This is a genomic window from Leeuwenhoekiella aequorea, from assembly GCF_004104375.1.
GTDB classification, from domain to species: Bacteria; Bacteroidota; Bacteroidia; order Flavobacteriales; family Flavobacteriaceae; genus Leeuwenhoekiella; species Leeuwenhoekiella aequorea.
Map to the genome: position 1 here is coordinate 461,372 of NZ_QOVM01000001.1, position 115,343 is coordinate 576,714.

Annotated in this window: 101 protein-coding genes and 2 tRNA genes (2 of these 103 running past the window's edge); 64 read left to right on the forward strand and 39 right to left on the reverse strand. The window is 35.5% G+C overall.

The window, feature by feature from the left end:
- The 7 genes from asnS to DSM00_RS02060 form a co-directional block, all read left to right on the forward strand.
- Positions 1 to 733, forward strand: partial view of an asparagine--tRNA ligase gene (gene asnS, locus DSM00_RS02030; RefSeq protein ID WP_128756352.1) — the 3' portion only. Its footprint begins 707 nt before the window's first position; the window shows 733 of its 1,440 coding nt (coding positions 708–1,440); its start codon lies off the left edge, out of view; the stop codon is at positions 731 to 733.
- Between the two features lie 163 nt (positions 734 to 896).
- The gene (locus tag DSM00_RS02035; protein WP_128756353.1) at positions 897 to 1,541 is read left to right on the forward strand and encodes a hypothetical protein; all 645 of its coding nucleotides are present in this window, start codon (positions 897 to 899) and stop codon (positions 1,539 to 1,541) included.
- Positions 1,542 to 1,553: 12 nt separating this feature from the next.
- On the forward strand, positions 1,554 to 2,285 hold the full coding sequence (locus DSM00_RS02040; protein ID WP_128756354.1) for a hypothetical protein: 732 nt from the start codon (positions 1,554 to 1,556) through the stop codon (positions 2,283 to 2,285).
- A gap of 324 nt (positions 2,286 to 2,609) precedes the next feature.
- Positions 2,610 to 3,368: a sensor histidine kinase gene (locus DSM00_RS02045; protein WP_128756355.1), complete on the forward strand. Its 759-nt coding sequence runs from the start codon at positions 2,610 to 2,612 to the stop codon at positions 3,366 to 3,368.
- 2 nt (positions 3,369 to 3,370) lie between these two features.
- Positions 3,371 to 4,006, forward strand: coding sequence for a response regulator transcription factor (locus DSM00_RS02050; RefSeq protein WP_128756356.1), 636 nt, complete (start codon positions 3,371 to 3,373; stop codon positions 4,004 to 4,006).
- A 107-nt stretch (positions 4,007 to 4,113) separates the two neighbouring features.
- Positions 4,114 to 5,568, forward strand: coding sequence for an RNA polymerase factor sigma-54 (gene rpoN / locus DSM00_RS02055; protein WP_128756357.1), 1,455 nt, complete (start codon positions 4,114 to 4,116; stop codon positions 5,566 to 5,568).
- Positions 5,569 to 6,177 carry a hypothetical protein gene (locus DSM00_RS02060; protein ID WP_128756358.1) on the forward strand — a complete coding sequence of 203 codons (609 nt, stop codon included), beginning with the start codon at positions 5,569 to 5,571 and terminating at the stop codon, positions 6,175 to 6,177.
- Here the strand turns inward: DSM00_RS02060 and DSM00_RS02065 are convergent.
- The 9 genes from DSM00_RS02065 to DSM00_RS02105 form a co-directional block, all read right to left on the reverse strand.
- Positions 6,165 to 6,893 carry a porin family protein gene (locus tag DSM00_RS02065; RefSeq protein WP_128756359.1) on the reverse strand — a complete coding sequence of 243 codons (729 nt, stop codon included), beginning with the start codon at positions 6,891 to 6,893 and terminating at the stop codon, positions 6,165 to 6,167. The genes DSM00_RS02060 and DSM00_RS02065 overlap by 13 nt on opposite strands.
- Positions 6,894 to 7,017: 124 nt before the next feature.
- Entirely contained in the window at positions 7,018 to 7,500 is a 483-nt protein-coding gene (locus tag DSM00_RS02070) for an ExbD/TolR family protein (protein WP_128756360.1), read from the reverse strand.
- Positions 7,501 to 7,527: 27 nt separating this feature from the next.
- Complete coding sequence (locus DSM00_RS02075) at positions 7,528 to 8,127, reverse strand: ExbD/TolR family protein (protein ID WP_128756361.1); 600 nt, start codon at positions 8,125 to 8,127, stop codon at positions 7,528 to 7,530.
- A gap of 8 nt (positions 8,128 to 8,135) precedes the next feature.
- Positions 8,136 to 8,576 carry a hypothetical protein gene (locus DSM00_RS02080; RefSeq protein ID WP_128756362.1) on the reverse strand — a complete coding sequence of 147 codons (441 nt, stop codon included), beginning with the start codon at positions 8,574 to 8,576 and terminating at the stop codon, positions 8,136 to 8,138.
- 26 nt (positions 8,577 to 8,602) lie between these two features.
- The gene (locus tag DSM00_RS02085) at positions 8,603 to 9,400 is read right to left on the reverse strand and encodes a MotA/TolQ/ExbB proton channel family protein (RefSeq protein WP_128756363.1); all 798 of its coding nucleotides are present in this window, start codon (positions 9,398 to 9,400) and stop codon (positions 8,603 to 8,605) included.
- A 73-nt stretch (positions 9,401 to 9,473) separates the two neighbouring features.
- A tRNA-Ser gene (locus tag DSM00_RS02090) sits at positions 9,474 to 9,561 on the reverse strand.
- Between the two features lie 96 nt (positions 9,562 to 9,657).
- The gene (locus DSM00_RS02095) at positions 9,658 to 10,683 is read right to left on the reverse strand and encodes an asparaginase (RefSeq protein WP_128756364.1); all 1,026 of its coding nucleotides are present in this window, start codon (positions 10,681 to 10,683) and stop codon (positions 9,658 to 9,660) included.
- On the reverse strand, positions 10,676 to 11,806 hold the full coding sequence (locus DSM00_RS02100) for a 1-acyl-sn-glycerol-3-phosphate acyltransferase (RefSeq protein WP_164916280.1): 1,131 nt from the start codon (positions 11,804 to 11,806) through the stop codon (positions 10,676 to 10,678). The genes DSM00_RS02095 and DSM00_RS02100 overlap by 8 nt, the downstream gene beginning before the upstream one ends.
- A gap of 46 nt (positions 11,807 to 11,852) precedes the next feature.
- Positions 11,853 to 12,623 (reverse strand): TatD family hydrolase, encoded by a 771-nt coding sequence (locus tag DSM00_RS02105; RefSeq protein WP_128756365.1) that lies wholly within the window; start codon positions 12,621 to 12,623, stop codon positions 11,853 to 11,855.
- A 103-nt stretch (positions 12,624 to 12,726) separates the two neighbouring features.
- Here DSM00_RS02105 and DSM00_RS02110 point away from each other — a divergent pair, with 103 nt between their 5' ends.
- Positions 12,727 to 13,164, forward strand: coding sequence for a retropepsin-like aspartic protease (locus DSM00_RS02110; protein ID WP_128756366.1), 438 nt, complete (start codon positions 12,727 to 12,729; stop codon positions 13,162 to 13,164).
- Between the two features lie 441 nt (positions 13,165 to 13,605).
- On the opposite strand, the gene DSM00_RS02115 is transcribed toward DSM00_RS02110, so the two are convergent.
- Entirely contained in the window at positions 13,606 to 14,604 is a 999-nt protein-coding gene (locus tag DSM00_RS02115) for an isoaspartyl peptidase/L-asparaginase family protein (protein ID WP_128756367.1), read from the reverse strand.
- 110 nt (positions 14,605 to 14,714) lie between these two features.
- On the opposite strand from DSM00_RS02115, the gene DSM00_RS02120 reads away from it, so the two are divergent.
- From DSM00_RS02120 to DSM00_RS02130, 3 genes are all read left to right on the forward strand, one after another.
- Positions 14,715 to 15,929 (forward strand): metallophosphoesterase, encoded by a 1,215-nt coding sequence (locus DSM00_RS02120; protein ID WP_128756368.1) that lies wholly within the window; start codon positions 14,715 to 14,717, stop codon positions 15,927 to 15,929.
- Positions 15,930 to 16,045: 116 nt separating this feature from the next.
- A complete protein-coding gene (locus tag DSM00_RS02125; protein ID WP_128756369.1) occupies positions 16,046 to 17,464 on the forward strand; it encodes a hypothetical protein in 1,419 nt (472 codons plus the stop codon).
- 88 nt (positions 17,465 to 17,552) lie between these two features.
- Entirely contained in the window at positions 17,553 to 17,849 is a 297-nt protein-coding gene (locus tag DSM00_RS02130) for a thioredoxin family protein (protein WP_128756370.1), read from the forward strand.
- On the opposite strand, the gene DSM00_RS02135 is transcribed toward DSM00_RS02130, so the two are convergent.
- Both DSM00_RS02135 and DSM00_RS02140 read right to left on the reverse strand, forming a co-directional pair.
- Positions 17,846 to 18,499: a polysaccharide deacetylase family protein gene (locus tag DSM00_RS02135; protein ID WP_128756371.1), complete on the reverse strand. Its 654-nt coding sequence runs from the start codon at positions 18,497 to 18,499 to the stop codon at positions 17,846 to 17,848. The two genes, DSM00_RS02130 and DSM00_RS02135, sit on opposite strands and share 4 nt — an antisense overlap.
- Positions 18,500 to 18,503: 4 nt before the next feature.
- Positions 18,504 to 21,785 (reverse strand): glycosyltransferase family 117 protein, encoded by a 3,282-nt coding sequence (locus DSM00_RS02140; RefSeq protein WP_128756372.1) that lies wholly within the window; start codon positions 21,783 to 21,785, stop codon positions 18,504 to 18,506.
- A 200-nt stretch (positions 21,786 to 21,985) separates the two neighbouring features.
- On the opposite strand from DSM00_RS02140, the gene DSM00_RS02145 reads away from it, so the two are divergent.
- A tRNA-Gln gene (locus tag DSM00_RS02145) sits at positions 21,986 to 22,058 on the forward strand.
- Between the two features lie 57 nt (positions 22,059 to 22,115).
- Here the strand turns inward: DSM00_RS02145 and DSM00_RS02150 are convergent.
- Positions 22,116 to 22,451, reverse strand: a complete 336-nt coding sequence (locus tag DSM00_RS02150) for a hypothetical protein (RefSeq protein ID WP_128756373.1) — start codon at positions 22,449 to 22,451, stop codon at positions 22,116 to 22,118.
- 284 nt (positions 22,452 to 22,735) lie between these two features.
- On the opposite strand from DSM00_RS02150, the gene rimP reads away from it, so the two are divergent.
- Genes rimP through infB form a run of 3 tightly spaced genes read left to right on the forward strand, consistent with a single transcriptional unit; the run spans position 22,736 to position 27,335 of the window.
- Entirely contained in the window at positions 22,736 to 23,200 is a 465-nt protein-coding gene (rimP, locus tag DSM00_RS02155) for a ribosome assembly cofactor RimP (protein WP_128756374.1), read from the forward strand.
- A 9-nt stretch (positions 23,201 to 23,209) separates the two neighbouring features.
- Positions 23,210 to 24,442 carry a transcription termination factor NusA gene (gene nusA, locus DSM00_RS02160; RefSeq protein ID WP_128756375.1) on the forward strand — a complete coding sequence of 411 codons (1,233 nt, stop codon included), beginning with the start codon at positions 23,210 to 23,212 and terminating at the stop codon, positions 24,440 to 24,442.
- A 52-nt stretch (positions 24,443 to 24,494) separates the two neighbouring features.
- Positions 24,495 to 27,335 carry a translation initiation factor IF-2 gene (gene infB, locus DSM00_RS02165; protein WP_128756376.1) on the forward strand — a complete coding sequence of 947 codons (2,841 nt, stop codon included), beginning with the start codon at positions 24,495 to 24,497 and terminating at the stop codon, positions 27,333 to 27,335.
- A 74-nt stretch (positions 27,336 to 27,409) separates the two neighbouring features.
- On the opposite strand, the gene DSM00_RS02170 is transcribed toward infB, so the two are convergent.
- Positions 27,410 to 27,796 (reverse strand): SPOR domain-containing protein, encoded by a 387-nt coding sequence (locus DSM00_RS02170; RefSeq protein WP_128756377.1) that lies wholly within the window; start codon positions 27,794 to 27,796, stop codon positions 27,410 to 27,412.
- A 220-nt stretch (positions 27,797 to 28,016) separates the two neighbouring features.
- On the opposite strand from DSM00_RS02170, the gene DSM00_RS02175 reads away from it, so the two are divergent.
- The 31 genes from DSM00_RS02175 to tsaB all read left to right on the forward strand — a co-directional run bounded on the left by DSM00_RS02175 (position 28,017) and on the right by tsaB (position 68,759).
- Positions 28,017 to 29,360 (forward strand): c-type cytochrome, encoded by a 1,344-nt coding sequence (locus tag DSM00_RS02175; protein ID WP_128756378.1) that lies wholly within the window; start codon positions 28,017 to 28,019, stop codon positions 29,358 to 29,360.
- A gap of 58 nt (positions 29,361 to 29,418) precedes the next feature.
- Entirely contained in the window at positions 29,419 to 32,511 is a 3,093-nt protein-coding gene (locus DSM00_RS02180) for a TAT-variant-translocated molybdopterin oxidoreductase (RefSeq protein ID WP_128756379.1), read from the forward strand.
- A 31-nt stretch (positions 32,512 to 32,542) separates the two neighbouring features.
- Complete coding sequence (nrfD, locus tag DSM00_RS02185; RefSeq protein WP_128756380.1) at positions 32,543 to 34,324, forward strand: NrfD/PsrC family molybdoenzyme membrane anchor subunit; 1,782 nt, start codon at positions 32,543 to 32,545, stop codon at positions 34,322 to 34,324.
- 3 nt (positions 34,325 to 34,327) lie between these two features.
- Complete coding sequence (locus DSM00_RS02190) at positions 34,328 to 34,867, forward strand: DUF3341 domain-containing protein (RefSeq protein ID WP_128756381.1); 540 nt, start codon at positions 34,328 to 34,330, stop codon at positions 34,865 to 34,867.
- 3 nt (positions 34,868 to 34,870) lie between these two features.
- A complete protein-coding gene (locus DSM00_RS02195) occupies positions 34,871 to 35,551 on the forward strand; it encodes a c-type cytochrome (protein ID WP_128756382.1) in 681 nt (226 codons plus the stop codon).
- Between the two features lie 24 nt (positions 35,552 to 35,575).
- Entirely contained in the window at positions 35,576 to 36,940 is a 1,365-nt protein-coding gene (locus DSM00_RS02200; RefSeq protein ID WP_164916281.1) for a quinol:cytochrome C oxidoreductase, read from the forward strand.
- A gap of 26 nt (positions 36,941 to 36,966) precedes the next feature.
- Entirely contained in the window at positions 36,967 to 38,040 is a 1,074-nt protein-coding gene (locus DSM00_RS02205) for a cytochrome c oxidase subunit II (RefSeq protein ID WP_128756383.1), read from the forward strand.
- Positions 38,041 to 38,065: 25 nt separating this feature from the next.
- Entirely contained in the window at positions 38,066 to 39,895 is a 1,830-nt protein-coding gene (locus DSM00_RS02210) for a cytochrome c oxidase subunit I (RefSeq protein ID WP_206633778.1), read from the forward strand.
- A 119-nt stretch (positions 39,896 to 40,014) separates the two neighbouring features.
- Positions 40,015 to 41,037, forward strand: coding sequence for a Holliday junction branch migration DNA helicase RuvB (ruvB, locus tag DSM00_RS02215; RefSeq protein ID WP_128756384.1), 1,023 nt, complete (start codon positions 40,015 to 40,017; stop codon positions 41,035 to 41,037).
- 12 nt (positions 41,038 to 41,049) lie between these two features.
- A complete protein-coding gene (locus DSM00_RS02220) occupies positions 41,050 to 42,375 on the forward strand; it encodes a cytochrome P450 (protein ID WP_128756385.1) in 1,326 nt (441 codons plus the stop codon).
- The gene (queG, locus tag DSM00_RS02225) at positions 42,372 to 43,304 is read left to right on the forward strand and encodes a tRNA epoxyqueuosine(34) reductase QueG (RefSeq protein ID WP_394365789.1); all 933 of its coding nucleotides are present in this window, start codon (positions 42,372 to 42,374) and stop codon (positions 43,302 to 43,304) included. Before DSM00_RS02220 ends, queG begins: the two co-directional genes overlap by 4 nt.
- A gap of 162 nt (positions 43,305 to 43,466) precedes the next feature.
- Positions 43,467 to 44,807, forward strand: a complete 1,341-nt coding sequence (locus tag DSM00_RS02230) for an MFS transporter (RefSeq protein WP_128756386.1) — start codon at positions 43,467 to 43,469, stop codon at positions 44,805 to 44,807.
- Between the two features lie 217 nt (positions 44,808 to 45,024).
- The gene (locus DSM00_RS02235; RefSeq protein ID WP_128756387.1) at positions 45,025 to 47,331 is read left to right on the forward strand and encodes an NADP-dependent malic enzyme; all 2,307 of its coding nucleotides are present in this window, start codon (positions 45,025 to 45,027) and stop codon (positions 47,329 to 47,331) included.
- A 72-nt stretch (positions 47,332 to 47,403) separates the two neighbouring features.
- On the forward strand, positions 47,404 to 47,985 hold the full coding sequence (gene ruvA / locus DSM00_RS02240; RefSeq protein ID WP_128756388.1) for a Holliday junction branch migration protein RuvA: 582 nt from the start codon (positions 47,404 to 47,406) through the stop codon (positions 47,983 to 47,985).
- Positions 47,986 to 48,024: 39 nt separating this feature from the next.
- Complete coding sequence (gene sov / locus DSM00_RS02245; RefSeq protein WP_128756389.1) at positions 48,025 to 55,311, forward strand: T9SS outer membrane translocon Sov/SprA; 7,287 nt, start codon at positions 48,025 to 48,027, stop codon at positions 55,309 to 55,311.
- A gap of 13 nt (positions 55,312 to 55,324) precedes the next feature.
- Positions 55,325 to 55,705, forward strand: a complete 381-nt coding sequence (gene gcvH / locus DSM00_RS02250; protein WP_128756390.1) for a glycine cleavage system protein GcvH — start codon at positions 55,325 to 55,327, stop codon at positions 55,703 to 55,705.
- Between the two features lie 55 nt (positions 55,706 to 55,760).
- Positions 55,761 to 56,081, forward strand: a complete 321-nt coding sequence (locus tag DSM00_RS15765; protein ID WP_164916282.1) for a VanZ family protein — start codon at positions 55,761 to 55,763, stop codon at positions 56,079 to 56,081.
- Positions 56,082 to 56,135: 54 nt separating this feature from the next.
- Positions 56,136 to 56,864, forward strand: a complete 729-nt coding sequence (locus tag DSM00_RS02260; RefSeq protein WP_128756392.1) for an energy transducer TonB — start codon at positions 56,136 to 56,138, stop codon at positions 56,862 to 56,864.
- 145 nt (positions 56,865 to 57,009) lie between these two features.
- Positions 57,010 to 59,121 carry a gliding motility protein RemB gene (locus DSM00_RS02265; RefSeq protein ID WP_128756393.1) on the forward strand — a complete coding sequence of 704 codons (2,112 nt, stop codon included), beginning with the start codon at positions 57,010 to 57,012 and terminating at the stop codon, positions 59,119 to 59,121.
- A gap of 3 nt (positions 59,122 to 59,124) precedes the next feature.
- Positions 59,125 to 59,523 carry a Dabb family protein gene (locus DSM00_RS02270; protein WP_128756394.1) on the forward strand — a complete coding sequence of 133 codons (399 nt, stop codon included), beginning with the start codon at positions 59,125 to 59,127 and terminating at the stop codon, positions 59,521 to 59,523.
- A 252-nt stretch (positions 59,524 to 59,775) separates the two neighbouring features.
- On the forward strand, positions 59,776 to 60,669 hold the full coding sequence (cyoE, locus tag DSM00_RS02275) for a heme o synthase (RefSeq protein ID WP_128756395.1): 894 nt from the start codon (positions 59,776 to 59,778) through the stop codon (positions 60,667 to 60,669).
- Positions 60,669 to 61,262, forward strand: a complete 594-nt coding sequence (locus DSM00_RS02280; RefSeq protein ID WP_128756396.1) for a cytochrome c oxidase subunit 3 — start codon at positions 60,669 to 60,671, stop codon at positions 61,260 to 61,262. The genes cyoE and DSM00_RS02280 overlap by 1 nt, the downstream gene beginning before the upstream one ends.
- A gap of 129 nt (positions 61,263 to 61,391) precedes the next feature.
- Positions 61,392 to 62,372 (forward strand): cytochrome c oxidase subunit 3, encoded by a 981-nt coding sequence (locus tag DSM00_RS02285; protein WP_128756397.1) that lies wholly within the window; start codon positions 61,392 to 61,394, stop codon positions 62,370 to 62,372.
- Between the two features lie 45 nt (positions 62,373 to 62,417).
- Positions 62,418 to 62,777, forward strand: a complete 360-nt coding sequence (locus tag DSM00_RS02290) for a cytochrome C oxidase subunit IV family protein (RefSeq protein ID WP_128756398.1) — start codon at positions 62,418 to 62,420, stop codon at positions 62,775 to 62,777.
- A gap of 124 nt (positions 62,778 to 62,901) precedes the next feature.
- Complete coding sequence (locus DSM00_RS02295) at positions 62,902 to 63,534, forward strand: hypothetical protein (RefSeq protein ID WP_128756399.1); 633 nt, start codon at positions 62,902 to 62,904, stop codon at positions 63,532 to 63,534.
- Between the two features lie 2 nt (positions 63,535 to 63,536).
- Complete coding sequence (locus DSM00_RS02300) at positions 63,537 to 64,289, forward strand: SCO family protein (RefSeq protein WP_128756400.1); 753 nt, start codon at positions 63,537 to 63,539, stop codon at positions 64,287 to 64,289.
- A complete protein-coding gene (locus DSM00_RS02305; protein ID WP_128756401.1) occupies positions 64,290 to 64,865 on the forward strand; it encodes a DUF420 domain-containing protein in 576 nt (191 codons plus the stop codon).
- Between the two features lie 10 nt (positions 64,866 to 64,875).
- Positions 64,876 to 65,091, forward strand: a complete 216-nt coding sequence (locus DSM00_RS02310) for a hypothetical protein (RefSeq protein ID WP_128756402.1) — start codon at positions 64,876 to 64,878, stop codon at positions 65,089 to 65,091.
- A gap of 236 nt (positions 65,092 to 65,327) precedes the next feature.
- On the forward strand, positions 65,328 to 66,773 hold the full coding sequence (locus DSM00_RS02315; protein WP_128756403.1) for a TolC family protein: 1,446 nt from the start codon (positions 65,328 to 65,330) through the stop codon (positions 66,771 to 66,773).
- 45 nt (positions 66,774 to 66,818) lie between these two features.
- Positions 66,819 to 68,078: an efflux RND transporter periplasmic adaptor subunit gene (locus tag DSM00_RS02320; RefSeq protein WP_128756404.1), complete on the forward strand. Its 1,260-nt coding sequence runs from the start codon at positions 66,819 to 66,821 to the stop codon at positions 68,076 to 68,078.
- A 3-nt stretch (positions 68,079 to 68,081) separates the two neighbouring features.
- The gene (gene tsaB, locus DSM00_RS02325; RefSeq protein ID WP_128756405.1) at positions 68,082 to 68,759 is read left to right on the forward strand and encodes a tRNA (adenosine(37)-N6)-threonylcarbamoyltransferase complex dimerization subunit type 1 TsaB; all 678 of its coding nucleotides are present in this window, start codon (positions 68,082 to 68,084) and stop codon (positions 68,757 to 68,759) included.
- Between the two features lie 2 nt (positions 68,760 to 68,761).
- Here the strand turns inward: tsaB and DSM00_RS02330 are convergent, their stop codons facing one another.
- The 3 genes from DSM00_RS02330 to DSM00_RS02340 form a co-directional block, all read right to left on the reverse strand.
- Complete coding sequence (locus DSM00_RS02330; RefSeq protein WP_128756406.1) at positions 68,762 to 69,622, reverse strand: mechanosensitive ion channel family protein; 861 nt, start codon at positions 69,620 to 69,622, stop codon at positions 68,762 to 68,764.
- A gap of 156 nt (positions 69,623 to 69,778) precedes the next feature.
- Positions 69,779 to 69,979 (reverse strand): dodecin family protein, encoded by a 201-nt coding sequence (locus DSM00_RS02335; protein WP_028377472.1) that lies wholly within the window; start codon positions 69,977 to 69,979, stop codon positions 69,779 to 69,781.
- An 83-nt stretch (positions 69,980 to 70,062) separates the two neighbouring features.
- Positions 70,063 to 70,968, reverse strand: coding sequence for a NifU family protein (locus tag DSM00_RS02340; RefSeq protein WP_128756407.1), 906 nt, complete (start codon positions 70,966 to 70,968; stop codon positions 70,063 to 70,065).
- A 141-nt stretch (positions 70,969 to 71,109) separates the two neighbouring features.
- Between DSM00_RS02340 and DSM00_RS02345 the strand changes: the two genes are divergently transcribed.
- On the forward strand, positions 71,110 to 72,102 hold the full coding sequence (locus tag DSM00_RS02345) for a PorP/SprF family type IX secretion system membrane protein (protein WP_449543900.1): 993 nt from the start codon (positions 71,110 to 71,112) through the stop codon (positions 72,100 to 72,102).
- On the opposite strand, the gene murI is transcribed toward DSM00_RS02345, so the two are convergent.
- From murI to DSM00_RS02385, 8 genes are all read right to left on the reverse strand, one after another.
- On the reverse strand, positions 72,099 to 72,893 hold the full coding sequence (murI, locus tag DSM00_RS02350; RefSeq protein WP_128756409.1) for a glutamate racemase: 795 nt from the start codon (positions 72,891 to 72,893) through the stop codon (positions 72,099 to 72,101). The genes DSM00_RS02345 and murI overlap by 4 nt on opposite strands.
- Positions 72,894 to 72,966: 73 nt before the next feature.
- Positions 72,967 to 73,479, reverse strand: a complete 513-nt coding sequence (locus tag DSM00_RS02355) for an OmpH family outer membrane protein (RefSeq protein WP_128756410.1) — start codon at positions 73,477 to 73,479, stop codon at positions 72,967 to 72,969.
- A 74-nt stretch (positions 73,480 to 73,553) separates the two neighbouring features.
- Positions 73,554 to 74,504 carry an OmpH family outer membrane protein gene (locus DSM00_RS02360; protein ID WP_128756411.1) on the reverse strand — a complete coding sequence of 317 codons (951 nt, stop codon included), beginning with the start codon at positions 74,502 to 74,504 and terminating at the stop codon, positions 73,554 to 73,556.
- Positions 74,505 to 74,537: 33 nt separating this feature from the next.
- Positions 74,538 to 77,123, reverse strand: a complete 2,586-nt coding sequence (locus DSM00_RS02365) for a BamA/OMP85 family outer membrane protein (protein WP_206633779.1) — start codon at positions 77,121 to 77,123, stop codon at positions 74,538 to 74,540.
- Positions 77,124 to 77,127: 4 nt separating this feature from the next.
- Positions 77,128 to 77,868: an isoprenyl transferase gene (locus DSM00_RS02370; protein WP_128756413.1), complete on the reverse strand. Its 741-nt coding sequence runs from the start codon at positions 77,866 to 77,868 to the stop codon at positions 77,128 to 77,130.
- Positions 77,869 to 77,877: 9 nt separating this feature from the next.
- On the reverse strand, positions 77,878 to 78,564 hold the full coding sequence (porG, locus tag DSM00_RS02375; RefSeq protein ID WP_128756414.1) for a type IX secretion system protein PorG: 687 nt from the start codon (positions 78,562 to 78,564) through the stop codon (positions 77,878 to 77,880).
- A 96-nt stretch (positions 78,565 to 78,660) separates the two neighbouring features.
- Complete coding sequence (locus tag DSM00_RS02380) at positions 78,661 to 79,545, reverse strand: NAD kinase (RefSeq protein WP_128756415.1); 885 nt, start codon at positions 79,543 to 79,545, stop codon at positions 78,661 to 78,663.
- A 7-nt stretch (positions 79,546 to 79,552) separates the two neighbouring features.
- Positions 79,553 to 80,215, reverse strand: coding sequence for a CBS domain-containing protein (locus tag DSM00_RS02385; protein WP_128756416.1), 663 nt, complete (start codon positions 80,213 to 80,215; stop codon positions 79,553 to 79,555).
- 90 nt (positions 80,216 to 80,305) lie between these two features.
- Here DSM00_RS02385 and DSM00_RS02390 point away from each other — a divergent pair, with 90 nt between their 5' ends.
- From DSM00_RS02390 to clpX, 8 genes are all read left to right on the forward strand, one after another.
- Positions 80,306 to 81,022 (forward strand): pyridoxine 5'-phosphate synthase, encoded by a 717-nt coding sequence (locus DSM00_RS02390; RefSeq protein WP_128756417.1) that lies wholly within the window; start codon positions 80,306 to 80,308, stop codon positions 81,020 to 81,022.
- The gene (locus DSM00_RS02395; RefSeq protein ID WP_128756418.1) at positions 81,019 to 81,789 is read left to right on the forward strand and encodes an alpha/beta fold hydrolase; all 771 of its coding nucleotides are present in this window, start codon (positions 81,019 to 81,021) and stop codon (positions 81,787 to 81,789) included. The genes DSM00_RS02390 and DSM00_RS02395 overlap by 4 nt, the downstream gene beginning before the upstream one ends.
- A gap of 273 nt (positions 81,790 to 82,062) precedes the next feature.
- Positions 82,063 to 83,298: an OmpP1/FadL family transporter gene (locus DSM00_RS02400; protein ID WP_128756419.1), complete on the forward strand. Its 1,236-nt coding sequence runs from the start codon at positions 82,063 to 82,065 to the stop codon at positions 83,296 to 83,298.
- 12 nt (positions 83,299 to 83,310) lie between these two features.
- Positions 83,311 to 84,813 carry an SGNH/GDSL hydrolase family protein gene (locus DSM00_RS02405; RefSeq protein ID WP_128756420.1) on the forward strand — a complete coding sequence of 501 codons (1,503 nt, stop codon included), beginning with the start codon at positions 83,311 to 83,313 and terminating at the stop codon, positions 84,811 to 84,813.
- An 80-nt stretch (positions 84,814 to 84,893) separates the two neighbouring features.
- A complete protein-coding gene (locus DSM00_RS02410) occupies positions 84,894 to 85,235 on the forward strand; it encodes a phage holin family protein (protein ID WP_128756421.1) in 342 nt (113 codons plus the stop codon).
- A 94-nt stretch (positions 85,236 to 85,329) separates the two neighbouring features.
- Complete coding sequence (gene tig / locus DSM00_RS02415; protein ID WP_128756422.1) at positions 85,330 to 86,652, forward strand: trigger factor; 1,323 nt, start codon at positions 85,330 to 85,332, stop codon at positions 86,650 to 86,652.
- 150 nt (positions 86,653 to 86,802) lie between these two features.
- Entirely contained in the window at positions 86,803 to 87,477 is a 675-nt protein-coding gene (gene clpP, locus DSM00_RS02420) for an ATP-dependent Clp endopeptidase proteolytic subunit ClpP (RefSeq protein WP_128756423.1), read from the forward strand.
- A 72-nt stretch (positions 87,478 to 87,549) separates the two neighbouring features.
- On the forward strand, positions 87,550 to 88,782 hold the full coding sequence (clpX, locus tag DSM00_RS02425; protein ID WP_128756424.1) for an ATP-dependent Clp protease ATP-binding subunit ClpX: 1,233 nt from the start codon (positions 87,550 to 87,552) through the stop codon (positions 88,780 to 88,782).
- A 64-nt stretch (positions 88,783 to 88,846) separates the two neighbouring features.
- On the opposite strand, the gene DSM00_RS02430 is transcribed toward clpX, so the two are convergent.
- Together DSM00_RS02430 and DSM00_RS02435 are read right to left on the reverse strand one after the other, a co-directional pair.
- Entirely contained in the window at positions 88,847 to 89,848 is a 1,002-nt protein-coding gene (locus DSM00_RS02430) for a TolB family protein (protein ID WP_128756425.1), read from the reverse strand.
- A gap of 88 nt (positions 89,849 to 89,936) precedes the next feature.
- Positions 89,937 to 91,457 carry a GH3 auxin-responsive promoter family protein gene (locus tag DSM00_RS02435; protein ID WP_128756426.1) on the reverse strand — a complete coding sequence of 507 codons (1,521 nt, stop codon included), beginning with the start codon at positions 91,455 to 91,457 and terminating at the stop codon, positions 89,937 to 89,939.
- 98 nt (positions 91,458 to 91,555) lie between these two features.
- Between DSM00_RS02435 and DSM00_RS02440 the strand changes: the two genes are divergently transcribed.
- The 6 genes from DSM00_RS02440 (at position 91,556) to era (ending at position 97,434) form a co-directional block, all read left to right on the forward strand.
- Entirely contained in the window at positions 91,556 to 92,353 is a 798-nt protein-coding gene (locus DSM00_RS02440; RefSeq protein ID WP_128756427.1) for a DUF2797 domain-containing protein, read from the forward strand.
- Between the two features lie 151 nt (positions 92,354 to 92,504).
- Entirely contained in the window at positions 92,505 to 92,864 is a 360-nt protein-coding gene (locus DSM00_RS02445; protein WP_128756726.1) for a BlaI/MecI/CopY family transcriptional regulator, read from the forward strand.
- 2 nt (positions 92,865 to 92,866) lie between these two features.
- The gene (locus tag DSM00_RS02450) at positions 92,867 to 94,321 is read left to right on the forward strand and encodes a M56 family metallopeptidase (RefSeq protein ID WP_128756428.1); all 1,455 of its coding nucleotides are present in this window, start codon (positions 92,867 to 92,869) and stop codon (positions 94,319 to 94,321) included.
- Between the two features lie 16 nt (positions 94,322 to 94,337).
- Positions 94,338 to 95,552, forward strand: a complete 1,215-nt coding sequence (locus tag DSM00_RS02455; RefSeq protein ID WP_128756429.1) for a tetratricopeptide repeat protein — start codon at positions 94,338 to 94,340, stop codon at positions 95,550 to 95,552.
- 103 nt (positions 95,553 to 95,655) lie between these two features.
- Positions 95,656 to 96,411: a head GIN domain-containing protein gene (locus DSM00_RS02460; protein WP_128756430.1), complete on the forward strand. Its 756-nt coding sequence runs from the start codon at positions 95,656 to 95,658 to the stop codon at positions 96,409 to 96,411.
- Between the two features lie 90 nt (positions 96,412 to 96,501).
- The gene (era, locus tag DSM00_RS02465) at positions 96,502 to 97,434 is read left to right on the forward strand and encodes a GTPase Era (RefSeq protein WP_128756431.1); all 933 of its coding nucleotides are present in this window, start codon (positions 96,502 to 96,504) and stop codon (positions 97,432 to 97,434) included.
- A 101-nt stretch (positions 97,435 to 97,535) separates the two neighbouring features.
- Here era and DSM00_RS02470 read toward each other — a convergent pair whose 3' ends face one another.
- From DSM00_RS02470 to DSM00_RS02525, 12 genes are all read right to left on the reverse strand, one after another.
- Positions 97,536 to 98,540 carry a phosphotransferase gene (locus DSM00_RS02470; RefSeq protein WP_128756432.1) on the reverse strand — a complete coding sequence of 335 codons (1,005 nt, stop codon included), beginning with the start codon at positions 98,538 to 98,540 and terminating at the stop codon, positions 97,536 to 97,538.
- An 18-nt stretch (positions 98,541 to 98,558) separates the two neighbouring features.
- Positions 98,559 to 99,485: a nucleoside hydrolase gene (locus DSM00_RS02475; RefSeq protein ID WP_128756433.1), complete on the reverse strand. Its 927-nt coding sequence runs from the start codon at positions 99,483 to 99,485 to the stop codon at positions 98,559 to 98,561.
- Positions 99,478 to 100,236 (reverse strand): ABC transporter ATP-binding protein, encoded by a 759-nt coding sequence (locus DSM00_RS02480; RefSeq protein ID WP_128756434.1) that lies wholly within the window; start codon positions 100,234 to 100,236, stop codon positions 99,478 to 99,480. Before DSM00_RS02480 ends, DSM00_RS02475 begins: the two co-directional genes overlap by 8 nt.
- Entirely contained in the window at positions 100,236 to 101,009 is a 774-nt protein-coding gene (locus DSM00_RS02485; protein ID WP_128756435.1) for an ABC transporter permease, read from the reverse strand. The genes DSM00_RS02480 and DSM00_RS02485 overlap by 1 nt, the downstream gene beginning before the upstream one ends.
- The gene (locus DSM00_RS02490) at positions 101,002 to 101,853 is read right to left on the reverse strand and encodes an ABC transporter permease subunit (RefSeq protein ID WP_128756727.1); all 852 of its coding nucleotides are present in this window, start codon (positions 101,851 to 101,853) and stop codon (positions 101,002 to 101,004) included. The genes DSM00_RS02485 and DSM00_RS02490 overlap by 8 nt, the downstream gene beginning before the upstream one ends.
- A complete protein-coding gene (locus DSM00_RS02495; protein WP_128756436.1) occupies positions 101,843 to 103,066 on the reverse strand; it encodes an ABC transporter substrate-binding protein in 1,224 nt (407 codons plus the stop codon). The genes DSM00_RS02490 and DSM00_RS02495 overlap by 11 nt, the downstream gene beginning before the upstream one ends.
- A gap of 16 nt (positions 103,067 to 103,082) precedes the next feature.
- On the reverse strand, positions 103,083 to 104,531 hold the full coding sequence (locus tag DSM00_RS02500; protein WP_128756437.1) for a SusD/RagB family nutrient-binding outer membrane lipoprotein: 1,449 nt from the start codon (positions 104,529 to 104,531) through the stop codon (positions 103,083 to 103,085).
- A 10-nt stretch (positions 104,532 to 104,541) separates the two neighbouring features.
- Positions 104,542 to 107,793, reverse strand: a complete 3,252-nt coding sequence (locus DSM00_RS02505; RefSeq protein ID WP_128756438.1) for a SusC/RagA family TonB-linked outer membrane protein — start codon at positions 107,791 to 107,793, stop codon at positions 104,542 to 104,544.
- Between the two features lie 133 nt (positions 107,794 to 107,926).
- The gene (locus tag DSM00_RS15770; RefSeq protein ID WP_128756728.1) at positions 107,927 to 108,613 is read right to left on the reverse strand and encodes a TIGR04282 family arsenosugar biosynthesis glycosyltransferase; all 687 of its coding nucleotides are present in this window, start codon (positions 108,611 to 108,613) and stop codon (positions 107,927 to 107,929) included.
- A gap of 138 nt (positions 108,614 to 108,751) precedes the next feature.
- Positions 108,752 to 109,564 (reverse strand): purine-nucleoside phosphorylase, encoded by an 813-nt coding sequence (locus tag DSM00_RS02515; protein ID WP_128756439.1) that lies wholly within the window; start codon positions 109,562 to 109,564, stop codon positions 108,752 to 108,754.
- 8 nt (positions 109,565 to 109,572) lie between these two features.
- Complete coding sequence (locus tag DSM00_RS02520) at positions 109,573 to 110,253, reverse strand: TIGR04282 family arsenosugar biosynthesis glycosyltransferase (RefSeq protein WP_128756440.1); 681 nt, start codon at positions 110,251 to 110,253, stop codon at positions 109,573 to 109,575.
- 30 nt (positions 110,254 to 110,283) lie between these two features.
- Positions 110,284 to 110,775 (reverse strand): rhodanese-like domain-containing protein, encoded by a 492-nt coding sequence (locus DSM00_RS02525; protein WP_128756441.1) that lies wholly within the window; start codon positions 110,773 to 110,775, stop codon positions 110,284 to 110,286.
- A 296-nt stretch (positions 110,776 to 111,071) separates the two neighbouring features.
- On the opposite strand from DSM00_RS02525, the gene DSM00_RS02530 reads away from it, so the two are divergent.
- The 3 genes in view from DSM00_RS02530 to DSM00_RS02540 are tightly spaced (at most 42 nt apart) and all read left to right on the forward strand, a layout consistent with a single transcriptional unit that may run on beyond the window.
- Positions 111,072 to 112,088 carry an aldose epimerase family protein gene (locus DSM00_RS02530; protein WP_164916283.1) on the forward strand — a complete coding sequence of 339 codons (1,017 nt, stop codon included), beginning with the start codon at positions 111,072 to 111,074 and terminating at the stop codon, positions 112,086 to 112,088.
- Positions 112,081 to 115,257 (forward strand): glycerol kinase GlpK, encoded by a 3,177-nt coding sequence (gene glpK, locus DSM00_RS02535; protein WP_128756443.1) that lies wholly within the window; start codon positions 112,081 to 112,083, stop codon positions 115,255 to 115,257. The genes DSM00_RS02530 and glpK overlap by 8 nt, the downstream gene beginning before the upstream one ends.
- Positions 115,258 to 115,299: 42 nt before the next feature.
- Positions 115,300 to 115,343, forward strand: the 5' portion of a protein-coding gene (locus tag DSM00_RS02540; RefSeq protein WP_128756444.1) for an HAD-IIA family hydrolase. It continues 763 nt past the right edge of the window; the window shows 44 of its 807 coding nt (coding positions 1–44); its start codon is at positions 115,300 to 115,302; its stop codon lies beyond the right edge, outside the window.

A 115,343-nucleotide genomic window follows, 5' to 3' on the forward strand; every position in this document is an offset into this window, starting at 1 on the left:
TAGACACCTTGCAGAATTCTGGATGATAGAACCGGAGGTAGCTTTTAATGATCTAGATATGAATATGGATCTGGCTGAAGATTTTATAAAGTATGTTGTTAAGTATGTTCTAGATAACTGTCAAGATGATCTTGAGTTTTTAGAAGGAAGACTTATACAAGAGGACAAAAGTAAACCTGAAGCTGATCGTGCACCTATGGCGTTAAGAGATAAGCTAAGATTTGTTGCAGATAACCATTTTAAAAGGGTAAGTTATACAGAAGCTATTGATATCTTAAAGAACTCTAAGCCGAATAAAAAGAAGCAATTTAAATATCCTATTGAAGAGTGGGGCGCAGATTTGCAAAGTGAACACGAGCGTTTTCTGGTAGAAAAGCATTTTAAATGTCCGGTGATTTTATTTGATTATCCTGCAAATATTAAAGCCTTTTATATGCGCTTAAATGAAGATGGGAAAACTGTACGCGCAATGGATATTTTATTCCCGGGTATTGGTGAAATAGTAGGAGGCTCACAACGAGAAGAACGTCTTGATGTGTTGCAAGAGAAAATGGCTGTATTAGATATTTCTGAAGAAGAGCTGTGGTGGTATTTAGATACACGTAGATTTGGTACTTGTATACATAGTGGATTTGGATTAGGTTTTGAACGTTTAGTTCTTTTCGCTACTGGTATGACAAACATTAGAGATGTAATACCTTACCCACGTTTTCCCCAAAATGCAGAATTTTAATTATAAAGAAAGTATTCTCCAAAAACCCGATTTAAAAATCGGGTTTTTTTATGCCGCTTGTTATTATTTATTGGTGGGGATAAACACCCTTTTTTTAAGGTTATTTTCCTTAAGAATCAAAAGATGTCTATTTTACAGCTATGTAATTAAAACCAACGACTCAATGAAAAAAAATACTTTACTAGCAATCGCATTTGTTGCTACTTTGTTAATTCATTCTTGTGAGAAAAAATCTTGCAACTGTGATGAGCAGGAAATCCCTATACAGGAGGCTCCAAATAATATTATACCAGTGGCAGCTGCAGACTCCTTATATAAAAATTATGGTAATAGCCGTGTAGCTTTAATAGAGCTTTCTGAAAATGTTACGGAAGATGGAGATACAATACCTAAAGATGATGCAAATTATAAACAAACAACTCGCTATGTAAGTTTTTCATTTAAAGAAATGAAAAAGTATATGGCATTTATTGAGCAACAGGCTGATTCTGCTAACATTGAAATATTACAATTACGTGTATATTTAGGTAAGTACGGTAAGAAAGTTAAAAATAAAGATAAATCTAATAGAGGTACGGTGTTTTTTAATCCTGCAGCTGAGTTTGTTACAGCAGATGGGACTAAAGACACAGTAAGTTTTGCCATAAAAAAAGATGCTAAAGGTAACTTTGAGGCAGTAACTGTAGGTTCTGTACTTAATGGATCAGCTTTAAACAACAAATCTGGAGGTGAAAATATACAATCACTTTCAGAAAATATAGGACACGAAGCGCCACCCCCACCTGTAGGAGGCGAAGATTTTCAATAAAATAAAATAATCTTGGATATTAACATCTCGTCTGAAAGGTTAGCCCATATTTTAAATAATCCTTCATTATTGACAATGGATTTTTTAGAGTTATTTTCATTTTTGATGGGCCTGATATATTGGAAAAAATTTTCTAAAACTCCGATAATTTGGTTTATACTATTTTTAGGTTACAACTTTATTAATGAAATGGTAAGTGCTTTTGTTTATGTCACAAAATTAGTGGATATGAACTTTGTGTTTTATAATATAAGATATTTCATATGCTTTACAGTTTATTACGGTTTGTATTATAAATTTTTAAAAAACACAACCTATAAAAGAGCAACAATACTATTAGGGGCAATTTGGGGTATAATTTATTTGTCATTTATTTTTAATAGTGATTTTCTTTCAGAAAAACCAATACTTGCCGCTGTTACTGGTGATTTTTTTTTAATTGTTATAATTCTATTTTATCTAGTTGAAACTATTAATAATACAGATCTAAGTAAAATTCAAGATTCAATTTTGATATTTATAAGTGTAGGACTCTTAGTGAGTAGTGTTATTCAGCTTCCAGTAGTTATTATGACTTATGTAGGTTGGGCAAAAATAACTGACGCTTCAAATAGTTTTAATACTTTTTTTAGTATTGTAAGAAACGCTAGTTTCTGGGCCTATTGTGTTATGTATGTCATTTTTGCATATGGATTTTATCGTGCTAAGAGGCCTCAATTTGTGAAAAATATAAAGCTGGGATAAGCATTTGAATTCATTCTTAGATTAAGTATTTAAAATTATAAATGTAGAAAATGTGCTATTTAATGAGTTGAAAGATTGACACTTTTATTAGGTGCTTTTTCAAATACACACTAGGATATGGTTTCAAAATCTGATTGAATTTTTTAGGGTTTGTATTTCTTTTTGCAATTTTTAAAGTATGTTTTTACCTTTTCTCAGAAAGACTAGTTTATATTTTATAGATGAAGTATAACAAAGTTTTTGTGTAGCATTAATAATGTCCCATTATCCTCAGCTTCGGTTTATATCGCCTTAAGGATACAAAATTTAATAATTTTAGAGATTATGGATCAATCGACTTTGCAACTAGTCATTCTTGTCGTTCTATTAGTTTTATTTTTGCTTGCCATAATTGTATTTGTTCTGTTTTCGGTGTTTATGAAACGAAAAAATAGTTTGCTTCGTGAGCAAATAGAAGCTGAAAAACGATTTGAAAAAGCTATTGCAGAAACTCAGATTGAAATTAGAGAAGAAACCCTACGCAACATTAGTTGGGAATTACACGATAATATAGGCCAGTTACTCACATTAGCTAAAATTAAAGCACAAAACATCGAAGGTGGGGAAGAAATGCTTGAAGTTGCAGAAACGATAGGAACAGGCTTAAATGAGCTTAGAGCCTTATCAAAATCTATTAATCCTGAAGCTATAAATGGGCAATCGCTGATAAAGTCTCTGGAGATGGAAGTTGCTCGATTCAACAGGCTTAAATTTTTATCTGCAGAGTATGAGTTATTGGGTGATCCTGTAGTTATTGATTCGCAGGCAGAAATAGTTTTATTTAGAATCGTACAGGAATTTATTACTAATACGATGAAGCATTCGAAGGCAGCCAACCTTAAACTTTCGGTACATTTTAAAGCTGATTCTTTAGAGATTATTGCTCACGATGACGGTGTAGGATTTGATTCTGAAAAAGTTGTTAAGAATGGAATAGGTCTTAGTAATATAGATAAAAGAGCAAATTTGATAAATGCGCACGTGAGAATAAACTCAATACCAGGAGCAGGCACGCAATTAAAATTAATATATCCATTAGATTAACTATGTATAAAGTAGCATTAGTAGACGATCACACATTACTGTCTGAAGCCATTGCAGGTTTAGTAAGACAATTTGAAAATTTTGAGGTTGTTAATATTTCAGTCAATGGTAAAGAATTAATAAATTATCTCAATTCAACTAATGCTCAAATTCCAGATATTGTTTTAATGGATGTTAAGATGCCTGTGATGGGCGGGGTAGAGACTACAAAATATTTAACAAAGCATCACCCAGATATTAAAGTCCTGGCACTTTCAATAGAAGAGGATGAACAAGTAGTTATGCAAATGATACGTTCTGGAGCTAAAGGTTATTTATTAAAAGATACTCGAAAAAGTATTTTAGAGCAGGCTTTAAATGAGGTTCTAACATTTGGTTTTTACTATACAAATACTGTTGAACGCCTTATCAAGAAATCTGAAACTACATTAGAAGAAGAAGTTGTTCTTAAGGATCGCGAGATTGAGTTCATTAAACATGCTTGTACAGAAATGACCTATAAAGAGATTGCTGGAAAAATGTTTTTAAGTCCTAAAACTATAGAAGGTTACAGAGAATCTGTCTTTCATAAGTTAGGTCTTAAAAATCGTACAGGTTTAGTAATTTACGCTATCAAAAATAATATTTTCACTCCCTAACATACACATTTATGATATAGATTTTTTAGTTAAATTCTTAACAAAACATTCTTACTTTTTACAAGGAGCAATTTTCTATTTTTGTAAGAACTGTTTCGACAATCTATATGCTTAAACAACAATTAAATTTTAAACTATCTCAAAAGCTTTCTCCACAGCAAATTCAGCTGATGAAGCTAATACAATTACCTACGCAGGCATTTGAGCAACGCGTAAAACAAGAGCTAGAAGAAAATCCTGCACTTGATAATGGTAAGGAGGAACCTAAAGATGAGTATGAGGAATTTGATAATAGTGGAGATGATGATTTTGAATCTGAAAAAATTGAGACTGAAATTAATGTAGATGATTACTTGTCTGACGACGAGGTTCCAAGTTATAGACTAAATACTAATAATTATAGTAGTGATGATGAAGATCGTCAGGTTCCTTATGCGTCTGGGACTTCTTTTACGCAACACTTGATGTCTCAACTGCATACTTATCGTCTGGATCAGGAGCAAATGGAGATTGCTGAATTCTTGATAGGTAGTATTGATGATAGTGGTTATTTAAGAAGAAATTTACTTGATATATTAGATGACTTAGCATTCACCCAAAATATTTATACAGACGAACAAACTCTTGAGAAGATTTTAAAAATTGTTCAAAATCTCGATCCATCAGGTGTTGGTGCGCGTAGTGTAGAAGAATGCTTATTAATTCAGTTAAAGCGAAAGGATGAAACCGAATCTGTCTCACTCGCAATATCGATATTAACAAATGCCTTTGATCACTTCAGCAAAAAACATTATCAGAAACTTTTGTCTAAATTTGATATTACCGAAGATCAGCTAAGAGCTGCAATTGATGAGATAGAACACTTGAATCCTAAACCCGGCGGATCCTATGCTGGGAATACTAAGGTTGTTGAGCACGTTATTCCAGATTTTGAAATACGTATACGTGATGGTCAACTTGAACTTACCTTAAATGGACGAAATGCGCCAGAGATGCATGTTTCTAGAGAGTATACAAATATGCTTAAGGGGTACAAGGATGCTTCTGAAAAGAGTAAATCTCAGAAAGATGCCGTGATGTTTATTAAGCAAAAACTAGATGCAGCTAAGTGGTTTATAGAAGCGATTAAACAACGGCAACAAACCTTGTTTGTAACTATGAGCGCTATTATGAACTATCAGGAAGAGTTTTTCTTGACAGGCGATGAGCGTAATTTGCGGCCAATGATCTTAAAAGATATTGCAGATGAAATAGGAATGGATGTTTCAACTGTGTCTCGGGTTGCAAATTCTAAATATGTTGATACTCCCTACGGAACAAAGTTGATTAAAGAATTCTTTAGTGAGAGTATGACAAATGATCAAGGTGAAGAGGTGTCAACACGGGAGATTAAAAAAATCCTTGAAATGACAATTCAAGATGAAGATAAACGTAAACCATTAACTGATGATAAGCTGGCAAAAATCTTGAAAGATAAAGGGTATCCTATCGCCAGACGTACAGTTGCGAAGTATAGAGAACAGTTAGATGTGCCGGTGGCACGTTTACGTAAGGAAATTTAAATGAAATTTATCCTACGTAGTTTTTCATATCTAATGCACCCTTTGTTTATGCCACTACTGGGTGTAATTATTTATTTTGCAATAACTCCTAAATTCATACCGAAGTCGTTTATGTATGCAAAAATATTTGCCATAAGTATTTTAACGCTTATTGTACCCATCCTTTTTTATTTCCTTCTTGAAAGTATTAATCTTGTATCCTCAAAAGAATTAAGTGATGTCAAGGAAAGAAGAATTCCATTGTTATGTCAAATAGGTATCACAATCATAATAGTAACCGTAATAATTAATGGTTATGAGTTTCCAGAACTCTACTTATTCTTTTTAGGAATTCTTATTGCATCAGGACTAGCATTAATTTTCAGCCTCTTTAAATACAAAGCCAGTTTACATATGGTGGGTGTGAGCGGAGTGCTTTCTTTTATTATAGCGCTGAGTATGGTTTATACTACAAATTATCTGGAGATTATTTCATTACTCATTATTGCTATTGGTTGTACGGCAGCATCACGGTTACAATTTAAAGCCCATAGTATGCATGAATTGATTGTTGGCATATTAGTAGGTGGGCTTCCGCAGTTGCTTGTATTTTATTTTTATAATATATAAAACATCAAACCGAGTTTAAAGCTATTAAGCTCTAGTGCCTCTCCATTAACTAGAGTACCATCCTTAAAAAATGGATTTAGGTTATAATAGAAGTGAAAATTAAATGTATCATATCCAAAGGTAAATGTTAGTCCTAGATGATATCTGTCAAACTCAGAAACATCGGTTTGCACGACTTGATTGCCTGTTTCTTCAAAATTAAATTTATAAGCATATACATAACCTAACTGTAATCCTGTGTAAACTCTCCAGAATTTATAGTTTGCTGCTGTAGAGGTACGCCAACGAAGCTGTATGGGCATTTCTACAAGATAAGTAGAAAGCCAATTCTTATCATAATCAACACTTGAGTCAATTATATCAAATATTGATTGATTCTGTGTGTCTTCACCTACAAATAAATTTTGATTATAAGTGTTCATAGAAAAGCCGGCACCAATGCCAAGTGCAATATTGCGTTGAGAATTGAGTGGCATATCCCTTATATAACCAAGGAGCAAACCACCACTAAAGCCATTTTGAGATAGGCTAGTTGGTTTATTGGTTAATAGATTAAATGTTACACCCAAATAAAATTGATCCTCTCTGTATTTTGTGTCAATTTTCAGGCTGTCGACCTCAACGGTTAGAGAATCCTGTGACTGACCAGTAAATATTGTCAAACAAGTAATAGCGATTAGTAGGATATTTCGTTTTGTGGTTTTGCTATAACTCATCTCAAGAAAATTAAATTATTAATCAGATATCAAATTTGATCTAATTATATTGATTATAATAAAAAAACGCCCTGAAAAATCAGGGCGTTTTTTTATTATAAAAGAAATGAAAATCTAATACATCTTATTGATTGCTTTTAACTGCGTCACCAGACTTAGTAACGTAATTAATTTTAAGTGCATTAGCAGTTCTAAGTTCTTGCTTTATATCTGAGATAAGGCCCATTTTACTTTCTCCATCAACTTTTAAAGCTGTAGTTAAGAAAGGTACAAGTTCTTCACGTTTACTAGCGCGTTCTTGATAAATGAAATCCTGAATATCTCCAACTTCAGCAAATTTATCATTTAATTGAATTTTAGCTGAGGTTCCGTAAGTTGCTTGATACCTATCAACAGGCTCTCCGGCAAAAATATACATTACAAGATCTTTCTTGTCAAGTTTTTCAATCTGATTAGCTGTAGGTAAATTGTTTTTTACCATTAATGTGTTTTCACGCATTACTGTAGCAACCATAAAGAAAAATAACAACATGAAAACTATATCTGGCAATGAAGCCGTAGAAATAGCGGGTAATTCACCTCCTTTTTTCTTATTAAACTTAGACATAGTAGTGTATTGTGTTAAATTTTATTCTTACTTAGGTTCTGCTTCAGAAAGCTTCTCTGGATATAATTCCTTAATTATCTCTAATTTAGGTTTAAGCTTGTCTTTTACAGCTTGAGTAGTACGAGCGTCATTAAAGCGATTTTCCATCGATATAAATGTTTCTCCGTATCTACTCATCGCCTCACGATCACGTAATTGATTATAAGCAGCAACAAGTTCATTTTGTACTGCAATATATCTCTTGTATGATGTTCCACGATTATTTACCAGCGAGATAATTGCTTTGGTGGGATTCGTTGAAGAATTTTCAGCTTTTGCACCTTGGCAGTAGCTACAATCTTCTGCACCGTTATCTAAAAATTCAACAGCTGCTGCTCTCAAATCTTTAAGATCCATCAATTCATCTTCTACAAGTAAATCATTATTACTATTTACAACAACAGTAAAAAGATTTCGCATTTTAATTACCGGCGGAGGAGGTTGGTTTTCATCAAGTTCCGGAGGTAATTTACGACTTATACCACTGTCTGTTTCAATTGTAGTTGTAACCAGAAAGAAAATAAGAAGTAAGAAGGCAATATCTGCCATCGAACCTGCATTTACTTCTGGAGCTGATCTCTTTGCCATAATTAAATTTATTTAGCTAATTTCTTAACACCTGAGAATACCATTGCTCCTACTGCAATTAATGCAAGTAAATAGAATGCATATATTCCAGTTTCTACCCATCTTGATGCAGATGCAGATAGTACTTCACCATCTCTCATAGGAGTTTCTTCTCCAGATGCAAGTAAAAATGATATTACAACCACAGCTAAGAATGCTCCAAGGCCTATTAAGGTTCCTTTTAGGGAAGATCCGCTAGTAAATAGATTTTTAATTACAAATACCAAGACAAACACTAATGCAATTGCAAATATTAAATAAGCAATATAAATAAAAGGAGTAACTAGGCTATCCTGTAAATCTGCTGAATCTAGAATTGCAGTGTCTCCTGCAAGAATGATTCTAACAAGCCATACAGCTCCTAAAATCGACAGGATTAGTGCAACAATTTTTAGAATTTTATGTAACATAATAAAGTTATGTATTTAAAGGATTATTACTTCTTGTAACGTACAAGCATATCAATCAATGTGATTGAAGCATCTTCCATATCATTTACAATGCTGTCAATTTTAGCAATGATATAGTTGTAAAAAATCTGAAGTATAATCGCTACAATAAGACCAAATACAGTTGTTAAAAGTGCTACTTTAATACCACCAGCAACAAGTGAAGGTTGCATATCTCCTGCAGCTTCAATTTTATCAAATGCTTGAATCATACCTATTACTGTACCCATGAAACCAAGCATCGGTGCTAGTGCGATAAATAAAGAAACCCAAGATACATTTTTCTCTAAAAGACCCATTTGAACACCACCATAAGCTACTACAGCTTTTTCAGCAGCATCAACGCCTTCGTCAACACGGTCTAAACCTTGATAGTAAATAGATGCAACTGGACCTCTTGTATTTCTACAAACGTCTTTAGCAGCTTCAATACCACCGCTGTTTAATGCATCTTCTACATCTTGAGCTAATTTTGCTGTATTTGTGCTTGCAAGGTTTAGGTAAATAATACGTTCAATTGCAATAGCCAGACCTAAAATAAGACATAAAAGTACAATCCCCATAAAGCCAGGACCACCTTCTATAAAACGTTTCTTTAATTCTTGAGTGAATGATAAAGACTCTTCATCAGTGTCTGCGGCTGCAGCTTCTGGAGCTTCATCTTGTACTGCTGCAGATAATACTGTTGCGTTAACAGACATTAAAGAGGCAGTATTTGCTTGAACTGTAAGATTGCCTAAAGCGATTACAGCTGTGATTACTAGAATAGAAAATACTCTTTTCATTGCTTTTGATCTTAAAAATTTAGTTAGTAAAGGATAAAGATATAAAATTAATTATTCAAATATTAAAAAATAGCAGAGAGGAAGGGATTCGAACCCTCGATACGCTTTTGGCGTATACACGCTTTCCAGGCGTGCGCCTTCGACCGCTCGGCCACCTCTCTTTAATTTGTCGCGCCGAACCAGTTTTGACAGGCTGCCAAATAACAAAAAATATGTCAAATCCCAAAAGGAAGAATCAAAATAATAATAATTTCTTATTAACTCATTTCTCCTCTTAGTGAAGTTTCAAATATAGTCTTAAAGACCTTTGGAGCCAAATTTTGACTATTGAGATACATCATTTTGGTTATGGCTGCTTCTATAGTAAGGTCTTTGCCAGAGATCACACCCAGCTCCTTCAGTTCTGTACTGGTCTCATAATTACCCATTTGAACACTTCCCCATTTGCATTGGGTAATGTTAACAAGAGGTATTCCCCGGTCAATAATTTTTTTCAATAAATCTATAAACCAAGCTTCTGTAGTGCCATTTCCAGCGCCAAAAGTCATTATAATTACTCCACTATACGTCAATTTTTCAAATGTGTCTGAGAGCAATGTTTTATTTATTCCCGGATATAAGTGAACAACCAAGATATCTGTAGTTAATTCTTTATGAATTTTTAACTTTTTGCGTGTATATGGAAGCAGTTTTTCATCTTCAATGGTAAGATGAACTCCAGAAGTTACGAGTGGAGAATAGTTAGGAGACTTAAAAGCTTCAAAATGTTCTGCACTAATTTTTGAGCTCCTGTTTCCTCTATAAAGTTTATATTCAAAATAAAGCCCCACTTCGGTGATATATGATCTTCCTCTTTTCTTAAGTGCTGCAATTTGTATCGCCGTGATTAAATTTTCTTTAGCATCAGTTCGTAAATCTCCTATAGGAAGTTGAGAGCCGGTGAGAATTACAGGTTTTGCTAAGTTTTCTAACATAAAACTTAATGCCGATGCTGTATAACTCATCGTATCACTCCCATGAAGAATTACAAAACCGTCTATTGCGCTATAATGATCTTCAATTATAGTACAAAGCTCAGACCAAAGTTGTGGATTCATATTTGAACTATCTATTGGCTTTTTAAAACTGATAGTTTCAATCTCACACTCTAAAAGGCGTAATTCTGGAATTTTATCAAGAAGATCATTAAAATCAAAAGATTTTAAAGCTCCAGTTTCAAAATCTTTGATCATCCCAATTGTTCCTCCGGTATATATTAGAAGAATTTTTGATGGTTTACTCAAGACTTTTAAGTTTATTTATTACTGGATTTGCATACATTAATAGAAAGCTTTCTTTTGCTATTTCGCTAGCCGCATCAACTCTGCGTTCTAATCTTCGTTCAAATGCTCTTTTGTCTTTTTCTGTATACGTATATGAATAGGTATCTGTCTCGTGATATAAATCGTATGCTATATAATTAGACGGCCATAATTTATAGATTCTGTAAATTTCCTTGTCTATGTACTTGGCAAGTTCCTGAAGCTTATCATTATCAGATAAATCTCTAGAATCAATTTCATCAAACACACTTCCATCTAATTTGCCGGTGGCAATATGAACTCTTTTCTTATAACCTAGTGCGCCTCTTAGTATACTATTAAAATCCTCATTGTTACTTTTGACATATACAATATCCTCGCTTTTAGCTATTAGTTCTGGTACTTTAAGAATATCTGTGGGGTCAAACTCATAAGATATTGCAACGGGTCTTATATTAAGGTCTTTGAGAAATGGAATTACGGCTTGATCTCCACGAGCCATTCCTATCATTTTTAAAACGCCTTGTTGTGTCTTATCACTACCATCTTTAGTTCTTCCTTCTCGTTGAGCCATCCATATCGATTGGTTATTTGTACCAAGTACATGCGCCACGTATTCTGAAAGATTTTTTGAACTTAACAACATTTCTCTAGGAGAAAGACTGCGCTGCACTAAGAAACTTCTATTAAGTCGCGCAAGAGCCATTAAAAATGGCTTTTGTACCAGATTATCACCGATCGCAGAAGCGGTCATCACCAAATCATTATCATAAAGTGCCACATTTATAAATGAGGTATCTAAAATTATATCCCGATGATTTGATAGATAAAAGTAGGATTGCTCTTTATTTAAATGTTCAAACCCTGAGGTAGAAAAACCATCCGTGCTTTTCTCCATAATTTTTTGAACAGACTTATATATGATTTTACTTTGAAAGTCATATATAGAGTGGCATTCGTTAATAATTTCTTTTATTTCCCGCAGTGACTTTTCAGGAAATGTAAATTGTAACAATGCCTGAAACATAGGGTGACGATAATGGGTCTGAAGTGCTTCGTGAACTTCAGAATCGTCATAAGGTCTTATGGAGTCAAATTTTGACACAAATTATTTTTTAGGTTGATCGTAAAAGAACAAAATATTTTATTGATCAGTCAAGCTTAAATATTTTTTTGGCATTATTTGTAGTAATTTCTCCTACTTCAGCAATTGAAATATTGTAAATTTTTGAAAGCTTATCTGCTACTTCAACCAGATAACTACTCTCGTTTCGCTTTCCACGATATGGAGTAGGAGCTAAGTAAGGAGCATCTGTTTCCAGTACAATATGCTTGACATCTATTTCATTTAAGAACGTATCTATTTTACCATTCTTAAATGTTACAACGCCTCCAATTCCGAGCATTAAGTTAAAATCTATCGCTCGCAGTGCATCCTCTTTAGTGCCGGTAAAGCAATGAAATACCCCTCTTAAACGATCATTTTTTTCCTTTTCAAGTACTTCAAATACTTCTTTAAAAGCATCTCTACAATGTATAACTATAGGTAAATCGTATTGCTTAGCCCATTGTATTTGTTGAGCAAAGGCCTCTTTTTGAATCTCTTTTGTTGATTTATCCCAATATAAGTCTACACCAATTTCACCTATAGCAATATGTTTTCTTAAAGCAAGTTCATTTTCTACGTGACTAAGTTCATCTGCTAGACTTTCTGGTTTGACATGGGTAGGATGTAAGCCCACCATTACATGCATAGATTCTGGATACCTTTCTTTTAAGTCCCACATTTTTGCAGTGTAGGTAGAATCAATTGCCGGAAGAACAAAATCTGTAATGTCCAGCTCCTGTGCTCTAGCAATCATTATATCGCGATCTTCATCAAAAGATTCGCTGTAAAGGTGGGTATGAGTGTCTATAAACATATGCGGTAAATTTAAAAATTAGCTGTTAGCAGACGTAAACTTTATTAAAAATTTAAAATTCAAGTGTTTTATTTACTCTAAGTTTGGCCACTTAGCATTTATTATGATTTCACTTTGGCAGTTTCTGAAAAAGAAAAAATATAAGAGAATTCCGCTTTCACCAGTAGGCACAGGACATCTCAAATTTGAAGCTACAATTAATGGAGTTTCTGGTGAATTTATATTAGATACCGGAGCTTCAAATACGTGCATAGGTTTTGAAGATCTCGAGCGTTTCAAATTATATGCAAAAGATAGTGAGGTCAAGGCTGCCGGAGCAGGTGCGATTGATATGCTTACACAAATTGCTCAAGATAATCTAATCGAAATAGGTCCTTGGAAAACAAAAAATATTTCAATTGTTTTATTTGATTTATCACACGTAAACCAAGCGCTCATTAATCATGATGCGAAGCCAGTAAGTGGAATTATTGGTGCTGATGTATTAAAATTAGGCAAGGCAATTATCGACTATCAGTATAATTGTATGTATCTGAAATAATTTTAGCCTTTCGAGGCTTTTAAGTAAGTCAATTTAAACACTTCGGTTACTAAAGTTTTAACTGCATCAAAATGTCGTGTAACCTCGCTCACGACCCCATTTTTCTTGGGAGATTTAAAGTTTTTCTCTTCCTAATTGTTATAAATAAAGAAAGCCAGAAAGGCTATTATAAAACGCTTCACTTCGGTTACTAAAGTTTTAACTGCATCAAGTTGTCATGTAACCTCGCTAACCACTCCTTTTTTCTTAAAGATTTGAAGTTTTCTATTACTAATTATTGGAAATAAAGAAAGCCAGCTCGAGAGCTGGCTTTCACCCCAAATCATAATTGATTATTACAAGTCAATTACAACAGTCTTAAATATTTTTTGCTTTAAAAGCTTGAAACAAAACTAAAGTATTTTTTTATTAATTAAAAACATTTAAATATTGCTCTTAATTTTAATTTCTTAGATAGCTATCAGTAGTGATAGCTTTATTTTCTTGACTTTTATATTGCATCATTTTAAATCCTGGGTGAATGCAATAACTTCCTGTATCTCCTTTTTTGTTGATTGCAATATAGGCAACCTGAAAATTTACATGATTGGGATTCTTAGATACTATTCTTCTTATTGCTTCTTCACAGGCTTCTTGCGGACTCATTCCGTTGCGCATAAGTTCGACAATTAAAAAGCTACCCACAGTTTTGATGACTTCTTCACCCATTCCGGTAGCAGCAGCACCTCCTATCTCATTGTCAATAAATAGACCGCTGCCTATAATAGGACTGTCTCCTACACGGCCTTTCATTTTATACGCAAGTCCAGAAGTAGTACACGCTCCAGAAATATTTCCTTTTTTGTCTAAGGCGAGCATTCCTATGGTATCGTGATTTTCAATATTAATCAGCGGTTTATAATCAGATGTTTTTAACCATTCTTGCCAAGCCTCTTCAGATTCTGGGGTTAACAATTTTTCAGCATTAAATCCATTTTTCAAGGCAAAGTCTTCAGCTCCTTTGCCTGTAAGAATTACATGGGGCGTTTTGTTCATTACCTCCCGAGCAAGAGCAGCAACATTGGTAATGTTTTCCACACACATCACCGCTCCACAGTTACCGGTGTGATCCATTACACACGCATCTAATGTTACATTCCCTTCTCGATCTGGGGAGCCTCCTTTACCTACAGTTGTATTTTTAATATTTTCCTCCTCCACAGCTACTCCTGCAATTACTGCATCTATTGCTTCATATCCTTTATCCAGAAGTTCGCCGGCCACGGCATTGGCTTTAGTAAATTCCCAGGTACAAATAGCAACTGCATGTTCTTTCATAGGTTTCTCAATAATCGTTTTTGAGTTTAATTTATAATCTTTTCCTCTGGCGATGCTTGTTAATCCCAAAGTAATGGCGATTGTATTTAGGCTGGTAGTGGCAATAAAGTTGCGACGCTTCATGAGTAATATCTATTATAAATAAAATAAACTGGTTTATTTTCTAAAAATAAGATTTCATTATAATAATTAGGAGATAGCTTTCATAATATTGCCGTCTTATTTTCAACAATATGCGCTGGTTAATATTTATTCTACTTTACATCTTAATCGATTTATATGCTTTTCAGGCCTTCAGAACTCTTTCCAAGAATTTCTGGCTAGCAGGTATTTACATTTTTATATCTATTGCAGTATTACTTGTATTTATTTATACGCTTTCTAATATGGATAGATCAACCGGTATAGCCACTCGTGAAATGTATATTATGGGTTGGTTTTTAGTTTTATTTGTTCCTAAGCTAATTCTCATAGTAGTTTTATTTGGAGAAGATATCGTTCGTTTTATACTAAGCATATTCAATTCGCTATTTGGTGAATCTACTACCTATGAAATGCCTTCCCGACGAAAATTTGTAAGTGCGATAGCGCTCGGAATTGCTGCAATACCTTTTGCTTCTTTAATTTATGGAATGTATAAAGGTAAATATAGATATAGAGTGCTTTCCTATACCTTAGAATTTGATGACCTGCCTGAAGCATTTGATGGTTATCAAATTACTCAAATAAGTGATATTCATAGTGGCAGTTTTGATGATGCGAGTAAAATTAAATATGGTATCGACTTAATTAATGAGCAAGAAAGTGATGTCATTCTTTTTACAGGAGATCTAGTAAACAATTTTGCAAGTGAGATGAAACCTTGGACAGGATTATTTTCATCACTGAAAGCTAAAGACGGAGTTTACTCTGTACTGGGTAATCATGATTATGGAGATTATGCAGACTGGAGTTCTCAAGCTGAAAAGTCCGCAAATTTAGAAAGTCTGAAAACCCTTGAAGCCGAAATGGGATGGCAATTATTATTGAATGAGCATAAATTTATAACACGAGGTGAACAAAAAATTGCTTTAGTAGGAGTTGAGAACTGGGGGACTGGTTTTAAGCAAGTGGGAGATATTGATAAGGCTTCTGCAGGATTGTCAAGCGATGATTTTAAGATTTTAATGAGTCACGATCCTTCTTATTGGGCAGAACGTCTTAAAAAAGATTCTAAAAACTACCAACTTACTTTAAGTGGTCATACTCACGGAATGCAATTTGGGATAGAAATTCCAGGATGGATTAGGTGGAGTCCCGTTCAATATCGATATGAAAATTGGGCCGGGATTTACAAAGAAGGTAACCGGGTGCTCAATGTGAATAGGGGATTTGGATATTTAGGCTATCCGGGAAGAGTTGGAATTTGGCCAGAGGTTACAGTTATTAAGCTTAAAAAGAATAAATAAACGTTATTAAATGAAAGGTTATTCTTACCTATTTTAATTAATTACATTAATAATTTCCTTTAAATAAATGTTTTAATCTATAAAATACATATCTTAATAGTATTAAATTTTGAGATATGTTTTATAGAATTTTAGCTTCCTTTATTTTTCTAATGGTAAATCCTGTGTGTTTCTCCCAAGTAGGCATAGGCACAACAAGTCCGGATGCATCGGCATTATTAGAACTAAAGTCTGAATCTCAAGGCTTGTTGACTCCTAGAATGACAACAGCCCAACGTAATGCAATAAGCAATCCTGCAAATGGTCTTGTTGTATATGACACCGATGAATCTGCGTTATATTATTTTAAATCTTCATCTTGGTCAGAACTTCAAACCCAGAAAAAACGTGATAATTATGTTTTAGTTAAAAGTCAATCAGATTTTCCAGCGGCTTCGGGAGGAGTAATTACTTTGGATGAAGATACTTTTTACGAAATTAATGGTGAGATTATATTAACAAATTCAATAAATCTTAATGGCGCATATTTATCGGGCTTAGATGCAGCAGAAGATATATTAAAATTTACCGGAGGGGTTGTCTTCAAGGGTGGATTTGGAGGGAGTATACGAAATGTTACTCTGAGCGGTTCAAAAGCTTTCGAAATTGCAGGTCCTGGTATTGCTTCCTCAGAGTCACTATTAATTCAAAATACCATTGTAAATGGGATGACTACCAGTGTGGGATCCATTTCTGGTCTGGGTCTTCTCTTTTCTAATATTGTTCAATTTGTAGGTAATACAAATGGAATAACCTATTCCAATATCGGGAACTTATTATTAAACAATCAAGCCTGGCTGAATTCGAACAGGGGTACTTACGAGAAATTAACTGGATCTTTTGGGCTTATTGAGAAGGTTAGTGGCTTTAGTACTGTTGCTGGTTCAGCAATTGCATTTGATGTGAGTTCTAACCCTATACTGCCGGCTACTGGTAGTGCTGTAATGTTAGGAACTGTTTTTTCAGGCAACTCCACTAATGCCTATATTCGGGGATATACCTCAGGGTCCTACATAGGATATAATTTCACAAATGACTGGACAGTAAATTGTCCTGGTATACCTGCAGAATCAGATAATGAAGCTACGGGTAATATATATTTTGATTCCGCGCCAGTTACTGTATTGGGATCAACCGCAATAAAGCTTCCTGTCACAACATTATCAACCCGACTTTTTAGAATGTCTAATGCGAGTGTTTCAAATAGATTGGTTTATCAAGGAAAAAAATCTCGGGCTATTAATATTTTTGGGGCTATATCATTCACTGCTATAGGGGGTATGCGAGTTACCTTTTCAATCCGAAAAAATGGCAATATCGTTTCGGGAACCGAAGTCATCTATGATATAATAAACACTAACGATAGGCAAGGATTGTCAATTATAGGAACTGTTGATGTAAATCCTAATGATTACATTGAAATTTATGTAGAAAGGAATACATCTTCTGGAACAAATCAATTTTTAGTTACGAGTTATAATCTTATAGGAAATTAATATATGACCATCTTTTTATAATATTTTCTTAAAATAGAGGCATTAAGTCATTTAACCTTATATTTATTCAACTAAAAGAGCATGAGGTATGTCAAAATTTGGAGCACTCATAGATTTACAAATTCCTGTTTTAATTGATTTCTATACAGAATGGAATGAACAATCCACTACTATGCACGCTATTCTACGTGACGTGGCTGCGGCATTAGGAGATAGAGTAAAAGTTGTGAAAATTGACGTTGATAAAAATCCTGAGTTAGCTGAAGCTCTTAGAATAAAGGGCTTGCCTACATTAGTGATTTATAAAAATGGAGAGATGAAGTGGAGGCAAAGCGGAGAGCTTGATGCCAATTCTTTAATTTCTATTGTTCAGAAATTTGTTTAAAGCCCTTTAAATATATATCCCTTTTTTGAAAAATGCTCTAGAACACGAGGCAGCGCATACTTCATATTATTTTCAGCTTTTAAGCTATCGTGAAAAACTATAATGCTGCCATCTTCAGCATAATTTAGTACATTATCTAAACATTTATTTTTATCTATAGCGCTGTCCCAGTCATAAGCAATAACGTCATACATTACGATTTGGTAATTTTTCTCAATCAATCTATTAGCCTGTCTTTTTTTAATTTTTCCGTAAGGAGGTCTAAAGAATAATGGATGCTGGCCAAGCTTTTGGGTTAGTATCTTTTCAGTCTTAGTAATATTTATTAGATAATCTTCATTATCCGTTTTCCACCCATTGAGATGGTTAAATGTATGATTGCCTATAGTGTGATTACTCTTAATAAGTAAATTGAATATATCTGGATGCTTTACAATGTTGTCTCCTATACAGAAAAAACTAGCTTGTGCATTAAAATTTTCCAAGGTTTTTAAAACCCACGGAGTGATTTGTGGAATAGGACCATCGTCAAAGGTTAGGTAAAGTGTCTTTTGCGAAGAGTTTTTAGTTTTCTTATCCCATATATACTTACTGTAAAGACGCTTAATTATCTTAGGCGTCTTTACCGGTAAGTTAAGTTTAATAGGCATTATCTTATCTAGTTGTATCTCTGGGAATAGCAATTGATGAGTCTCTTATCTGCTCAGTAGGCTGAGATGTTTCTGGAGCAGTCTCATTTTCTCCGTAAAACTGACTGAATTTACGCAAGTACGAATTAAATTCTTTAGCTTTTTCAGGTAAGATTTCTTGATCCTGATTACGAATTAATAAATCTACTAAGCTTCGATAGCGTTCAATATCTGTAATAATATCTTGCGCGTATTTATACTGTCTGTTGAGATCTACTGTACTCCAATAATTCAATTTCTCTTGATATTTCTTAGCAACCTCACCCCATAATTTGCGGGCTTTTGCTTGCTCTCCTACTTGATAATAACCACTTATATAGGGTTCAAGAAGTGTGTAGTATTCAAATGTATCAACTGGCATTTTCTCCATTGCAAGATCAAGTACGTCTTTAGCTTCACCAAATTGCTTTTCATTGATTAAGGTTTCAGTAAGACGTGCCAGATTGCCTCGGTACGTGATTCCATTACGACGTGTTTCAGTATCATGATAAACATCTGGATCTCCACTATTACCCCAATACCAGTTCATTGCGATATTGTAGAATTTTTCAGAATCAATACGTCCCATATCATAAGGAGATTGTGGGTCTATAGGTGTGCGAATAGGTACCAGTTTATAACATACACCGTCTAACTGAAGGTAATCTTTCATCCATAAATAGTCGTCATCTCCAAAGCTTCCGCCTGTAAAGTAAATAGGACGTTCCCAATTATTGTTTGCAATCACATCCAGCATAAGCAGTCGGTTTTTATAAAGAACATCTTCTTTAATATTGACTACTATACTAGGAACAATTAGATCTGAATCTTTTTGAGGCACAATCCCTTTGCTTAGAACTGTATTTTTATCTACAGGAATACGTATAAGTTTTGTAGGGTAGGTATGTACCATAGTACCACTTTGTAATTCTTCCATGGTTCTAATATCATCACTTGCAATCCAGTTCATCCAAGTTTTGATATCAAGTGTGTCATTAGGTTTTAGATCATTATACCAAATAGCATCTCTGTTGCCTGCGACATATTTATCGTGCGTAAGCTGAGAAGGGATAGGGTCACTTTCGTAAGCCTTACGCTTCATATCATCTATATACCATGATGTCTGGAAGAGACTGGTATTTACAATACGTACATCTCTACGGTAGCCTTCAATTTCTTGCGCGTACCACAATGCGAAAGTATCATTATCACCTATGGTAAATAGAATGGCATTTTCATCACAACTGTCTAAATACATTTTTGCCATTGCAAGTGCTGTTTTGCGATTAGATCTATCATGATCATCCCAATTCTGAGAAGCCAAAATTACAGGTGCAGCAAGAAGGCAGACTACAGTGATTGCAGGCAGTACAATTTTTGAAGATACTTTATCTTTTAGCATGTCATATAATGCATATACTCCAAAACCTATCCACATTGCAAAAACATAAAAAGAGCCCACAAGTGCGTAGTCTCGTTCTCGAGGTTCAAAAGCACGCTCGTTTAGATATATTTTAAGTGCAATACCGGTAAATAGAAAGAGGACAAGAAGTACCCAAAAACTTTTCTTGTCTTTGCTTGCTTGAAATACAAGTCCTAATAAACCGAGTATAAGTGGTAAGAAGAAATACATATTTCTTCCTTTGTTGTTGAGAACGTCGCTAGGCAAATTATCCTGAGGTCCTAATCTGGCTTCGTCTATAAAAGAAATTCCACTTAACCAGTTTCCATGGATATCGTCATAATTCCCTTGAATATCATCCTGGCGTCCTGTGAAATTCCACATAAAATAACGCCAATACATATAGCCAAATTGAAAATCAAATAGGTACGCTAAGTTATCTGAAAATGATGGAGGATCAACATCAATATATTGCCTAATACGCATTAAGAAAGACTGAAACCCTTCATTATCTATACGGCCTTGCGCGTAATCAGATTTAAATTTTGCAACTGCTTGCTGCAATTCTTGATTGTCTGCATATTCTGGCTTGACTTGAAATTGTAACGGACCGGTAAATTGCATATAATTTGCAATATGATCTGTACTCCACATACGAGGTAAGAAAACCTTATGCCGATCTTCAGAATTTTGTACAGCGTTTTCCCACTCGTTTATAATAATATATTTACCGCTCTTTTCATCCTTTTCATAATTAGGCTTGCCATCTATATATGGGTTTTGAGCATCAAGACCTCCATAAATTTCTGTAAACTGCGGCCCATAAAACAAATGTGTTTCTGGATACTGCTCACGGTTATAATAAGCTAATAACTCACGGGCATTATTAGGATTGTTTTCATTAATGGTGGTTCCTGCATTTGCGCGTATAGGAAGCATTAACCAACTAGAAAAACCAATAAAAATAAATAGAATTGAAAGGATTAAAGTATTGAGTTGGTAATAAGATTTTTTTCTAGTGAATTTCAGTAAGAAATAAAAGATACCTATAAATACTATACCGGCTATTATAGTTCCGCTATTAAATGGAAGTCCAAAGGAATTGACAAAGAATACTTCGGCGTAGCCAAAAAAGCTTAACGTATAAGGTAATAGGAATTTGAAAATAAACATCAATACAGCAACTACAATTACATTGGCTACAATAAAATTCTTGATCGTAATTGTTTTGTAATTTTTAAAGAAATATAGAAAGCCGATTGCAGGAATAGTTAATAGCGCCATAAAGTGAACACCAAAGGAAAGTCCTACTATAAAGCAAATAAGCATTAACCATCTATTGCCTCGAGGTTTAAACATATCGCGCTCCCATAAAAGAGCAACATAAAATAAGGCCGATAGCATAAACATAGCCATCGCATATACTTCTGCTTCTACTGCATTAAACCAAAAACTGTCTGTGAATGCAAAAGCAGTTGAACCTATAAAAGAAGCTGCTAAAACAGCAATTTGATCTGTACTCGATAAAACTTCTTTATTGCGTTTAAGCAACTTACGCAATAACAAAGAGATTGACCAGCACATAAATAGGATCGTGAATGCAGATGCTAAACACGACATAAAATTCACACATAAAGCAACGTAGGTTGCATCTGGAGCGAAAATTGAGAAAAATGCACCTAGCATTTGATACAATGGAGCTCCTGGCGGGTGGCCAATTTCTAACTTTGAGGAGGTAGAAATATATTCACCAGCATCCCAGAAACTGGCTGTAGGCTCTACAGTTAAACTGTAAGTGATTAATGCAATGGTAAATGCACACCAACCAACTATTTTATTATACTTCGGGAAATTGAAGTTTGTCATAAGGCAAATTTAGCAAGCAGCGAATTTAAGAATTAATACGGTAATGAATTCTGTTTTATATAAAACGACGTGCAGAAACAAAATATTTTTTCTTTTGAAATTTTTCTCAAAAAAAGATTTGCTGAACAAAAACTTTGTTTTAAATTTGCAGCCGCATTCGCAAGTCAGGTGAATGTTTTCTTGTAATAAGAAAAGGTCAATGGCCTATGGTGTAACTGGCAACACGTCTGGTTTTGGTCCAGAAGAGTCTAGGTTCGAGCCCTAGTAGGCCAACAAAAAAATCCGAATCATTTTGATTCGGATTTTTTTATTTAAATCATATAGATTGTCTTATGCTTGCTGATTTGCGGTTATGTAATAGAGCATGTTTGTGTAAAATGATATGCCTTTAGTGTCTTTGGCAATGCAATCGCACAAGAAAGATTTAAGTTGAGATGATTCTATTTCTATTATACTTTCAGAATTGGGAGATTCCGGAAAAATAGATTTTAAATGAATGCGCGTATTCGCTCCTCTATGTTCTAAAATAACTTCGGAAGCTTTAAAGAATTTTTTCAAGATTGCAATTTGAATACGTTCAGAATTTTTGGAGGTGTAATTTTCAGAGCAGTTTTGATCTATAATCTGAAACAGATTACCTAAGATATCTTGAGTAGAAGTTTTCATACCGATTATTTTAGAGTTTGATCTAATTTAATCTTGTTTCTAGTTCTTAACTTTTAATGAAATGTTATTTAGAAAAGAATTAACTAAAATTCTCTAGGTTAATTTTAAATATTAAGAGGGTTATTTGAGTAGCGGTAAGTCTGTCAAAATGTTTTTTAGCTTCCACGTTTAGAATAGGATAGCTTTGGGTTTTTTAAACTTCAAAATTATTACTATATTTGCAGCGTTAATTAAGAAAAAAATTAAACGAGGGGACATTTAAAGTCCCCTCTTTTTATAGGATCATGTTGAAGGAAAAAGTAAAAGCTCTTTTAGAAGAGGCGTTTGAGGAGTACAAGTCACTATTTTTAGTTGACCTCATATTTAAGGGAAATAACGAAATCACTGTTGTTATAGACGGTGACGAAGGTGTGACTGTACAAGATTGCATTAATGTAAGTCGTAAGGTGGAGCATAATCTAGACCGAGAAGAAGAAGATTTTTCTTTAGAGGTTATGTCATCTGGTGCTACAGAACCATTAATCAATAAAAGACAATACAAAAAGAATATAGGTAGAGATCTTGAAGTTAAGCTTCAAGATGGCTCTAAAGTAACAGGACTTCTTACTGAAGTAGATGATCAAGGTGTGACATTGTCTTGGAAAGAACGTGTTGCGAAAGAAGTAGGAAAGGGCAAGGTGACTGTAGATAAAGAAGAAGTGTTTTCTTTTGACAGCATAGAGCAAGCAAAAGTTAAGATAAAATTTTAAGTACATAGCATGGAAAATATTGCGTTAATCGAATCGTTTTCAGAGTTTAAAGATGATAAACTAATTGATAGAGTAATGCTTATGGCAATACTCGAAGAGGTTTTTAGAAGTACGTTGAAAAAGCGTTTTGGAAGTGATGATAATTTTGATATAATTATTAATCCTGATAAAGGGGATTTAGAGATTTGGCGTAATCGTGTTGTAGTAGCTGACGGTGAAGTAGAAGATGAGAATTCAGAAATTAGTTTAAGTGAAGCTCATAAAATTGAACCTGACTTTGAAGTAGGTGAAGATGTTTCTCAAGAAGTTAAATTAATTGATTTGGGACGTAGATCTATTTTAGCATTACGTCAGAATTTAATTAGTAAAATTCATGAGCACGATAATACTAATATATACAAGCAATTTAAAGATTTAGAAGGTGAGCTCTATAATGCAGAAGTGCATCATATAAGACATCGTGCTATTATATTATTAGATGATGAGGGTAATGAGATTATCATGCCTAAAGAGAAGCAAATTCCTTCGGATTTTTTCCGAAAAGGAGAAAGTGTAAGAGGTATAATCGAGAGCGTTGAGTTAAAGGGTAATAAGCCTTCAATTATTATGTCTCGTACCTCGCCGTTATTCTTAGAAAAGCTTTTTGAATCTGAAATTCCAGAGGTTTTTGATGGTTTAATTACTGTTAAGAAAGTAGTGAGAATACCAGGTGAGAAAGCTAAAGTTGCTGTAGATTCTTACGATGATCGTATTGATCCTGTAGGAGCTTGTGTGGGAATGAAAGGTTCTCGTATTCACGGTATAGTTCGTGAGTTAGGTAATGAGAATATAGATGTAATTAATTATACAGCAAACTTGCAGCTTTTTATAACGAGAGCTTTGAGTCCGGCTAAGATTACGTCGATTAAGATAAATGAAGAAAATAAAACTGCCGAAGTTATGCTTAAGCCTGAGGAGGTTTCAAAAGCAATAGGTAGAGGTGGTCATAATATACGTTTAGCAGGACAGCTAACCGGATATGAAATTGATGTGTACAGAGAAGGAGTGGAAGAGGATGTTGAGCTTTCTGAATTCTCTGATGAAGTTGAAGCTTGGGTAATAGCTGAGTTTTCAAAAATAGGTTTAGATACCGCAAAAAGTATTTTAGAACAAGACGTAGAAGATCTTGTACGCAGAACAGACCTTGAGGAAGAAACCGTATTAGATGTGATGCGTATTCTTCGTGAAGAGTTTGAACAATAACTAGGAGTGTACAGGTTTTTTAGGTTAATTTTATAGCGAATTATAGCATTTTATGGCAGAAGTAAGAAACATGAGGTTAAATAAGGTATTACGTGAACTTAATATTTCACTTGATCGTGCAGTAGATTTCCTAAAGGAAAAAGGTCACGAAATTGAAGCGCGTCCTACCACAAAAATCTCTGCCGAAATCTACGAGGTTCTCTCTGATCAATTTCAGACAGATGCCAATAAAAAAGTAGCGTCAAAAGAGGTAGCTCAAGAGAAGCAAAAAGAGAAGGAGGCGTTGCGTTTAGCTCGTGAAGAAGAAATCGAAGAAAAACGCCAGACTAGAGAAACTCAGTCTGAGGTAATACGTGCAAAATCTAGTCTTCAGGGGCCTAAGCAAGTAGGTAAAATCGATCTAGACAAGCCTAGTAAACCTAAAGAAAGTTCAGAGCCGGTTAAGGCTGAAGAGAAACCAGAGGCTCCTGTTGAGGAGGTTGCTGCTCCTAAAGCTGAAGCTGTTCCAGAAAAAGTGGTTGAGGAGGTTAAAGAAACACCAAAGGCTGTCGAAGAAACTCCTAAACCTAAAGTTGAGGAAGTTGCTAAAGAAGAGCCTAAGGTTGTTGAAGCTCCAAAAGCAGCACCTGTAGAGGTTAAAAAAGAGGAGCCTAAAAGGGAAGTTGTAAAACCTCAAGATCAAAAGGCTGAACCTAAAAAAGAAGAGCCTAAATTAGGTGATGACGTTTTAAAAACGGATTATAAGAAATTAGATGGCCCGAATTTCACAGGTCAAAAGATCGACTTATCTCAGTTTAAAAAACCTGAGAAAAAGAAAAAGCCGGTTGCTAATGATGATAAGAAGCGTAAGCGCAAGCGTATTAGTAAAGCGCCGGGAACTACTGGATCTAATCCATCTGGATCTAACGCTAATAACAATCGCGGTAAGAACACCAGAAATACCGGTGGTAATAGAAGAGGTTCAACTCCAGTAGTTAAAGAAGAGCCTACTGAAGAAGAAGTACAAAAACAAGTACGTGAGACCTTAGAAAAACTTCAAGGGAAATCAAGTAAAGGTAAGGGTGCAAAATACCGTCGTGATAAAAGAGATCAACATCGTCAGAAAAACGAGGATGAGCAAGCGCAGCAAGAAGCAGAAAACAAAGTTCTTAAAGTTACAGAATTTGTTACTGTAAGTGAAGTTGCAACAATGATGGATGTGCAGGTTACTAAAGTTATTTCTGCTTGTATGTCTTTAGGTATGATGGTGACAATGAATCAGCGTCTAGATGCTGAAACATTATCTATTGTAGCTGATGAATTTGGATATGAAGTTGACTTCGTTAATGCAGATATTAAAGAGTCTGTTGCTATTCAAGAAGATGCTGCAGAAGACCTAAAGCATAGAGCTCCTATTGTAACCGTAATGGGTCACGTTGACCACGGTAAAACTTCATTGTTGGATTATATTCGAGAAGAGAATGTTATTGCAGGTGAAAGTGGTGGTATTACGCAGCATATTGGTGCGTATGGTGTAACTCTTAAAGATGGTCAAAAGATTGCATTTTTAGATACACCGGGTCACGAAGCGTTTACAGCAATGCGTGCTCGTGGTGCTCAGGTTACAGATATTGCTATTATTGTTGTAGCGGCAGATGATGATGTAATGCCACAAACTAAAGAGGCGATTTCTCACGCTCAAGCAGCAGGTGTGCCTATCGTATTTGCGATAAACAAGATCGATAAACCTACATCTAATCCAGAGAAAATTAAAGAGCAATTGGCTCAAATGAATTTACTTGTTGAAGATTGGGGTGGTAAAATTCAATCTCACGACATATCTGCAAAAACAGGTGCTGGAGTTCCAGAACTTTTAGAAAAGGTTTTATTAGAGGCTGAAATTTTAGAGCTTAAAGCAAACCCAGATAAGAGAGCAAATGGTACTGTAGTAGAAGCATTCTTAGACAAAGGTAGAGGGTATGTTTCTACCATACTTGTAGAAGGTGGTACACTTAGAATTGGAGATTACGTTCTTGCTGGTACGAATAGTGGTAAGATAAAAGCCATGCAAGATGAGCGTGGTAAAGAAGTAAAAGAAGCAGGTCCATCTACGCCAGTATCAATATTAGGTCTTGATGGTGCGCCTCAGGCAGGTGATAAGTTTAATGTAATGGTTGATGAGCGTGAAGCTAAAGATATTGCTTCAAAACGTACTCAATTACAACGTGAACAATCTGTAAGAACTCAGAAGCATATAACGCTTGATGAGATCGGAAGACGTATTGCTTTAGGTGACTTTAAAGAATTGAATATAATACTCAAAGGGGATGTTGATGGTTCTGTAGAAGCATTAACAGATAGTTTCCTTAAGTTATCTACAGATGAGATTGTAGTAAACATTATACATAAGGGTGTTGGTGCAATTACAGAAAGTGATGTGTTGTTAGCATCAGCGTCAGATGCCATTATTATAGGATTTAACGTGAGGCCAGCTGGTAATGCGCGTCAAGTTGCTGATAAGGAAGAAATCGATATCCGTACTTATTCGATAATCTACGATGCGATCAACGATCTTAAAGATGCAATGGAAGGTATGTTGTCTCCGGTTATGAAGGAGGAAATTACTGGTAATGCTGAAATTAGAGAGACATTCAAGATTTCTAAGATAGGTACAATTGCAGGTTGTATGGTAACGTCAGGTAAAATATTCCGAAATAATGGAGTGCGTCTTATTCGTGATGGTGTGGTTGTTTACACAGGGGAATTAGCTTCTCTTAAACGCTTTAAGGATGATGTGCGCGAAGTTGCCAAGGGATATGATTGTGGTATGCAAATCAAGAACTACAATGATATACGTGAGGGCGATATAGTTGAATCTTATCACCAGGTAGCTGTCAAGAAAAAGCTTAAATAATATAAGCTTATATAAAATAATAAACCCCCTGAAGATTCTTCAGGGGGTTTATTATTTATGGATCTTTTTGATTTTTATCGTTCGGGCTTCATGACAAACGCATTCGGAAATAATTTTTGAATTTGAATTAACGCACGATCTGCTTCTAGTCTGCTTCTAAAATTTCCTACCCAGACTTTATAATTTGGGCTTTCGTATACTATCTTGGGATTCCACTCGGTAAAACGAGATCTGTATTTACTATGCACACTATTTGCTCCTGTAACAGTACCATAATATAGTTGTACTTTATACCTATCTATTAGCTCATCGTCATTAGTCATTTTTGATTTAAGTGACAGTAATTCAGGTATTCTACTATCCTGAATGATATTTGAAGTAGCTGTTTGAGCATTAAGATTTGATGTAATTATTCCGCCTAAAAAGCAGAATAACAGGGGTTTTAAGAAGGTTCTTTTCATAAGAAAAAATGTTTAAGCAAAAGTAATTGTTATAACTCAAAGTCTCGGTTATTTATTATTTAGAACTCGTATAAATTACCTTTTAACGCTTTGCTAACACTTCAAAAATCCACTTCTAAGTCTTACTTTTGCCATCAAATTTGTCGGCATTCTTGTGAGCCTTGAGACCCTTGGATTTACTCATAATGGTGCCGCGCTAAGATGACAATTCTATCATACTATGAAACAGGGTAAAAACCTTAATTCAGCTTTTCGATTTTCTTTAATCACATTAGCTTTATTGCTTTCGTTCTCTTCTTTTGTATTTGCTCAAGAAGCAGAACAGCCTGCTGAGGGTGCTGCGGAGTCGGAAACTACGCCAGCAGTTCAAGGAGGTGATCCGGCTGCCGGGAAAGCTTTATTTAATGCAAACTGTGCGGCTTGTCACAAATTGTATAACCGTGCAACGGGGCCAGCACTTTTTGAAGTAACTGAGCGTCGCGACCGTGAGTGGTTGTATTTGTGGATTAAGAATAATCGCGCGCTTATCGATGCTGGTGATCCAGAAGCTTTAGAAGTTTATAATGAGTATAATCAAACTCCTATGAACTTATTTCCGCAACTGTCAAATGCAGATATCGATGATATTTTAGCTTATACAGATACGCCAAAGCCTGAGGCTGTTGCTCCTGCTGCTGGTAGTGCTGGTGCTTCTCAGGGAGGTGGAGGTGTTTCTACAACTATTATACTAAGTATATTAGCTGTGGTTCTTGTAATGTTAGTTGCAGTGCTGTTCTTGGTGAATAATACATTAAGAAAGTTTGCAGTTGCTCAGGGAGTTGAATTACCTGTACAGGAAAAGAGAAAGCCAATTTATAAGTCATTTGTAGAAAATCAATTTCTTGTATTGGTTTCAGTAATTATATTGCTTTTAGGTGGTGCGTATTTTGCTTACGGGTGGATGATGCAGGTAGGAGTTGATCAGGGTTATGAGCCAATTCAACCAATTCATTATTCGCATAGAATACATGCTGGTGAAAACCAAATTGAGTGTAAGTATTGTCACTCTTCAGCAAGAACAAGTAAGCATTCAGGTATTCCTTCTCTTAATGTGTGTATGAACTGTCACAAGAGTATTTCTGAGGTAGCTGATAACACTTCTGAATTTACTTCTGTAACTGACGATTATTCAAAAGAATTTTACGATAAAGAGATTCAAAAGCTTTATAAGGCTACTGGATGGGATCCTGCTACGCAATCTTATACGGGAGAAACTCAAGCGGTAGAGTGGGTGAGAATCCATAATTTACCAGATTTTGCATATTTCAATCACTCTCAGCATGTAAGTGTGGCAGGTGTTCAGTGTCAAACTTGTCACGGTCCTGTTGAAGAGATGGAAGTTATGTATCAATTTGCTCCTTTAACTATGGGATGGTGTATTAACTGTCATAGAGAAACCAATGTAAAGATTGATGGCAATCCTTATTATGAAAAAATTCACGAAGAGCTTTCTAAGAAGTATGGTGTTGAGCAATTGACGGTAGCTCAAATGGGAGGTCTTGAATGTGGAAAATGCCATTATTAAATTATAAAGTAAACGTGTTGTTTAATCTCGCGTTCCAAAATAAATAACAATAGATTTTATGTCATCAAACAAGAAATACTGGAAAAGTGTTGAGGAGCTAAATGAAAATAGCTCTATTGTTGAGGCGCTTAAACAAAATGAGTTTGCGCAGGAGATTCCTATGGATGAGTTTCTAGGCGACAAGAATTCGTTAGATGCTTCTTCTACTACGCGTCGTGATTTCTTAAAATATGTAGGCTTCTCAACTGCCGCTGCTACTTTAGCCGCCTGTGAGGGTCCTGTTGTGAAATCAATTCCTTATGTAGTTGCTCCAGATCGTATTACTGTGGGAAAAGCCGAGTACTATGCGTCTACAATGGCAGATGGTTTTGATTTTGCTAGTGTTTTAGTTAAGACACGTGAAGGAAGACCTATCAAAATTGAAAATAATAAAATGGCCTCCGCGTTAGGAGGTAATAATGCTCGTGTGCACGCTTCTGTATTATCTATGTATGATACTAAAAGATTGCAGGGGCCAAAAATTGATGGTAAAGATGTTTCTTGGGAGGAACTGGATGAAAATCTAGGTTCTAAGTTGAAGTCTTTAGGAGGGAAGAGTATTGTATTGTTAACTCAAACATTTGCTAGTCCGTCTACATCAAAACTAATAGCTGAATTTTCTGGAGCTTATACTAATGTTAAGCATGTTACTTATGATACGGTAAGTGAGAGTGCTACTTTAGATGCTTTCCAAAGCAAATACGGCACTCGTGCTTTGCCTGATTATGATTTCTCTAAAGCAGAGGTTATAGTTTCATTTGGCGCAGATTTCTTAGGAGATTGGCAAGGTGGAGGTTTTGGGCCGAGTTATTCAAAAAGTAGAGTTCCTCAAAATGGAAAAATGTCTAGGCATATCCAGTTTGAAGCAAATATGACTTTGTCTGGTGCAAATGCTGATAAGCGTGTTTTAATGACTCCTTCGGAGCAGAAGAAAGCGGTATTGGCGATGCAAAACCTTGTTGCTGGCGGTAGTTCTAATACAGGTCTTTCTCCAGAGCTTGACAAAGCGGTTAAAGCTGCTGCGACTCAATTACGCAATGCTGGAAGTAAGGGTGTTTTTATCACTGGGGTTCAAGATGCAAATGCTCAATTAGTGGCATTTTCAATTAATGAGTCTTTAGGTAGTGTTGTTATGGATACTCAATATCCTAAAATGACTCGCCAGGGTGACGCAAAAGCAGTACAACAGCTTGTGCGCGATATGAATGCGGGCTCTGTGGGTGCTATCTTGGTTATGGGAGTTAATCCTGTTTACAGTATGCCAAATGTGGCTGAGTTTAAGTCTGGGTTAGAGAAGGTTGATGTTCGTGTTTCTTTCAATATGAAAGAAGATGAAACTGGACTTTTATGTAATTATTTAGCTCCTACTCCGCATTATCTAGAATCTTGGGGTGATGTCGAAATAAAGAAAGGTCAAATCTGTTTAACACAGCCTACAATAAGACCTTTATTTAGTACAAGGCAGTTTCAGGATTCTTTGTTGACTTGGACAGGAAATACTCAAACTTATTACGATTATTTAAAGTCTAACTGGAGTAACTCGTTTACAAGTTGGAATCAAGCTTTGCATGATGGTATTGTTTCTGGTAGTATAAACACAGAAGCTGCAGATGAATATACTGCTGAGATGAGTAGTCATTCTGAGCACGGAGCGATTACTATGGCTAGTGCATTAGCTGCACTTGCTCAGGAAGATAACACTGGGAGTGGTTTTGATTTAACGCTTTATACAAGTACTGGATTAGGAGATGGTCAACAGGCTAACAATCCCTGGTTACAAGAATTTCCAGATCCTATAACACGAACTTCTTGGGATAACTTTTTGACAATGTCAAAGACTGATGCCGATAAGTTAGGTGTTGAAAATGAAATTACCTCCAAAGGTGAGTTAAACGGTAGTTATGTTACGATAACATTAGATGGTGTTAAACTAGAGAATGTGCCTGTGTACATTCAGCCGGGTCAAGCGCCTGGTTCAGTAGGTTTGGCCTTAGGTTATGGTAAAACTGCTGCTGTTCAAGATGAGATGAAAGTAGGTGTTAATGCTTACTCTTTATATAAAGATTTTAGTACAACTCAAAAAGTTGAGATAACTAAAACTAGCGGATGGCACGAGTTTGCTTGTGTTCAAATGCAAAATACAATGGCTGGTCGTGCAGACGATATAATTCGTGAGACTACGCTTGAAATATTCAATACTAAAGATGTTCATGCTTGGAACCCTGTAGGGGAGGTTGATTACAACCATTCTGAAATTGAAGTTAGAGACAAGAATGCAGATATCTGGGAATCGTTTGATGACACGGTAGGTCCGCATTTTAATCTTTCTATAGACTTAAATGCTTGTACAGGATGTGGGGCTTGTGTTATTGCTTGTCACGTTGAGAATAACGTTCCTGTTGTAGGAAAGCAAGAGGTTAGAAACTTTAGAGATATGCACTGGTTGCGTATCGACCGTTATTATTCTTCTGAAGATACTTTTGTTGAAGAGACTAAAACTCTTGAAGAATTACCTGCATTTGATTCATATGCCGTTGTAGAGGTTCAATCTTATGATAATCCTGAGGTTGCTTTTCAGCCTGTAATGTGTCAGCATTGTAATCATGCTCCTTGTGAGACTGTATGTCCTGTTGCTGCAATAGGTCACGGTAGACAAGGTCAAAACCAAATGACTTATAACCGTTGTGTAGGTACACGTTATTGCGCAAATAACTGTCCTTACAAAGTGCGTCGTTTCAACTGGTTCTTGTATAGTGAAAATGATGAGTTTGACTACAATATGAATAATGATTTAGGGCGTATGGTTCTTAATCCTGATGTAACAGTACGTTCTCGTGGTGTTATGGAGAAATGTTCTTTCTGTATCCAAATGACTCAAAAAACTATTCTTGATGCTAAACGAGAGGGTAGAACAGTAAAAGATGGAGAATTTACAACTGCTTGTAGTGATGCCTGCGATAATGGTGCTATTAAGTTTGGTGATGTAAATATGCCAGATTCAGAAATCGTAGAATTGAAAAATGATAAACGTAAGTATTATTTACTAGAGGATATAGGGGTAAAACCAAATGTATTCTATCATGTAAAAGTTAAGAATACTGCTGAAGCTTAAAATATTTTAAAATAAATATCAATATATTAATATGTCGTCACACTACGAAGCACCCATAAGAGAGCCTTTGATTCTTGGAGAGAAATCTTACCATGACATCAGTGTAGATGTAGGAGCTCCTATATTAGGAAAAGCCAATAAATCTTGGTGGATTGTTTTTTCTATAGCGCTTATCGCATTTTTGTGGGGTCTAGGCTGTATAGTTTATACGGTTACCACAGGAATTGGGGTTTGGGGTCTTAATAAAACTATAGGTTGGGCCTGGGATATCACTAACTTTGTTTGGTGGGTAGGTATTGGTCACGCGGGAACACTTATTTCTGCAGTACTTCTATTATTCCGTCAGAAATGGCGTATGGCAATCAACAGATCTGCAGAAGCAATGACAATTTTTGCTGTTGTTCAAGCAGGTTTATTCCCTATTATTCACATGGGACGTCCTTGGTTAGCTTATTGGGTATTACCTATTCCTAACCAGTTTGGATCATTATGGGTAAACTTTAATTCACCTTTACTTTGGGACGTATTTGCGATATCAACATACTTATCGGTATCCTTGGTTTTCTGGTGGACAGGATTACTTCCTGACTTTGCAATGATAAGAGACCGTACTAAGAGTCCTTTTCAGCAAAAAATATACGGGATATTAAGTTTTGGATGGAGTGGCCGTGCTAAAGACTGGCAACGATTTGAAGAGGTTTCTTTGGTTCTTGCAGGATTAGCAACTCCACTTGTACTTTCGGTACATACTATTGTATCTTTTGACTTTGCTACTTCAGTAGTTCCAGGATGGCATAGTACTATATTCCCTCCTTATTTTGTCGCTGGTGCTATTTTCTCTGGGTTTGCAATGGTACAGACATTACTATTAGTGATGCGTAAAGTTGTTAACCTTGAAAATTATATTACGATTGTTCACGTTGAGTTTATGAACAAAGTAATATTGTTAACAGGTGGGATCGTAACTGTTGCTTATTTGACAGAATATTTTATAGGGTGGTACTCAGGTGTTCCTTATGAAAACTATACTTACTTATCTTATGGAGCAGCAACAGGACCATACTGGTGGGCATTCTGGGCGCTTATTATATGTAACTTAATTGTGCCGCTTACACTTTGGGTAAAAGCTTGGAGAAGAAATATTGTTTGGACATTCTTCGTAGCTTTAGTAATCAATATAGGTATGTGGTTTGAGCGTTTTGATATTATTGTACTATGTTTAAGTAAAGACAGATTAACTTCTTCTTGGACAATGTTCTCACCGACGTTTGTAGATATAGGTGTATTTGTAGGTACAATAGGTTTCTTTTTTGTATTGTTCTTATTGTATGCACGTACTTTCCCAGTAATCGCTCAAGCAGAAGTTAAGAGTATTCTTAAATCTTCTGGAGAGCGCTACAAGAGAATTAGAGAGTCGGGTGAAGATTTAGCTGGTACTGCGGCAGACAAACGTACTTCTACTTATGCAGAGCGTACTTCTATTGCAGCTACTACTAATAATGATAATACATATCATCAAACAACTGTTAATGCAGATGTATTATTAGATACTGAGGCAAAACGAACTCAAGTGGATTTAATGTTATCTAGAATAGGTATTTATGATCCTGCAACGCAAACTGCAGATGACTTAAAGCGTATCAGCGGTATTGGTCCAATTCTAGAGCAAAAACTACATCAGCTTGGTATATATACCTTTGACCAAATGAGTAGAATGACAACAACAGATTATGATTTGTTAAATGAGATCGTAGCTGCAGAAAGAGCAGAGCGTGATGATTGGGCGGGTCAGGCACAAAAACTTAAACAATAAGATATGGCATCAGCAAACGTTTTACATGCGCTTTACAATGATGATGATATTCTCATGAAAGCTGTGAAGGAGCTACGTGCTAAAAAGTATAGAATCATTGATGTTTATACTCCTTTTCCTGTACACGGTTTAGATAAGGCAATGGGGCTTGCTCCCACGCGATTAGCTATTACTTCATTCTTGTACGGTTTAGTAGGTCTTAGTGTGGCTACATTGATGATGAATTATATAATGATAGAAGATTGGCCAAGAAATATAGGTGGTAAACCTAGTTTTTCTTATCTGCAAAATATGCCGGCCTTTGTACCTATTATGTTTGAATTAACGGTATTCTTCGCTGCTCACCTTATGGTTATTACTTTTTACCTAAGAAGTAAAATATGGCCTTTTAGGAAAGCTGAAAATCCAGATGTTAGAACGACAGATGATCATTTTCTAATTGAAGTTGATGCTGCAAATCACGATCTAGATGAGCTTTCTAAATTTCTATATGATACAGGAGCTTCTGAAATAAGTTTAATTCATAACGAAGAACACGCTTAACAAATGAGAAATAATATTCAAATATTAGGCTCTTTGATGTTGCTAATTGTTTTAGGCTCTTGCCAAAATAAGGATTATCGCAATTATCAATATATGCCTAACATGTACCAGGAGGTGAGCTACGAAGCTTACGGTAACTATGAGGTATTTCCAAATGGGATGGAAGCAATGATTCCTGCTGAAGGATCAGTTTCACGTGGTTGGATGCCTTATGAGTATGAAAATAGTACTGAAGGTTATCAAGCTGCTAAAAAAGGTTTAAGAAATCCGTTGCCATACACAGAAGATAATGTGAATGCAGGAAAAGAATTATATACTATTTACTGTGCTATTTGTCACGGAGATAAAGGAGATGGTCAAGGAACTTTAGCTGAACGCGAAAAGATTTTGGGTATTCCCGCATATAATGATCAAGGTAGAGCTATTACTGAAGGAAGTGTCTATCATGTAACCTATTACGGAATTAACACTATGGGTTCTTATGCTTCTCAAACTACCGATCGCGAACTATGGTTAATTAACCATTATGTAATGGATCTTAAAGATCAATTAGACGGAAAGACTAAACGAGCTTTTGACTCCGCGTCAACTGATGATGAAGCTTCTTTAACTGAAGAGGAAGCCACAGATGAAGGTGAAAATGCAACTGCTATGCCTTCTGAAGAAGCTAATATTGAAGAATAAATAAAGCCAGGATATTTCAAAATTATGTATACATTTTCTAGTAAATTAAGACTTTTCGCCATCATTAGTATGGTACTTGGGTTAGTTGGCTTGGTCTATGGCTTTCTTTCTGTTCCACATACAGTAGAAGAAGCTAGTGCTGTTTTAGCATCTCACGATGCTCACCACGAGTCTGAATCTTCTGAATCTCACGAGGAAACTAACTTTATAGATGAAGCGCGCCAGGAACATGGTTACTCAGAAGCAGCTATGTCTAAAGATAAAGACATGGGGCACAATGCTCATGAAGATGAGGAGCATATGGAGCACGTCTTGCATCAAATGCAAAGTAAACCGTGGTCTGCAGCTTTTGTTGCCGCATTCTTTTTTATGATGATAGCATTGGGAGCATTGGTTTTTTATGCTATTCAGACAGCAGCTCAGGCTGGGTGGTCTCCGGTATTATTTAGAGTGATGGAAGGGATTACTCATTATTTGCTTCCAGGTTCTATAATTGTACTTTTAATTGTTGTTTTTGCAGGTGAACATTTCTACCCTTGGCAGAATCACGAACTAGTAGCTGAAGATCAAATCTTACAAGATAAATCAGGGTATTTAAATTTTCCTTTCTGGCTAATTAGATCAGTTATATATGTTGCTGGTTGGAATCTTTATAGATTTTTCGCGAGAAAGAATAGTCTTGCAATGGATACTGCTGAGGATGATAGACCTTATAAAAACTTATTCAAGTTTTCAATTTACTTTTTAGCTTTCTTTTTAGTTACTGAGTCTACAATGGCCTGGGATTGGTTTATGTCTATGACTCCGCACTGGTATAGTACGCTATATGCTTGGTATATTCTTGCTGGAATAATGGTTTCTGCTGTAACAGTCATTGCGATCGTAACTGTATCATTAAAAGCAATAGGTCAGCTAGAATTTGTAAACGATAGTCACCTTCACGATTTAGCGAAGTTTATGTTTGGATTTAGTATTTTCTGGACATATTTGTGGTTTGGACAGTTTATGCTAATCTGGTATGCTAATATACCTGAAGAAGTAACTTATTTCATATTGAGAATACAGGAATATAACCCTATATTTTTCGGAATGTTAATATTGAATTTTGTATTTCCAATTGTAATTTTAATGAACAGCGACTTTAAACGAGTTTCCTGGTTTGTTGTTATAGCTGGTACAATTATACTTGTAGGGCATTACATAGATATTTTCTTACTAGTTATGCCATCTACAGTAGGACCATACTGGTCTTTCGGAATTACCGAATTCGCTGCAATATTATTTTTCCTAGGATTATTTATTCTAATGGTAGGCTTGGGTCTGTCTAGAGTTTCGTTGAGACCAAAGAATAATCCATTCTTAGTAGAAAGCGAGCATTTTCATTATTAATATCAACGAAGAGAAAAAGCACAACAATGACCGTTTTTTTAGTACTTATTGTAATTATACTTTTTGCTGTAACACTATGGCAAATGAGTAAGATATATGCACTCTCTAAAGGCAAATCGAAAGATGTGTCTGGAGAAGTTGCTAATGATAAAGATAACAGCGTCAATGCAAAATTGATGATCATGTTTACTGTCTTTCTTTATTTCTTAATGTTTTATTGTTTTTGGTATTATTCAAAATTTTATTTACCAGAAGCTTCGTCAGAACATGGTAGCAAATATGATAACTTAATGTTTATCTCCATTGCTCTAATTATGTTTGTACAGATTATTACGCAATTTCTTTTGCACTTTTTCTCTTACAAATACAAAGGAGAAAAAGGTAAACGTGCTCTTTTCTACGCAGACAATGATAAATTAGAATTCATATGGACAATTATTCCTGTAATAGTTCTTGCTGGTCTTATTATTTATGGTTTATTCACGTGGTCTGATATAATGAATTTTGAAGAGGATGAAGATGCTCTTGTGATTGAATTATATGCTCAGCGTTTTAACTGGAAGGCCCGTTATGCTGGAGATGACAATACATTAGGAAATGCTAACGTAAGATTTATCGAAGGTATAAATCAAATAGGTATTGATCCTAGTGATGCAGATGGTCAAGATGATATAGTGACTCAAGAGTTACATTTACCTGTAGGAAGACAAGTAATTTTTAAATTACGTTCACAGGATGTTCTACACTCTGCGTATATGCCGCATTTTAGAGCTCAAATGAATGTAGTTCCAGGTATGATTACTCAGTTTTCATTTACGCCCACTGTAACTACAGAAGATATACGTACTACTGATTACATGAAAGAGAAAATGCGTACGATTCAAAAGATACGTAACGATAGAAATAAAGTACTTGCAGCTGCAGGAGAGCCGGCTTTAGATGATTATGATGAGTTTGATTACTATTTGCTATGTAATAAAATTTGTGGAGAAAGTCACTACAATATGCAGATGAAAATAATTGTTGAGAGCGAGGAAGATTACGAAGCTTGGATTAAGCAACAGGAAACTTTCAAGGCTAGTATTGCAGATCAAGAATAAAAAAATACAAAAAAGAAAATAGATTATGTCAGCACATTCAAATGCACTGGACCATGCTCACGATGATCACGACGCACATCACGATCATCACCAGACTTTTATAAGTAAATACATTTTCAGTACAGATCACAAAATGATCTCAAAGCAGTATCTAATTACTGGTCTGATTATGGGGATTATAGGTATTGCTATGTCTATTTTGTTTAGACTTCAATTAGCATGGCCTAATGAAAGCTTTACAGTTTTTGAAATATTTTTAGGAAAGTGGGCGCCAGAAGGTGTTATGGATCCTAGTATCTATTTATCGCTAGTGACGATACATGGTACAATAATGGTATTCTTTGTACTTACCGCTGGTCTAAGTGGTACGTTTAGTAACTTACTTATACCACTTCAAATTGGAGCACGTGATATGGCTTCAGGATTTTTGAATATGGTTTCTTACTGGCTGTTTTTTCTTTCAGCAGTAATTATGTGTTGTTCTTTATTTGTAGAATCTGGACCTGCTGCAGCTGGTTGGACGATCTACCCTCCATTGAGCGCACTTCCTAATTCAATTTCATCTGCTGGTACCGGGATGACATTATGGTTAGTTTCAATGGCTATATTTATTGCTTCTTCTCTTTTAGGATCACTTAACTATGTTGTTACCGTGATCAATATGAGAACAAAGGGTATGTCTATGACTAGATTACCACTTACAATCTGGGCATTTTTTGTTACTGCTATTATAGGTATTGTATCGTTTCCGGTTTTATTATCTGCGGCTTTACTTCTAATTATGGATAGAAGTTTTGGTACATCATTTTTCTTGTCAGATATTTATATAGGTGGTGAAGTATTGCATAACAGTGGTGGTTCTCCAGTTTTATTTGAGCACTTATTCTGGTTTTTAGGTCACCCTGAAGTTTATATCGTATTACTTCCTGCATTGGGAATTTCTTCAGAGGTTATCGCTACAAATGCTCGTAAACCTATATTTGGTTATAGAGCGATGATTGCGTCAATCCTGGCAATTGCATTTTTATCTACAATTGTTTGGGGTCACCATATGTTTATTTCGGGTATGAATCCATTTTTAGGTTCTGTATTCACATTTACTACTTTACTTATTGCAATACCTTCTGCTGTAAAGGCATTTAACTATATAACTACGTTGTGGAAAGGTAATTTGCAATTTAACCCTGCAATGTTATTTTCTATAGGTCTTGTATCAACTTTTATTACGGGTGGTTTAACAGGTATCATTTTAGGTGATAGTACACTTGATATAAATGTTCACGATACGTATTTTGTGGTAGCGCATTTCCACTTGGTAATGGGTATATCTGCTCTTTATGGTCTGTTTGCTGGTGTTTATCACTGGTTCCCAAAAATGTTTGAGGGTAAGATGATGAATAAAAATTTAGGGTATGTACACTTTTGGGTTACTGCCATAGGTTCTTATGCTGTATTTTTTCCAATGCACTTTATAGGAATGGCTGGTTTACCTCGTAGATACTACTCAAACACAGCATTTCCATACTTTGATGATTTAGCAGATGTAAATGTTATGATTACAATTGCCGCTATCGTTACTGCAGCAGCTCAACTTGTATTTTTATATAACTTTATAATTTCTATTTTCTACGGAAAAACAGGAGAGAAGAATCCTTGGAAATCTAATACATTAGAGTGGACTACAGAGCATAAGCATATACATGGTAACTGGGCTGGTGAGATTCCTAGTGTTTACCGTTGGCCTTATGACTATAGCAAGCTAAATGAAGATGAAACGGATTATGTTCTTGCAGGTCAGGATTATGTTCCTCAGACCGTACCGCTTCAACCAAATGAAGAAGAAATGAATCATTAAGATTCTTCAATGATAATTTAAAAGCCTGCTGTTAAAGCGGGCTTTTTGTTTTTAATGCATTAATTTAGGCATAATGCTCAATGAGTTTTAGCTCAAGGGGTAATTAGTATATTTACATTATGAATGAGAATTTAGATGCTAGTGGAGAAGGTTTCAGTAGAGAAGAACACGATTTAGAACGTGTATTGAGGCCTTTAAGTTTTAGTGATTTTACAGGTCAGGAACAGGTTATTGAGAATCTTCAAATATTTGTTCAAGCAGCTAATGGAAGAGGTGAAGCTTTAGACCACACTTTATTTCATGGGCCTCCTGGTCTAGGGAAAACAACTCTTGCAAATATATTGGCAAATGAACTCGGTGTAAGTATTAAAGTAACTTCGGGTCCGGTCTTAGATAAGCCTGGTGATTTAGCTGGTCTTCTTACTAATTTAGAAGAGCGAGACGTTTTATTTATAGATGAAATTCATAGGCTGAGTCCTATTGTTGAAGAGTATTTATATTCAGCAATGGAAGATTATAAGATAGATATTATGATCGAGAGTGGGCCTAACGCCCGCACTGTTCAGATTAATCTTAATCCGTTTACGTTAATAGGTGCAACTACACGATCTGGTTTACTAACGGCTCCTATGCGTGCGAGATTTGGTATCTCATCAAGATTACAATATTATAATACAGAGTTATTGACAACTATAGTACAACGTAGTGCCGAAATTTTGCAGGTTCCTATAGGTATGGAAGCGGCTATAGAAATTGCAGGTCGTAGTCGCGGAACTCCGCGTATTGCCAATGCTTTATTACGTAGGGTACGGGATTTTGCACAGATTAAAGGAAATGGTACTATTGATATTGAAATTGCACGTTTTGGTCTTAAGGCACTTAATGTAGATGCTCACGGACTTGACGAAATGGACAATAAAATCTTAGCAACTATTATAGATAAATTTAAAGGAGGTCCAGTAGGAATCACAACTTTGGCGACGGCTGTTTCTGAAAATGCTGAAACAATAGAGGAGGTGTACGAGCCTTTCTTAATTCAGCAGGGATTTATTATGCGAACGCCACGGGGAAGAGAAGTAACTGAGTCTGCTTATAAGCACTTGAATAGAATTAAAGGAGCAGTGCAAGGTGGTTTATTTTAACGGGCTTAGTGTATGAATAAAATACCTGAAGTCTCTCGATTAAGTTTTTTAAAATCTGCAAGGGCAATTCTTAAAAATCCGCTACCGTTTCACAAGAAAAATTTTAATTTAAAAGGAAATACATTTCGGCTTAAACTGGGAATTTCAAAAAATGTTGTTTTCTCTAGAGACGCCATGTTTGCACAACATGCGCTTCAGAAGAATCAAAAAAACTATAAAAAGTCGGCTATTCAAACCAAAGATCTTGCTAAATATGTAGGTAATGGATTATTGACGTCTAATGGCGCGCATTGGGCAAAACAACGAAAATTAATACAACCGGCATTTCACAAAAAGCAGTTAGAGACTTTAGTCAATAAAATTCAAGAGGCTATACTTACTGAAATTGAAAAAATAGAAGTTGACCAGCCATTTAATATATTTCCAGTATTTAATGATCTTGCTTTTCAAACTGTTGTAAAAGCTCTATTTAGCGGAGAAGTTGATAAACGTGCAATCAATAGACTTCAATATATTACTGAAGCTGCTCAAGAAATGTTAGTCAAAGAATTGAGACAGCCCTATTTAAATTGGTGGTTTAAGCTTTCTGGTGAATTAGAGAAGAATCTTGCTCTTACCAGGGAAGCGCGTAATATTCTTAATGATTTTGTAGCTAAACGTCGTCAAAGTAGGAAACGTTATGATGATTTATTAGATATGCTACTCGATGCTCGATATGATAACGGTCTGGCAATGGATGATGAGCAGCTCATCGATGAAATACTCATCTTATTCACAGCAGGACACGAGACTACCTCAAATGCACTAACGTTTGCTGCTGAATTATTAGCAAGAAACCCTTCTATTCAAGATAAAATCTATTCTGAAGTAATCACCTTAAAGGATGAAGATGATTTGCTACTTAAACTTAAAGGGTTACAGTATACCGAGCAGGTGATTAATGAAACGATGCGACTCTATCCACCTGCCTATTTTATTGATCGCGTAAGTATAGAGTCTGATGCTTTTTCAGATTTTGAAATTAAACCGAACACGAATTTATTATTTTCAATTTATGAGATTCATAGGGATGAGAATTATTTTAAAGATTCAGAAGTATTTAACCCAGATCGGTTTGAGGATAAAACTATAAAATACTCTCCTTACTATTATCCTTTTGGGGCAGGACCGCGTATGTGCATTGGTAATAATTTTGCTATGTATGAAATGATTCTTACTATTTATGAGCTTATGAAAGTTTATAAAATAGAGTATAAGTCTTCTCCTATTGAAATTAAACCATTAATTACCTTGAAGCCAAAAAATGCAATCCTTCAATTTTCAAAACGAAAAGATTGATAGAAAACAAATTGAAATACACGAAACTTATCAAAGATGAAGCTCAGCGACTGGGTTTTATGTCATGTGGTATTTCAAAAGCGGGGTTTTTAGAACAGGAAGCACCACGATTAGAAAGTTGGTTAAACAAAAATATGCACGGGGAAATGGCATATATGGAAAATCATTTTGATAAACGTTTAGACCCTACTTTGCTAGTTCCCGGAGCTAAGAGTGTGGTTTCATTGCTTCTAAACTATTATCCTGATGAAAAGCAACGAGAGGATACTTATAAGATATCAAAATATGCTTATGGTACAGATTATCATTTTGTAATTAAGGATAAGCTAAAAGAATTACTAGAATTCATTAATGCGAATATAGGAGAAGTAGCGGGGAGGGCATTCGTAGATTCTGCCCCAGTACTTGATAAGGCCTGGGCGGCAAAAAGTGGCTTAGGTTGGATAGGGAAACATAGTAATCTATTAACAAAGCAGGTGGGTTCGTTCTATTTTATAGCAGAGTTAATAATCGATCTCGATCTTGATTATGATACACCGGTAACAGATCACTGTGGTTCTTGCACCGCTTGCATAGATGCTTGTCCCACAAACGCCATCGTAGATGCTCATGTGGTTGACGGAAGTAAGTGCATTAGTTATTTTACCATAGAGCTTAAAAATGAATTACCTTCATTTGCTCAGGACAAAATGGATGACTGGATGTTTGGCTGCGATGTTTGTCAGGACGTTTGTCCTTGGAATAGGTTTTCAAAGCCACATAACGAGCCTTTATTTGACGCTAACCCAGAGATTTTGAAGTATTCTAAAAGTGAATGGAAGGAGCTTACTCAAGAAGTATTTTCAACACTATTTAAAAAATCTCCGGTAAAGAGAACTAAGTTCAAAGGCTTAGAGCGGAATATTAATTTTTTAAATGGAAAGTTTTAATTTGAGGAACTTAGAATATTTTCTACCATTCAATATGTTATTCTCGTATATTGAGCGCACAATTATTGATTCTCTAAACTACATCGTTTTATATTTATTATAGAATATCATTTATGACCTTGCAGGTTGTTGAAACAATATTTATCAACTTAGTTTTTAAAAATGAATAAAATTTTAGGTTCTATCCCAAAACCCAAGCTTTCTTTTTGGCAAATCTTTAATATGAATGTTGGATTCCTCGGAATTCAGTTTAGTTTTGGTTTACAGCAAACAGCCATAAATCCTATATTTTTATTTTTAGGTGCTTCAGATGATATGTTGCCTATTTTAAATATTGCAGGTCCTATTACTGGTCTTGTAATTCAACCTATAATTGGCGCAATTTCAGATAAGACCTGGATTCCCAAATGGGGTGGCCGTCGTAAGCCCTTCTTTCTCATAGGTGCGCTTATAGGAAGTTTATGTTTATTTGCTTTTCCATATAGTCCGGCGCTTTGGTTTGCGGTAGGTTTACTTTGGATACTAGATGTAGGAAATAATATGGCTATGGAGCCTTACCGTGCTTTTGTAGGTGATAAATTACCGGCAAAACAATTAAGCCTGGGCTACCAGATGCAAAGTTTATTTGTAGGTGCGGGTATCGTATTAGCTAACGCTTCCATATTTCTGTTTCAAGATTGGTTTGGCGGTGTAGATGGCGCTATAGACGCAGCAGGTACCATTCCTAAGTGGCTGTACTATTCATTCTTTATTGGAGCTATTTTATCTGTAGTGACAATTCTGTGGTCTGTACTTAAAACTCCGGAAATTCCTCCCACAGAGGAAGAGCTTGCAGAAATTAATCAGCACCGCGCATTGCCATTTTCTCACCGTGTTAAAATCCCATTTGTAGAGATTGCAAGCACAATTAAAGAAATGCCTCGTTTTATGTGGCGCGTAGCGGGAGTTTATTTATTTCAATGGTATGCACTATTTATCTATTGGCAATTTACGGTTCCGTTATTCCGTACAACAATGAATTTCAATACGTCTCAAGCAGCAGCCCAAGCTGCTAAAATGAGTACAACCTATAATATAACTACAATAGTAGTGGCGCTTGCATTAGTTCCACTTACCTTAAAATTTGGTGGGCGTAAGGTCTATGCATTAAGTCTTTTTGGATCTGCAATAGCATTACTTACAATACCTTATATTACAGATCCTTTACTTGTATTATTGCCTATGATATTATTTGGAATTGGGTGGGCTGCAATGATGGGTATACCCTATACTATGGTATCTAGGATTGTACCTCAAAAAAAGCGCGGAATATATATGGGTATTTTAAATATGATGATTGTAATTCCTATGGGGATTCAGACGGTGACCTTTGGTCCTATATACAAATATCTATTAGGAGGAAACGCGATAAATGCAATTCTCTTTGGTGGTGTATTTTTTGGTATAGCTGCAATTCTTGCATTGAGATTAAAGCCTAAACATGCAGAACGAGTTTACGAATAGAAAGTATAACCTTTCAATCTTAAAATTCTCAAATTATATATTTAGTTTGAGAATTTTTAGTTTTGAACTATAGGTCTAGAAAAGTACAGAATCAGCATAAATTCAGAATTAATAATTTTTAATTCAATAAGGGCCAATTTTTTTTAAATGATTCTGTTATAAAATTAACGCGATTCAATATTAGGTCTATTTTTGTACTAGAGTAAACAAATATAATATGAGCAAAGAAAGTAAGAGAAGAGAAGCATTAATATATCATGCAAAACCTACTCCTGGTAAAATTGCAGTGGTGCCTACAAAAAAGTATTCGTCACAAAGAGATCTCTCTCTGGCCTATTCTCCAGGTGTTGCAGAACCTTGTTTAGAAATAGAAAAAGATATAGAGAATGCCTATAAATATACCGCTAAAGGTAACCTTGTAGCCGTGATTTCTAACGGAACTGCTGTATTAGGTCTGGGTGATATAGGTCCGGAGGCATCTAAGCCAGTAATGGAAGGAAAGGGTTTACTCTTTAAAATATTTGCCGGTATCGACGTATTTGATATCGAAGTGGGAACAAAAGACGTAGAAGAATTTATAGCTACTGTAAAAAATATTGCTCCCACATTTGGAGGGATCAATTTAGAAGATATTAAAGCTCCTGAAGCATTTGAAATTGAGCGTCGTTTAAAAGCAGAGCTTGATATACCAGTAATGCACGATGATCAGCACGGGACGGCTATAATTTCTGCAGCAGCATTATTAAATGCTGTTGAACTTACAGGTAAGAAACTGGAAGAAGTGCGTATCGTAATTAGTGGTGCCGGTGCAGCTGCTGTATCGTGTACGAGACTTTATAAAGCTTTTGGTGCGCGTAACGAAAATATAGTAATGCTAGATAGTCGTGGTGTGATACGCAGCGACAGAGAAAGTCTTTCTGTTGAGAAAGCTGAATTTGCTTCAGACCGAAAAATAGATACGCTTGATGAAGCAATGGTTGATGCAGATGTTTTTATAGGTCTTTCTATTGCTGATATAGTGACGCCCGAAATGTTATTATCAATGGCGCCTAATCCTATTGTATTTGCAATGGCAAATCCCAATCCGGAAATTGATTACGATTTGGCTACTAGAACCCGCAAGGATATCATTATGGCTACAGGTCGTTCAGATCATCCTAATCAAGTAAATAATGTGCTTGGTTTCCCGTTCATTTTCCGTGGTGCATTAGATGTGAGGGCTACTAAGATTAATGAAGAAATGAAAATGGCTGCTGTAAAGGCATTAGCAGAACTTGCAAAAGAATCTGTGCCCGAACAGGTAAATATAGCTTACGGGGAAACCCGATTAAATTTTGGTACAGATTATATAATACCAAAACCATTTGATCCTCGATTAATAACAAAAGTGCCACCGGCAGTTGCAAGAGCAGCTATGGAAAGTGGAGTGGCTAAAGAACCCATCACCGATTGGGTAAAGTATGAGGATGAATTATTAGACCGCATGGGATCTGATAATAAGATTGTAAGACTTATACTCAACCGTGCAAAAACAGAGCCTAAACGTGTAGTTTTTGCTGAAGCAGATCAGCTTGATGTTATGAAAGCTGCTCAGATTATTTATGATGAAGGTATAGGAACTCCTGTATTATTAGGAAACAGAGAGACTATCGCTGAGTTAATGGAGGAGCTGGATTTTGAGGCAGATATCGAAATCATAGATCCTAAAACTCCAGAGGAAAAGGAGAAATTAAATAAATATGCAAATATTTACTGGCAAGAACGTAAGCGTAAAGGAGTGACCTTATTTGATGCGCAAAAACTCATGAGACAGCGTAATTACTATGCTTCAATGATGGTGAATGTAGGGGATGCAGATGCGATGATTACAGGGTATAGCAGCAGTTATCCTTCTGCAGTAAAACCTGTACTAGAAGTAATAGGAGCTGCACCAAATGTTCAAAAAGTAGCTGCAGCAAACCTAATGAATACCAGTAGAGGACCTTTGTTTTTAGCAGATACTTCTATAAATATTGAGCCTACTGCAAAAGAGCTTGCAAAAATTGCTTTAATGACTGCGCGTACAGTACGATTATTTGGTATGGAGCCGGTTATAGCGATGATTTCGTATTCTAATTTTGGTTCATCAAAAAATCCGCAGGCAGATAAAGTTAGAGAAGCAGTTTCTTACCTTCATAAATACCATCCAGAATTAGCTGTAGATGGAGAGGTGCAGGCAGATTTTGCTTTGAATGCAGATTTATTAAAGAGCAAATTTCCATTTTCTAAGTTAGCGGGAAGAAAGGTAAATACCTTGGTTTTCTCAAATATCGACTCTGCAAATATTATGTATAAAATGATTAAAGAGTTGAATAAGGCAGATAACATAGGCCCAATAATGATGGGAATGAACAAGCCGGTACACGTTCTTCAACTTGGGGCAAGTGTAGATGAAATTGTAAATATGGCTGCAGTAGCAGTTATTGATGCTCAGCAAAAAGGCAAAAAATTACAAGAGGTACTTTTAGGCGATATTAAAGGCTAGTACTCAATCTAACAGGCTTCAAATGTGCTAATTAATTTTAGTACATTTGGAGCCTTAACTTTTTTCTAGTAGATGATTACATTTTTAAAAGGCAAGTTGGTCGAAAAAAACCATACAGATGTCGTTATTGAATGTCAAGGAGTAGGATATTTTGTAAATATTTCGCTACATACTTTTTCACTTTTACCTGAGGGAGAAAGTATAATGCTTTATACCTATCTTCATATTAAAGAGGATTCACATACGCTATATGGTTTTTCTCAAAAATCAGAGCGGGAGATTTTTAAACTATTAATATCTGTAAGTGGTGTGGGTACTAGTATTGCTCGCACAATGTTGTCATCGTTAGATCCTACTCAAGTTAAGCAGGCAATAGGAACTGGAGATGTAAAAACTATCCAAGGCGTTAAGGGAATTGGTGCAAAAACAGCACAACGCGTTATTCTCGACTTAAAGGATAAAATTCTCAAAGTTTATGATGTAGATGATGTTTCAGCAGGTTCAGGCAATACCAATAAGGATGAAGCGTTATCAGCTTTAGAGACTCTTGGCTTCGTTCGTAAACAAGCAGAGAAAGTTTGTGATAGTATAGTACGTGAAAATCCTGATGCTTCTGTAGAAACAATTATAAAATTAGCCCTTAAAAAACTATAATAGACTTTGGTTATAAAACTACGTTGGTTTTCTTTAAAAATGCTATTAGTTTCAAGCACATTCTTGTGCTCGATGTCTTTATTTGCTCAAGAAGAAGAGGCTAAAGATTCTACAATTACAGGTTTTTCTTTAGGTAAACTTAGTCTTAAGAATCCTAATTCTATAATTTCAAAATACACGTACGATCCTCTTACCGATAAATATATTTATACTGAAAGTATAGGGGAGTATTCTATAAATTACCCACGAATCTTAACTCCAGAAGAATTCAAAGCACTTGTTCAAAAGGAACAGATGCGTAATTATTTTCAGCAAAAGATTGCCGCTATAGATGGGAAAACTGAAGAAGGAAAAGAAGATCAAAAAAGTTTACTGCCTAATTTTTACGTGAATTCCGGATTGTTTGAATCAATTTTCGGAGGTAATAATATTGAATTTATTCCTACGGGTAGCGTTGAAATGGATATCGGTGGTTTATTTACAAAACAAGATAATCCTAGTTTCTCTCCTAGAAATCGTACAAATTTTAGTTTTGATTTTGATCAGCGTATAAGTTTAAGTTTACTCGGTAAAGTAGGTACGCGACTTCAGGTAAATGCTGTTTACGATACAGAGGCTAGTTTTAGTTTTCAAAATCAGATTAAGCTAGAATATACGCCAAACGAAGACGACATTATTCAGAAGATTGAAGTTGGTAATGTGAGTATGCCTTTAAACAGTGCTCTAATTCAAGGTTCACAAAGTTTATTTGGTGTAAAAACTCAACTTCAGTTTGGGAAAACAAAAATTACTGGAGTATTTTCAGAACAACAAAGTCAGACCCAACAAGTATTGGCGCAAGGAGATGGGACGTTACAAGATTTTGAAATTCAAGCGCTTGAATATGATGAAAACAGACACTATTTTTTAGCTCAATATTTTCGGGATACCTATAATAGAGCACTTGCTAATTATCCTTTTATAAATTCAAATATTCAAATTACCCGAGTTGAGGTATGGGTTACAAACCGAACTCAGCGTTTTGAGAATACGCGTAATATCGTGGCTATTCAAGACATCGGGGAGTCTACACCCACTCAAATAGGATTGCAGACAATTCCAGCAGGGTTTATTAATTTACCAGCGGGTAGTTTTCCGAGAAACTCTAGTAATGATTTTAATCCTTTTGGTCTATCAGGAAATGGTCAAACAATTTTAACACCCGCTATTCGAGATGCTTCTACAGTAAATCAAGGTTTTGGTGGAGTACAAGTTTCAGATGGATCAGATTATGCGTCATTAGAAAATGCACGTCAGCTTACTACTTCAGAATATACTCTAAATACGCAATTAGGATATATCTCACTCAATCAGCGATTAAGTAATGATGAGGTTTTGGCAGTTGCCTTTCAGTACACCGTGAACGGCCAGGTTTATCAAGTAGGAGAATTTGCTAATGATGGTGTAGATGCTACAAGCGGGGCCTACCCAGATACAGATGGGGATGGCATACCAGATCTTGTCGATGTTGATGCAAATGGAGATGGTATTAATGAAAATGGTCAAGATGTTGATAATGATCAAATTGCTGATGGAGCAGATGCTAATGTTAATGGGCAAATACGAGGGACAGATGTAAACAATGATGGAATCTTAGATAGTTTAATCACACCTGGACAAGGAGGTACATCGCAAGCACTAATTGTAAAACTTTTAAAAAGTAATATCACAGATGTAAATGAGCCTATCTGGGATTTGATGATGAAAAACATTTATGGTCTGGGGGTAGGGCAGCTGGAGCCTGACGGCTTTAGAATGAATATTGTATATACTTCTCCATCGCCCATAAATTATATCACGGCTGCTGCCGGTGGACCCGCTCTTCCCGAAGATGTGCAAAACACACCTTTACTTAATGTTTTTAATCTCGATAACCTAACTACATTTGGAGACCCTCAAAATGGAGGAGATGGTTTTTTTGATTATGTAAATGGACTTACAGTTAATCAAAGTACTGGAAGTATCATATTTACCTCTGTAGAACCTTTTGGTGAATATCTGTTTAATAAACTACGGGATTCTGGTACCGAAAATTACGAGAATCCAGATACCTATAATGCAAACCAGCGCAAGTATGTTTATACTTCTTTGTATAACTCAACAAAAACTATAGCTCAGGATAATGCAGATAAAAATTTATTTCAGTTGCAGGGTACCTTTAAATCTACTCAAGAAGAAGGTATTCCAATTGGAGGATTTAATATTCCGCAGGGATCTGTTACCGTAACCGCGGGAGGCAGAGTTCTTCAAGAAGGACTAGATTATTCTGTAGACTATCAACGAGGAAGAGTAATTATTTTAGATCAGGCACTTAAAGGTTCGGGAATTCCGATACAGGTTTCTACTGAAAACAATTCACTATTTGGTCAGCAGACAAAGCGTTTTACAGGCCTTAATGTAGAACACCAGTTCAACGAAAACTTCATGCTGGGTGGTACATTGATTAATCTTAATGAGCGACCACTTACACAAAAAGCAACTTATAGCTTTGAGCCTATAAACAACACCATTTTTGGTCTTAATGCTAATTTTTCTACAGAGGTTCCATTTCTAACTCGCCTTGTAAATAAGCTTCCAAATATAGATACCGATGTTCCTTCTAACATTTCTTTCAGAGGTGAGGTTGCCTATCTCATGCCAGGACAACCTAAAGCGACAGAATTTGGTGGTTTAGCAGCATCGTACATTGATGATTTTGAAGGTGCACAAACTGCGTTAGATATAAGCTCGCCCCTGCAATGGAGTCTGGCTTCTTCACCAGTAGATTTTGGTGGAGAATTTGCAAATGGAGATTTAAGAGCTGGATACCGAAGAGCAAAATTTGCATGGTATACTATAGATCCTATTTTTTATACATCGCAACGCCCGGATGGTATTACAGATGCAGATGTGTCTACTTACGCCACACGAAGAGTGTTTAGAGATGAGATTTTTCCTGAGCAAGATATCATAGCAGGTACCACACAGGCCTTATTTACTTTGGATATGGCTTATTATCCTCAGGAGCGTGGTCCTTATAATTATAGTATTGATGCGCAGGATGGGATTCTTGAAAATCCAGAACAGAATTTTGGTGGGATTATGAGATCTTTTGCTTCTACAGATTTTGAGCAGGCCAATGTAGAATTTATAGAATTCTGGATGATGGATCCATTTATTTATGCTGAAAATGCAACTAATACCGGAGGCCGTCTTACTTTAAATTTAGGTAATATTTCTGAAGACATTCTTAAGGATGGTCGTAAGCAATATGAAAACGGATTGCCTCAGGATGGCGGAACTACAAATACAGTGGCTACAGCATATGGAAAAGTGCCTACTAATCAAGCATTAATTTACGCGTTTGATACCGAAGGTGATCAACGTACAAATCAAGATGTAGGTTACGACGGACTTAGTGACGAGGAAGAAGCCGCTAACTTTCCTGCATTTGCCGGTCTAGCCGATCCGGCAGGAGATAACTACCAGTATTTTGTTGCTGCAGACGGTTCTATATTAAATAGGTACAAACAATACAATGGGCAGGAAGGTAATTCGCCTGTAGATGTATCACAAACAAATAGAGGGTCAACTACCATCCCCGATACAGAAGATATAAACCGGGATTTTACAATGAATACGGTTGATAGCTATTATGAATATCAATTAGATATTAATAGAGCTAGTTTAAATATTGAAAATGAATTTATAGTAGATCAGCGCGATATTGAAGTTACTCTTCAAAATGGTAATACGCTTCCAGTCACTTGGTATCAATTTAAAGTGCCTATAAGTGCTGCTACAAATAAGCAAGGGGGGATTAATGACTTTCGATCTATACGCTTTATGCGAATGTATATGAGTGGTTGGCAACAACCTACTATATTACGTTTAGGATCACTTGATTTGGTTAGAGGAGATTATCGTAGATATTTGTACACCTTAGATCCCGATGAGTCTGATCCTGATACTGAAAACACTCGATTTGAAGTAACCTCAGTCAATATTGAAGATAATAATGATCGTAATCCCATTCCGTATGTTTTACCTCCCGGAGTTTACAGAGAAGAGCTTATAAATAACAACAATAATATTAGACAAAATGAGCAATCACTTTCTTTAGAGGTTTGTGATTTAGAAACGCAAGATAGCCGTGCTGTTTATAAGAATTTCAGGTTAGATATGCGTCAGTATGAAAACCTAGAAATGTTTGTGCATCTAGAATCACTACTAAATGAAACACCTGTTCAGGATAATGAAGTGGTTGCAATAGTAAGAATGGGAACAGATTTGACACAGAATTTCTATCAGATCGAATTGCCATTGAGTCCTACAGCTTTTGGTACAAGTAGTCCAGATTTAATCTGGCCAGAAGTAAATAGATTAAAGTTGTCTTTAGACATATTGCAAAAAGTAAAAGCGGTTTTCTTTGGGGGAGAGTTTAATACTCTGGTTGATGATATTACTTATTTTGATGAAGAAGCAAGTTTAATAGCTGACCCTGCAGGAACTCCTTATGAAACCGGCAAGGTGAGAGTAGGTATTAAAGGAAATCCGAGTTTTGGTGACGTGAGATTGTTGATGTTAGGTTTAAAAAATGGCAATGATGAAGGGCAAAATACAGTTTGTGCAGAAGCTTGGTTTAACGAACTTCGATTATCTGGTCTTCAAAATCAAGGAGGATGGGCAGGTGTCGTTAATTTAGATGCTAATCTTGCAGATTTTGCAACTGTATCAGGAACAGCCCGTCAATCTACTGTTGGTTTTGGGAGCATAGATGCGGGCCCTAATCAACGCAGTAGGGAGGATGTGCAATCTTATGATGTTGTAACAAACATAAATTTAGGTCAGTTGCTTCCTAAAAAATGGGGTATAAAAGTTCCTTTTAATTATGCTAGCGGAGGCGAAACAATTACACCAGAATACGATCCTCTTTTTACAGATATTAAACTTGATGAGCGTTTATCATCTGCTGCTTCTGAAGCAGAGAGGGAGCGCATAAAAGATATAGCGATCGAGCGTACAAAAAGACAGAGTATTAACTTTATAGGCGTAAGAAAAGAGCGTACAGGTGAAAAGAAGCCTATGCCGTGGGATGTTGAAAATTTCACATTTGCTTACAGTCACAATCAAGAGGATCATAAAGATTTTGAGATTGAAGAATCTGTAAGTAAAAATGTTAGAGCGGGTGCTGCCTATGGCTTTGCATTTAAGTCAAAGCCGTATGAACCATTTAAAAATAATGATTCCTTATTTGTAAGTAAGTATTGGAAGCTGCTCAAAGATTTTAATATAAATTATTTACCGGCTAGTGTAAATATTACTTCAAACATTACGCGCCAATATAGTCAGCAGCGATTTAGAGATCTTCTGGCTACCGAAGGATCTATCCCTATCCCAGAATATTTGCAGCGCAATTATCAATTTGACAGAAATTTCGCAATTAACTACCCAGTTACAAAATCACTGCGTGTTAATCTAGAACAGTATCAAAATCGGGTAGTACGTAATTATTTAAATCCGGATAATTCTTTAGACCCTAACGCAGGAGATGTTTATACAAGCTTTTTTGATGTTGGAACTCCAGACAGGCATAATCAAACTATGCAGATTAATTATGATTTACCGGTTAGTAAGTTGCCCTACTTAGATTTTGTTAAATCTACGTATTCGTATAGTGCAGATTTTCAATGGACGCGGGGTTCTTATCAATTACAAACCTTAGAAGGTATTCCAGATTTAGGAAATTCTGTTCAAAATGCAAATACCCATTCGCTGCAGACATCTTTAGATATGAAAACCCTATACGATGCTTTAGGGTTGTCAAAGAAAAAGGTTGGAGTAACAAGTAAGTCTGCAAGAAGTCAGGCAGTGCCTACATTAGGAAATCCTAAGTCAGTTACTTCAACGTCTGATGATCAAAGATTGAGTGCTGGTGATAAAGCGACAAATACGTTAGTGGGCTTTGCTACAGGAATTAAAAGAATTCAAGTTAATTATGAGCAAAATAACGGTACCTATCTTCCGGGCTATCTCCCAGGTGTAGGTTTTCTAGGTACGGTTAGACCTTCTACAGGATTTGTATTTGGTAGTCAGGCAGAAATACGAGATTACGCTGCCAGACAGGGTTGGTTAACATTATATCAGGAATATAATGAACTGTATAGCGAGGTAGAAAATCGTAAATTAGATATTCAAGCTCAAACAAGCTTTTTAGAAGACCTTACGATAGATGTAAATATGAATCGCATTTATCAAGAAACCTATAATGAGAATTACAGAGTAGACCCTACAACTCGTGACTATACGAGTCTAACCGGAAATACTATAGGTAACTACAGTATCTCGACGTTAATGATTGGTACAGCATTTAATTCGAGTTCTCTGGAGTCCTCTGCAAACTTTAATCAGTTTAGGTCAAATCGTCTGGTAATTGCAAATAGACTTGCTGAAGATTTTTATGGTAATGATCAATATCCGCGAGATGAAAATGGATATCCGGTAGGTTTTAGTAGAACAAGCCAAGCTGTATTGCTTCCTGCATTCTTATCTGCATATACACCGGGTAATGCAGATAATGTCTCTCTGGGAGCGTTTAGGAGTTTCCCGCTTCCTAACTGGAATTTAAAATATACTGGGTTGATGAAATTTGATTGGTTTAAGAAACGCTTTAAACGCTTTTCTGTAAACCATGGATATCAAGCCGGTTATACGGTGAACCAGTTTAGAACAAACTTAAACTACGATAGAAGTTTAAATAATGATATATCTGATGCTCAAGTTAATCAAGCTGGAGATTTCTTAAATCCGGTTTTGTATTCAAATATTAATCTTACTGAATTATTTTCTCCTTTAATCAGGCTTGACTTTGAAATGAAAAATTCGGTTAAGATATTAGCTGAATTAAGAAAAGACCGAACCTTATCGTTAAGCTTTGATAATAATTTGCTTACAGAAATTCATGGAAACGAATACATAATAGGTTTAGGATATCGCTTAAAAGATATTAGATTTGCCACGCGAGTAGGAGGGAAACGTACGATTTTAAAAAGTGATTTAAACTTTAAAGCAGATCTATCGTTAAGACAGAATGAAACTGTTGTTCGTTATTTAGATATTGAAAATAGTCAGATCACTGCGGGACAAGATATTTATGGGTTAACTTTTACTGCAGATTATGCATTAAGTAAAAACCTTACTGCGATATTTTACTATGATCATTCGTTTGCTACGTATGCAATTTCAACGGCATATCCGCAAACCACAATTAGATCAGGATTAACATTGAGATATAATTTCGGAAATTAATTAAATATAAGTTATGAGTTTACCATCAGATTTAAAGTATACTAAAGATCACGAATGGGTGCGTATTGAAGGAGATATCGCAACGGTAGGTATAACGCATTTTGCTCAGGGTGAGCTTGGCGATATTGTATACGTTGAGGTTGAAACTGAAGGAGAATCGCTTGATCGTGAAGAGGTTTTTGGTACGGTTGAAGCAGTTAAGACAGTTTCAGATTTATTCTTGCCACTTACAGGAGAGATTGTTGAATTTAACACCGCTCTTGAAGCAGAGCCAGAAGCTGTAAATGAAGATCCTTATGGAAAAGGATGGATGATTAAGATTAAATTTTCAGATTCAAGTGAATTAGAGGATTTATTAGATGCAGCTGCTTATCAAGAATTAATAGGTGGGTAATTTATTTAGGCTTGCGGCTTGCATATATACCCTTTTAATAGCTGTTGTATGTTTAATGCCCATACCTCACGTTTCAAATGCCCCAAAGGATAGTGACAAACTTGTGCATCTTCTGGCGTATTTATTTTTTACTATAATTTGGTTTTTAGGCTTCTATTTGAGCAATAAAAAGCAGATTTATAGCCGTTCTTTAATAAAAAGCGTTGTTCTAGGAGTATTTTATGGTATACTTATTGAGGTAATTCAAGGAGTAGCAACAGTCTCTAGATCAGCAGATTTTAAAGATTTTATAGCGAATTGCATTGGTATTTTAACAGGAGTGATCCTAATAATTTCAATGAAATCATTGTTTTTGCGATTAAAATCAAAATTTTAATTTCGAGTTGAAGCTATTTTTATTTAAATTAGCAATCCTTAATAACTAAGATTCATGGAACCTAAGAAAAATCCTAAAGCAGACCTGAGTAAGAGAAGTGTTCTCTTCTTTCAGTTAGGCCTTATTTTGATACTCGGGCTGAGTTATGCGGCTATCGAGTGGAAAACTTATGAGAAAGAGGCCATTGACATCGGTCAATTAAATATGGACGATGTTCTTGAAGAAGATGTGCCAATTACTGAATTGAACACACCACCACCACCACCTCCACCTCCACCGCCACCACCAGCTCCGGAAATCATCGAAGTTGTTGAGGATGACAAAGAGATTGAGGAAACTGTAATTGAATCTACTGAAACTAGTCAGGAAGAGAAGATTGTTAAAGTTGAAGAAGTTTCTTTCGTTGATGAAGAAGTTATTGAAGACGTACCATTTGCTGTTATTGAAAACGTGCCGGTTTATCCTGGTTGTGAAGACGAAAAAGGTAATGACGCTAAGAAGAAGTGTATGTCTGAGAAAATTAGCCAGTTTGTAAATAGAAAGTTCAACACTGAACTTGGTAGTGAACTTGGCTTATCAGGTGTAAACCGTATTTATGTACGTTTCAAAATTGATCAAAAAGGTAACATAGTAGATATAGGTTCTCGAGGACCTCACCCAAGATTAGAATCTGAAGCAGAGCGCGTAATTAAATTATTGCCGCAAATGACTCCAGGTAAACAAAGAGGTAAGGCAGTAGGGGTATTATATTCATTACCTATTGTATTCCAAGTTCAGGATTAACTGAATTTAAATAAATATTTAAAATCCCGTCCGCTAATGCGAGACGGGATTTTTTTTAATCATAACATAAAACTCTGAGAGTTTTATGTTTTTAAAAGGTTTTCTGAAAAATGCTATCTTTCGCTTTCCTAAATTGTACTTATCTATGTTTAGATTTCTAGCGTTCTGCGGTATATTTTTTACTTGCCAGTTTATAAATGCCCAACTTGTTAAAGGTAATTTTGAAAAGCATCCCGTCTTTGAAGAGTGCAATAATGTGTTAGTGGATGACTTGAAAGAATGTTTTAATAAAACGCTTATTTCTAAAGTTACTTCAGAATTCAAAATGCCTCAGCAAATTATAGATGAGTCTTACTCTGGCGATATGGTAATTCTTTTTGAGGTTACTAAAGAAGGTGAATTTGAAGTTTTAAATATTACAGCAGCGTATTCAGAGTTGAAGGAAGAGTTAAAGCGCGTTTTTTCTACACTTCCTCAAGTTACACCTGCGATGTATAATGGTAAGCCAACCTATATGCAGTTTAGTATGCCTATCCCAATTCCGTTTTCAAGGACTCAAACCGCACTACCCACTACTAAAAAAGCATCGGTTAATGCGATAGAGAAAATCTCAGCTATTGATATGAACAGTGAGTATGATTCGATTAAAACTTATCCTTTTGAAAACCGCGAATATACGTCTCAATTATATATCCCTTTTTCACATCAAACGTATAGTAGGTTTGATCAAGAATTAAATCGCGTTGGAACTAATAGTCATACGGCAAGTAAACCATTTACCTATTCCAGTGTAAATGATTATTATGATTTTAAAGAAAATCGTGAACAGCTTTATAAAGAAAAAGACTCCTGGTTTGGGAGAAAGTTATGGAATGAGCATATGGTAACTCTTCAGGGTGAGGGCTACTGGTTTACTTTAGATCCGGCGGCAGATTTACAATTGGGTTTTGAGAGTGCAGATTCAGAAAATCAAAATTATACATATAATAATACGCGTGCTTTAATTTTTCAAGGTGGACTAGGAGATAAGCTTAATTTTTACACTGTTTTTTATGAAAGTCAGGGTAGTTTCGCTGGTTATTATAACCGTTTTGCGCGTTCCTTACGACCAGATGGTGGCAATCCTGCAATCGTACCTGGTAGAGGTGTAGCAGCTGATTTTGGTTCAGAAGATTTTGATTACCCAGTTGCCGAGGCCTATTTATCCTACGCGCCGAGTAAATATTTTAATGTGCAGTTTGGTCATGGTAAAAATTTTATAGGAGATGGCTACAGGTCGCTTTTACAAAGCGACAATGCAAGTCCATATCCATTTTTAAAGCTTAACACAACATTTTGGAAATTTAAGTATTCAAATACGTGGATGTCGTTAAGGGATGTGCGGCCGGAAGTAGTTTCAGATGGATCTTTCAAAACCAAATTTATGGCTAATCATTACCTGAGTTTCAACGCAACAAAACGTTTAAATATTGGGTTATTTGAAAATGTTATTTGGACAAATGATAACGATCGAGGATTTGACCTTAATTATTTAAACCCGGTTATTTTTTACCGAGCTATCGAGTTTTCAACTGGCTCGCGTGGCGGTAATGCATTAATAGGACTGAGTGCTAAATATAAATTTAGTGATAAATTTAATATGTATGGGCAGGTGATTATTGATGAATTTTCTACTGCTGCAGTGTTTAGTAGTACTAAGAGCTATAAGAACAAACAAGGTGTGCAGCTAGGGTTTAAATACTATGATGCGTTCAAAATTGATAATTTACAGCTTCAGTTTGAATTTAATCAAGTTAGACCATATGTGTATTCTAATAATGAGATTGAGTTGAATTATGGTCATAATAATCAATCTATGGCGCATTTATGGGGAGCTAATTTTAGAGAACTTATAGGTATTGCGCGATATGAAAATGAGAGGTGGTATGGTACAGCAAAACTAATTTATGGAGAGCGAGGGTTTGAAATAGGTGATATTAATACCACATATTATGGTGGAAGTATCTATGGTAATGATGAAAATATACCTAGTGAGGAAGGCATAGAAATAGGTCAAGGAAATAAGGGAACTACCTTATTAGGAAATATTGAGTTGGGATACTTGGTAAACCCTTCAACAAATCTTAAGATCTATACGAATGTTTTATATAGAGATCATAAGGTTGATCAATATGACCCTGTAAATTTTACTGAGAAAACGCTTTGGGTTAATTTTGGAATTCGAACAGATTTATTTAACTGGTATTATGATTATTAGATTATGAAAAAATATTTATTGCTTGGATTAACATTGGTATTAATGATCTCAAATTCTTGTAAAAATTCAAATTCTTCAGAAGGAGATTTTGATTCTAATTTTGCTCATGTTGTGTATTTCTGGTTAAAAAATCCGGATAATTCAGAAGATAGAAAAGCATTTGAAACTTCGTTAAAGAAATTTTTGAATACAAGTGACTATGCTAAAACTAAGTTTATAGGGGTGCCTGCAAATACGCCGCGCGATGTGGTAGATAACAGTTGGACCTATTCAATCATATTAACATTTCCATCTAAAGAAGCGCAGAACAGTTATCAGGAAGAGCCTGTGCATTTAAAATTTATAGAAGAATCTGCTATTTTGTGGGATAAAGTACAGGTCTATGATTCAGTTGGCTTATAACTCTAATTTGTTTCAGCACTAACTCTAAGTGTCTTAACCATTAAATTTTCATCTAGCACTTCGGTTTTAAGTTTGATAAATCAGATTGATTAGTAGTAGGTTTGGGTTAATAATTAGGGGTTTGCAATATTAGTTACACATCCTGCTTATTTATATATTTCTCTTGTATTTAATAACCTTTGATAAGGTTGTGTAGAAAGTGTGTGTGCAGTATCTTTGCACGACTTTTTAAAGCCCTTGAATTACACGCATTTGAGCCTCGAAAACCCGCATACTACATCTTCATCTATTTGGATAGATTTTAAAGAAATCACAAAGATGCGTCTGGCAATCAGTGTGGTATTCTCAAGTATGGCTGGATACCTACTAGGTGCTTATACACTAGACTGGTTGACCATCTTGCTTCTTGCTGTTGGTGGTTATTTAATGGTAGGTGCCTCCAATGCATACAATCAAATTATTGAGCGAGATCTAGATGTTTTGATGGATCGTACTAAAAATAGACCTATTCCTGCGGGTAGAATGAGCGTGCGAACAGCTTTTATTATTGCAACATCATTTACAATACTTGGTTTACTAACCCTTTATATAATAAATCCAATTACGGCAGTTTTTGGAGGAGTATCTATCTTTTTGTATGTATGTGTTTATACACCTTTAAAAACTAAGACTCCTTTATCTGTGTTTGTTGGGGCTTTTCCGGGGGCCATTCCCTTTATGATGGGTTGGGTGGCAGCCACCGGTGATTTTGGTATAGAAGCAGGAACTTTATTTATGGTTCAGTTTTTTTGGCAGTTCCCGCATTTCTGGGCGATAGGATGGTTTCTGTATGACGATTATAAAAAAGGAGGCTTCTTTATGTTGCCCACAGGTGCGCGTGACCGTGGTACAGCGGTACAAGTTATTTTATATACCATTTGGACTATACTGGTTTCTTTAATACCTGTGTTTGGAGTTACGGGTAGACTTTACTTAACGCCAATCTCTGCTGTGCTCGTGGGAATTCTGGGCTTAGGATTGCTATACTATGCAATTCGTCTTTATAAATTTAAAAACAATGTTACTGCTAAGCGGTTGATGCTTTCAAGTGTAAGTTATATAACGCTTATTCAGATAATATATGTGGCAGACAAATTTTTACGATAATGGAATATACATCACAGTCAGAAGAAGTTAAATTAAAGAGGTCTAAAAAAATGATGCTTTGGTTTGGTATCATTAGCCTCTCCATGATGTTTGCAGGTTTGACCAGTGCTTATATTGTAAGTAGTGAACGTAGAGACTGGCTTTCAGATTTTCAATTACCCCAAGCGTTTTATTTAAGTACAGGTATAATTATACTAAGTAGTATCTCCTTGTATGTAGCGAAGTGGGCGATTTTTCAAAATAAAAAACAGTTAGGAACACTGTCTCTTTTAGCAACACTGGTGTTAGGGATATTGTTTGTAGTGTTTCAGTTTAGAGGATTTGATGAGATTATTGCAAGTGGATACTTTTTTACAGGAAGTGAAAGCACGGTAACAACATCTTTTATTTATGCATTTGTAATTACACACGTGGTTCACGTATTAGCAGGAATACTTGTTTTACTTGTAGTAGTTATTCAGCAGCTGCGAGGTAAATATTCAAAAGAACAGGCACTTGGGTTTGAGTTGGGTGCTACTTTCTGGCATTTTGTTGATATACTTTGGGTTTACTTATTTCTATTCTTTTTATTTGCAGATGATCTTATTAAGTAAGTGACTTAGTGCCAAATGCTAATAATTCTTAAAATTCGTTTTTTTGAATGGTTATAAATACCGATTATTGCTTTGAAAAGCATTTTTAAAATACCTATTTTTGCAACGCTTATAAATTGATATTAAAATATGGACGCTACTGCTGTTAGAACAGGCACAGAAGGCAAAACTTGGGGAGGCGATAGCCACCCGTTGAAAGCTAGCTACGGAAAAATGATGATGTGGTTTTTCATCCTTTCTGATGCACTTACATTCTCCGCATTCCTTGCCGCTTACGGATTTTCAAGATTTAAATACATGGACGAGTGGCCTATCGCCGATGAAGTGTTTACGCACTTTCCGTTTCTACATGGTGTAGATGCCCCTATGTATTACGTCGCGCTAATGACATTTATTCTAATCTTTTCTTCTGTAACAATGGTTCTTGCTGTTGATGCAGGTCATAGAATGAAAAAGAGTAGTGTTATCTGGTATATGTTCTTTACGATTATTGGAGGTATTATATTCGTAGGTTCTCAAGCTTGGGAATGGGCGAATTTTATTTCTGGTGAGTATGGAGCAGTAGAAACTAAAGCTGGGCGTATTTTACAATTTGTAAATGCTGAAGGAGAACAAGTTGCTTTAGAATCATTTGCAGTAGATCTTCCTACTGAAAGGGTTATGCTTACAAAAAGCGACGCACTCTGGTATGAATCTGATGCAACGTTACCAGATTTTTACTTAGAAGAGATTGTTGAGGGTTTCAAAGCAAATCCAGATTTATTAATACGTACAGAACTTCTTAATGAATCTAATGAGAAAACGATCTTATCACGTGCAGAATCACTTGAGCGCTTAGAGCGAGATGCTATTGGAGTGGTACAAGGAGCAAATCTTATTCACAATGAATATGGTCCTCCACTTTTTGCAGACTTCTTTTTCTTTATTACAGGTTTCCACGGTTTTCACGTACTTTCTGGAGTTATTATAAATATTATCATATTTATAAATGTAATTCTAGGTACTTATGAGCGTAGAGGAAACTATGAAATGGTTGAAAAAGTAGGTCTTTACTGGCACTTTGTAGATTTAGTTTGGGTATTTGTATTTACCTTTTTCTATTTGGTTTAATTATAAAAGAGATTCTGCTTTAGCAGATAAACAAAAGTATATATAATGGCACACGATACAGGACATAACGAATCAGCTACCAAAAGAATCTGGTCAGTATTTGGGATTTTATCAATTGTAACAATTGCAGAGGTTATTTTAGGTATTATAAGACCAGAATTTCTTATAGAAACTATGTTTCTTAGAATGCGTTTATTAAACTGGATATTTATAATTCTTACACTTTACAAAGCTTATTTAATTACTTGGGCATTTATGCACATGGAGCACGAGGCTAAGGGGTTAAGAAGAGCAGTTGTTTGGACAGGGATATTTCTTGTTTGTTATTTAATTTTTATTCTACTTACCGAAGGTGATTATATCTTTGGTGTATATCATAACGAATATCAAAGCTGGGATTTCTAAATTCTAAGCATAACGATTAAAAAAGACGGTTTGTACCGTCTTTTTTTATGCCTTATTTTTAAGGTGAACATTCTGTGGCTTAACTTTACCGAAGTAAATAATTTGTCTTAAAAGCAGTTGTATAATGAAGAAGTTTTTAGTGCTAGGAGTGCTTTTTATATTACCTATTGTTGCCTATTTATTCTTTGCTTCAGGTATTCATAATTTTGCAAAACTGCCGATAATAGAAAAGGAAATTCCGGAGCTAGACTTCACTGAAGAAGTTAAGTTTAAAGATAAAATTACAGTTCTTGGATTCTTAGGTACAACTATAGAACGCGACGGAGGTGATTTATTCAATTTGAACCAAAAAATATTCAAAACCTTTAGAGAGTTTGATGATTTTCAGTTTGTCTATCTTGTTCCTGAAACAATTGATGAAGCCGAATTAAAAAGTGTTGTTGATGAAATGAGTCTTCTGGTTGATATGTCAAACTGGTTTTTTATTCGTACTACACAGCAAGATATAGACGACACTTTTCAGAGTTTAAAATCTCCATATTCATTGCTTAATGATGGAGGCTCTCCATACATATTTATTATTGATAAATCCAGAAGTTTAAGAGGTCGTGATGATGATGAAGATTATGGTGTTTTGTATGGCTATGACAGTTCAGACATTGCAGAGCTAGCAAACAAAATGAAAGATGATGTTAAAATCATTCTTGCCGAATATAGACTTGCGCTCAAAAAAAATAATTCAGATAGAAAGATTTAATAATGAATAGAAAAAAAACCTATATAGGGATTGCCGTGATAGTTTTGGTGTTTGGTATAATAGTTATCCCTAAAATTATAGATCGCGTAATGAAAGGGGAGGTTGTAAAAAATGATCGCCTTAATGTTGTTGATGCTGATACGGTTGAAAACACCGGAGAGTTATCATATATTAATATAAACGGTAAGGATCGCAAAGTTCCTCACTTTGAATTTATTAATCAAGATGGTGATACTATAACGGAAGATACTTATAAGGGTAAAGTGTTTTTAGTTGAATTTTTCTTCACGAGATGTCCTACGATATGCATCCCGATGAATAAAAATCTCGTACGTATACAAAATGAATTTAAAGACAATCCAAATTTTGGTATTGCCAGTTTTAGTATCGATCCAGAATATGATCAGCCAGAGGTTTTAAAAGAATATACAGAGCAATATGGAATTACCGACCCAGATTGGAATTTAATGACAGGTGATCGTGAGAAAATATATGAATTAGCAAATGTGGGTTTTAATTTATTAGCCCAAGAAAATCCGGATATTGACGGAAATTTTCAGCATTCAGGTCTTTTCGCTTTAGTTGATCAAAACGGATTTATACGATCTCGTCGAGATGATTTTGGTAACCCATTAATATATTATCGAGGCTTTATTCCTGAAGGAACGCCAGAAACCGAAGAAGGTGAAACTTCTCAAATAGCAATATTAATAGAAGACATTAATAAATTACTCAATAAGAATAAGAAGAACTAGATGGAAGTGCTCGCTAAAAAAGAAAAGTTATATAACAGGTGGATTATTATTTTATCTATAGCTATACCGGTAGCTGTAGCATTTCTGTTTACAATACGTATACCCGGAGTTCCTCGCTTAGGTTTTCTTCCACCCATCTACGCGACGATTAATGGTTTAACAGCTGTATTGTTAATTGCTGCTGTTATTCAAATTAAAAAAGGAAATAGAGTAGCTCACGAAAATATAATGAAAATCTGTATCGGTTTATCATTGGTTTTTCTTGTTTTATATGTTGTCTATCACGCCACATCAGACTCAACAATATTTGGTGATACAAACTTAGATGGAGAACTTTCAAGTGCTGAAAATTCATCTATTGAATCTTTTAAATATATATATTACTTCATTTTAATTTCGCACATTTTGTTATCTATCGGGGTCATACCATTTGTGCTGGTAACTTATGTACGTGCAGTACTGGGCAAATTTGAAATGCATCGTAAAATCGCAAGAATAACATTTCCTATCTGGTTATATGTGGCGGTAACTGGTGTGATAGTTTATTTTCTTATATCTCCCTATTATCCCGCCTAATTCGGTTCTTATGAAAAAGATTTTCTTCTCCATAATATTTTTTGTTTTCACTCAGATTGCAAATGCGCAATGCGCAATGTGTCGCGCTGTTCTAGAAAGTGAAACTGATAACAGTATGGCAGAAGGTGTTAATAATGGGATAGTCTATTTAGCTGCAATTCCATATATATTAATGGGAGGACTTATCTACCTTATTTACCGAAGTCGTAAAAAAGCAGATCGTTAGGAACTAGATCATTCGTAGGTTTGGTTAATTCATCCTTTTTAAATTTTAAATTTCAATAATGCGTTATTCATGGATCGACTTTATTTAATTATCACCAGCTTTTTAAACTTGCACTGCTGTGCAGTAAACGCCTGGTTCTAAAATGCCGAAAAAATCTTTTTAAAAATTTAGAATAAATTGATTCTTCGTTGTAACACTTTTAGCAATAAGACTACTTATTGTACAGAATTACAATTATGAAAAAATTATTACTCTTTGTTTTTATAGTTATTTCTGCATCTTCCGGAATTGCACAACAACAAGAATGGACGCTGCAACAATGTATTCAACGTGCATTGGATGAAAATATACAAATACGTCAAGCCGAGCTTGATATAGAAGCTGCAAATATTGATAAGTCTGATGCAATCGGAAATTTTTTACCGAGTTTAAATGCAAATGCATCAGTCTCTAGAAATACGGGATTAAACTTCAATCCAACGAGTAACCTGGCAACTACAACTCAGTTTTTATCTGCTAGTGGTGGCATCAATACAGGATATACATTGTTTGACGGATTGCAGAATTTTAATAGAGCTCAACGCGCAAAATTATCGGCCCTTTCCGCTCAATACGGATTAGAAAAATTACAAGATGATATTGCTTTAGTGGTTGCCAATAGCTATTTGCAGGTGATTTTAAATAAAGAAAACCTTAAAGTTCTTAAGTCTCAAAATGAAGTAACCACTCAGCAGCTACAGCAAACTCAAGAGCTTGTAGATGGTGGTGTATCTCCACGAGGTGATTTGTTAGAAGTTCAAGCGCAAAATGCCACCGAAATTCAGAATATTGTTGCTGCAGAAAATGCAGTTCAAATATCTCTTATAAGCTTAGCTCAAACACTTTTAATAAGAGATTATAAAACATTTGATATCGCAGAAGGTGATTATGCTATCTATGGAGAGGAAATGCTATTGATGTCTCCTCAAAATATCATTGAGTCTGCTAAAGAAGAACGTAATGAAGTTAAAATTGCAGAAACTAACCTAGAGATTGCAGAAGAGGACGTTCAAATTGCAAAAGGCGCATTTTGGCCAACTATTTCAGCTTTTTTTGGTTACAATACGAGATATACAAATGCAACCTCCTTTAGGCAAGATCTCGATCAAAATAATCCTACAAGTATAAATGAAATAGGGTTTGTGCAAGCTACGGGGCAAACTGTAGTTGCAGAAACACCAAATTTTGTAACTGAGCTAGTGGGTGCCGATCCTTTTATAGATCAGTTATCACAGAATGATGGAGTAGGTTATGGATTGCAAATTAATATACCTATCCTTAATGGCTTTCAAGTACGTAATAGCGTAAAGCGGAGTAAGATAAATGCAGAACGTGCAAAAATCAATCTAGAACAGACAAAGCTTGACCTAGAATCTAATGTTTACCAAGCCTATCTTGATGCACAAGGAGCCCTGAAGTCATACGAAGCTGCGCAAAAAGCTGCAGAATCACAAGAATTAGCCTACTCCTATGGTAAAGATAGATATGAAGTAGGTCTTATAAATGCATTTGATTTTAGCCAGTCAAAACAGCGCTACGATAATGCACAGATTGACTTAAATAGAGCTAAATACGATTACATTTTTAAATTGAAAGTACTTGAACTTTACTTTGGTGTACCGGCAGATCAATTAAAATTTTAATTGATTAAAAGTAAATTTCAATAACAGGTTATATAATTACATACGATGAAAAAAAAGACGATCCTTATTATTTTTGGTGTTGCTGTAGTATTAATCCTTGCTTTAATAGGTGGAAAGAAAGCGGGATGGTTTGGTAAAACCGGAGAGTTCAAAGCTGTAGAAACACAGAAAATTGATCGCATGAACGTGGTTGAAACTGTTGCTGCAACCGGAAAAATTCAGCCAGAAGTTGAAGTGAAAATTTCATCTGAAGTTTCAGGAGAAATTATTGAGCTTCCGGTAGTAGAAGGTCAGCAAGTAGAGAAAGGAGATTTACTTGTGCGTATCAATCCAGATTTAATTCAATCTGCATTAACACAAGCTCAAGCTTCTTTACAAAACATAAAAGCTGGATTATCTCAGGCTGAAGCCACGCTTAAAAACGCAAAAGCTAATTACGAGCGTAACAAATCACTTTTTGAGAAAGGGGTGATATCTAAATCTGCGTGGGATCAATCTGTATCAGATTATGAGGTAGCTCAGGCAAATGTTAAGTCATCTTATTACAGTGTACAAAGTGCTGCGGCAAATGTTAACCAGTCTAGAGATAATTTATCTCGTACGACTATTTATGCACCTATTAGCGGTACAATATCTAGTTTAGATGTAGAATTAGGCGAGCGAGTTGTAGGAACTCAACAAATGGCAGGAACAGAAATTATGCGTGTTGCCGATTTAGGTAATATGGAAGTAGAGGTAGACGTAAATGAGAATGACATTGTTAAGATTAATATTGGTGATTCAACACGTGTTGAAGTAGATGCTTATTTAAAGAAACCATTTAAAGGAATGGTTACAGAAATCGCAAATTCTGCAGAAAGCAACTTAACTGCAGATCAGGTAACAAACTTTAAGGTTAAAGTGCGTATTCTTGAAAGTTCATATAAAGATCTAATTGAGGGTAAACCTGAAGCTTTCTCTCCATTTAGACCAGGTATGACTGCGACTGTAGATATTATAACTAATAGTGTTAAAGACGCTATTGCGGTACCTATTAGCGCTATAGTAATTAAAAATGATACGACAACATCTTCATTTGGTGACAATCAATACGAAGCGGTGTTTGTCAAAAACGGCGATAAAGCGATGGTAAAACGCATCAAAACTGGTATTCAGGATGATACTAATATAATCGTTACTACAGGCTTAGAGATTGGTGATGAAGTAATTACCGGACCGTATAACACAGTTACAAAATTACTTAAGGAAGGTGACCTCGTAGAGGTTAAAAAAGATGCTAAATTTGGGGCTTCGCAAGAAGACTAAATTATGGCACTTATACTTTGTATTGAAACTACAACTACTAATTGTTCTGTAGCATTAGCTAAAAACGGTAAGGTACTAGCTCTTAAGGAAGACATGGGACTAAATTATTCTCATGCCGAACGCTTACATGTTTATATTCAAGATGTGTTAAATGAAGCTGGCTTAGATACAAAAAAACTTGATGCAATTGCTGTAAGTAAAGGGCCGGGTTCTTATACTGGTCTGCGTATAGGGGTAAGTAGTGCTAAAGGATTGTCTTTTTCACTAAATATTCCGCTTCTCGCTACAAATACTTTAAAAGCGCTTGCAATGCAGGCAAGAACCGAAGATATAAAATATGTCATACCGGTACTTGATGCCAGAAGAATGGAAGTCTATAGCGCTATCTACGACAATAATTTTAAGGAGATACGAGAGATTCAAGCTCAGATTATTGATGAAAATTCATTTAAAGACTACTTAAATCAGGGCAAAACAATCTTTGTAGGTGATGGTGCAGAAAAACTAATTGATGTAATAAAGCACCCCAATGCTACATTTCAAACCGAAGCATTGCCATCTGCACGTGAAATGGCGGTATTAGCCGAAGCCAAAAACAAAATAAGCGACATCGAAGATGTCGCTTATTTTGAACCTTTTTACTTGAAAGATTTTCAGGTCAATAAGCCTAAGAAAAAATAGGTTTATTGCTTAGCTGTAAAAGAAGCTCCACTTTCATTGAAAACGTGAACATCTCGCTGTGGGAATGGTATGACGATACCTTGTTCTTCTAACCTTCTTTTACCTTCTTCTAAGATGTACCAGTGTAAAGCCCAGTAATCCTCATTTGTAGCCCAGAATCGTAGGGAAAGATTTACAGAGCTATCTGCAAGTTCGGTAACCACAATCATAGGTTCTGGATGCGGATCGTGTAAAACTGTCTCTTGCTCATTTACCAGTTGTAATAAGATTTCTTTAGCCAGTTTTATATTACTATCATAAGATATTCCCCAGGTTTGCGCATTTCTACGAATCCCTTGAGAAGTGAAGTTTATAATATTATCATTTGATAACTTACCGTTTGGAATAACTGCTTCCTGATTTCCAAAAGTAATCAGTCTGGTGTTAAAAATAGATATTTCTTTTACCGCTCCATCAACACCTTGAGCAGAAATCCAATCACCTACTTTAAATGGTCTCAAAAGTAAAATGAGTACTCCTCCAGCAAAATTTGCTAATGAACCTTGTAATGCAAGACCTATCGCCAAACCTGCAGCACCAATTACAGCAACAAGTGATGCAGATTCTACACCGAGTTGAGTAACTACTAAAACAAACAAAAGTATTTTAAGCGTCCAGTTTATTAAATCGGCTATAAATCGCTCTAGTGTTAAATCGTAATCTTTACGCTCAAAGAATTTCTTAACTAAGCGGTTTATAAATTTTATTACGTAGAAACCTACTACCAGCATTATGATTGCTGCTATAAGACTAGGAAGAAAATCTATAATCTTATCTCCAAATTTTCTGATATACTCTTCGTAATAGTCGGTATTTAATTCCATATAGTAATTTTAATTAGTTGCAAAGGTCTTGTATAGCGCAGATATAAAAAAAATTGAAATGTTTAAATAACGTTAATTGTTAATGTATCAGTTAGGTGTAACAAAAAAGTCCTGTATTCTAGAAAGAATACAGGCCTTTTAATATGTTAGAAGTGATTATTTTACTTCAAAAGTAATTTTAACATTAACTCTAAATTCTGATACAGTGTCTCCGGTTACAACAGCACTCTGTTCATTTACATATACAGAGCGTATATTCTTAATTGTTTTTGAAGCTTCTTTAACTGCATTTGCTGTTGCTTGCTCCCAGCTTTTATTTGAACTAGCTAATAATTCTATTACTTTTAAAATTGCCATAGGTATTGGTTTTATATATTAAAGTTGATTCTTTTGAATTTACGATAATAAGACCAGTTTTACAGTTTATTTTTGTTAATCTACTAGCCGTTAATAGCTTCGACACTATTAATTTTGCCTTTCAGCATTTCTTTTAGCATATTTTCGATGCCATTTTTTAATGTAAATGTTGAAGATGGGCAGCCACTACAAGCACCTTGTAATACCACTTTTACATTTTTTGTGTCAGGATCATAATTTTTAAAAAGAATATTTCCGCCATCACTTGCAACTGCAGGTTTTACATATTCTTCAATGATGTTTGCTATTTCTTTAGAAATATCATCCATTTCTTCAAACTGTGATTCTTTTTCTTGCTCTACAGCTTGAGGTGTTTTTTTAAAGTTTTCAGAAAGAATTTCTTTACCATCTTCAATGTAGTTCTTTATAAATTCTCTTATTTCCTGAAATACATTATCCCAGTCTGCAACGTCATACTTATGGATGCTTACGTAATTAGAATCCATAAAAACTTCCTTGACAAAAGGAAAGTTAAATAGTGCAGCAGCCAATGGGGCATTTTTGGCTTCGTCAATATTTTTAAATTCTAATGTTTCAGTAACCAACTTTTTATTAGTCACAAATTTGAGTGCAGCCGGGTTGGGAGTACTTTCTGCATAAACGGTAACCGGTACTTTTTTAATTGAATTTTCATCTTCAATTATAACAACACCGTTATCATTTAAAAAATCTTCAATTTGTTGAGATAATTCATTTTGAACATCGATCCAATCTACTATGCTGAATTTTTCGATTGCTACAAAATTTTGTGATATATATACCGTCTTTACAAACGGAAGATAAAATAGCTGCTGTGCTAACGGGGAGTTTTTTGCTTCATCAATATTTTTAAATTCGTAACTATTGTGATTAACTAAGAATGAATTTGCCTGAAATTTTTTAATTGCAGGATTTGATGTAGATTCTATAGAGATGCTAAATGTGCTCATACTTTAATTTTGATACAAATTTAGCTAATTTTGAAGTCTTATAATTTATTTTACAACGCTTAAAGAGTATCTACCCAATAAATTAATTAGCTTTACATCTTACGCCCTGTGTCTTAACGACCTAAAATACATATCATTATTTTGAAGAGATATATAGTATTACTTGTTTTGATTTTTGGTCAATATAGTCAGGCGCAGGAGGGAATTCCTGTCTACTGGGATTATCTAACAGAAAATCTTTATTTATTACATCCTTCAATGGCGGGAGCTGCAAATTCTAACCAGATTAGAATTACAGGCCGTCAACAGTGGTTTGATATTGAAGATGCGCCTAACTTATATACAGCCGCAGTAAATGGTAGAGTAGGAGATAAGGTGGGGTTAGGAGCTATTTTGTTTTCTGACGAGAATGGTAATTTTTCCCAGCGTGGAGTTTATACCACATTTGCTTATCATTTATTATTGTCCAGAAATTACATAGATCTAAATCAGTTGTCTTTTGGGCTTAGTGTAGGTCTTTTGCAAAATACACTTGATGAGAGTTCTTTTGATCAAACTGATTTTGACCCTATTATTACTGGTGGTAGTCAAACAGATAATTACTTCAATGTTGATCTGGGAATGTCTTATTATTTTCTTGATTTCTATGCGCACGCAACCGTCAAGAATATTCTTTCTAGAAATCGCGCCATATTTACACCAGAGTTAGAATCCACAAATCAACGTCGTTATCTGGCATCTGCCGGTTACGTTTTTGGGAAATTTAATAGTCCGTGGAGTTATGAACCATCTTTAATGTTTCAAGCTACAGACGAGACTAAAGAGGTTACATTAGATATAAACGGAAAGGTCTATCATAAATTTGATTGGGGAAAATTATGGGGTGGTTTATCCTACCGAAGAAACTTGGATGGTGCGCAATATCTTAATAGTGATGGCGCAGTTATGAATCAAAAATCTCAATACTTAACACCATTTATCGGTGTGACGTATGGTAATTTTTTAGTTGCCTATACGTATACGTATCAACAAAATGATATTGTAATCTCTAATGGATTTCATCAAATTACATTAGGTTATGATTTTGGAAAACGTAGAGAGCAATATGAATGTAATTGTCCGGCGATAAATTAAAATTCTAAATACTCCACACTTAGATCTTTGTGTTTTTCAGAATGCGTAAGCTTGCTTAATACTGTTGTACTTGCATTACTAAACAGTAAATGATTTACAACATCGTTATGTGGGTTTAAGAGATTATTTGTAATAAGTATATTTTTTGTCTGTAGAGCAACAGCTTGTCCAGAATCTATAATAGTTACATTCTTTGGTAAAATAGTACGTAAAACAGGTATTAGATAAGGGTAATGACTACATCCTAAAACTAAATAATCTATATTTTGACTTAACATAGGCTGAAGATATACCTCAAGTAATTCGTGCATTTCTTCAGATTCTATTTTATCTGCTTCTATAAGCTCTACTAAGCCTTTGCCTACCACTTCAATTACTTTCAGGTCTGATGCGTATAGACTAGATGTTTTGTGAAAGAGAGCGCTACTAAGTGTTCCTTTTGTGGCGAGTATTCCTATTGCTTTACTTTTTGATGCCAAGGCAGCCGGTTTAATTGCTGGTTCGATACCTATTATGGGTATTTTATATTTTTCTCTCAGGATTTCTATGGCGTTTGTAGTAGCTGTATTGCAAGCGACTACAATAATCTTGCAATCTAGATTAATTAACTTCTCCGTATTTTTAATAGACAGCTCTATAATCTTTTCAGCAGATTTTTCACCATATGGAGCATTCGCTATATCTGCAAGGTAAATAGTGTTTTCATTTGGTAAAGCTTTAATTATTTCTTTCCAAATAGAAGTGCCGCCTACACCACTGTCAAAAACGCCTATAGATTGTGAGTTTCTCATAAACCAAATATAAAAAAACTGCCCTACCGAAATTAAGCGGTAGGGCAGTTTTATAAAAGTTATTTTGGTGTGCTTAGATACCTAAATCTTTCTTTACATCAGCCATAAGGTCGTAACCGTCTGCTAAAATTAAACCAGTACCTGTAGTGCTGTCTAAAACGTATTTGAAACCTTTTGCACGAGCAACTTTCTGGATTGCAACACGCGCTTTCTCTACGATAGGCTGTAAAGCTTCAGATTCTTTCTTTTGAAGATCTCTCAAAGCATTTTGACGGTATTCCATTATTTTATTACGAGTTTGCTCAACTTCAGATTGACGTTGTAGGTTTGTCTCGTCAGTTTGGCTAGTCGCTTCATTTCCGTAACGCTCCATAGTTTTCTTCAGTTCGTTAGCCATATTTGTCATTTCGGCATCATACGAACTTTGTAATTTTTCTAAGTCAGCTTGTGCTTGCTTATACTGTGGCATTGATGTTAACAATTCTTGAGTAGCTATGTGAGCAACTTTAAGATCTTGAGCCTGCATAAATCCTGTTGTTCCTAAGATTAAAGCTATGGCTACAACTAGGGTTTTAACGTGTTTCATTGTAAGTAATATTAAGTGTTTAATTATTTAAGTATTGAGATGCCATTCATAAAGCCTAATGGCGAGGCGTAATTTTAATTAATTGAATCCTTTATCTTTTTACGTGATTCTAATATAGAATCTTTTCTTCTTTGTCTTTCTTCTAATATTTGTTTTCTGCGTTGTTCTGGAGTTAATACTCCTTCACTGCTTGATCCAGCTTCTGGTAAACCCGGTGGATTGCCAGATGATTTTGATCCATTTCGTACATTTTTAATTGAATCTTTCTTACGCTGACGCTCATCTAATAGTTGCTGTCTACGATCATCAAATTCTTTTTGCTTTGCAGCTTGTATAGAATCCCGTAATGCACGGCGTTCATCAACGATACGATCTCGCTCAGATTGCTTTGCTGCATCTTCAGCTTCTCGTGCTTCACGTTCTCTTACTTCATCCAGATTTAGAGATTCATCACGCTCTAACTGAGCTTTGTCTGCTTTATTATTTACCTGACTTCTCTTAGATGATCTTTTAATACTCAATAAAACCTGATCACTAATGTCATTACGCTTATCTGCATATAACATAACTAGCTCTTCAGACTTATCAAAAACAAAGTCATATTGTCTGTTTGCTGAAATCTCCTGTACTGCATTAAAAACTTGATCTTGAATAGGCTCTACTAAAACGCTTCTCTGTTTTATGAGATCACCCTGAGGTCCAAATCTTTTCTGCTGATATTCTAATATTTCATTTTGGAGAAATCGAATTTCATCTTCTCGTTCTTTAATAAGTTCTTGAGTTAATAAAACACGTTCATTGTCTAGAGCGGTCTTCATTAAATCTATCTCCTTAGTCTTTTTTTCAATTTCATCTTTCCAACCTGCCACGCGCTTATCTAATTGTACTTGCGCTTCTTGATATTCAGGAACATTTTCTAAGATATAGTTCATATCTACATATCCAATGCGAATACTACGTTGTGCTTCTGCCAAGAATCCCGTAAATAATACGGTTAAGCTTAGTAAAATAACGTTGTTTCTCATAGACATTAATATATTAGAAAATATCGTGCCAAATTAAAATTGTTGTCCAATTATAAAGTGTGTTTCCCATCCGTTGGGTCCGCCTACTGTTCCAGGAATTGGATCAAATCCATAACCAAAATCTATTCCTAAAAGACCAAAAGCCGGCATATAGATACGTACACCTGCTCCCGCAGATCTATTCATTAAGAACGGATTGTAATCTTTAAAATTATCAAATGACGATCCTGCTTCTCCAAAAACTAAAGCATAAATAGATGCCGAAGGTTTTAAAGTGATAGGGTAACGCAACTCAAATTCAAATTTATTAAAAACTGTAGCACCATCACTTGCATCTAAGCTAGAATTATCTACACGGTCTTGTGGAAGTACAGATTGATTAGGATAACCACGTAAACGTATAACTTCACGACCATCTAGTGCATAACCACCTAAACCATCACCACCTAAGAAAAAGCGGTCAAAAGGAGGTATGCCTCTATCATTATTGTATGCTCCTAAGAAACCAAATTCTACTTTAGAACTTAAAACCAATTTACCTACTAATGACGTAAACCATTGTCCTTCAAATTTAACTTTATAGTATTCTAACCAGTTAAAACGTTCCTGATCTATTTCTGAAATTTCCGTTTGATCTGCTACAGGATCTAAAGAAGCACGAGTATCAGCTAACTCTTTATAGTCTGTACCGTTCCACAATGAATAAGGAGGTGTAAGCTTTGCAGTTAAACTGAATTTAGATCCAGTACGTGGGAATATAGGGTTAACGTCACCTTCATTTCTTGAGATACCTACTGTGTACGCTAAGTTTTCTGAAGATCCATTACCAAATGTAAATAAGCCTACATTATAATTTCTCAAATCAAAATGCTGAAAACTTATAGCATGTGAAATTGTAAAATAGTTATCTGGTACTTCAAGACGTTTAGCAAGACCTATAGATCCACCAGTAATTAAGAATCTACTGTCTTTATCTGGTCTAGCAGTATTGCCACCATTAAAGTTATAGCGATATTGGATACTGTGAGAGAAGCTCAATTGCAACTGCACTGGCTTTTTACCTCCTAACCAAGGTTCAGTTAAGGAAGCGCTATACGTTTGGTAATAGGTGCTAGCCTGTGCTCTTAAGCTAAACTTTTGCCCATCACCCATGGGTAAAGGCTGGTAAGCATCTTTATTAAATAAGTTCTGAATCGAGAAGTTATTAAAAGATAGTCCCAGTGTTCCTACAAATCCACCACCACCATAACCACCTTGTAATTCTATCTGGCTGGCACCTTGCTCTACTAATGCATAGTTAATATCAATAGTGCCATCGTAAGGATTAGCATTTAAAAATTGCGGATTTAACTGCTCAGGATCAAAGAACCCAGTTTGACCAAGTTCTCTGGTAGTTTGTAATACTGCAGCCTGACTGTAGCGCTGTCCGGGACGTGTACGTAAGTTACGGTAGATAACACGATCTTTAGTTTTATCATTACCTGAAATTGTAATACGATCAAAATAAGCAAGCTTACCTTCGGTAATACGTATCTCAAAATCTATTGTATCGTTCTCAACATTTACTTCTACAGGATTTATAGAAGAGAATAAATAACCGCTATTCTTATAAAGATTAGAAAGGTCGTCTGCATTAGGATCTCCATCCTTAGAAATACGTTCTTTTAATAAAACACCGTTGTAAACATCACCTTTTTCAAGACCTAATTGGCGAGCAAGTTCTCTATCTGAATACACAGTGTTACCTAGAAAGTCAATATCTCCGATGTAATACTTATCACCTTCTTCAAGACTTAATTTTAATGTAATAAGGTCTTCACCACTATGAATTAAAGTGTCTGTAACAATTCGCGCATCTCTAAATCCGTTTTCTTTGTATTTATCAACGATTGCTACTTTATCTTCATCGTAGTTTTCAGAAATATATTTAGAGCGTTTCCAGAAACGAATAAGATTCTTCCGCTTTGTATTCTTCATTTGCTTGCGCAACTTAGCATCAGAAATTTGCTCATTACCTATAAACTCAATGTCCTGAATTTTAACACGATCACTTAATTCTACATTTACTAACATATCTACACGTTGTGTATCTGTAGTGTCTGTAGTAGGTCTGGTCAAAATGGTGACCTTTGAATTTAGATAGCCTTCTTTCTTATATTTATTTTCAATATAATACTTGGTTTTGGTTATCAGGTTTTCAGTAACCTTAGTTCCTTTATTAAGATCATTATCTTTAATGATGTCTTTAGTTTTCTTTTCCTTAATACCAGTTATAGTAACCTTATTAAGTTCAGGAACTTCTTCAATCTCAAATTTAAGATCTACTTTGTCCCCATTAATAGTAGCGTAAAGATTTATATCGCTAAAAAGATCTAGATCCCATAGTTTTTTAATCACATTACTAATACGATCTCCGGGGAGATATACCATATCTCCACTCTTTAAGCGAGTAAAAGCAATTACGGTTTGCTCATTATACTGCTTAGCTCCTACAACAGAGATAACGCCTATCTCATATTGCTTTCCGTTAGAAACTGGTAAATCATTTTGTGCTGTTGCTGTTGTAAAACTTATACAACTTAGTAAAAAGGCTAAAATTACCCCTGTTTGTTTAGCCATCTGCTTAGTTAATTTGCTCACTCGTCTTTCCAAATCGTCGTTCTCTTTTCTGATAATTATATATTGCTTCGTACAGATGTTTTCTTGTAAAATCTGGCCAGAGCACTGGTGTAAAATAGAGCTCGGCGTAGGCTATTTGCCACAATAAGAAATTACTTATGCGTTGTTCACCGCTGGTGCGTATAAGTAAATCTACATCTGGCAAGTCATGAGTGTACAAATGTTCCTTAATGACTGCCTCATTTATTAAATGTGGCGAAATTAGGTTATTTTTAACTTTAAGACTTATTTCCTGCACTGTTTTTACCAGTTCTTCCCTTGAGCCGTAGCTCAATGCCAGCGTTAATCGTAGTCGTGAATTTTTTTTTGTTTTTTCTTTTACCTCTTCCAGCTCGCGCTGTGCTTTTTCTGGTAAGCTCGAGAGATTGCCAATAGCATGAAGAGATATATTGTTGTCTTGAAGTGTTTTAATTTCTTTTTTTAAAGAAGAAACTAAAAGTTTCATCAGAGTGTCAACTTCAAACTTAGGTCGGTTCCAGTTTTCGGTAGAGAATGCATAGAGCGTTACACAAGCAACACCTAGTTCTGCACAAGCTTCTATAGTTTCTCTAACTGCCTTTGTACCTTTCTGATGTCCTTTAACGCGTAACAATCCTTGGTTTTTAGCCCAGCGACCATTACCATCCATAATAACAGCAATATGCTGTGGCAGTTTATCGTGATCTATTTCGTCTAAAAAATCCATTATTTATACTTAAAAACCGCAATAGCACGGCTGTCGTCCAAAGGTATATGTTACGGTAAGACCTGTAAACATATACCAGTCATTATTATTTATATTTCCAAAAGAGCTACTTTCTCCATCTCCTAAATAGCTTCCGTCCAGATTATTTGTAAATGTATAGCGTGCTCCAAGCTCTGCTGCTACAATAATAGAATTGGTTACCAGAGCTTTAAATCCTACAACCATAGGTATTGCAAAATTTCCTTCAGATCCTATATTTACAAGTTCATCCTCAGATGTGTCTAGTCTAAAAACGTCGTGGTAAAAGTAGGTAAATCCCGTATATAAATAAGGGGTGGCAGGCTTAGTAAAGCTATTATGTAAATCATAATCCCAGAAGGTATATTCTATTCCCAGAGAAGCTTCAACAAAGGTTGAATTAAATTCGTAATCCCGCTGCTGTCTCCTTGGGTCGTCACTTGCGTCATCTGCAGCTTCCAGATTTGCAAAGACTACACTAGCTCTAAATGCGTGTCGCGGACTACGATTCCATTTTGCAATTCCTCCAATAAAAGGGGCGTTTGGAGCGATGTAGTTAGATTTGCCCACATCACCTATAAAATTTGTACCCCCACCATATAAGCCTATTTCATAGGTTTGTGCTTCAGTTAATAAGCTGCTGAAGAGTGCAATAATGATAGTGGATAAATACCGCATAGGTTTTAAAAATTTGCAAATATAGCAATATTGTTTACGCAGACTCAAAAATGATTCTGTGGTCTTTTGTAAACCAATTAAGTACGATTTTATTGTTTAGTTGCGCTTGTCTTCTCCCCAAAGTAATTTTTTTCTTAAGGTAGTTAGAAAAGTATCTTCCTCAAGAAGTACCAATTTTATCTTGAATGAAGCTTTTGTGAGGGTAATCTCAGTTTCAATAGGTAATGTAGCAATCCTGGAGTCTAAGGAGACCAGATGTTCTTGTTCTCTACCGCTTACAATTAATTTAATTTCTGTAGCATCAGGCACTACAATAGGTCTTGCGTTTAAATTGTGAGGAGCAATAGGTGTAATTATAAAACTTGATGTCATAGGTGTAATTACAGGTCCTCCACAACTTAAAGAATAACCTGTAGAGCCTGTAGGAGTTGATATAATAAGACCGTCTGCCCAGTAATTTGTAAGTTTTTCCCCATTCAAATAGGTGTCTACAGAAATCATTGAAGTTGAGTTTTTTCTGCTTACCGTAACTTCGTTTAAAGCAAAATTTAATTCTTCAAAGTTTTCATTGGGTTGGGATGTTTTAATGGCAATAAGTGAACGTTCTGATATGCTATAATTGTTTTTCAAAATTTCTTCTACAGAGCTTACCAATCTTTCTTTCTGAACAGTTGCTAAAAAACCCAACCTACCAGTATTAATACCTACAATAGGAATATTTAAATCACGAACATAAGTTACGGTTTGTAGAATTGTACCATCTCCTCCTATACTAAAGAAGAGATCGTAACTTGTGTCTAATTCTTCAAAAGTGCTAAAATGAGAGTATGTTTTACTAATGTCATCATTTTCATGAATGAGACGCAGAAAGTTCTCCTCAATAATAACTTCTACACCTTTTTGATCCAATAAGTCAAGTAGCTGTTGCACATAATGTCCAGAATTCTCGTGATAAAATTGGCCGTAGATACCTACTTTCATATGGGGATTATATATTTAGGTATTTTTCAAGATACTGAGAACGCTCTCGTAAATCTTTTATGAATGCATCTTCTTGATGTTCTGAAATTACAATATAGCCATAACGTCTAAAAGCTTGAAGAATGGTATTGAAGCTCGTGTTGCCGCCTATTTTTATTGAAATTTGAGCGACATCGTTTTTTATTTTTGAAATAAAAGCTCCCAATACCTTACCGTCATTACTCTCTACTATCTGACTTATTTCGCTAAAGCTATAATCGTGAATACCGTGTTCTATAACTAAGATGCTTCCGTGTTCATTTAAAAACGGGGTATTATTAAAGTAGGTCATTACATCGGCCAGCTCATAATATCCTAAGTATCCTCGTGTACTCTCATCAAGTACCGGCATTAAATTGGTATTATTCTGAGCAAATGCTTCTAATACATTAAGCCAATTAGTATCTGTACGCACAAAAAAGATCTCATACATATGTGCATTATCGGCTATTATTTCTTCTGCTTCATGGCAATGCACATCATTTTCATTAAGACAACCTACATAAACTGAATTTCTTATAATAGGGACATGAGAGTACGTTGTCTGAGTAAAAAGATCTTGCGCATCTCCCATTAGGAGGCGCTCATCTAAAGGATCGATATCTTTAATTATGAAGTCAGTTATTTTCATAGCTTCTGCTAGATGCAATTTAATTAAAAAAAAATAAGGTGTTAGCCTGTGCTACTTCGTATTTTTGTAAGCAAAGTTACAATTATTGAAATGACAAAATTAAGTGTAAATGTTAATAAGATAGCCACATTGCGTAATGCACGTGGAGGAGATGTTCCTAATCTTATCAAGACAGTAAAAGATATTGAGCGCTTTGGAGCACAAGGCATTACAATACATCCGCGTCCAGATGAACGTCATATACGTTATCAGGATGCCCGCGATTTAAAAGATGTAGTTACTACAGAATTTAATATTGAAGGTAATCCGGTAGAAAAATTCATAAATCTTGTTTTAGAAGTTCGTCCTGAGCAAGTGACACTCGTGCCAGATTCTGTAGATGCAATTACATCTAATGCAGGTTGGAATACGGTAAAACACAAGATTTTTCTGAAAGAAGTTATAGAAGAATTTAAACGTAACGGCATACGCACGTCGGTTTTTGTAGATCCTATTCCTGAGATGATCGAGGGTGCAAAACTTATAGGTACAGATCGCATAGAATTATATACTGAAGATTTTGCAACTAAATTTAAAAATGGTCAGCTAAGTGCAGTGAAACCATATGTAGAGGCTGCTTTACTTGCTCAGGATTTAAATTTAGGTTTAAACGCTGGTCACGATTTGTCTCTAGAAAACATTCAGTTCTTTTCTGAAAGTATTCCAGATTTATTAGAAGTTTCTATAGGTCACGCGTTAATTGCTGAAGCGCTTTACGACGGACTAGAAAAAACCATAAAATCTTATTTAAAAGCCTTAGATAAATGATTTTACACAGCAACATTTCTGGTTCTGGAAAAGCTTTTGTTATCCTTCACGGATTTTTAGGGATGGGTGATAACTGGAAATCACTCGCCAGCCAGTTTGAGGAAGCAGGTTATGAAATGCATCTGGTAGATCAGCGTAATCACGGTAGAAGTTTTCATGATTCCGTTTTTAATTATGAGGTACTTGCAGATGATTTAAAGGCATATTGCGAAGCAAAGAATTTAAAAGAAATTATTTTATTAGGTCACTCTATGGGTGGTAAAACAGCAATGCTTTTTGCTATTCGCTATCCGGAGTTTGTAGATAAATTGATTATTGCAGATATAGGTCCTAAGGAATACCCACAACATCATCAGCAAATTTTAGAGGGACTTCAAGCATTATCTGCTAGTAAAGAAGCACGGTCATCTCGTGGTGATGCAGATGCTTTTTTAGAAAATTATATTCAAGATTGGGGAACGAGGCAATTTTTGCTGAAAAATTTATATTGGCAAAAAGATAAAACACTCGCCTTGAGAATGAATCTTCCTGTTCTGGTTAAAGAAATTGAGTCAATAGGAGAGGCTTTGCCTACTCAAACTATCTATGAAGGAGCAACTTTGTTTCTTAAGGGAATGAAATCCAAGTATATTTCTCAAGATGATGAACATCTTATACATGCACATTTCCCAAATGCCGAAATAAAAGGTATTAAAGATGCAGGACATTGGCTTCATGCTGAAAATCCTGAAGACTTTTATAAGGAAGTTATGCAATTCTTAGGCTAAGTGCTTGTGGTATAAAACATACATAAAGGGAAGTAAATTTCAGTTTAACCAATCTAAATAGAGGCTATAGTGGGTTAAATCATTAAATTCTACGTTAGAGATTAATAAATTATTAAGAATAGTTATTACAACTCCCGAATTTTTCATAAAATTGCTTTCACAGATTTATTATGCATACATAATAAATATCGTGATAAAAATGCTTAAAATTTGTTAGATTCATAATTTTAGCTATTTAATTATTAGATTTTAATTTTTAACCCCCTTTAAAGCATGAAGAAAATTTTATTTACGTCTTTATTCTTATTCTCCTGTGCGATAACGTTTGCGGGAGGTTATAGAGTAGGACTTCAAGGGCAAAGAGCTCTTGCGATGGGTCACACCGGTGTGGCTTACGTAAACAGTGCTGAGATTGCATTTTTTAATCCGGCTGGTTTGGTTTTTTTAGAAAATAAGATTAACGTTTCAGCCGGTGGGTTTGGCGTTTTTTCTGATGTGGCTTGGCAAAACACAAGTACAGGACAGTTCTCAAATACAGACAGTTCTGCGGGTACTCCATTTTATTTATATGGTTCTTATGCGCTAAATGAAAGATTCAGTTTAGGTCTAGCAGTCTATACACCTTACGGTAGTGGTGTAGAATGGCCTACAGATTGGGCAGGTTCACATCTAGTTAATGATATTGATCTTGCGGCTATTTACATTCAACCGTTAGTTTCCTTTAAAATTAATGATAGATTTAGTGTAGGGGGTGGTCCTATTTTTGTGACTGGTAGCGTTAACTTTAATAGAAATGCAAACAGAACTCTTACAGATTTAGAAGGTAATCGCTCTAACATTACAGTAGATGATTCTGGTGTTACAAACTGGGGTTGGTCTGTAGGTACACTATTTAATGTAACAGATGATTTAAGTATAGGTGCAAGTTACCGTTCTGAAATTATTTTAGAATCTACTGAAGGAGTTGCGACATTTGCCAACTTTCCAGACTCTCCGCTAGTTCCAGATAATGGTGAGACAAGTTTTGAAGCTTCTCTTCCTTTACCAGCAGAGCTTACGGTAGGACTGTCTTACCAGCGTCAGAAATGGGCATTCAATTTTGATTTTACCCGTACTTTCTGGGATGTATATGAAGATTTAGATATCGTTTTTGGAAATGGTCAAGAATCTATAAATCCACGTAATTATGACAACTCTTCTATTTATAAGTTTGGATTTGCCTATCAGGCGAGTGAGAAATTTTCTTTGAGGGCAGGTTATTATTATGACCAGACTCCTATACGCTCAGGATATTTTGCTCCAGAAACTCCGCGTAATGATGGTCACGGTTTTACCGCAGGTCTTTCTTATGCGATTTCTAACAATTTTGCTATTGATGCATCTTTCTTGTATTTGAGATTTGAAGAAATTGATGAGTCATATGATTATGTGAGTGATGGTTCTTCTTTTGGAGGTACTTACAAATCAAGTGCATTTGCTCCAGGAATTGGTGTGACATATAAAATGTAAACTAGCTAGATCATGAAAAATTATATAAAATACTTAGCTTTATCAGCCGTGTTTCTTACAGCTTGTGAGGCCGAATTTGAAAATGCTATCGAAGATGGTGGTGTTTATACAAATGGCTCTGCAGACTTTTCAAACTTTGTTTCAGTAGGTAATTCGCTAACCTCTGGTTATGCCGATGGAGCTTTATATATTACAGGGCAAAACACGAGTTTTCCTAATATATTAGCTGGACAATTTGCATTAGTAGGCGGTGGTGAGTTTAAGCAGCCTCTAGTAAATGATAATCTTGGGGGACTCTTAGCAAACGGCACTCAAATAACAGAAAATCGCTTTGTACTTGCAGTAGGTGCTAATGGTAATCCGGGGCCTGTGCGACTAAGTGGTACACCTACTACAGATATCTCAAATTTATTAAGTGGTCCATTTAATAATATGGGCGTTCCTGGAGCAAAGAGTTTTCATCTTGTAGCTCCTGGATATGGTAATATAGCGGGAGTTGCTACTGGTGCATCTAATCCTTATTTTGTACGTTTTGCATCAGAGGCTAATGCTACAATAATTGCTGATGCTGCTGCACAGCAACCTACATTTTTCTCGCTATGGATAGGTAATAATGATATTCTTAGTTATGCAACCAGTGGTGGAATAGGTGTTGACCAGAAAGGAAATTTAAATCCTGCAACTTATGGGGCTAATGATATTACTGATCCGCAAGTTTTTGCAAGTGTGTATTCTCAAGAAGTAAGTGCACTAATGGCATCGGCTACAGGCGGTGTTTTATTTAACATTCCAGACGTTACTTCTATACCATATTTTACAACAGTACCTTATAATGCGATTCCTTTAGATGCTGGGACAGCTTCAGTAGTTAATCAGGCCTATGCCCAATACAATGGTGGAATGTCGCAGTATGCAACATTAGGATTTATAAGTACAGAAGAGCGTGACGCGCGCACGATTAACTTTGTTGAAGGTCAAAATGCTGCTGTAATTCTTGATGAAAGTCTTACAAATTTACCTAATCCAGCGGCTCCAGGTACGTTTTTACCTAAATTAAGACAAGCTACGCCAGATGATCTTTTTGTTTTGACAGCTTCTTCAATATTAGGGACATTAGTAGATCCTAACGACCCTTCAAGCGCAATAGGAGTAGGTTCTCCAGTAACAGATCAATTTGTTTTAACACCTTCAGAACAGGCATTAGTAGTAGCTGCTCAGGCTTCTTATAACGCAACTATTGCTGCTGTAGCTCAGGCAAATGGCTTAGCCCTTGTAGATGCTAAAGCAATTTTAAGTCAGCTTGCAAATGGTGGAATTAGCTTTGATGGAGGGACGCTTACTTCAACATTTGCAACAGGTGGTGCTTTCTCTCTAGATGGTGTACATCCTACACCTAGAGGATATGCATATCTTGCAAACCAGGCAATCCTGGCAATTAATGCAACCTATGGTTCTACAGTGCCTATGGTTAATATAGGAGATTATAATACAGTGACTGCAAGTCAAAGTAATTAATCATTATTTAGAATACTATTTTGTAAAACGCTACTCGATTGAGTAGCGTTTTTTTTATTTTAGATATCTAAAACAGAACTATGAAAACACTCGTAAAATTATTACTAACTGCAATAGCAGTTATTCTCTTAGGTTATTTGTTACCTGGTGCAAGTGTAACTCCATTTATGACTGCTTTACTTGTAGCAGTTGTACTAGCGCTATTAAGGCTCATTGTAAAGCCTATACTTGTGGTATTAACATTACCTATAACCGTGTTAACCTTAGGTATTTTTCTTTTAGTTATTAACGCTATAATTATATTACTGGCAGATTGTTTTGTAACTGGTTTTGAGATAGATGGATTTTGGTGGGCATTAATTTTCAGTCTATTCTTATCGCTGTTTCAAACCATCTTGTTTGCTTTAATTAAAGAGGAATAAAAGGCAACTGATGGTCAAAGTATTAAAACTTTGTAAGGATGTAAAAAAGATGTACTTTTGCACTCCAAATTTTATAGGAAAATTCCACTAGAAGATGAATATTACACGAGAGAATATTGACGAGTTAAATGCAGTACTGAAAATAGATATTGCAAAAGAGGACTATACTGAGAAAGTACAAAAAGTGCTTAAAGATTACCGTAAGTCTGCAAATATACCTGGTTTTAGAAAAGGTCACGTGCCTATGGGTCTTGTTCAGAAACAATATGGTAAGGCAATATTAGTTGATGAGGTTAATAAGCTCTTACAAGAGAATCTTCAAAAATATTTAACTGAAGAGAAACTGGATGTTTTAGGTAATCCTTTGCCTAAAGATCAGGGTGACTTAAACTGGGAATCAGATGACTATTCATTTGAATTTGAATTAGGATTAGCTCCAAAGTTTGAAGTTGATCTTAAACCTAAAAAAGCGATCAAAAACTATAAGATCATCGTTGACGATGAGATGATAGAAAATCAGATTAAAACGATTCAAAAGCAATTCGGAAAACTTACAAACAAGCAAGAAGTTGCTGCAGGTGACGAAGTTTCTGGAAGCTTTGTGAACGAAGAAGAAGGCTTTGAAAAGAAAACTACATTTGAAGTAGATAAATTAAAAGGAAAGGCAAATACATCTGCGTTTGTAGGTGCAAAAGTTGATGATGTTGTTACCATTTCTACAAAAGGTCTTTTTAAAGAAGCTGGTGATTACAGGTCATTTTTAGGGTTGTCTGAAGAAGAAGCTAAAGAAAAAAACCTTGAGGTTTCTTTTAAAATAGAAGAGGTTAACAATAGAGTAGCTGCTGATTTAGATCAGGATTTGTTTGATAAATTATACGGTCCTGGAGTAATAAGCAGTGTTACCGAATTGAAAGAGAAAATTAAAGAAGAAGGTGAAGGCCAGTTTAAGCAGCAGAGTGATCAGCAATTGCTTAATGATGTTACAGAAGCTTTAATTGAAAATACAGAGTTTGATCTTCCTGCAGAATTTCTTAAAAAATGGATTCAGCGTAGCGGTGAGAAAGAACTTACTGTAGAGCAGGCAGAAGAAGAATATGCACGTTCAGAAAAAGGTTTACGTTACCAGCTTATAGAAGGTAAGGTAATTGCAGACAATAAATTGCAAATCACTTTTGAAGAGATTAAAGCGTTTGCAAAAGAAATGATTAAAGCGCAAATGGCTCAGTACGGTCAAACGGATCCTGCAGATGAAGAGCTAGAAGGTATTGCTGCACGTATCTTAAGCAATCAAGATGAAGTAAAGCGTCTTTCTGAGCAGCTTATGAATAAGAAGTTACTTGACTTCTTCAAAGAAAATGTAAAATTAGAAGAGAAAGAAGTGACCTTTGACACGTTTGTGAAAGAAGTCTATAACTAGTAATTCTCTGATATTAATAGTATATTTAGGCGTTTTAACTGTAAGGTTAAGACGCTTTTTTTTACTAAGTATCTAAAGGTGTTACAAGCACCTTTTTTAATGAAATTTAATTTTAGGATTTAGTGAACCTAGAACTTTGAAAAGATAACTATGAATTACTCAGAAGAATTTAAAAAATACGCGGTTAAAGATCAGGGAGTAAATAGCATGTATTATGATAAAATCATGAGCAGCATGTATCCTGTAAGTTTAACTCCAAATATTATTGAAGAGCGCCAGATGAATGCGGTAGCGATGGATGTATTTTCTCGCTTAATGATGGATCGTATTATATTTTTAGGCACTGGAATTAATGATCAAGTTGCAAATATTGTACAGGCTCAATTGTTGTTTTTAGAAAGTACAGATGCTTCAAAAGATATTCAAATTTATATTAATTCTCCGGGAGGAAGCGTTTATGCCGGTTTAGGTATTTATGATACGATGCAATTCATAAAACCTGATGTTGCTACTATATGTACTGGTATGGCTGCTTCTATGGGAGCTGTTTTACTTTGTGCAGGTGCAAAAGGCAAGCGTAGTGGTCTTACTCATTCACGTGTAATGATTCACCAGCCTATGGGTGGTGCTCAAGGTCAGGCAAGTGATATAGAAATAACTGCAAAAGAAATTATCACTTTAAAAGAAGAGTTGTATAATATTATAGCTAAGCATTCTGGTCAGACTTATGAGAAAGTTCACGAAGATAGTGACCGTGACTACTGGATGAAAGCAGATAAAGCACTTGAATACGGAATGATTGATGAAATTCTTACCAGAGAATAAATCGGTTAACCGAATAAAGTGAAATAATACTGGTTTTTTAAGTTTTATATTGAAAAACCAAATTGATGAATTATGGCGAAAGAAGAATTAGAATGTTCCTTTTGCGGCAGGAAAAAGCCGGAAACCAGCTTGCTAATAGCAGGCCTTGATGCGCATATTTGCGACAGATGTATTGAACAAGCTCATGGTATAGTTTTAGAAGAAGCTAAGGATACTGACAAGAAGGGCTTGAATAGTGATCTTACTTTAAAAAAACCTAAGGAAATTAAGGATTTCTTAGATGAGTATATTATCGGTCAAGACTTTACAAAAAAAGTAATGGCGGTAGCAGTTTATAATCATTACAAGCGTTTGTTACAACCAGAGTCTGATGACGATATCGAGATTCAAAAAAGTAATATCGTTATGGTAGGCCAGACGGGTACAGGTAAAACCTTAATGGCAAAAACCATTGCAAAAATGCTCAATGTACCTTTGGCCATTGTAGATGCGACGGTATTGACTGAAGCTGGTTATGTAGGTGAAGATGTAGAAAGTATTTTAACGCGTCTTTTACAAGCTGCAGATTATAATCTAGAAAAGGCAGAGCGTGGTATTGTATTTATCGATGAGATCGATAAGATCGCACGTAAAGGGGATAATCCATCTATTACAAGAGATGTAAGTGGAGAAGGTGTACAACAAGCTCTTCTAAAATTACTTGAGGGTACAGTGGTTAACGTTCCGCCTAAAGGAGGACGTAAGCACCCTGATCAGAAATTTATTGAAGTAAATACAGAGCATATATTGTTTATTGCCGGCGGTGCTTTTGATGGGATCGACCGTGTTATCAGTAAACGTTTAAATATGCAGGCGGTAGGTTTTAGTGCAAGTAAAAGTGATGATGTAATTGAGCGCGATAATTTGCTTAAATATATCATACCTAAAGACCTTAAAGACTTTGGTTTAATTCCTGAAATTATAGGGCGTTTACCGGTTTTAACACATATGGATCCACTTGATGCAGCTACCCTTAGAGCTATTTTAACCGAGCCTAAGAATGCCATTATCAAACAATATGAAAAGTTATTTCATATGGATGATATTGAGTTTGAAATTACATCTGGAGCACTCAACTATATTGTTGAGAAAGCTATCGAATATAAACTGGGAGCACGTGGTCTGCGATCACTTTGCGAAGCAATATTTACAGATGCGATGTTTGATTTACCAAGTTCTGATATTTCCTCTTTTAAAGTGGATAAAGAATATGCAGAGTTTAAACTTGAAAAATCGACGATTAAGAAATTAAAAGCAGTTTCTTAATTAAAGATGATGCGAACAAAAAAAGGCTGTTACTTCGGTAACAGCCTTTTTTTTATTTTAATAGTTAGTGTTGTTGTGTAAAACTATAAATATTTTGATTTTTACTCAACGCATTCTTATTAGAGCTAAAATATCCTGTAGTATCAGAAGTTGTAATATAGCCTACCTCATCGTATTTAGTATTTATACTTGGTCCAAGGTTTACAGATTTACTATAATCTCCTGAGCTAATATAAGAGCTATATAAATCAAAACCACCAAAACCCGTTGTTCGATTAGATGCAAAATAGATTTGAGTCCCGCTATTGTTGAGTGTGGGGTAATTTTCATCGTATATGCTATTTACATTATCACCTAGATTAATCGGTTTTCCTAAATTTCCATTTTTATAAATCTCTGACACATAAATATCATAACCTCCATACCCACCGGGCATATTGCTTGAGAAATATAAAAACTTTCCAGACTGGCTAATCCAAGGATGTTCTATAGAATATTTTTTGTTTACTAGTATTAGAGCTTTTTCATTTTGCCAATGATTTGCAAACTTATTTTTTTTATCTGCTGTATAAAGTTGGTAAACCTGCGGATTTTCTAAAGAGGTTTTTGTAAAATAAACTCGGGTTTCATCTTTTGAAAATGTGATTCCGCCGTGATTTTCTTTCCCCATAAATGCATCCTCAAACAAATGGCCTTGAGACCAGTTATTTTGATCTTGTGCAAAAGCAATAAGTTTATAGTCGCTTTGATCTACAATGGTGCTTTTCGGTTTTGCGATTGATCCAACTTTACGTTTAGAGACTACAATTAATTCATTCTGATATATGCAACTAGCGTATTCAAAAGCCGAAGTATTTATAGGCAGTTCTTGAGTTAGATAAGTAAAGTTTGCTTTAGTACTAGAGGGAGCCTTGAGGTTAGTTTCATCAATAACTGTAAATGCGAGGTCACGCTTTTTAGATTTGCTTTGCCCCAGCAGTAACAAAGAGTGTAATGTTACTGCTAGTGTCAAAGCTGCTAACTTTTTATAGTAAGCGTGTTTTGAGTTATGATTTGTTAGGGTCAAATTAGGAGAAGTTTAGAACCTGAAGTATTATTTTGGCTAAAGTGTTTTAAAATTCGTTGAACGGATAAATTAATCCATTTAGTTAGAATCAGCTTTTTTTGTTAAGTACAATGAGTTCTTCAACAAGTTCTCTTGTGTTGCTTAGACGCGGTATTTTATGCTGTCCTCCTAATTTATTTTTAGATTTTAACCAGTCATAAAAAAGATTTGTTCGAGCATAATGAATCGTGGGTGGATTAAGCGTCATATTATTCTTGCGCTTCGCCTCATAATCACTATTGATCTCTTGTAAAGCAATATCAAAGATGCGATTGAATTTTTGCTTGTCTTTAGGTTCTACTTTAAATTCTATAAACCACTCATGAGCTCCTTTTTCTTTATCTACCATAAATATAGGAGCCGCTGTGTAATCTACTATCTCAGATTGTGTTAATGCAGTTGCTTTCTTTAGAGCTACTTCAGCATTTTCAATTATAAGTTCTTCTCCAAACGTATTAATATGATGTTTAGTACGACCACTTACGCGTATTCTATAAGGGTTGATAGATGTAAATCTAACTGTGTCGCCCACTTTATAGCGCCACAAGCCAGAATTAGTCGTTATAATGATTGCATAATTTTTTCCCAGCTCTACTTCAGAAAGAGGGATAATTTTCTCGCCGTCCCTTCCGTGTTGATCCATAGGGATAAATTCATAAAATATACCGTAATCTAGCATCAGCAGGAGATCATTAGTATCATTTTTATCTTGAAGAGCGAAGAAACCTTCCGAAGCATTAAATATTTCGTAATATTTAAATTTCTGATTAGGGAAAAGCTTGTGGTATTGTTGTCTATATGGATCAAAACTTACACCTCCATGAAAATAGACTTCCAGATCTGGCCAGATTTCCATTAGCTCATTTTTTCCTGTTGTTTCTAGTATGTTGTTTAACAACACGAGCATCCAGGAGGGTACACCTGCAAGACTGGTTACTTTTTCTTGTATAGTTTCTTGAACAATGGCCTGCATTTTAACTTCCCAGTCACTCATAAGAGAAACCTCATTACCGGGAGTGCTGCTAAACTCTGCCCAAAAAGGCATATTGTCTATTAAAATAGCCGATAAATCGCCATATGATGTACCATTACTCTCATATAAACGTTTGCTTCCGCCCAGGCGCAAACTTTTACCCGTAAATAATTTTGAGTCTGGATTATTGTTTAGGTAAACACACAATAAATCTTTACTAGCTGCATAATGGCAATCTTCAAGCGCTTCTGGACTTACGGGGATGTATTTACTTTTTGCATTTGTAGTACCGCTACTTTGAGCAAATAATTTGACCGGAGAAGGCCAAAAAATATTATTCTCTCCCTTACGTGCACGCTCGATTAAGCCTTGTACATCTTCATAATTACGCACGGGTACTTGCTCTGCAAAATTTCTATAAGAACGTATTTCCTTAAAACCATATTGTTTACCTATTTCGGTATTTCTGGCTTTTTGAATTAGTTTATGTAAAAGTTCTTGCTGAACATCGTGAGGATATTTGAGAAACAATTCCATCTGGTGTATGCGCTTTTTTAAAAACCAGCTGGCGATAGAATTGACTAAAGGTATCGGCATTTGTTAGTATATTTGAACTCTCATTCTTTGTAATTAGTGGCAAGAGCGACTAAAATTAGGTTTTTTTTAACTCAAACAAATCAACTAAGATTATTTTTATGCAATATCAAGGAGTACTCACAAAAATGCAAACAGAACTCGATAATCCTATCCAGTATTATATGGTTTTCGAAAATGATTTCATTCACGTGAATCAGCTTCTAGATAAAACAATACGCATCGAATTTTTGAAATATCAATGTTTAGCTTGCGGAAAGAACAAAAAAATTTATCGTCAGGGGTATTGCTATGATGATTTTTACAAAGTGCCTCAGGCAGCAGACTGGTTAATGCGTCCTGAGCTGAGTAAGGCACATTTAGATATTGAGGATCGCGATCTAGATTATGAGAAGAAAGTACAGCTACAACCTCACGTCGTTTATTTGGCAAATAGTAGCAACATTAAGGTAGGTGTTACACGTAAATCTCAAGTTCCCACTCGTTGGATAGATCAGGGAGCTCACGAAGCTATTGAGATAGTAGAAGTTCCTAATAGATACCTAGCAGGAATTACCGAGGTAGCTCTAAAAGGCTATATCGCAGATAAAACTAACTGGCGTAAAATGCTTAAGAATGATATTGAAGATGAGAATCTTGTTGAGAAAAGAAATCAATTAAAGCAATATATACCTCTGGAAGCATTAGATTATTATATAGAAAATAATCTGGAGACAAATATTGAATTTCCGGTTTTACAATATCCTACAAAATTAAAAAGTCTCAATCTCGAGAAAACTTCGGAGTACCAGGGGAAACTTAAAGGTATAAAAGGGCAATACTTAATATTTGAAGATGGCACTGTTTTTAATGTGCGTAATTCTGAAGGATATGTAGTGAGTCTTACAGTTTCAGCATAATTATATATTATATTTTTATAAATAATCGAAAGCTGTTCTTCGATAAAATACGTGTTTTTAAAATTTTATAACTAATTGTTTAGTTTAACTAAACAATTAGTTTATATTTGAAATATATTATTAGCAACTAATCCCTAATTAGATTTATATGATGAAGCAATTAACTAAAGCAGAAGAAGAGGTAATGCAAATTCTCTGGGAACTTAAAGAAGCGAATGTCGCAGCTTTAATTGAGGAGATGCCAGAACCAAAACCAGCTTACAATACCGTATCAACAATAATTCGTATTCTAGAATCAAAAGAATTTGTTGGTTATAAAAAGCAGGGTAGAGGTCATATCTATTTTCCGCTGGTACAAAAAAATGATTACAGCAGTGCTTCTATGTCAAAAATGGTCAACGATTATTTTAATGGGAGTTTTAAAAGTATGGTTTCTTTTTTCGTTAAGAAGAAAGAAATGAGTGCTGGCGAACTAGAAGCTATTTTAAAGGAAATTAATAAAGATGATTAATTATGGTACGATATATTCTTGAGGTTATTGTATTTCAAGCGCTGTTTATAAGCGTGTATCAGCTCTGGCTGAGGAAAGAGACCTTTTTTAATGTGAATCGGGTCTATTTAATAAGTACAGCACTTCTTGCTTTTGCACTGCCGTTAATGCAGTTTGAGGCGTTTCAGAATGAGATCCCGCTACGCGAAAACATTATGTTTTTGCCTGAAGTAATTGTCAATGCAGGAGGAGTACAAAATGAAGCTGCGCCTGCTTCTCAAGAAACAGACTGGAGCATTTTTATTTTGCTCTATGCTGCGGGAGTTCTATTTAGTGGCGGAATATTATTTAGAAAATATCAGGAAATCAAGCGGTATTTCCGTTTTAAACGGAAATCTGATAGCACTATAATCACTATTCCTAATAGTGATGCGGCATTTACCTTTTTAGGAACCATTTTTCTAGGAGATAAAATTTCCACGGAAGCTAAAGCCCACATTCTGGCACACGAAGAAGTGCATTTAAAGCACAAACATGGGATAGACCTTTTTATTTTTGAAATCCTGCGCATCGTGTTCTGGTTCAATCCACTAGTTTATATCTATCAAAATAAAGTGGCCGAGTTGCACGAGTTCATCGCCGATGCCCACGCTACCCAAAAAACCGAAAGAAAATCCTATTACAATCAGTTGCTCAATACCGCTTTTGGTACGCAACATATATCATTCATCAATACTTTTTTCAATCATTCATTAATCAAAAAACGAATCGTTATGTTACAAAAAAAATCAAAAAACAATGCAAAATGGAAGTATATGTTAGTGCTTCCGCTTATCGCTGGTATCTTAACTTATGTAGGTTGTACCGATGACAACGCAGATTCCCAGAACAAGCAATCACTCACATTAGAAGAACAGGTGGCAGATTTGAAAGCTACGCTAGATACTAAAGAGAATATCACACAGGAAGAATTAAATTCTTTAAAAGAACTTGAGACACAATACAAACAAAAAGTTGATGTAACTGAGAATGTTGAAGGTATAACAGAAGCTATAGCACTTAACGAAATGCCTGTAGGTGAGGATATAGAAGTGGTAGAGAGTCAAAATCAAGAGGTAATCAACGACGTACCTTTTGCAGTTATTGACCAGGCCCCTGCTTTTCCCGGATGTGAAGGCTCAACTAACAAAGAGAAAAAAATGTGTATGTCAAAGTCCATTTCTCAATTTGTAAATAAAAATTTTAACACCAACCTGGGTAAAGAATTAGGTTTTACCGGTATTAATCGGATCTATGTGCGTTTTAAAATTGATAAAAATGGTCGAGTGATCGATGTAGGTTCTCGAGGGCCTCATCCTAAACTTGAGGAAGAAGCAATACGCGTAGTAAGCCAATTACCCCAAATGACTCCGGGCAAGCAACGTGGTGAGGCTGTAAATGTATTATACTCGCTTCCTATTGTATTTCAGGTTCATTAGACATTAATAAATTTCTATGTATAAATTCCAGTTATTTATTTTTTCACTAATTGCCAGCCTTGCCGAAGCTCAGGAAGCTTCGGCTTTGGCCGTTGCAGACAGTTTGTATGCAGTAGGAAATTATAGTGCTGCAATAGAACACTATGAATCGATTCAGCCTAAAAAAGAATCAATTTATTTAAAATTAGCACGTGCGCATCAGGCAAAAGGGACTTTGGATGATGCATTGTCTAATTATGCAAGAGCAGCTACAGGCACTGATGAAGTAATAGCAATGAATGAGTATGGTAAACTGCTCATTACCAAACGTAAATTTAAAGAAGCAGATAGCGTTTTTACCGAATTAATTTCAGTCTATAAAACCAATCCTGAATTTTATTACCAGCGCGGCCGTGCAATTGAGAATATGCCGAAAAATATCGTGTTAATTGCTTCAGATTCTTTAGAGGACAGAAAGGAAATTCTTTATCCATATCTCAGCGATTATGAGAAAGCGGTAGCTTTAGATAGCACACATCAAAAGGCACTTTCTGAATTAGCCACTTTTTTCTTAAAGAAGAAAGATTTTAAAATGGTAGAGAAACTAGCTTTTAAAGCCTTAGAAAGTTACCCGACTAATGTTGAAATTATAGGCACTCTTGCCCAAAGCTATTACTACAAAGGCTGGAATGAAGAAACCATCATCTGGTTTGAAAAATTGATTTCTCTAGGACAGAATTCGCAGTTTATTCGTGAGAAATTGGGTAACGCTTATTACAAAGATCGCATGTATGAATTGGCAATTGAGCAATATTTAGAAGCATTGAAGTTTTCGCCAGAAGATGCTCATCTTCACGCAACCTTAGCAAAGCTCTATAACTATACAAAAGATCTAAAGTCTGCAGAAATACACGGTCTTTTTGCAATTTTATATAAAGATCAACCTCTTGATGAAGAGTATTACACGTTGTCGCGTACCTACGAGATGAAAAAAGACTGGGCAAATGCAATGAAGTATGTAAAACGTTCTTTAGCTGAGAATCCAGATAATAAAAATGCAGAATATACCCAGGCTGTAGTTGCAGATAATTATTACGAAGACAAACGTGCAGTTTTAAAACTGTATGAAGATTTTATTACTAAACATAGTTCTTCTAAGTATGCAAAATTTGACCCCACTTTAAAACTTGCTAAAGAACGTGCTGTTATTTTAAATCGAGAGATTTTTATGGCAGAAGGGGAGCAAGAATAGATAAATTGATAGCAATTCTCAAGAATTAAGATTGCCTTATTCTTAATGAAGCTAATTTTTTAACCGAGATTTGCGGCACTACTAATTCTTATTTTATTACGCTTTGAAAAATATCTATTACCTAGTTTTATTCTGTTTCCTAGCGCTTTCCTGTAATTCAGAAAAAGGTCTCAATTGTTTTCAGACTGAGGGAGATCGTGTGGAACAGGAATTTGAAGTAGATGCTTTTGAAGCCATTATAATTGAAGAACGTTTACAGCTTATCGTAAAAGAAGGGCCGGTACAAAAGGTGGTGATTGCCACTGGAGAAAATTTACTTAATGATATTGAGGTAACTGTTACAGATGGTGTTTTAACGGTGTTAAATAATAACGGCTGTAATCTTGTTAGAGACTTTAATATTAGTAAGGTGTATGTGACGTCACCAAATATTAAGCAGATACGCAACGCATCAGGCTATGAGGTGCAAAGTGATGGTGTGCTTAGTTATCCCTCGTTGACCCTGCTGAGTAATGATGGTGAAGAAGAAGATTTTTATCATAAAGACGGGGATTTTAGATTACAACTCGATGTTAACGAATTGAATATTACCGCAGACGGTCTAAGTAATTTTTATATTTCTGGGGCAGCCGCTACTGCTACCATTAATTTCTTAGAAGGTGATATACGATTTGAAGGAGCAGATTTTGAAATTCAAATTCTCAATATATTTCACAGAGGAACAAATAAAGTTATTGTAAATCCTATACAAGCACTACGCGGAAAGGTTTTAAGTACCGGAGATTTAATTTCTGTAAACCGCCCACCCATTGTTGACATCGAAGAAACCTATACGGGGAAGCTTATTTTTCAAGATTAAATCAGTTTTTTTTGCTGCATAGAGCGTGTAAATTTCATGAGGCAAACTTTAAGTGTATCTTTGTAGCTTAAAATCTCAAATACCGAAAGTTTGGAATCTCAAAGCAACAATCCACTAGCGACACCTTCTCAAGAACAAAAACCACACAAAGCAGGTTTTGTAAATATTATAGGTAATCCTAATGTGGGTAAATCTACTTTAATGAATGCGCTGGTAGGTGAGCGCCTATCTATTATTACTTCAAAAGCTCAAACTACAAGGCATCGTATTCTAGGGATTGTAAACGGGGAAGATTTTCAGGCAATTTTGAGTGATACACCAGGTATAATCAAACCTGCATATGAACTGCAAGCATCAATGATGGATTTTGTAAAGTCTGCTTTTGAAGATGCTGATGTGTTAGTTTATATGGTAGAGTTAGGTGAGAAGGAATTAAAAGATGAAGCGTTTTTCAATAAAATTCGTAATTCAAAAATCCCGGTTTTATTACTTATTAATAAAATTGATAATGGTAACGAAGAAACATTAGAAGCAAGCCGTACACATTGGAAAGAACAAGTTCCTAATGCAGAGATTTTTGCTATTTCAGCTTTAGAAAATTTTGGAGTTGCTCAGGTTTTTAATAGAATCCTAGAGGCTTTACCGGTATCTCCACCGTTTTATCCTAAAGATGCATTAACAGATAAGCCAGAACGCTTTTTTGTAAACGAGATTATACGCGAGAAAATACTTATTCATTATAAAAAAGAAATTCCATATTCAGTAGAGATTGATACTGAAGAGTTTTTTGAAGAAGACAATATCATACGTATGCGCAGCATTATTATGGTTGAGCGCGATAGTCAAAAGGGAATTATTATAGGACATAAAGGTGCAGCTCTTAAACGTGTAGGTATTGAGGCACGTAAAGACCTAGAGGTTTTCTTCGGAAAGAAAGTGCATATGGAATTATATGTGAAGGTCAACAAAAACTGGAGGAGTAGTGAGCGAGAACTACGTCGCTTTGGATACAACGGAAAATAAAAGTTTTAAAGTGTATTTGATATAGCCACAGACTTATCAATGCTGTTTAGCAAATGCGGTTAGATAACTATAGTTACTTAGCTATACCAAATACATTTTATTTAATTACTTATATTACGTACCAGAATAGATCTTGCTTCTTCTAGCAAGTGGGTGCGTTGCTCGAGCGATAAAGTTAGCGGTAATTGTGCCAAGCCTAAAATACGTCTCAAGAGTTCGGCCGCCATATATTTATAGCATAATTGCTTATCTAAAGGGGCTTTTTCTTCATAAAGCTCAATTGCTTTATTTATAATTTTTTCAGATTGTGCTGCCATTTTCAAATGAGCAAGTGTAACACCAAGTTCAAATTCTGCATCACCAAAAAAGCAAAATTCGGGATCTATAATCTTTAAGCCTTTTGAAGTTTTTAACCAACTTCCCGGAAAATAATCGCCGTGTAAAAGGGTGTTTCCTTCTTTTAAATATCGAGATCCTAAAATTTGCAGTTCAGCTTTTAAGACATCGTCTGATTTATAAAGAGCTGCAACTTCGGCAAGTCCCGGTAAAATAGTATTCAAATCAAGACCATTATCTGCGAGATAAGGATAATTATAGATGTGCTCGTGGTTGAGTTTACGCATTTCAAGATTTGCAAGTGTGTTTGTTGTCGTCGTTGTATTTATAGAGGTATGTAACCGAGCTATAAAAGAAATAATCTCCTGCAGTTCATCTTCTTCCAGTATGGTATCTTTTTCATACAAATAACTGTAATCTGTGCTAGACCCCAGATCTTCAAGATTGAGAACGTGATTCTCAGAATCTACACCGTTGAGCACAGGCATTAATTTACTCAATGTATCTTCTATAGATACAAGTGTGTAAAATGCAGCTTCTTTAAGAGCACGCTCTTCGGGAGCTGCAACTTGCGGATATTTCTCCACATAATCCCGACTTTGCTTAATTATATAGCTGCGATCGTGGGTCTTTATTCGTAGCGTGAAATTCATGTTGCCGGCACCGGGAATTTCTACGTGTTCTATAGTCTCATTCAAAAGCAACCAACCCTGCGCTTTGAGATAGGATTCCAGAGCAGTTTTATTTGTAGTCAAGCGTATATTTTTCATCAGGCTATTCATTACTATTTAATCTTTGATTAGACTTTGCATTAATTTCTGATGATAATCGGCTACCACATTATAACAATAAATTACTTTATAGCCAGGGGTATGATCGCATATTAAGTACTGTTTGTAGTTATATTCAGAGGTGTCTAATAGCATGTCGTTAGGATGAATCTCAAGATGAGCTTGTAACTCTTCAGTAATTAAATCATCTGGGGCAATAAGATAATGACTGGCAAGTACATCAAAAGGGTTAAATCCATCTTCTCCGCTCGATACCCATTGCTCTAGCCAAGGTTGTGATTGTTCTGAAAGCCAGATATTACCAGGATTATTAGTTTTTAATTTTTCTAGGTCATTGGCTGTAATCCATACTTTATTTGAAATTTCAAAAGGGCATAAAACAACCTTGATGTTATTTTCAAAAAGTATTCTAAACGCATCATTATCCAAATCAAAATTTAAGTCTGGCGCATGATGCGAAGTGGGTTTTCCTACTTTAAAAAAGTCATTTCCGGCACGTCTCCCTGCAACAAGAACGACTTCCTTAATCTGCTTAATTAATTCTGGATATAAAAGAATTAGAATCCCAATGTTAGTCGCAGGGCCAATTGCCAAAATGTGTTGAGGTTCTTTACGTAGTACTTGAGCTAGCGCTTCTACAGCCTCGTTAGTTTTGACTTCAGCAAGATCTATTTTTTTTTCTGCACCCTTATAAACAGGGATTTTATAAGGAGCAAATTCCGTAGCCATTTTAAGTGAAAGACGATAGGCATCATCAATCTTTGTATTTCCAAAGACTGCACTAATACCCGTTACTTCGATAGTTTCCGCTTTAAATAATTGAAGAACGGCATAGCCATCATCTACGTCGCTATAACCTTCTTTATGGTATCGCTTCATACCCACAGACAGGTCTGTGTCTATCCAAACTTTTTTCTTACTCATTTATAGTATTTTTTAATTCTGAACCAGCTTCAATTTGTAAGCTTTTCCAGAAGTTTATCTCTTGATTAACCCCTGTTGTCGGGTCATTGAGAAAATCTTGTTTCGACTCGTAAACATGAAGATTTCCATTTTGCATAAAACCAATTTTATCTCCCATTAAAATCGCTTCTTTAAGATCGTGCGTTATAAATAAGGAGGTTATTTTATACTCTCGTGTGAGATTCTTAAAAAGCGATTGCATACGTTGACGCGTACCACTGTCCAGACTTCCAAATGGCTCATCTAGCAACAAAACACTGGGATTAATAATAATCGCCCTTCCAAATGATACCCGCTGTCGTTGCCCACCAGAAAGTTGGTGAGGCATCTTATCTAATTGATTATGTAGCTCCAGACTATGAGCCATTTGATCTACTTGATCTTTAATAGCTTTTGAATTGATTTTTTTTAAGCGAAGCCCAAATGCGATGTTTTCAAAAATAGTAAGGTGTGGGAACAAGAGATCTTCTTGATAGAGATAGACCATATTTCGCTGTTCTGGCTTTAGTAGAGTTACTTCATTCCCGTCTAGAAATACATTTCCCGAGTCTGGATTTACAAGACCACTTATCATTTTAAGCATCGTTGTTTTCCCACATCCAGACTTCCCTAAAATACTCAATGTTTTTTGCTTTTCAAGCTCAAAAGAAAGCGCTTCGACAACGTGCTCTTTATTAAACTTTTTATTGAGATTATTTACTTCTAAAAACATTAAGCTATTTTTTTAAATACATATTTTTTGTTGATGTACAACAATACCACCGGCGGAAAGATTAAGAGACAGCAACTAAGAGCGCCATAAAAATAGTTGGCTTCCTTTATAAACATAAATACTTTAATGGTGATCGTTTGCACTTTGCCAACCCCTATAATTGAAGTTAATCCATACTCAAACCACGAGATTAAATAGGTTTGAAAAAAGCAGACTAACAACAAACCTTTGGCCAGCGGAAATAATACCTTAAAATAACGATCGAGGGTATTACCTCCTAAAGTTGATACAAGATTTTCATAGTTTTTAATACGTTCATTCCAAAAGCTACTAAAAAAGATTAGTGCGTATGGAAAACTGATTAAAAATTGCGCTGTGATTACTCCTGTGACATTTCCAAACAAGCCCAATTTTAGAAAAAAATAGCTCAGGCAAGCCGCAAAAACTACAGGAGCTAAAATATAAGGTAAATAGGCAAGCAAATTAAGAATACGTTTGTGAGGATGATAATACACAGTTTTGCTAATAAAAAATCCACTTAGCGTTGAGACTATAGCCACCGCAAGTGAAATACCGGTTGACATTAAAAAACTTTGCAATAAACCGGTTTCTGAGCTGAGAATTGTTCTCCAATTACGCAATCCAAAATACTTAGGCAAAACATCAGGGTAATACCACGCACCTGATAAACTTAAAAACAATAAATAGGTAAAAGGGAATAGCACAAGGAGTACGAGAAAAGGTAATACGTAAGCGCGCCAATTTTTATACATACTGCTCTCTTTTACGGGGTAGAAATAAAAATACTGCTGCAATAGCAACAATTATAGTGTACATAACAGCGACCACATATCCTTCTGGTATTTTATCCAAATCATACTGCTTTAATTCTTGAATTACTAATACAGAAATCATCTGAGGAGATTCTTGACCTAAGATTAATGGAACCTCATACGATCCTAATAAGAAAATGAAATATAAGGCTATAAGGACTCTTGTTTTCTTTAATAGTATAGGAAGTACTACTTTATTACGAACTTGCCGTGATGTTGCTCCTAATGAATATGCAAGTATTCTTAAATCCTCTATGCGTTCATTTTTGTAAACATTTAGAAACAGAAGCATAAAAAACGGTATAATCATCGTTAAGAAAGCCAAAATAATTCCTAAAGCTAAGTTGTCATTTACTAAATCTGGAAATTCATTAGATTCATTAATTAATCTTGATGCATAACTTATACGCGATAAGAATCCGCCTTTTGCCAGTAATTGAATTATAAAAAATGCTGTAGCAAGTCCTGGGATTGCAAGTGGCATATATACCATCATAAGTATAAACTTATTTTCTAAGGCACTCTTAAATTTTAAGGTAAGCCATAATGCTATAACCACAGATAAGAAAACGGCAATTCCTGCTATAGCAGCGCTATATCCGAGTGACTTAAAAAAGCTTCCTGTTTTAATCACAGAAACCCAGAACTCTGTTGTAAACCCAGAACTAATGACACCTACAAGTCCAAAGCTATACAGTAGTGCGTAGATAAATGCTGCAGCAAAAGGCAAAACTCCTAAAACTATAAATAGCAAAATGCCCGTAGCGCTCGTTTTATTTTTCAATAACGGCCGTTCTAAAATCTTCATAAAGTTTAATCATATATTCTGGAGCAGGTTCTTGGATTACGTGTTCTTTAAGATCATCCATTGAAGGACCATATTTACGTGTTTTGGTTTTTGCGTATAATTTTTGATACGCTTCTGGAAGACGATCTATATCCAGAACCATATTTGCATTCATACTTTCTGGACTCGCTTTTTTGAGTTGCGCTTCAGGAGAGATTAAAAAATTTATAACCTGCATTGCCGCTGCCTTTTGAGGTGCATTTTGTAAAATACCTAAATAGTTCGAATTTTTTATGGTGCCATTATCCCAGGCATATCCTTTTACAGTATTTGGAAATAAACCACTACGTACATTTTCTTCGATACCGCCCTCACCATAACCATAAGCAATTTTTAATTCGCCACTTGCAAAAAGCTGTTTCATCTTAGTCTGCTCTTTGGGAAAGGTTTCTCCACTTTTCCAAAAGTATTTTTTATTTCGGTTTATAAAATCCCACAATTTAGCAGATAATCTATCATATTTTTCCTGATCAAACTTACCATCCAGACTTTTCGGACTTCCACCTAATTCAGCCATAAACGATTTTAAAAGTGTCATACCGGTAAAATCATTTGAGATTGTAAAAGTACCGGGATTCTCTTTAACAAAACGCTCGAGTTCTTCTAGATTTTTTGGGGGATTAGCAACATGCAGCGTATCTGTAAACAAGGCAAACTGACTTATACTCCACGGGGATTCCATATAATTTACCGGCTGCTGAAAATCAACACTTATAAAAGGGTCTTCAAAATTTATATATTTTGAATTTGGTAGCTTATCAACAAATGGTCCCCATAGGCCGTCTAATTTTCTTAACTGGAAGAAAGTTTCGCCATTTATCCAAACCATATCTACCTGCCCTTGCGCTATACCTGCCTGTTTTTCTCCTATTACCAGTTGTACAATTTCTGGACCTTGACCGCCGCTTATTTGCAAATTAATACCATAACGCTCTTTAACTGTAGGAACGACATAGTTATTTATATATTCATTAATCACAGGACTTCCCTGCCACATCATAAAATTTACTGTTTTGCCAGAGGTAGAATCTACTAGTGTTTCCCAGTCTGTATTTTCTAAATCCAGAGTAGTTCTCTTAGTGTCAGACCCACAACTTGCACTTAATAAAGCCAGGAATAATAGCGTAAGATATTGAATAAGTTTAGTCATTTAAATCGTTTAAATATTAGTTCTTTTCCCACCAGTTTTTACTGTTGATGTTGTCTCCACCTATACGTGCTGCTGCTGCTTCATAATTATCTTTATTTGCAGCTTGTTCAGATTCTGGATAGAGATATCTAACGGGATATTTGTCTTCATTAAAATTATCTGGTCCGGGTGTTAATGCAGGAATTCCTGTTCGACGAATATTAAACCAGGCTTCGTGTCCCACCATAAAAAGGCTTAACCATTTTTGAGTTAATATTTTAGTCAGGTTTTGATTCATTGACCCGTTTAAAGCTATTGCGCTACGCGAAAAATAATCTGATGGTAACGCAATATCATAGTATTCAAAATGAGCACGTATACCGTTTTGATAGTAAACTTCTGCATTGCCAGTAATGTAACCACGCTCGACAGCCTCAGCCAAGGCAAATTGAATTTCAGAATACAGCATTAATTGAGCGTCTACACCATCAGGTACCCCTCTAAAACGATCTGCCATTAAGGACAAATCATTAAGTACAAAACCTTGTTCACTTATTGACTGGGTACTTAGACCATTAGGTAATCCCTTATATGTAGGATTGCCTGCCGTTACGCTTTCTGGTGTAGGATTAAAAAATACTGCGATTCTAGGATCATCCCAACTTTTAAGAACGTCTTCTACAGTTTTACTCATTTTTAATCCTTGAAATATTCCTGTAGAAGCACTAAATAATGGAAACTGATTTGGTGAAGTGGCTAAATAGGGCAGGACCGCATTATCTGCATTGGACTCCATAAGCATATTGCTATTGGCAAGTTTTTGAAGTTTAGAGAAGCTGGTATTGCGCTTGCTGGTACGCAGCAGGTAGCGCACCTGAAGTGAATTTCCGAAGCGCGCCCATTTTGTAAGATCATTACCAAACATTATATCGCCTTTAATTGTCTCGCTGGTGTTTTGAAGTTTTTCAACTGCTGCTTCAAGGCGCGCTAAAATACCTGTTTGTTGATTTGTATAAATACTTTCTTGGGTGTCATAAACAGGTGTGAAATTTAACGAGGCAAATTGTAATGCTTCTGTGTATGGAACGTCGCCCCACATATCGGTGAGTTGAGAGAAAAGAAAACTGCGTAATATTTCTGCTACTCCGTCATAGGCATCGTTATAACCCGGTAAACTTTTCATAGATTCCAGATCGGTAAGCAGGCCAAAAATTAAATTCCAATATCCGCTATTACCGCCCAGTTCATAACGGTCTATACGTTCAAATTCAATATCAGAATTAAATTGAACTAGGTAATTGTTAAGTCGTAGTCCCTGATTGTATGTATTTTCATTAAGTTCTGTTGCTATAACATTTGTAAGTAAAAATTCTGGACTTACTTCTTGAGGAGCGTTTGGATTATCATTAATAGCATCAAAGTCATTTGTACAACCTATAAAGTTGAAGCAGATAATAGTGACTATAAGTAGTTGTATATTTTTCATTTTAATAGTCTTAAAAATTTGTTTTTAAACTCACTCCAAAGCTGCGTGTTGATGGGTAAGAGAAATCATCAACTCCATAAACTATATTACGCTCTTGAAAGGCGTTAAGTTCTGGATCAAAGTGTGGATTTTCAGTAAAAAGTAATAGGTTGCTTCCTACAAGGCCCAGCTTTAAATTTTCTACTCCTAAGCTTGTCGCTGTTGCTTTAGAAAATGTATAGTAAATGCTTACTTGTCTCAACTTTAGATAGGATGCGTCATACAAGGAGCTTGCTTCATTTCCACGATCATAAAATGCATTATTAAAAGTACTTGCAGCTACCGCAGTAGTGTTAGGTACATATTGCGGATTTTCAGCGGTTCCTATATTAACAACACCTTCTCCAATAATACCATTCCCATCCACAAATTGCGTAGTTGCAGAACCTCCTTCACGACCTAATAGGGTTTCTTTTAGAACCCCAGATGTGCTGCCTAATGCTTTTGTGCGGGAAACGATTGTGCCCCCTTGGCGCCAGTCAAAAAGAACAGTTAGGTCAAAGTTTTTATATTTAAAATTATTACTGAAACCCATGGAGAAATCAGGGTTGTAGTTTCCAAGTAAACGCAGCGTACCATCTTGAATGGGCAATCCATTTGAACCGTAAAGTGTTTTGCCATCTACTTGAACAAAGCCGGTACCATACATATCACCAACACGGCCATTCTCTTTTGCGATAAAGAAAACCGTATTAGAGCCTCCGCTACCACTAAACACACTTGCAGTGGCTGTTACAAATTGATCTACACCCTGAGGAAGTTCGGTTACTACGCTTTTGAACGCACTAAAATTAACTGAAGTATTCCATTGAAAATCGCTTGTTTTAATAGGAGAAGCACTCAGCATTAACTCGATCCCGCGCGTTCTTATTTTTCCGCCATTTTCATTAAAACTTGCAAATCCGCTACTATTGGATACCGGGCGTGATATAATTTGGTCTTTGCTCACATTTTGATAAACAGATGCATCAAACTGAATTCTACCTTTTAAAAACCACGCTTCTAAACCAACCTCATAGGCATCAAGTCTTTCTGGTTTTAAATTTGTGTTTTTTAGTACATTTTCATTAGTAACCTTAAAGTTAGAAGCATAATTACCATTCAGTAAAAAAGTTTGATTATTCTGAAAAGGGTCTGTGTCATTACCTACGGAGGCAGCACTAAATCTTAATTTTAGAAATGAAATCGCATCTGGAAGCTTAAAACTGTTTGAAGCTATGTAACTAAAACCGGCAGAATAGTATCCAAAAGAATTGTTTGCTTCCGGGAGTGTGCTACTCCAGTCGTTACGATAGGTGAAATCCAGATAAAGTTGGTTTTCGTAAGAAGCATTTGCCGTCCCATATGCGCTATTTATACGTTTTTCAAAATTTTCACTATTGCCCAAAAGAGGTGCTCTGGAATTTGCTAATGTATAAATCGATGGTAATGCCAGCTGAGAAGCTTCCGCGTATGCGTAATGAATTTTCTGATCAAAGCGATTTGCTCCTGCTGTAATTGTGTACTTCCAACTGTCGTTTATTTTATCGTTAAACGTAAGTAAGAAATCAGTATTCATTTCTGTAAATCGAATATTGTCCTCCCGATACGAACCAAATGGATTTGCATTTGTACTTACAGCCCGCCTAAATTCCCGGTCTTCATTATAATTATCTATTCCTGTACGGATTTTAAAATTTAGTTTATCTGAAAATTTATAAGTAGCTGAAACATTTCCTAGCAAACGATTTTTAATAAAACTGTTTGTGTTTTCGTTAAGTGTGAGGTAAGGGTTAGTTAGCCATAAATAATTGATATCATAGTGTTGACGGCCTTCTTGACCGGCTTGCCAGTAATTTTTTAAAGCACTAATATCGGTTTGTCTGCCGGTCCAGTTAAAACCATACAATACATTCTCATACCCGTATCCCAGATTAGGGCGATTGCCACTACGGGTATTAATATAATTTAGAAAGGTATTAAGACTAAGCTTCTCATTTAATTGTTGGTCAAGACTTACAGCGATACCGTCCCGCTTTAAATCTGTATTAGGTAAAATTCCTTCATTGCGGAGGTTGCTGTATGAAAGCCGAGCACTACCCGAGTCTCCCGTATTGCTTATTGCAATGTTATTTTGATAGGTAATTCCTGTCCTAAAAAATTCTTTTACATTATCTGGTCTTGATATCCAGGGTGTGGCAGTGATATCTGTAAAGCTGCCATCTGGAAAAGTACGGGCAAGTACATCACCACCTCGTACAGGATTACCATTAATATCTACTGAAGGGCTATCAAACTGGGGAATAAGGAGTCCAGAATCTAAGCGTGGGCCATAACTACTTATACCGCCATCATTTATACCTGCACCTACACCATTAACAAATGAATACTGGCCATTAGACCCTACACCATATTCATTTTGATAGTCTGGTAATGTTAGAAGTGTTTCAACCGTAAAATTGCTGTTTATGCTCACTCCAAAACCTTTGGCTCTGTTTCCTCTTTTAGTTGTAATTAAGACAACACCATTTGCTGCACGAGCACCATAAAGCGCGGCTGAACCTGCTCCTTTTAAAATGGATATAGAAGCAATGTCATCTGAACTAATTTCTGAACTTCCATTTCCAAAATCTACTTCTTGGAGAGCACCATTATTAACAAGATCACTTGTGATTTGCTCATTACTAATGGGCACACCATCAACTACAAATAAAGGTTGATTACTGCCACTTAAAGAGTTTTCTCCTCTAATTATAATGCGAGATGAAGAGCCCACACCGCTAGAGCCACTAGTAATTTGTACCCCGGCAACTTGTCCCGCAAGACTATTAACTAAGTTAGTTTGTGAAACGGTTGTTAATTGATCTGCACTTACAGTAGAAACAGCAGAAACCAGAGCTTGTCGCTCTTTTTCTATGCCCAAAGCTGTTACAATAACCTCATCTAAATTTGTTGTTGCCTCTTGGAGATATATACTTAAAGCTTGCTCTTCTTTATCAATTCTAAGTGTTTGCGTAGTAAAACCTATTGATGCAAAACGGAGTTGATTATTTCCGGGAGGAATAGTAATACTAAAATTTCCATTTTCGTCTGAAGTTGTTCCTACCGTGGTATTTACGACAACAATATTTACAAAAGGAATTCTTGTGTTGTCTGTTGTATTATAGATGGTGCCACTCACATTTGTTTGTGCATTAGCTAAAAAGCACAAAAAGAATAAACACCCTGCGTAAAGGTTTTTCATTTTTCATTTTTAAATAACAATACTAGTAACGCTCAGGCACAGGCTTGATCGTTTTATAAAACAGGCTTAATAGTGTCTATAATTAATTTAAGGATTCACGATGTTTAGGTAAATCGCTTAAATAAAAAGACATCTAGCAAGCGATTAAGTGTGTTTTATTGTAGTATGTTCTAAAAAGGAATATATCTAGAAAGAGACTGCATTTAGTCTGCCTAGATATAGAATAAAACTTTGCAGATCGTAATAAGTGGATAAGCTCTTTAGAAAGAAATTTTGTGTCGTTGAGGATTTCCTCAATGTCTTTTTCTGAATCTAAATCATTAAGAGGTTCAAGAAGAGAAACCTCAATTTTTTTAGTATTTAAAAGTCTTATAATACTTGTTGACAACGAGGCTGTTTGCCAAGGAAGCCGTAAAAAAGATTCTGCATTAAAGTGAGACTTTTGAAGTCCCATTAGGTAGAAACCCCCATCTCTAGAAGGGCCGAGTACTAATGGAGATTTGATAAGTCTTTTAGCTGCTTCTTGAATATGTGAAGCATTTAAATGCGGACAATCATTACCTATAGTAATTATATTATCATAGCCTCTGGCGAATAATTTATTAATCTCATTAATAAATTTACCTCCAAAACCATCTCCCGATTGGTTTTTTTCTGAAGATATATAGTAAGGAATTCCAGACTCTTTGGCTACTTTAAGCGTGTGATTATTTAAGGCGTTAAATACAGCCAGACCATTATTAATAGACTTATTTTTTGCTTCAGATTTTGCAGAGCGAGCAAATATTAATATGGCCGTAGTTGACTTTATAATCTTAATGTATTAGAGGGTACTAATCTATAATATTAAAATAACACAAAATATTATATTAGGATGTAAATCTTAAGTGATTCAAAATTTACTGCAAATGTGAATCACTCAAGATCTACGATATTCTATGAGTTCTGGTTTTAGAAATTATAAACGTTTAATTAATTCTGTAAATAATACAACCATATTGGGTTCGGCTAAAGCAGCAGCTTCCATTATATCTGAAATTTCTACGGGCTCCAGATCATTAGGATTACATTCATCTGTAATTACAGAAAGACCCACAACTGGTAAACTTAGGTGATTTGCCACTATAACTTCTGGTACAGTACTCATACCTACTGTATCTGCGCCTATAAGTTTAAGATAACGATATTCTGCGCGGGTTTCAAGTTGAGGTCCTACAACGGCTACATAAACCCCCTGGTGCAGTGAAATCCCTTTGTCATTTGCTACGTCTTTTAAAATGGTATTCATAGTAGCGTCATAAGGAGCACTCATATCTGTAAAACGAGAGCCTAATTGTTCTACTCCTTTAAAAGCCAGTGGAGAACCACCTTGTAAATTGATGTGATCATCGATAAGCATAATCTCTCCTTTTTTGTAGTCAAGATTAATCGCTCCTGCCGCATTACTTATTAAAAGTTTTGAGATCCCCAATTCTTTCATAACCCGTACTGGATAGCTTACATCAAATAAGGTATAACCCTCATAAATATGAAAACGACCCTGCATCACAATTACTTTCTTGCCGCCAAGGGTACCGTAAATTAATTTACCGGTATGAAACTCTACAGTAGCGGTAGGAAAATTGGGAATGTGATTATAACTCACAGTGCTTATAACTTCAACCTGATTTACAAATTGTCCTAATCCGGTACCTAAAATTATACCTATCTCTGGAGCTTCAAAACCCCGACTTCTTAAGAATTGAGCAGACTCATCAATAAATTTTTTCATACTGTTTATTATTTTAAATGGTTTGGCAAAAATGGTATAAATGCATCAATACCTTTAATATCTTCATAGTAATCAACATCATTGCGCACTTCAAGTAGTTTAAACGAATGGGATCTCAAATCTTTAAGTGTATCTTCTAAAACTGTTTCTGTACCCCATTCTTTATTTTGAAAAAGTTGAGGTAGTAAAAAGGTCATTCCCAGCAAATAGTAACCGCCATCTTGTGCAGGTCCTACGACAAAATCGTGATGATCTAATTCGGAAAACGCCAGTTCAATATCTTTTTGAGAAAGATCATACATATCACTACCTATAATAATTACTTTCTTATAACCAGCTTTAAATGAGTCTTCAAAGGCTTTATGCATGCGCGCACCCAGATCAACACCATATTGCAATTTTTTAATATAATTGCTTTCATTCCAAAGATCTTCAGAACGTATTTTTTCAGAATAAAAAACGTGTTTATCTGCGCTTAAATCTTTAGTTATGCTAACCGTGTGCTCAAGAAGAAATTTATATATAGCTAATGCAGCTTCATCTCCCACACCTGCAGCAAGTCTGGTTTTTACTTTGCCTAATTCAGGATTCCGTGTAAAAATTAAAACTGTTTGTTCTGAAGTTGGGAAATAAAATTCTGATTCGAAGTCTTTAGTTTCCTTAGTGTCTTTTTTGCTTAGTAAGCCCATTAAAGGTTTATTAATTGATTGCGTTCAAAATTAATGAACAGGAATGCCTGTTTTCAAATAATCTTCCCAATTTTTTGAAAAAGTATGCACGCGCATTGTGGTTTTATTTTTGGAGTCCTTTAAACTATAACCGGCATCTTTCCACGCAAATATTCCTCCATATAAGTTGAAAACCGTTTGATTGTTTTTACGTATAATTTTTTCTCCAAAATCTTCACTGCGTATTCCTACCGTGCAATAAACCACAATAGGTTTATTTGAATTCATGTAAGTCGTTAAATCGGCTTTAGAATAATTGGTGCCTGCCCAAATGGCGTTGGGTAAATGGCTTACTTCATATTCCGCTTTAAGTCGAGTGTCTAATATGATATAATTGTCAGGATTCATTTTAAGTTCCTGAACAGAAAGATATGGGACACTTCTGGAATTATGAATTTCTAAAAGATCATCAATTGATTTTTTTTGACCATTAGCAAGGGCAAAGCTTAATATCATACTCAAAAATAAGAGCTTTTGATTCATAGATAAAATTGAAATGTATAAATTAATTCACGCAAGCACATAGAAAACAATGCGTAAATATACCTTCACGTGATCTGTGTGTTCAATTAAGTTACGATGTTTTTATCCATTTAGTTTTTTGTCATTTTAAATAGATTCAAGCTATTGTAAAATTACCCACTTTGTTGTTTCATTCTAAAGGATCATTAGATTGATCCCAAATACATTAAAATCGAATATACTTTTAAGCAGCTAGACTTTCACACCTATAATCGCATTACAATTTTATATATTTAACGTTATAAATAGAACTGCTTTTGATTTTAATTAAACCCTTTGAAAATACACAAGACGGACATGTAGTTTTACAAGTACGATTAATCAATTCTGCCGGTATGGAAGCTCATTTTTTATCCTACGGCGCTATCTTACAACGATTGCTCGTGCCAGACAAATCTGGAAATAAACGAGATGTTGTATTGGGTTTTGAAGACTTGAAATCTTATGAAGCAGATACGTCATACATTGGCCAATTAGTAGGGCGTAATGCTAATCGTATTGCAAATGCCCAAATAGAACTCGAGAATAAAAAGATTGCGCTTACAGCAAATGAAGGCAAAAATCAATTGCATGGAGGTTTTGAGTCGTTTGGTAAAAAAGTGTGGGAGGTAACCAATCTAGGCGAGGAAGTTGTTTTTAGCTATATAAGTGCAGATGGAGAGGAAGGATTTCCCGGAGAATTAGAAACTAATTTTTTTGTAAAGCTTACTAACGATAATACGTTAGTTATGCGCTATGAAGCCAAGACAGAGAAAGAAACTATTGTTAACCTGACACGTCATGAATATTTTAATCTGGATGCGGGTTTGACCGATTCGGTTCTAGGACATCAGTTAAGAATTAATGCTGAAAGTTACTTACCTATAAACAAAGAGAATATCCCAACAGGAGAAGTGCTTCCGGTTGCAGAAACTCCCTTTGATCTTCGTGAAGATAAAAAAGTGAGTGAATTTATAAACCGAATGCAAGGTGGTTATGACCATAATTTTGTTTTAAATAACCACGGAAATAAACCAGCGGCTGTTTTATCATCTTCAGATAATAAATTGAAGATGGAGCTTTATTGTTCCCAACCCGGATTACAATTTTATAGTGCAGATGGAATGGTAGATTTTCACGGAAAAAATATGAATATCCCTGGACCTTCTGCTGCCCTTTGTCTTGAAGCACAACATTTTCCAGATACGCCTAATCACGATAATTTTCCGACAACAATTTTAAATCCTAACCAACTTTACTCACATCATTTAAGCTATAAATTTTACTATGACTGAATCATATATAATAGCATTTGACCAGGGTACAACAAGTACACGTGCAATTTTATTTAATAGTAAAGGAGAAGCAGTAGCTACGTCCCAAAAAGAATTAAAGCAATATTACCCGCAAAGCGGTTGGGTAGAGCACGATCCTCAGGATTTATATAATGATCAGTTTGAGGCATTTGAGAAAGTTGTTGCAGAGGCTAATATTCCATTAGAATCAATTAAAGCAGTAGGAATTACAAACCAGCGGGAAACTACACTGGTTTGGGATAGAAATACCGGGGAACCAGTTTATAATGCAATAGTCTGGCTGGATAAACGTACCGAATCAATCTGCGAAATGCTAAGGGAACAAGACCTCGCTCGTTATATTCTAAAAAATACAGGTCTTGTTATAGATAGCTATTTTTCTGCCACAAAAATTAAATGGATACTGGATAATGTAGAAGGAGTGCGTGAGCGGGCAGAAGCAGGTGAGCTGTTGTTTGGTACTGTTGATAGCTGGTTAATCTACAAATTTACTGGTAAGCATCTTACAGATCATACCAATGCAAGTAGAACAATGCTCTTTAATATTAAAAACTTAGATTGGGATGATGAGTTGCTAGAAGCTTTAGAAATTCCGCGTAATATGTTGCCAGAAGTTCAGGCTTCTTCTTCAGACTTTGGACGCCTGGAGTATAAAGGATATTCACTTCCTATTTATGGTGTTGCCGGTGATCAACAAGCGGCTTTATTTGGTCAAGGCGGTTATAAAGCAGGAATGGCAAAAAGTACATATGGTACTGGCTGTTTTATGCTTTTGAATATTGGTAAAAAGCCTTCCTTTTCAAAGAATGGTTTAATTACCACATTATGCTGTACACTGGAAAATGAACCTAATAAATATGCGCTAGAAGGTAGTGTTTTTGTGGGCGGTGCATCGGTGCAATGGTTACGTGATGCAGTGGGGTTAATTAATGACCCAATGGAAACTGAGGCTATCTGTAAAAGTATACCAGCATTAAAAGATTTATATTTTGTACCTACTTTTAATGGTATGGGAGCGCCTTATTGGGATAGCGAGGCAAAAGGAAGTATTCAAGGTTTATCTTTTAATACAGGAAGAAAAGAGCTCATTAAAGCGACTATCGAAGCTATGGCTTATCAAGTAAGTGATCTTCTTAATTCTATGATAGAAGATAGCGGAAAGCAGCTAAAAGAGTTGAAAGTAGATGGTGGTGCAAGCGTTAATAATTATTTGATGCAGTTTCAGGCAGATATTTTAGATACTCGTGTCGATAGACCGGTAATGCTTGAGGTAACCGCTTTAGGTGCAGCTTTCTTAGCAGGAATTAAAGCTGGTATCTGGACTAAAAAAGATATTGCCTCAGTGCGTAATGTAGATACTATTTTTGAGCCACAAATGGAGGTGCGCCTTCGTAATTATAAAAAGGAAGGTTGGAATCTAGCAGTTGCGCGTACACGTTCTGGATATGCAGAAAGTATAGAGAAAGAAAAAAGTCCGTTGCGTTTTAGCATATTGGATCGTAAAAGATATATCAAGAAAGCCAAGTCAAAAAAGTTTGATGTAGTTGTCATAGGAGGTGGTGTTACAGGAGCTGGTATTGCTCTTGATGCAGCAACTCGGGGTATGAGTGTTTGTCTTATTGAAAAGAATGATTTTGCTTCGGGAACTAGTAATAAAAGTACAAAGCTTGTTCACGGGGGCTTACGCTACCTCAAGCAAATGGAAATAGGTCTTGTTAAAGAATCGGGTACAGAACGAGCAATCGTTCATAAACTAGCTCCACATCTCGTAGTACCTGAAAAAATGTTGCTTCCACTCATAGAGGGGGGGCAATACGGTAAATTTCTTACCTCAATAGGTTTAAAAGTTTATGATCTACTAGCAAATGTAGAAGGTAACGATAAACGCAGAATGCTAACTAAAGAAGAAACCATAAAGCGTGAGCCTATGCTTGATGAATCTTCATTACTAGGTGGGGGATATTATGCAGAATATAGAACAGATGATGCCCGCCTCACTATAGAGCTTATAAAAAAGGCTGCAGATTTTGGAGCTGTTTGCATTAATTATTGTGAAATGACAGATTTTGTTTATGATCACAAAGGAAAAATCACTTCGGTTAAATGCAAAGATTATAATACCACAAGCTCTTTTGAAATTGAGGCAAGAACATTTGTTTCTGCAACGGGACCTTGGGTAGATAAACTTCGTATTAAAGATGAATCAATGAATAATAAACATTTACATCTTACAAAAGGAGTGCACCTTGTATTTCCGAAGAAAAAGCTGCCCGTACACCAATCATTATATTTTGATGTACCAGATGGGCGAATGATATTTGCAATTCCGCGAGGTAAAGTAACGTATGTAGGAACTACAGATACTAATTATTCTGGGAGTCTAGACCGAGTGGTTGTGACTAAAGATGATATCCATTATTTACTCGATGCGATTAATAACACTTTTCCGGATATAACTTTACAAGAAACTGATATAGAATCAAGTTGGGCTGGCTTAAGACCGCTTATTCACGAGGAAGAAAAAGACCCTTCAGAACTTTCTAGAAAAGACGAAACATTTATTAGCAATAGTGGTTTAATATCTATTGCTGGCGGAAAATTAACCGGTTATCGCAAGATGGCACAACGCGTAAATGATACAGTATTAAAACAGCTGAAGGAAAAATACGCTGAGAAATTTGAAGATTCAAGAACAGAACATATAGCACTTACTTCACACGCTATGCGTAATTCTAAAGAAGTAGCAAACTATCAAAAAAATCTTACTGAAACTTTAGAATCACTGGGAGTCGAAGATGCAGAATATAAAGGCTGGTACTTGACAACAACTTATGGCAAACAGGCTGAGCTTATAAAAAAGAAGATAAATTATTTTAGAGACGCTGATGCAAATGATCGGCTTTTGCGTGCAGAATTATGGTATAGTGTGTATTATGAAATGACTAATAGTCTTGCAGACTTTTTTGTAAGACGCACCGGCAGACTTTATTTTGATATCAATACCGTAACACAATACCGCCAGATTGCAGTTGAAGATTTTGTAAATTATTTAGATTGGACAGAAACCCGAGTGCAGCAAGAGAATAAAAAGTTAGACGAACTTATTTATGATGCTACGCACTTTTATAATACTGAATTTGAGCACTAATTTTAAATTAAACGTTAATTTTACATTTAAACAAGCAGCCTAATGGATAAAGGATTTTTAATTGACATGGATGGAGTTATTTACAG

Excerpts from the sequence above, each read along its gene's own strand:
- tig (WP_128756422.1), top strand. The coding sequence starts at position 85,330 with ATGAATATTACACGAGAGAATATTGACGAGTTAAATGCAGTACTGAAA.
- DSM00_RS02525 (WP_128756441.1), bottom strand. The coding sequence starts at position 110,775 with ATGAATCAAAAGCTCTTATTTTTGAGTATGATATTAAGCTTTGCCCTT.
- DSM00_RS02505 (WP_128756438.1), bottom strand. The coding sequence starts at position 107,793 with ATGAAAAACCTTTACGCAGGGTGTTTATTCTTTTTGTGCTTTTTAGCT.
- DSM00_RS02485 (WP_128756435.1), bottom strand. The coding sequence starts at position 101,009 with ATGTATAAAAATTGGCGCGCTTACGTATTACCTTTTCTCGTACTCCTT.
- rpoN (WP_128756357.1), top strand. The coding sequence starts at position 4,114 with ATGCTTAAACAACAATTAAATTTTAAACTATCTCAAAAGCTTTCTCCA.
- DSM00_RS02180 (WP_128756379.1), top strand. The coding sequence starts at position 29,419 with ATGTCATCAAACAAGAAATACTGGAAAAGTGTTGAGGAGCTAAATGAA.
- DSM00_RS02515 (WP_128756439.1), bottom strand. The coding sequence starts at position 109,564 with ATGAAAAAATTTATTGATGAGTCTGCTCAATTCTTAAGAAGTCGGGGT.
- DSM00_RS02455 (WP_128756429.1), top strand. The coding sequence starts at position 94,338 with ATGTATAAATTCCAGTTATTTATTTTTTCACTAATTGCCAGCCTTGCC.
- DSM00_RS02050 (WP_128756356.1), top strand. The coding sequence starts at position 3,371 with ATGTATAAAGTAGCATTAGTAGACGATCACACATTACTGTCTGAAGCC.
- DSM00_RS02480 (WP_128756434.1), bottom strand. The coding sequence starts at position 100,236 with ATGTTTTTAGAAGTAAATAATCTCAATAAAAAGTTTAATAAAGAGCAC.
- DSM00_RS02385 (WP_128756416.1), bottom strand. The coding sequence starts at position 80,215 with ATGAAAATAACTGACTTCATAATTAAAGATATCGATCCTTTAGATGAG.
- DSM00_RS02435 (WP_128756426.1), bottom strand. The coding sequence starts at position 91,457 with ATGCCGATACCTTTAGTCAATTCTATCGCCAGCTGGTTTTTAAAAAAG.
- DSM00_RS02260 (WP_128756392.1), top strand. The coding sequence starts at position 56,136 with ATGGAACCTAAGAAAAATCCTAAAGCAGACCTGAGTAAGAGAAGTGTT.
- glpK (WP_128756443.1), top strand. The coding sequence starts at position 112,081 with ATGACTGAATCATATATAATAGCATTTGACCAGGGTACAACAAGTACA.
- DSM00_RS02110 (WP_128756366.1), top strand. The coding sequence starts at position 12,727 with ATGATTTCACTTTGGCAGTTTCTGAAAAAGAAAAAATATAAGAGAATT.
- DSM00_RS02500 (WP_128756437.1), bottom strand. The coding sequence starts at position 104,531 with ATGAAAAATATACAACTACTTATAGTCACTATTATCTGCTTCAACTTT.
- DSM00_RS02220 (WP_128756385.1), top strand. The coding sequence starts at position 41,050 with ATGAATAAAATACCTGAAGTCTCTCGATTAAGTTTTTTAAAATCTGCA.
- DSM00_RS02330 (WP_128756406.1), bottom strand. The coding sequence starts at position 69,622 with ATGGAATTAAATACCGACTATTACGAAGAGTATATCAGAAAATTTGGA.
- DSM00_RS02370 (WP_128756413.1), bottom strand. The coding sequence starts at position 77,868 with ATGGATTTTTTAGACGAAATAGATCACGATAAACTGCCACAGCATATT.
- DSM00_RS02270 (WP_128756394.1), top strand. The coding sequence starts at position 59,125 with ATGAAAAAATATTTATTGCTTGGATTAACATTGGTATTAATGATCTCA.
- DSM00_RS02410 (WP_128756421.1), top strand. The coding sequence starts at position 84,894 with ATGAAAACACTCGTAAAATTATTACTAACTGCAATAGCAGTTATTCTC.
- DSM00_RS15765 (WP_164916282.1), top strand. The coding sequence starts at position 55,761 with ATGCCCATACCTCACGTTTCAAATGCCCCAAAGGATAGTGACAAACTT.
- DSM00_RS02140 (WP_128756372.1), bottom strand. The coding sequence starts at position 21,785 with ATGACAAACTTCAATTTCCCGAAGTATAATAAAATAGTTGGTTGGTGT.
- DSM00_RS02390 (WP_128756417.1), top strand. The coding sequence starts at position 80,306 with ATGACAAAATTAAGTGTAAATGTTAATAAGATAGCCACATTGCGTAAT.
- DSM00_RS02355 (WP_128756410.1), bottom strand. The coding sequence starts at position 73,479 with ATGAAACACGTTAAAACCCTAGTTGTAGCCATAGCTTTAATCTTAGGA.
- DSM00_RS02305 (WP_128756401.1), top strand. The coding sequence starts at position 64,290 with ATGGAAGTGCTCGCTAAAAAAGAAAAGTTATATAACAGGTGGATTATT.
- DSM00_RS02195 (WP_128756382.1), top strand. The coding sequence starts at position 34,871 with ATGAGAAATAATATTCAAATATTAGGCTCTTTGATGTTGCTAATTGTT.
- DSM00_RS02440 (WP_128756427.1), top strand. The coding sequence starts at position 91,556 with ATGCAATATCAAGGAGTACTCACAAAAATGCAAACAGAACTCGATAAT.
- clpX (WP_128756424.1), top strand. The coding sequence starts at position 87,550 with ATGGCGAAAGAAGAATTAGAATGTTCCTTTTGCGGCAGGAAAAAGCCG.
- rimP (WP_128756374.1), top strand. The coding sequence starts at position 22,736 with ATGTTGAAGGAAAAAGTAAAAGCTCTTTTAGAAGAGGCGTTTGAGGAG.
- DSM00_RS02520 (WP_128756440.1), bottom strand. The coding sequence starts at position 110,253 with ATGGGCTTACTAAGCAAAAAAGACACTAAGGAAACTAAAGACTTCGAA.
- DSM00_RS02340 (WP_128756407.1), bottom strand. The coding sequence starts at position 70,968 with ATGAGCACATTTAGCATCTCTATAGAATCTACATCAAATCCTGCAATT.
- DSM00_RS02105 (WP_128756365.1), bottom strand. The coding sequence starts at position 12,623 with ATGTTTATAGACACTCATACCCACCTTTACAGCGAATCTTTTGATGAA.
- DSM00_RS02360 (WP_128756411.1), bottom strand. The coding sequence starts at position 74,504 with ATGAGAAACAACGTTATTTTACTAAGCTTAACCGTATTATTTACGGGA.
- clpP (WP_128756423.1), top strand. The coding sequence starts at position 86,803 with ATGAATTACTCAGAAGAATTTAAAAAATACGCGGTTAAAGATCAGGGA.
- DSM00_RS02380 (WP_128756415.1), bottom strand. The coding sequence starts at position 79,545 with ATGAAAGTAGGTATCTACGGCCAATTTTATCACGAGAATTCTGGACAT.
- DSM00_RS02405 (WP_128756420.1), top strand. The coding sequence starts at position 83,311 with ATGAAAAATTATATAAAATACTTAGCTTTATCAGCCGTGTTTCTTACA.
- DSM00_RS02395 (WP_128756418.1), top strand. The coding sequence starts at position 81,019 with ATGATTTTACACAGCAACATTTCTGGTTCTGGAAAAGCTTTTGTTATC.
- DSM00_RS02130 (WP_128756370.1), top strand. The coding sequence starts at position 17,553 with ATGTCAAAATTTGGAGCACTCATAGATTTACAAATTCCTGTTTTAATT.
- DSM00_RS02290 (WP_128756398.1), top strand. The coding sequence starts at position 62,418 with ATGGCACACGATACAGGACATAACGAATCAGCTACCAAAAGAATCTGG.
- DSM00_RS02120 (WP_128756368.1), top strand. The coding sequence starts at position 14,715 with ATGCGCTGGTTAATATTTATTCTACTTTACATCTTAATCGATTTATAT.
- DSM00_RS02080 (WP_128756362.1), bottom strand. The coding sequence starts at position 8,576 with ATGTTACATAAAATTCTAAAAATTGTTGCACTAATCCTGTCGATTTTA.
- infB (WP_128756376.1), top strand. The coding sequence starts at position 24,495 with ATGGCAGAAGTAAGAAACATGAGGTTAAATAAGGTATTACGTGAACTT.
- DSM00_RS02115 (WP_128756367.1), bottom strand. The coding sequence starts at position 14,604 with ATGAAGCGTCGCAACTTTATTGCCACTACCAGCCTAAATACAATCGCC.
- DSM00_RS02175 (WP_128756378.1), top strand. The coding sequence starts at position 28,017 with ATGAAACAGGGTAAAAACCTTAATTCAGCTTTTCGATTTTCTTTAATC.
- sov (WP_128756389.1), top strand. The coding sequence starts at position 48,025 with ATGCTATTAGTTTCAAGCACATTCTTGTGCTCGATGTCTTTATTTGCT.
- DSM00_RS02065 (WP_128756359.1), bottom strand. The coding sequence starts at position 6,893 with ATGAGTTATAGCAAAACCACAAAACGAAATATCCTACTAATCGCTATT.
- DSM00_RS02070 (WP_128756360.1), bottom strand. The coding sequence starts at position 7,500 with ATGTCTAAGTTTAATAAGAAAAAAGGAGGTGAATTACCCGCTATTTCT.
- DSM00_RS02310 (WP_128756402.1), top strand. The coding sequence starts at position 64,876 with ATGAAAAAGATTTTCTTCTCCATAATATTTTTTGTTTTCACTCAGATT.
- DSM00_RS02045 (WP_128756355.1), top strand. The coding sequence starts at position 2,610 with ATGGATCAATCGACTTTGCAACTAGTCATTCTTGTCGTTCTATTAGTT.
- DSM00_RS02150 (WP_128756373.1), bottom strand. The coding sequence starts at position 22,451 with ATGAAAACTTCTACTCAAGATATCTTAGGTAATCTGTTTCAGATTATA.
- DSM00_RS02265 (WP_128756393.1), top strand. The coding sequence starts at position 57,010 with ATGTTTAGATTTCTAGCGTTCTGCGGTATATTTTTTACTTGCCAGTTT.
- DSM00_RS02400 (WP_128756419.1), top strand. The coding sequence starts at position 82,063 with ATGAAGAAAATTTTATTTACGTCTTTATTCTTATTCTCCTGTGCGATA.
- DSM00_RS02280 (WP_128756396.1), top strand. The coding sequence starts at position 60,669 with ATGGAATATACATCACAGTCAGAAGAAGTTAAATTAAAGAGGTCTAAA.
- DSM00_RS02035 (WP_128756353.1), top strand. The coding sequence starts at position 897 with ATGAAAAAAAATACTTTACTAGCAATCGCATTTGTTGCTACTTTGTTA.
- DSM00_RS02470 (WP_128756432.1), bottom strand. The coding sequence starts at position 98,540 with ATGAAAAATATACGCTTGACTACAAATAAAACTGCTCTGGAATCCTAT.
- DSM00_RS02060 (WP_128756358.1), top strand. The coding sequence starts at position 5,569 with ATGAAATTTATCCTACGTAGTTTTTCATATCTAATGCACCCTTTGTTT.
- DSM00_RS02085 (WP_128756363.1), bottom strand. The coding sequence starts at position 9,400 with ATGAAAAGAGTATTTTCTATTCTAGTAATCACAGCTGTAATCGCTTTA.
- DSM00_RS02295 (WP_128756399.1), top strand. The coding sequence starts at position 62,902 with ATGAAGAAGTTTTTAGTGCTAGGAGTGCTTTTTATATTACCTATTGTT.
- DSM00_RS02495 (WP_128756436.1), bottom strand. The coding sequence starts at position 103,066 with ATGACTAAACTTATTCAATATCTTACGCTATTATTCCTGGCTTTATTA.
- DSM00_RS02285 (WP_128756397.1), top strand. The coding sequence starts at position 61,392 with ATGGACGCTACTGCTGTTAGAACAGGCACAGAAGGCAAAACTTGGGGA.
- DSM00_RS02335 (WP_028377472.1), bottom strand. The coding sequence starts at position 69,979 with ATGGCAATTTTAAAAGTAATAGAATTATTAGCTAGTTCAAATAAAAGC.
- murI (WP_128756409.1), bottom strand. The coding sequence starts at position 72,893 with ATGAGAAACTCACAATCTATAGGCGTTTTTGACAGTGGTGTAGGCGGC.
- porG (WP_128756414.1), bottom strand. The coding sequence starts at position 78,564 with ATGCGGTATTTATCCACTATCATTATTGCACTCTTCAGCAGCTTATTA.
- DSM00_RS02125 (WP_128756369.1), top strand. The coding sequence starts at position 16,046 with ATGTTTTATAGAATTTTAGCTTCCTTTATTTTTCTAATGGTAAATCCT.
- ruvA (WP_128756388.1), top strand. The coding sequence starts at position 47,404 with ATGATTACATTTTTAAAAGGCAAGTTGGTCGAAAAAAACCATACAGAT.
- DSM00_RS02170 (WP_128756377.1), bottom strand. The coding sequence starts at position 27,796 with ATGAAAAGAACCTTCTTAAAACCCCTGTTATTCTGCTTTTTAGGCGGA.
- nrfD (WP_128756380.1), top strand. The coding sequence starts at position 32,543 with ATGTCGTCACACTACGAAGCACCCATAAGAGAGCCTTTGATTCTTGGA.
- DSM00_RS02365 (WP_206633779.1), bottom strand. The coding sequence starts at position 77,123 with ATGGCTAAACAAACAGGGGTAATTTTAGCCTTTTTACTAAGTTGTATA.
- nusA (WP_128756375.1), top strand. The coding sequence starts at position 23,210 with ATGGAAAATATTGCGTTAATCGAATCGTTTTCAGAGTTTAAAGATGAT.
- DSM00_RS02300 (WP_128756400.1), top strand. The coding sequence starts at position 63,537 with ATGAATAGAAAAAAAACCTATATAGGGATTGCCGTGATAGTTTTGGTG.
- DSM00_RS02190 (WP_128756381.1), top strand. The coding sequence starts at position 34,328 with ATGGCATCAGCAAACGTTTTACATGCGCTTTACAATGATGATGATATT.
- DSM00_RS02075 (WP_128756361.1), bottom strand. The coding sequence starts at position 8,127 with ATGGCAAAGAGATCAGCTCCAGAAGTAAATGCAGGTTCGATGGCAGAT.
- tsaB (WP_128756405.1), top strand. The coding sequence starts at position 68,082 with ATGGCACTTATACTTTGTATTGAAACTACAACTACTAATTGTTCTGTA.
- DSM00_RS02450 (WP_128756428.1), top strand. The coding sequence starts at position 92,867 with ATGGTACGATATATTCTTGAGGTTATTGTATTTCAAGCGCTGTTTATA.
- DSM00_RS02200 (WP_164916281.1), top strand. The coding sequence starts at position 35,576 with ATGTATACATTTTCTAGTAAATTAAGACTTTTCGCCATCATTAGTATG.
- DSM00_RS02235 (WP_128756387.1), top strand. The coding sequence starts at position 45,025 with ATGAGCAAAGAAAGTAAGAGAAGAGAAGCATTAATATATCATGCAAAA.
- DSM00_RS02475 (WP_128756433.1), bottom strand. The coding sequence starts at position 99,485 with ATGAGTAAGAAAAAAGTTTGGATAGACACAGACCTGTCTGTGGGTATG.
- DSM00_RS02445 (WP_128756726.1), top strand. The coding sequence starts at position 92,505 with ATGAAGCAATTAACTAAAGCAGAAGAAGAGGTAATGCAAATTCTCTGG.
- DSM00_RS02210 (WP_206633778.1), top strand. The coding sequence starts at position 38,066 with ATGTCAGCACATTCAAATGCACTGGACCATGCTCACGATGATCACGAC.
- gcvH (WP_128756390.1), top strand. The coding sequence starts at position 55,325 with ATGAGTTTACCATCAGATTTAAAGTATACTAAAGATCACGAATGGGTG.
- DSM00_RS02230 (WP_128756386.1), top strand. The coding sequence starts at position 43,467 with ATGAATAAAATTTTAGGTTCTATCCCAAAACCCAAGCTTTCTTTTTGG.
- DSM00_RS02320 (WP_128756404.1), top strand. The coding sequence starts at position 66,819 with ATGAAAAAAAAGACGATCCTTATTATTTTTGGTGTTGCTGTAGTATTA.
- ruvB (WP_128756384.1), top strand. The coding sequence starts at position 40,015 with ATGAATGAGAATTTAGATGCTAGTGGAGAAGGTTTCAGTAGAGAAGAA.
- DSM00_RS02205 (WP_128756383.1), top strand. The coding sequence starts at position 36,967 with ATGACCGTTTTTTTAGTACTTATTGTAATTATACTTTTTGCTGTAACA.
- DSM00_RS02135 (WP_128756371.1), bottom strand. The coding sequence starts at position 18,499 with ATGCCTATTAAACTTAACTTACCGGTAAAGACGCCTAAGATAATTAAG.
- DSM00_RS02315 (WP_128756403.1), top strand. The coding sequence starts at position 65,328 with ATGAAAAAATTATTACTCTTTGTTTTTATAGTTATTTCTGCATCTTCC.